The 115,343-nt window shown below is 34.1% G+C and carries 110 protein-coding genes and 3 tRNA genes (1 of these 113 running past the window's edge); 41 read left to right on the top strand and 72 right to left on the bottom strand.

The window, feature by feature from the left end; translation table 11 throughout:
* Positions 1–1,839, top strand: partial view of a TonB-dependent receptor domain-containing protein gene (locus U6A24_RS16375; RefSeq protein WP_324181069.1) — the 3' portion only. It extends 717 nt beyond the left edge of the window; the window shows 1,839 of its 2,556 coding nt (coding positions 718–2,556); its start codon lies off the left edge, out of view; it ends in the stop codon at positions 1,837–1,839.
* 76 nt (positions 1,840–1,915) lie between these two features.
* On the opposite strand, the gene U6A24_RS16370 is transcribed toward U6A24_RS16375, so the two are convergent.
* Together U6A24_RS16370 and U6A24_RS16365 are read right to left on the bottom strand one after the other, a co-directional pair.
* Positions 1,916–2,335 carry a nucleoside-diphosphate kinase gene (locus tag U6A24_RS16370; protein WP_324181068.1) on the bottom strand — a complete coding sequence of 140 codons (420 nt, stop codon included), beginning with the start codon at positions 2,333–2,335 and terminating at the stop codon, positions 1,916–1,918.
* Positions 2,336–2,502: 167 nt separating this feature from the next.
* Positions 2,503–3,537, bottom strand: coding sequence for an alkaline phosphatase D family protein (locus U6A24_RS16365; RefSeq protein ID WP_324181067.1), 1,035 nt, complete (start codon positions 3,535–3,537; stop codon positions 2,503–2,505).
* A 121-nt stretch (positions 3,538–3,658) separates the two neighbouring features.
* On the opposite strand from U6A24_RS16365, the gene U6A24_RS16360 reads away from it, so the two are divergent.
* The 3 genes from U6A24_RS16360 to U6A24_RS16350 are packed head-to-tail and all read left to right on the top strand — an operon-like array spanning position 3,659 to position 6,391.
* Positions 3,659–4,666 carry a DHH family phosphoesterase gene (locus U6A24_RS16360; protein ID WP_324181066.1) on the top strand — a complete coding sequence of 336 codons (1,008 nt, stop codon included), beginning with the start codon at positions 3,659–3,661 and terminating at the stop codon, positions 4,664–4,666.
* The gene (gldI, locus tag U6A24_RS16355) at positions 4,663–5,214 is read left to right on the top strand and encodes a gliding motility-associated peptidyl-prolyl isomerase GldI (RefSeq protein ID WP_324181065.1); all 552 of its coding nucleotides are present in this window, start codon (positions 4,663–4,665) and stop codon (positions 5,212–5,214) included. Before U6A24_RS16360 ends, gldI begins: the two co-directional genes overlap by 4 nt.
* A 13-nt stretch (positions 5,215–5,227) precedes the next feature.
* Complete coding sequence (locus U6A24_RS16350) at positions 5,228–6,391, top strand: peptidylprolyl isomerase (RefSeq protein ID WP_324181064.1); 1,164 nt, start codon at positions 5,228–5,230, stop codon at positions 6,389–6,391.
* A 57-nt stretch (positions 6,392–6,448) separates the two neighbouring features.
* Here U6A24_RS16350 and U6A24_RS16345 read toward each other — a convergent pair whose 3' ends face one another.
* From U6A24_RS16345 to U6A24_RS16315, 7 genes are all read right to left on the bottom strand, one after another.
* Positions 6,449–7,030 (bottom strand): DJ-1/PfpI family protein, encoded by a 582-nt coding sequence (locus tag U6A24_RS16345; protein WP_324181063.1) that lies wholly within the window; start codon positions 7,028–7,030, stop codon positions 6,449–6,451.
* A 1-nt stretch (position 7,031) separates the two neighbouring features.
* Positions 7,032–7,427 (bottom strand): VOC family protein, encoded by a 396-nt coding sequence (locus U6A24_RS16340; RefSeq protein WP_324181062.1) that lies wholly within the window; start codon positions 7,425–7,427, stop codon positions 7,032–7,034.
* A 48-nt stretch (positions 7,428–7,475) separates the two neighbouring features.
* Positions 7,476–7,865 carry an AraC family transcriptional regulator gene (locus U6A24_RS16335; protein ID WP_324181061.1) on the bottom strand — a complete coding sequence of 130 codons (390 nt, stop codon included), beginning with the start codon at positions 7,863–7,865 and terminating at the stop codon, positions 7,476–7,478.
* 108 nt (positions 7,866–7,973) lie between these two features.
* Positions 7,974–9,506 (bottom strand): poly(ethylene terephthalate) hydrolase family protein, encoded by a 1,533-nt coding sequence (locus tag U6A24_RS16330; protein ID WP_324181060.1) that lies wholly within the window; start codon positions 9,504–9,506, stop codon positions 7,974–7,976.
* Positions 9,507–9,555: 49 nt separating this feature from the next.
* Positions 9,556–10,935 carry a gluzincin family metallopeptidase gene (locus tag U6A24_RS16325; protein WP_324181059.1) on the bottom strand — a complete coding sequence of 460 codons (1,380 nt, stop codon included), beginning with the start codon at positions 10,933–10,935 and terminating at the stop codon, positions 9,556–9,558.
* Between the two features lie 209 nt (positions 10,936–11,144).
* Positions 11,145–11,321: a hypothetical protein gene (locus U6A24_RS16320; protein WP_324181058.1), complete on the bottom strand. Its 177-nt coding sequence runs from the start codon at positions 11,319–11,321 to the stop codon at positions 11,145–11,147.
* Positions 11,322–11,593: 272 nt separating this feature from the next.
* The gene (locus U6A24_RS16315; protein ID WP_324181057.1) at positions 11,594–12,493 is read right to left on the bottom strand and encodes a TlpA family protein disulfide reductase; all 900 of its coding nucleotides are present in this window, start codon (positions 12,491–12,493) and stop codon (positions 11,594–11,596) included.
* A 647-nt stretch (positions 12,494–13,140) separates the two neighbouring features.
* Between U6A24_RS16315 and U6A24_RS16310 the strand changes: the two genes are divergently transcribed.
* Both U6A24_RS16310 and U6A24_RS16305 read left to right on the top strand, forming a co-directional pair.
* Positions 13,141–13,869: a DUF6261 family protein gene (locus tag U6A24_RS16310; RefSeq protein WP_324181056.1), complete on the top strand. Its 729-nt coding sequence runs from the start codon at positions 13,141–13,143 to the stop codon at positions 13,867–13,869.
* Between the two features lie 392 nt (positions 13,870–14,261).
* Positions 14,262–14,822 carry a transposase gene (locus tag U6A24_RS16305; RefSeq protein WP_324181055.1) on the top strand — a complete coding sequence of 187 codons (561 nt, stop codon included), beginning with the start codon at positions 14,262–14,264 and terminating at the stop codon, positions 14,820–14,822.
* A gap of 239 nt (positions 14,823–15,061) precedes the next feature.
* Here the strand turns inward: U6A24_RS16305 and U6A24_RS16300 are convergent, their stop codons facing one another.
* Positions 15,062–16,522: an aminoacyl-histidine dipeptidase gene (locus tag U6A24_RS16300; protein WP_324181054.1), complete on the bottom strand. Its 1,461-nt coding sequence runs from the start codon at positions 16,520–16,522 to the stop codon at positions 15,062–15,064.
* Positions 16,523–16,623: 101 nt separating this feature from the next.
* Between U6A24_RS16300 and U6A24_RS16295 the strand changes: the two genes are divergently transcribed.
* The 3 genes from U6A24_RS16295 (at position 16,624) to U6A24_RS16285 (ending at position 22,112) form a co-directional block, all read left to right on the top strand.
* On the top strand, positions 16,624–17,703 hold the full coding sequence (locus tag U6A24_RS16295; protein WP_324181053.1) for a DUF3810 domain-containing protein: 1,080 nt from the start codon (positions 16,624–16,626) through the stop codon (positions 17,701–17,703).
* Between the two features lie 99 nt (positions 17,704–17,802).
* Positions 17,803–20,796, top strand: coding sequence for an amidohydrolase family protein (locus tag U6A24_RS16290; protein ID WP_324181052.1), 2,994 nt, complete (start codon positions 17,803–17,805; stop codon positions 20,794–20,796).
* Positions 20,797–20,813: 17 nt separating this feature from the next.
* The gene (locus U6A24_RS16285; protein ID WP_324181051.1) at positions 20,814–22,112 is read left to right on the top strand and encodes an amidohydrolase family protein; all 1,299 of its coding nucleotides are present in this window, start codon (positions 20,814–20,816) and stop codon (positions 22,110–22,112) included.
* Positions 22,113–22,149: 37 nt separating this feature from the next.
* On the opposite strand, the gene U6A24_RS16280 is transcribed toward U6A24_RS16285, so the two are convergent.
* From U6A24_RS16280 to tgt, 8 genes are all read right to left on the bottom strand, one after another.
* Entirely contained in the window at positions 22,150–23,283 is a 1,134-nt protein-coding gene (locus U6A24_RS16280) for a pyridoxal-phosphate-dependent aminotransferase family protein (RefSeq protein ID WP_324181050.1), read from the bottom strand.
* Between the two features lie 269 nt (positions 23,284–23,552).
* Positions 23,553–24,362: a hypothetical protein gene (locus tag U6A24_RS16275; RefSeq protein WP_324181049.1), complete on the bottom strand. Its 810-nt coding sequence runs from the start codon at positions 24,360–24,362 to the stop codon at positions 23,553–23,555.
* 67 nt (positions 24,363–24,429) lie between these two features.
* Positions 24,430–25,728: an asparagine synthetase B gene (locus U6A24_RS16270; RefSeq protein WP_324181048.1), complete on the bottom strand. Its 1,299-nt coding sequence runs from the start codon at positions 25,726–25,728 to the stop codon at positions 24,430–24,432.
* Between the two features lies 1 nt (position 25,729).
* A complete protein-coding gene (gene dnaB, locus U6A24_RS16265; protein WP_324181047.1) occupies positions 25,730–27,274 on the bottom strand; it encodes a replicative DNA helicase in 1,545 nt (514 codons plus the stop codon).
* 168 nt (positions 27,275–27,442) lie between these two features.
* Positions 27,443–28,396 carry an acetyl-CoA carboxylase carboxyltransferase subunit alpha gene (locus U6A24_RS16260; protein ID WP_324181046.1) on the bottom strand — a complete coding sequence of 318 codons (954 nt, stop codon included), beginning with the start codon at positions 28,394–28,396 and terminating at the stop codon, positions 27,443–27,445.
* Between the two features lie 52 nt (positions 28,397–28,448).
* Complete coding sequence (locus U6A24_RS16255) at positions 28,449–29,381, bottom strand: DMT family transporter (RefSeq protein WP_324181045.1); 933 nt, start codon at positions 29,379–29,381, stop codon at positions 28,449–28,451.
* Positions 29,368–30,438 carry an LptF/LptG family permease gene (locus U6A24_RS16250; RefSeq protein ID WP_324181044.1) on the bottom strand — a complete coding sequence of 357 codons (1,071 nt, stop codon included), beginning with the start codon at positions 30,436–30,438 and terminating at the stop codon, positions 29,368–29,370. Before U6A24_RS16250 ends, U6A24_RS16255 begins: the two co-directional genes overlap by 14 nt.
* A gap of 1 nt (position 30,439) precedes the next feature.
* Positions 30,440–31,570 (bottom strand): tRNA guanosine(34) transglycosylase Tgt, encoded by a 1,131-nt coding sequence (gene tgt, locus U6A24_RS16245; RefSeq protein WP_324181043.1) that lies wholly within the window; start codon positions 31,568–31,570, stop codon positions 30,440–30,442.
* Positions 31,571–31,746: 176 nt separating this feature from the next.
* On the opposite strand from tgt, the gene U6A24_RS16240 reads away from it, so the two are divergent.
* From U6A24_RS16240 to U6A24_RS16230, 3 genes are all read left to right on the top strand, one after another.
* Positions 31,747–32,592, top strand: a complete 846-nt coding sequence (locus U6A24_RS16240) for a transketolase (protein ID WP_324181042.1) — start codon at positions 31,747–31,749, stop codon at positions 32,590–32,592.
* Between the two features lie 21 nt (positions 32,593–32,613).
* Positions 32,614–33,567: a transketolase family protein gene (locus tag U6A24_RS16235; RefSeq protein ID WP_324181041.1), complete on the top strand. Its 954-nt coding sequence runs from the start codon at positions 32,614–32,616 to the stop codon at positions 33,565–33,567.
* Positions 33,568–33,770: 203 nt separating this feature from the next.
* Entirely contained in the window at positions 33,771–34,358 is a 588-nt protein-coding gene (locus U6A24_RS16230; RefSeq protein WP_324181040.1) for a porin family protein, read from the top strand.
* Between the two features lie 47 nt (positions 34,359–34,405).
* On the opposite strand, the gene U6A24_RS16225 is transcribed toward U6A24_RS16230, so the two are convergent.
* Positions 34,406–35,395, bottom strand: a complete 990-nt coding sequence (locus U6A24_RS16225; protein WP_324181039.1) for an FKBP-type peptidyl-prolyl cis-trans isomerase — start codon at positions 35,393–35,395, stop codon at positions 34,406–34,408.
* 89 nt (positions 35,396–35,484) lie between these two features.
* Between U6A24_RS16225 and U6A24_RS16220 the strand changes: the two genes are divergently transcribed.
* Positions 35,485–35,862: an RNA-binding S4 domain-containing protein gene (locus U6A24_RS16220; RefSeq protein WP_324181038.1), complete on the top strand. Its 378-nt coding sequence runs from the start codon at positions 35,485–35,487 to the stop codon at positions 35,860–35,862.
* 171 nt (positions 35,863–36,033) lie between these two features.
* A complete protein-coding gene (locus U6A24_RS16215; RefSeq protein WP_324181037.1) occupies positions 36,034–36,534 on the top strand; it encodes a phosphoribosyltransferase family protein in 501 nt (166 codons plus the stop codon).
* On the opposite strand, the gene U6A24_RS16210 is transcribed toward U6A24_RS16215, so the two are convergent.
* Entirely contained in the window at positions 36,526–37,047 is a 522-nt protein-coding gene (locus U6A24_RS16210) for a shikimate kinase (RefSeq protein WP_324181036.1), read from the bottom strand. The genes U6A24_RS16215 and U6A24_RS16210 overlap by 9 nt on opposite strands.
* 133 nt (positions 37,048–37,180) lie before the next feature.
* Here U6A24_RS16210 and U6A24_RS16205 point away from each other — a divergent pair.
* From U6A24_RS16205 to U6A24_RS16195, 3 genes are all read left to right on the top strand, one after another.
* A tRNA-Lys gene (locus tag U6A24_RS16205) sits at positions 37,181–37,253 on the top strand.
* Positions 37,254–37,316: 63 nt separating this feature from the next.
* Positions 37,317–37,392, top strand: a tRNA-Lys gene (locus U6A24_RS16200).
* Between the two features lie 70 nt (positions 37,393–37,462).
* Positions 37,463–37,546 (top strand) — tRNA-Leu (locus tag U6A24_RS16195).
* Positions 37,547–37,603: 57 nt separating this feature from the next.
* Here U6A24_RS16195 and U6A24_RS16190 read toward each other — a convergent pair.
* From U6A24_RS16190 to U6A24_RS16165, 6 genes are all read right to left on the bottom strand, one after another.
* Entirely contained in the window at positions 37,604–38,038 is a 435-nt protein-coding gene (locus tag U6A24_RS16190) for a carboxypeptidase-like regulatory domain-containing protein (protein WP_324181035.1), read from the bottom strand.
* A gap of 158 nt (positions 38,039–38,196) precedes the next feature.
* Positions 38,197–38,925: a LytR/AlgR family response regulator transcription factor gene (locus tag U6A24_RS16185; protein ID WP_324181034.1), complete on the bottom strand. Its 729-nt coding sequence runs from the start codon at positions 38,923–38,925 to the stop codon at positions 38,197–38,199.
* A 1-nt stretch (position 38,926) separates the two neighbouring features.
* On the bottom strand, positions 38,927–39,955 hold the full coding sequence (locus tag U6A24_RS16180; protein ID WP_324181033.1) for a sensor histidine kinase: 1,029 nt from the start codon (positions 39,953–39,955) through the stop codon (positions 38,927–38,929).
* 21 nt (positions 39,956–39,976) lie between these two features.
* Positions 39,977–40,336, bottom strand: coding sequence for a DUF4907 domain-containing protein (locus tag U6A24_RS16175; protein ID WP_324181032.1), 360 nt, complete (start codon positions 40,334–40,336; stop codon positions 39,977–39,979).
* A 71-nt stretch (positions 40,337–40,407) separates the two neighbouring features.
* Entirely contained in the window at positions 40,408–41,418 is a 1,011-nt protein-coding gene (locus U6A24_RS16170) for a Kelch repeat-containing protein (RefSeq protein ID WP_324181031.1), read from the bottom strand.
* Positions 41,419–41,427: 9 nt separating this feature from the next.
* Positions 41,428–42,315, bottom strand: coding sequence for a DUF6268 family outer membrane beta-barrel protein (locus U6A24_RS16165; protein WP_324181030.1), 888 nt, complete (start codon positions 42,313–42,315; stop codon positions 41,428–41,430).
* 224 nt (positions 42,316–42,539) lie between these two features.
* Between U6A24_RS16165 and U6A24_RS16160 the strand changes: the two genes are divergently transcribed.
* The 7 genes from U6A24_RS16160 to U6A24_RS16130 all read left to right on the top strand — a co-directional run bounded on the left by U6A24_RS16160 (position 42,540) and on the right by U6A24_RS16130 (position 49,517).
* Positions 42,540–43,856, top strand: coding sequence for a DUF4270 family protein (locus tag U6A24_RS16160; protein WP_324181029.1), 1,317 nt, complete (start codon positions 42,540–42,542; stop codon positions 43,854–43,856).
* The gene (locus U6A24_RS16155; RefSeq protein WP_324181028.1) at positions 43,843–45,090 is read left to right on the top strand and encodes a hypothetical protein; all 1,248 of its coding nucleotides are present in this window, start codon (positions 43,843–43,845) and stop codon (positions 45,088–45,090) included. Before U6A24_RS16160 ends, U6A24_RS16155 begins: the two co-directional genes overlap by 14 nt.
* Before the next feature lie 11 nt (positions 45,091–45,101).
* Complete coding sequence (locus tag U6A24_RS16150; protein ID WP_324181027.1) at positions 45,102–45,476, top strand: hypothetical protein; 375 nt, start codon at positions 45,102–45,104, stop codon at positions 45,474–45,476.
* 276 nt (positions 45,477–45,752) lie between these two features.
* Positions 45,753–46,649 (top strand): MerR family transcriptional regulator, encoded by an 897-nt coding sequence (locus tag U6A24_RS16145; protein ID WP_324181026.1) that lies wholly within the window; start codon positions 45,753–45,755, stop codon positions 46,647–46,649.
* A 17-nt stretch (positions 46,650–46,666) separates the two neighbouring features.
* Entirely contained in the window at positions 46,667–48,160 is a 1,494-nt protein-coding gene (locus U6A24_RS16140; protein WP_324181025.1) for a phytoene desaturase family protein, read from the top strand.
* A 41-nt stretch (positions 48,161–48,201) separates the two neighbouring features.
* Positions 48,202–49,041, top strand: coding sequence for a phytoene/squalene synthase family protein (locus U6A24_RS16135; RefSeq protein ID WP_324181024.1), 840 nt, complete (start codon positions 48,202–48,204; stop codon positions 49,039–49,041).
* 74 nt (positions 49,042–49,115) lie between these two features.
* Positions 49,116–49,517: a sterol desaturase family protein gene (locus U6A24_RS16130; RefSeq protein WP_324181139.1), complete on the top strand. Its 402-nt coding sequence runs from the start codon at positions 49,116–49,118 to the stop codon at positions 49,515–49,517.
* 7 nt (positions 49,518–49,524) lie between these two features.
* Here U6A24_RS16130 and U6A24_RS16125 read toward each other — a convergent pair whose 3' ends face one another.
* The 10 genes from U6A24_RS16125 to U6A24_RS16080 all read right to left on the bottom strand — a co-directional run bounded on the left by U6A24_RS16125 (position 49,525) and on the right by U6A24_RS16080 (position 63,869).
* Positions 49,525–50,085 (bottom strand): TlpA family protein disulfide reductase, encoded by a 561-nt coding sequence (locus U6A24_RS16125; RefSeq protein WP_324181023.1) that lies wholly within the window; start codon positions 50,083–50,085, stop codon positions 49,525–49,527.
* Positions 50,086–50,251: 166 nt separating this feature from the next.
* Complete coding sequence (locus U6A24_RS16120; RefSeq protein WP_324181022.1) at positions 50,252–51,673, bottom strand: hypothetical protein; 1,422 nt, start codon at positions 51,671–51,673, stop codon at positions 50,252–50,254.
* 74 nt (positions 51,674–51,747) lie between these two features.
* The gene (locus tag U6A24_RS16115; RefSeq protein WP_324181021.1) at positions 51,748–52,416 is read right to left on the bottom strand and encodes a Crp/Fnr family transcriptional regulator; all 669 of its coding nucleotides are present in this window, start codon (positions 52,414–52,416) and stop codon (positions 51,748–51,750) included.
* Between the two features lie 129 nt (positions 52,417–52,545).
* Positions 52,546–54,813 (bottom strand): aconitate hydratase, encoded by a 2,268-nt coding sequence (locus U6A24_RS16110; RefSeq protein WP_324181020.1) that lies wholly within the window; start codon positions 54,811–54,813, stop codon positions 52,546–52,548.
* 157 nt (positions 54,814–54,970) lie between these two features.
* Complete coding sequence (locus tag U6A24_RS16105; protein WP_324181019.1) at positions 54,971–57,748, bottom strand: bifunctional aconitate hydratase 2/2-methylisocitrate dehydratase; 2,778 nt, start codon at positions 57,746–57,748, stop codon at positions 54,971–54,973.
* A 347-nt stretch (positions 57,749–58,095) separates the two neighbouring features.
* On the bottom strand, positions 58,096–58,536 hold the full coding sequence (locus U6A24_RS16100; protein WP_324181018.1) for a hypothetical protein: 441 nt from the start codon (positions 58,534–58,536) through the stop codon (positions 58,096–58,098).
* 111 nt (positions 58,537–58,647) lie between these two features.
* The gene (locus U6A24_RS16095; RefSeq protein WP_324181017.1) at positions 58,648–59,604 is read right to left on the bottom strand and encodes an AAA family ATPase; all 957 of its coding nucleotides are present in this window, start codon (positions 59,602–59,604) and stop codon (positions 58,648–58,650) included.
* 1 nt (position 59,605) lies between these two features.
* Positions 59,606–61,051 (bottom strand): peptidylprolyl isomerase, encoded by a 1,446-nt coding sequence (locus U6A24_RS16090; protein ID WP_324181016.1) that lies wholly within the window; start codon positions 61,049–61,051, stop codon positions 59,606–59,608.
* A 16-nt stretch (positions 61,052–61,067) separates the two neighbouring features.
* A complete protein-coding gene (locus U6A24_RS16085; protein ID WP_324181015.1) occupies positions 61,068–61,916 on the bottom strand; it encodes a peptidyl-prolyl cis-trans isomerase in 849 nt (282 codons plus the stop codon).
* On the bottom strand, positions 61,917–63,869 hold the full coding sequence (locus U6A24_RS16080) for a peptidylprolyl isomerase (protein WP_324181014.1): 1,953 nt from the start codon (positions 63,867–63,869) through the stop codon (positions 61,917–61,919). It abuts the gene before it with no gap.
* A gap of 167 nt (positions 63,870–64,036) precedes the next feature.
* Here U6A24_RS16080 and U6A24_RS16075 point away from each other — a divergent pair, with 167 nt between their 5' ends.
* From U6A24_RS16075 to U6A24_RS16060, 4 genes are all read left to right on the top strand, one after another.
* Positions 64,037–64,492: an SRPBCC family protein gene (locus U6A24_RS16075; protein WP_324181013.1), complete on the top strand. Its 456-nt coding sequence runs from the start codon at positions 64,037–64,039 to the stop codon at positions 64,490–64,492.
* 22 nt (positions 64,493–64,514) lie between these two features.
* Positions 64,515–64,943 (top strand): GNAT family N-acetyltransferase, encoded by a 429-nt coding sequence (locus U6A24_RS16070; protein WP_324181012.1) that lies wholly within the window; start codon positions 64,515–64,517, stop codon positions 64,941–64,943.
* 9 nt (positions 64,944–64,952) lie between these two features.
* The gene (locus tag U6A24_RS16065) at positions 64,953–65,192 is read left to right on the top strand and encodes a hypothetical protein (protein WP_324181011.1); all 240 of its coding nucleotides are present in this window, start codon (positions 64,953–64,955) and stop codon (positions 65,190–65,192) included.
* Positions 65,193–65,279: 87 nt separating this feature from the next.
* On the top strand, positions 65,280–65,795 hold the full coding sequence (locus tag U6A24_RS16060) for an OmpH family outer membrane protein (RefSeq protein WP_324181010.1): 516 nt from the start codon (positions 65,280–65,282) through the stop codon (positions 65,793–65,795).
* Between the two features lie 52 nt (positions 65,796–65,847).
* Here U6A24_RS16060 and U6A24_RS16055 read toward each other — a convergent pair whose 3' ends face one another.
* The 3 genes from U6A24_RS16055 to guaB are packed head-to-tail and all read right to left on the bottom strand — an operon-like array spanning position 65,848 to position 69,231.
* Positions 65,848–66,639 (bottom strand): tetratricopeptide repeat protein, encoded by a 792-nt coding sequence (locus U6A24_RS16055; RefSeq protein ID WP_324181009.1) that lies wholly within the window; start codon positions 66,637–66,639, stop codon positions 65,848–65,850.
* A gap of 10 nt (positions 66,640–66,649) precedes the next feature.
* Positions 66,650–67,744, bottom strand: a complete 1,095-nt coding sequence (locus U6A24_RS16050; RefSeq protein WP_324181008.1) for a hypothetical protein — start codon at positions 67,742–67,744, stop codon at positions 66,650–66,652.
* Between the two features lie 11 nt (positions 67,745–67,755).
* On the bottom strand, positions 67,756–69,231 hold the full coding sequence (guaB, locus tag U6A24_RS16045; RefSeq protein ID WP_324181007.1) for an IMP dehydrogenase: 1,476 nt from the start codon (positions 69,229–69,231) through the stop codon (positions 67,756–67,758).
* Between the two features lie 326 nt (positions 69,232–69,557).
* Here guaB and U6A24_RS16040 point away from each other — a divergent pair, with 326 nt between their 5' ends.
* The 4 genes from U6A24_RS16040 to U6A24_RS16025 all read left to right on the top strand — a co-directional run bounded on the left by U6A24_RS16040 (position 69,558) and on the right by U6A24_RS16025 (position 73,698).
* Complete coding sequence (locus tag U6A24_RS16040) at positions 69,558–70,337, top strand: phosphatase PAP2 family protein (RefSeq protein WP_324181006.1); 780 nt, start codon at positions 69,558–69,560, stop codon at positions 70,335–70,337.
* A 550-nt stretch (positions 70,338–70,887) separates the two neighbouring features.
* Entirely contained in the window at positions 70,888–71,223 is a 336-nt protein-coding gene (locus tag U6A24_RS16035) for a hypothetical protein (RefSeq protein WP_324181005.1), read from the top strand.
* A gap of 484 nt (positions 71,224–71,707) precedes the next feature.
* Complete coding sequence (locus U6A24_RS16030; protein ID WP_324181004.1) at positions 71,708–72,457, top strand: slipin family protein; 750 nt, start codon at positions 71,708–71,710, stop codon at positions 72,455–72,457.
* A 164-nt stretch (positions 72,458–72,621) separates the two neighbouring features.
* Positions 72,622–73,698 (top strand): acyloxyacyl hydrolase, encoded by a 1,077-nt coding sequence (locus U6A24_RS16025; RefSeq protein ID WP_324181003.1) that lies wholly within the window; start codon positions 72,622–72,624, stop codon positions 73,696–73,698.
* Between the two features lie 459 nt (positions 73,699–74,157).
* Here U6A24_RS16025 and U6A24_RS16020 read toward each other — a convergent pair whose 3' ends face one another.
* The 20 genes from U6A24_RS16020 to U6A24_RS15925 all read right to left on the bottom strand — a co-directional run bounded on the left by U6A24_RS16020 (position 74,158) and on the right by U6A24_RS15925 (position 91,726).
* A complete protein-coding gene (locus tag U6A24_RS16020) occupies positions 74,158–74,637 on the bottom strand; it encodes a hypothetical protein (RefSeq protein WP_324181002.1) in 480 nt (159 codons plus the stop codon).
* 222 nt (positions 74,638–74,859) lie between these two features.
* Positions 74,860–76,134, bottom strand: coding sequence for an RNA polymerase sigma factor (locus tag U6A24_RS16015; RefSeq protein WP_324181001.1), 1,275 nt, complete (start codon positions 76,132–76,134; stop codon positions 74,860–74,862).
* A 4-nt stretch (positions 76,135–76,138) separates the two neighbouring features.
* A complete protein-coding gene (locus U6A24_RS16010; RefSeq protein ID WP_324181000.1) occupies positions 76,139–76,480 on the bottom strand; it encodes a YciI family protein in 342 nt (113 codons plus the stop codon).
* Positions 76,481–76,514: 34 nt separating this feature from the next.
* Positions 76,515–76,859 carry a YciI family protein gene (locus U6A24_RS16005; RefSeq protein ID WP_324180999.1) on the bottom strand — a complete coding sequence of 115 codons (345 nt, stop codon included), beginning with the start codon at positions 76,857–76,859 and terminating at the stop codon, positions 76,515–76,517.
* Positions 76,860–76,943: 84 nt separating this feature from the next.
* Positions 76,944–77,369 (bottom strand): SRPBCC family protein, encoded by a 426-nt coding sequence (locus tag U6A24_RS16000; protein ID WP_324180998.1) that lies wholly within the window; start codon positions 77,367–77,369, stop codon positions 76,944–76,946.
* A gap of 121 nt (positions 77,370–77,490) precedes the next feature.
* Positions 77,491–78,024: a DinB family protein gene (locus U6A24_RS15995; protein WP_324180997.1), complete on the bottom strand. Its 534-nt coding sequence runs from the start codon at positions 78,022–78,024 to the stop codon at positions 77,491–77,493.
* Between the two features lie 58 nt (positions 78,025–78,082).
* Complete coding sequence (locus U6A24_RS15990; RefSeq protein WP_324180996.1) at positions 78,083–78,511, bottom strand: nuclear transport factor 2 family protein; 429 nt, start codon at positions 78,509–78,511, stop codon at positions 78,083–78,085.
* A 282-nt stretch (positions 78,512–78,793) separates the two neighbouring features.
* Entirely contained in the window at positions 78,794–79,279 is a 486-nt protein-coding gene (locus tag U6A24_RS15985) for a DUF1203 domain-containing protein (protein ID WP_324180995.1), read from the bottom strand.
* 69 nt (positions 79,280–79,348) lie between these two features.
* On the bottom strand, positions 79,349–80,194 hold the full coding sequence (locus U6A24_RS15980; RefSeq protein ID WP_324180994.1) for a bifunctional helix-turn-helix domain-containing protein/methylated-DNA--[protein]-cysteine S-methyltransferase: 846 nt from the start codon (positions 80,192–80,194) through the stop codon (positions 79,349–79,351).
* A gap of 85 nt (positions 80,195–80,279) precedes the next feature.
* Complete coding sequence (locus tag U6A24_RS15975) at positions 80,280–81,524, bottom strand: DUF3570 domain-containing protein (protein ID WP_324180993.1); 1,245 nt, start codon at positions 81,522–81,524, stop codon at positions 80,280–80,282.
* 24 nt (positions 81,525–81,548) lie between these two features.
* Positions 81,549–81,758 (bottom strand): DUF4266 domain-containing protein, encoded by a 210-nt coding sequence (locus tag U6A24_RS15970; RefSeq protein ID WP_324180992.1) that lies wholly within the window; start codon positions 81,756–81,758, stop codon positions 81,549–81,551.
* Between the two features lie 4 nt (positions 81,759–81,762).
* The gene (locus U6A24_RS15965) at positions 81,763–82,206 is read right to left on the bottom strand and encodes a thioredoxin family protein (protein ID WP_324180991.1); all 444 of its coding nucleotides are present in this window, start codon (positions 82,204–82,206) and stop codon (positions 81,763–81,765) included.
* Positions 82,207–82,732: 526 nt separating this feature from the next.
* The gene (locus tag U6A24_RS15960; protein WP_324180990.1) at positions 82,733–83,236 is read right to left on the bottom strand and encodes a ferritin; all 504 of its coding nucleotides are present in this window, start codon (positions 83,234–83,236) and stop codon (positions 82,733–82,735) included.
* A gap of 145 nt (positions 83,237–83,381) precedes the next feature.
* The gene (locus U6A24_RS15955; protein WP_324180989.1) at positions 83,382–83,894 is read right to left on the bottom strand and encodes a PAS domain-containing protein; all 513 of its coding nucleotides are present in this window, start codon (positions 83,892–83,894) and stop codon (positions 83,382–83,384) included.
* 97 nt (positions 83,895–83,991) lie between these two features.
* A complete protein-coding gene (locus U6A24_RS15950) occupies positions 83,992–86,406 on the bottom strand; it encodes a TonB-dependent receptor domain-containing protein (RefSeq protein WP_324180988.1) in 2,415 nt (804 codons plus the stop codon).
* A complete protein-coding gene (locus tag U6A24_RS15945; protein WP_324180987.1) occupies positions 86,387–87,748 on the bottom strand; it encodes an HTTM domain-containing protein in 1,362 nt (453 codons plus the stop codon). Before U6A24_RS15945 ends, U6A24_RS15950 begins: the two co-directional genes overlap by 20 nt.
* Before the next feature lie 14 nt (positions 87,749–87,762).
* Positions 87,763–88,881: an imelysin family protein gene (locus tag U6A24_RS15940; RefSeq protein ID WP_324180986.1), complete on the bottom strand. Its 1,119-nt coding sequence runs from the start codon at positions 88,879–88,881 to the stop codon at positions 87,763–87,765.
* A 106-nt stretch (positions 88,882–88,987) separates the two neighbouring features.
* On the bottom strand, positions 88,988–90,226 hold the full coding sequence (locus U6A24_RS15935; RefSeq protein WP_324180985.1) for a DUF4856 domain-containing protein: 1,239 nt from the start codon (positions 90,224–90,226) through the stop codon (positions 88,988–88,990).
* Between the two features lie 160 nt (positions 90,227–90,386).
* On the bottom strand, positions 90,387–90,848 hold the full coding sequence (locus U6A24_RS15930) for a heme-binding domain-containing protein (RefSeq protein ID WP_324180984.1): 462 nt from the start codon (positions 90,846–90,848) through the stop codon (positions 90,387–90,389).
* An 11-nt stretch (positions 90,849–90,859) separates the two neighbouring features.
* Positions 90,860–91,726 carry a hydroxymethylglutaryl-CoA lyase gene (locus U6A24_RS15925; protein WP_324180983.1) on the bottom strand — a complete coding sequence of 289 codons (867 nt, stop codon included), beginning with the start codon at positions 91,724–91,726 and terminating at the stop codon, positions 90,860–90,862.
* Between the two features lie 287 nt (positions 91,727–92,013).
* Here U6A24_RS15925 and U6A24_RS15920 point away from each other — a divergent pair, with 287 nt between their 5' ends.
* A complete protein-coding gene (locus tag U6A24_RS15920) occupies positions 92,014–92,835 on the top strand; it encodes a TerC family protein (RefSeq protein WP_324180982.1) in 822 nt (273 codons plus the stop codon).
* 168 nt (positions 92,836–93,003) lie between these two features.
* Here U6A24_RS15920 and U6A24_RS15915 read toward each other — a convergent pair whose 3' ends face one another.
* Positions 93,004–94,701 carry a tetratricopeptide repeat-containing sensor histidine kinase gene (locus U6A24_RS15915; RefSeq protein WP_324180981.1) on the bottom strand — a complete coding sequence of 566 codons (1,698 nt, stop codon included), beginning with the start codon at positions 94,699–94,701 and terminating at the stop codon, positions 93,004–93,006.
* 288 nt (positions 94,702–94,989) lie between these two features.
* Between U6A24_RS15915 and U6A24_RS15910 the strand changes: the two genes are divergently transcribed.
* Positions 94,990–95,727, top strand: a complete 738-nt coding sequence (locus U6A24_RS15910; RefSeq protein ID WP_324180980.1) for a LytR/AlgR family response regulator transcription factor — start codon at positions 94,990–94,992, stop codon at positions 95,725–95,727.
* Positions 95,728–95,901: 174 nt separating this feature from the next.
* Positions 95,902–96,051, top strand: coding sequence for a hypothetical protein (locus tag U6A24_RS15905; RefSeq protein ID WP_324180979.1), 150 nt, complete (start codon positions 95,902–95,904; stop codon positions 96,049–96,051).
* Between the two features lie 54 nt (positions 96,052–96,105).
* On the opposite strand, the gene U6A24_RS15900 is transcribed toward U6A24_RS15905, so the two are convergent.
* The 3 genes from U6A24_RS15900 to U6A24_RS15890 all read right to left on the bottom strand — a co-directional run bounded on the left by U6A24_RS15900 (position 96,106) and on the right by U6A24_RS15890 (position 100,792).
* Entirely contained in the window at positions 96,106–96,738 is a 633-nt protein-coding gene (locus U6A24_RS15900; protein WP_407654053.1) for a LysE family translocator, read from the bottom strand.
* Complete coding sequence (locus U6A24_RS15895) at positions 96,739–97,767, bottom strand: quinone-dependent dihydroorotate dehydrogenase (RefSeq protein ID WP_324180978.1); 1,029 nt, start codon at positions 97,765–97,767, stop codon at positions 96,739–96,741. It abuts the gene before it with no gap.
* A gap of 121 nt (positions 97,768–97,888) precedes the next feature.
* Positions 97,889–100,792: a TonB-dependent receptor gene (locus U6A24_RS15890; protein WP_324180977.1), complete on the bottom strand. Its 2,904-nt coding sequence runs from the start codon at positions 100,790–100,792 to the stop codon at positions 97,889–97,891.
* A gap of 157 nt (positions 100,793–100,949) precedes the next feature.
* Between U6A24_RS15890 and pepT the strand changes: the two genes are divergently transcribed.
* On the top strand, positions 100,950–102,197 hold the full coding sequence (pepT, locus tag U6A24_RS15885; RefSeq protein WP_324180976.1) for a peptidase T: 1,248 nt from the start codon (positions 100,950–100,952) through the stop codon (positions 102,195–102,197).
* A 102-nt stretch (positions 102,198–102,299) separates the two neighbouring features.
* Here pepT and yajC read toward each other — a convergent pair whose 3' ends face one another.
* The 4 genes from yajC to U6A24_RS15865 form a co-directional block, all read right to left on the bottom strand.
* Entirely contained in the window at positions 102,300–102,593 is a 294-nt protein-coding gene (gene yajC / locus U6A24_RS15880; RefSeq protein ID WP_324180975.1) for a preprotein translocase subunit YajC, read from the bottom strand.
* Between the two features lie 5 nt (positions 102,594–102,598).
* Entirely contained in the window at positions 102,599–103,078 is a 480-nt protein-coding gene (locus U6A24_RS15875) for a DUF1573 domain-containing protein (RefSeq protein WP_324180974.1), read from the bottom strand.
* 48 nt (positions 103,079–103,126) lie between these two features.
* Positions 103,127–104,038, bottom strand: a complete 912-nt coding sequence (gene nusB, locus U6A24_RS15870) for a transcription antitermination factor NusB (RefSeq protein WP_324180973.1) — start codon at positions 104,036–104,038, stop codon at positions 103,127–103,129.
* A gap of 150 nt (positions 104,039–104,188) precedes the next feature.
* Positions 104,189–105,286: a Glu/Leu/Phe/Val family dehydrogenase gene (locus U6A24_RS15865; RefSeq protein WP_324180972.1), complete on the bottom strand. Its 1,098-nt coding sequence runs from the start codon at positions 105,284–105,286 to the stop codon at positions 104,189–104,191.
* 141 nt (positions 105,287–105,427) lie between these two features.
* On the opposite strand from U6A24_RS15865, the gene U6A24_RS15860 reads away from it, so the two are divergent.
* The 3 genes from U6A24_RS15860 to U6A24_RS15850 all read left to right on the top strand — a co-directional run bounded on the left by U6A24_RS15860 (position 105,428) and on the right by U6A24_RS15850 (position 110,264).
* Complete coding sequence (locus tag U6A24_RS15860) at positions 105,428–107,185, top strand: ABC transporter ATP-binding protein (RefSeq protein ID WP_324180971.1); 1,758 nt, start codon at positions 105,428–105,430, stop codon at positions 107,183–107,185.
* A 78-nt stretch (positions 107,186–107,263) separates the two neighbouring features.
* Positions 107,264–107,647, top strand: coding sequence for a PUR family DNA/RNA-binding protein (locus U6A24_RS15855; RefSeq protein ID WP_324180970.1), 384 nt, complete (start codon positions 107,264–107,266; stop codon positions 107,645–107,647).
* Positions 107,648–107,750: 103 nt separating this feature from the next.
* The gene (locus U6A24_RS15850) at positions 107,751–110,264 is read left to right on the top strand and encodes a M14 family metallopeptidase (protein WP_324180969.1); all 2,514 of its coding nucleotides are present in this window, start codon (positions 107,751–107,753) and stop codon (positions 110,262–110,264) included.
* A gap of 22 nt (positions 110,265–110,286) precedes the next feature.
* Here the strand turns inward: U6A24_RS15850 and U6A24_RS15845 are convergent, their stop codons facing one another.
* Both U6A24_RS15845 and U6A24_RS15840 read right to left on the bottom strand, forming a co-directional pair.
* Positions 110,287–111,153 (bottom strand): alpha/beta fold hydrolase, encoded by an 867-nt coding sequence (locus tag U6A24_RS15845; RefSeq protein ID WP_324180968.1) that lies wholly within the window; start codon positions 111,151–111,153, stop codon positions 110,287–110,289.
* Position 111,154: 1 nt separating this feature from the next.
* Positions 111,155–111,619 (bottom strand): Mpo1 family 2-hydroxy fatty acid dioxygenase, encoded by a 465-nt coding sequence (locus tag U6A24_RS15840; protein WP_324180967.1) that lies wholly within the window; start codon positions 111,617–111,619, stop codon positions 111,155–111,157.
* A gap of 94 nt (positions 111,620–111,713) precedes the next feature.
* On the opposite strand from U6A24_RS15840, the gene U6A24_RS15835 reads away from it, so the two are divergent.
* Together U6A24_RS15835 and U6A24_RS15830 are read left to right on the top strand one after the other, a co-directional pair.
* Entirely contained in the window at positions 111,714–112,271 is a 558-nt protein-coding gene (locus U6A24_RS15835) for a thioredoxin family protein (RefSeq protein ID WP_324180966.1), read from the top strand.
* A 3-nt stretch (positions 112,272–112,274) separates the two neighbouring features.
* On the top strand, positions 112,275–112,802 hold the full coding sequence (locus U6A24_RS15830; RefSeq protein ID WP_324180965.1) for a GNAT family N-acetyltransferase: 528 nt from the start codon (positions 112,275–112,277) through the stop codon (positions 112,800–112,802).
* Here U6A24_RS15830 and U6A24_RS15825 read toward each other — a convergent pair.
* The 3 genes from U6A24_RS15825 to U6A24_RS15815 all read right to left on the bottom strand — a co-directional run bounded on the left by U6A24_RS15825 (position 112,799) and on the right by U6A24_RS15815 (position 115,303).
* Positions 112,799–113,317 carry a YfiT family bacillithiol transferase gene (locus U6A24_RS15825; RefSeq protein ID WP_324180964.1) on the bottom strand — a complete coding sequence of 173 codons (519 nt, stop codon included), beginning with the start codon at positions 113,315–113,317 and terminating at the stop codon, positions 112,799–112,801. The two genes, U6A24_RS15830 and U6A24_RS15825, sit on opposite strands and share 4 nt — an antisense overlap.
* Before the next feature lie 9 nt (positions 113,318–113,326).
* Positions 113,327–114,121, bottom strand: coding sequence for a hypothetical protein (locus tag U6A24_RS15820; RefSeq protein WP_324180963.1), 795 nt, complete (start codon positions 114,119–114,121; stop codon positions 113,327–113,329).
* 249 nt (positions 114,122–114,370) lie between these two features.
* The gene (locus tag U6A24_RS15815; RefSeq protein ID WP_324180962.1) at positions 114,371–115,303 is read right to left on the bottom strand and encodes a peptidylprolyl isomerase; all 933 of its coding nucleotides are present in this window, start codon (positions 115,301–115,303) and stop codon (positions 114,371–114,373) included.
* Between the last annotated feature and the right edge of the window lie 40 nt (positions 115,304–115,343).

The raw sequence follows: 115,343 nt of genomic DNA, 5'->3' as shown, positions 1-115,343 counted from the left end.
ACAGCATCTGGACTATTTGTAAGAGGAAGTACTCCTCATCAAAATCTAGTACTGTGGAATGGTATCAAAACCTATCAACAAGGGCATTTTTTTGGTATGCTATCAGCTTTTAACCCTTATGTTGCTAAAGAAGTAAATTTCTACAAAAATGGTGTAAGTGCCAAGTATGGAGATAGAATCGCAGGAATAATTGATATTAAAACAGAAAATGAAATTCCAGAGTACTTTACTGGCAGTGCAGGAATCAATATGATTAATGGTGATGCTGTAGCGCATATCCCTATTGTTCGAGATAAGCTCTCATTGCAGGTGTCCGGCAGAAGATCGTATACCGATGTGTTAGAAACTTTTACTTATAAACAGTTTTCAGATCGTGTTTTTCAAAACACCAAAATCAACGACACTATTGCTTTAAATGACGAAAAAAATGATTTTTATTACACCGATTATAATGCAAATTTAATTTTTAAACCTTCAGCGACTCAAAAATTAGAGTTCAACACGGTATATAGTAAAAATGATCTGGATTTCAGACGAAATGATACTACAGAATCGTTTAGCGATGATCTTGTTACCGAAAACGAAGGGTACAACATCAAGTGGAAAAGTTCTTTTTCTAAAGATCTTTCTTTGGAAATTAATGCATATTACACCAAATATCTTCTGAATTATCAATTTATTACTAGAGACCCCGATATCATAACAGAAATAGAAAGTAAAAAGAATAGTGTACGTGACTATGGCGGTGAACTACATCTAAATTATGATTTTTCTACCTACCAAAGTTTATCTGCTGGATATCAATATTCAAACAATAATACGAGATATGCTTTTGTAACCACTACTCCATCATATGAATTGATTCTTGATGAAGATGATCGTTTTGTGGATACGCATTCTGCCTACACAGAATATAAATTTGAAAACCCAAAAAACTATTATCTATCTGCCGGCTTGCGATTTAACCACTATACAGAGCTCAACGAGTCTTTTATAGAGCCTCGTGTTTTTGTCCAAAAATATGTAAGCAAATATTGGGAGATAAACACCAGTGCCGAGTACCGCAGTCAGGCTACAAGTCAAATTCAAGAATCAATTATTAGTGATTTATCCCTTGAAAATCAAGTATGGACCTTGGCCAACAAAGATCAGTTCCCTATTATATCAAGCTATCAATTCACTTTTGGCAGCAGTTTTAGGAAAAACAAATGGTATCTGGATATTGGCGGCTACTACAAAAATATAGATGATATTACATCTCTTACCGCTGGCTTTATAAACCCTATAAGTAATACTTATCAAAATGGAAAAAGCAGAATCTTTGGTGTAGATTTTTTCTTGAAAAAGCGATTTCGCAATTACAAAACCTGGGTAAGTTACTCTTATATCGATACACGCAATAGGTTTGAAAATATTAATAATGAAGAGTTTTTTCCTGGCAACTGGAATATTGAACATACCGTAAAATGGTCACATTTCTATAAATTAAAGAACTTTCAATTTTCATTAGGATGGTTATGGCATACTGGAAAAGCTTTTACCAATGCCACCGAAGTAGATGATGGCAGTGGAATTGTGATTATAGAGTTTGAAGATATTAATGGCAATAACTTACCTGTGTATCATAGACTCGACTTCTCGGCAATTTATGATTTCAAAATTGGTAGTAACCCTTATGTCAAATATCGTTTAGGAGTATCGGTTCTAAATCTATACAACAGAAAAAATTTGCTAAACCGAGAATTTAGAACTACAAATTCTTTAAGTAATCAATTTATTAATAACGATGTATTTTCATTAGGAATTACACCAAACGTTAGTTTCAGAATATTCTGGTAACAAAAAACCACCCCAAAAATGTACTGAACCCAAAAAATGGGATGGTTCTCTTAATCTATATTGAAATTCTAAGGTTTTAGAACTGCTCTCTTCCAGAAAAATGGAAAGCTCCTTCGATAGCAGCATTTTCATCGCTATCACTTCCATGAACAGCATTTTCGCTAATTGAAGTTGCATATTTTTTACGAATAGTACCTTCTGCAGCCTCTTCTGGATTTGTTGCTCCAATTAAGGTTCTAAAATCCTCAACCGCATTTTCTTTTTCTAAAATAGCAGCTACAATAGGACCACTAGTCATATACTCTACTAATTCACCATAAAAAGGACGTTCTTTATGAACTGCATAAAATTCTTTTGCGTCATCGGTCGTAAGTTGAGTAAGTTTCATTGCTACAATTCTAAAACCTGAAGCTGTAATCTGCTCAAGGATTGCACCAATGTATCCTTTTCTTACTGCATCCGGCTTAAGCATTGTAAAAGTTCTGTTTGTTGCCATCGTATTTTTTTTTGTTAACTACTTCGCAATAGAAGCGAATATTTTTAATTAATGAAATAGAATCGATAGGTCGATTTCTAAATTTTGTGCAAAAGTAGCTATAAAAGGATCAAAAACAAGAATTATTATGAGAAACTACATCTATCATTTCATCTTTATCATAAAAATCAATCTTTAGGGTATTGCTTGGTATATTCCTGAAGCTTGAGATTATTTTTTCCTCGCATTTGCATAGAAACTGTATAGTCATCAAAATTAAATTTCAAAAGGCCAAAGCTTGGTATTGAAACCACGTTACCTACCCTAAATCTATTAGACTCGCCTTTGTAACCGGTATATGCATGTGTTAATCCACTCGAAGTAAAATCTATTAATGGATACTTCAGTCCCTTGATTTTGGTTAAAGAAAATTCAGAAATATGACGATCACCACTAAGTATGATAACATTTCTAACCGCTTTATCGACTAATATTCTTTTTAACCGATCTACTTCATGAGGAAAATTGCCCCAGCATTCAAAACCATGCTCTGATGATAAAAATTGAATACTACTCACTATAATCAGGAAGTCCGAAAAATTATTTGCCAGCTCACTTTCGAGCCATTTCCATTGGGATTCTCCCAACAAGGTACCCTCTTGGTTTTCATAAGGTAAATAACGTTTCCCTCCTTCAACTTCATTCCTCCTAAGGGGAGATCTAAAATATCTGGTATCCAAAACAATGACCTTTATACTTCCTTTTTCAATTTCAAATATTTCGGATGTATAGATTCCTTCTCGGTATCTTCTTGGGCTGTCTGTTGGCACTTCAAAAAAATCTAGAAACAGCTTTTGGCTTTCTTCTTTGAGCTTCCACTCTACTCCTGCATCGTTTTTACCATAGTCATGATCATCCCATGTTGCCATTATAGGCATAGATTGTTTAATTTTTTGATAATAGGCGTTAGTATTTTGTTTAGCATAACCTTCTTTAATATTACCTGTGTCTCCTTTAGAATCGGCATAGATATTATCTCCTCCCCAGACAAAAAGATTGGGGTCATGCTTCAAAATTTCTTTCCAAAGAGGTTGTGGTTCATTTTGTTTGTTACAACTACCAAAAGCAATGACAAAATCTGGCTTTGTTTTTTGTTCTACCTCTTGGGAATAACCAAAACAGAAAGATGTTAAGAGTATAAGAGTTGCTATATATTTTTGCATAACCTCAAATTAGTAAGGTTAAAAATACATTATATTGTATTACCATAATATTAAATCATTCTCTAATGATTTTCAAGGTGCCTCTTTGGGGGTTAGGTGGCTTTTTGTATATTCGCTGACCATGAATATCAAAGAAATTAAAGAGCTTCTAAGCTCACCTAAAAATATAGTAATCACTACCCATAAAAACCCAGATGGAGATGCAATAGGCTCTTCTCTGGCATTGTATCATTATCTTACTTCTATTGGGCATCATGCTACCGTAATTACTCCCAATGAATATCCAGATTTTTTGAAATGGGTACCAGGAGAAGATACAGTCATCAAATTTAGCTGTGATAATGAAGTATCAAAATCTAAAATAAAAGAAGCCGATATCATTTTTACATTAGATTTTAATCATCTCTCTAGAAGTGGGGATATGGAAAGTGATTTGGCCAATGCCAATACTACTTTTATAATGATTGATCATCACCAACAGCCAGATGGATATGCAAAATATATGTACAGCGATGTGGGGATGAGTTCTACTTGTCAAATGATCTATCATTTTATAGAAAACTTAGGCGATCTAGACAACATCACTCCTGAAATTGCAACTTGCATCTATGTAGGTATTATGACCGATACAGGATCCTTTAGATTTAGGTCTACTACTAGTACAACACATCAAGTAGTAGCCAATCTTATAGATCGCGGTGCAGATAACACCAATATTCATGAAAATGTTTATGACACCAATACATTGTCAAGGCTTCAGTTAAGAGGAGTTGCACTTAACAATCTTAAGGTACTTTCAGAATATAAAACCGCCTATATAACGATGTCCCAAAAAGAGTTGGATCAACACAATTTCAAGAAAGGAGACACCGAAGGTTTTGTCAATATGGGCCTTTCGATAGTGGGGATTAAGTTTGCTGCCATTTTCATAGAGAATAAAAAAGAAGGAATTATAAAGATATCGTTACGATCTAAAGGAGATTTTTCGGTAAACGAATTTTCCAGAGATTATTTTGAAGGGGGTGGACATCATAATGCTGCTGGTGGAAAAAGTAATCTTTCGTTATCAGATACCGTTGATAAATTTATTAGTATCTTACCATCTTATAAAAAGCTCTTAAATCAATGAGAATACTACTTTGTATACTGGGTCTTCTTTTTTTGTTTCCTTCATGTAAAACTCCCGAAGCAAGAAAACCGGTAAGTATTAAATCGGGTTCTTTTATCGATGAATCTATTAACCGAAACAAGCAACTTGCCGCTAAAGAAGAGGCACGAATTCAAAGAATCATTAACCAAGACACCAGTAATTCCTATATTACTTCTGAAGGTGGTTTTTGGTATTTCTATAATACAAAAGACACAGTATCCACCCGTACTCCCAGATTTGGCGATATAGTAAATTTTAATTATAACGTTCAAGACTTGAATGGAAATACAATCTACTCCAAAAAAGAGTTGGACACCATAACCTATTATATAGATAAAGAAGAGCTCTTTCTAGGACTTCGAGAAGGGTTAAAACTTATGAAAGCAGGGGAAACAGTTACATTCCTATTTCCTTCATATCAAGCATATGGATATTATGGTGATGATAATAAGATTGGAACAAATATTCCGTTAAAGACTACGGTAACACTTAATACGATTACCAAAGAATCAACAAAAGAAAATTAATTAACAAACACAAATGAAAAAATTAAATTTATTATTCTTGACATTTATTGCGATTGCGCTTGGCAGTTGCAACGAGAAATACCCAGAGCTTCAAGATGGCCTTTATGCAGAAATTAAAACCAACAAAGGTGTTGCAGTTGCAAAATTATATCATGATTTAACACCAATGACCGTTGCCAACTTTGTATCTCTTGCAGAGGGTACCAATACTATGGTTGACAGCTCATACATTGGAAAAAAATATTATAACGGAATTATTTTTCACAGAGTCATCAAAGACTTTATGATCCAAACTGGAGATCCTCTTGGAACAGGTACAGGTGACCCAGGATATAAATTCCCCGATGAAATTGTTGACTCACTTACTCACAAATCAAAAGGAATCTTATCGATGGCCAATTCGGGTCCTGGGACCAACGGAAGCCAATTTTTCATTACTCTTAAACCTACTCCATGGTTAAATGGAGGACATACTGTTTTTGGGGAGATTGTAATGGGACAAGATGTTATTGATAGCATTGGAACTGTAAAAACAGGGCCAAGAGATAAACCAGTTGGTGAAATCAAAATGCTTGAAGTAAATATTATTCGCAAAGGTTCTGATGCAAAAGCTTTTGATACAGAAAAAGCTTTTGCTGAAAAGCTTAAGGTTATAGAAGAAGAAAAAGCCGAAAAAGAACGTCTAGAGAAAGAAAGAGATGAAAAAATAGCGGCAAAATATGCCGAGTTAAAAACAAAAGCTACAAAATTAGATAGCGGACTTGAAATTTTATTCTTGAATAAGGGTACAGGAGACAAACCGAAAATTGGTGATAAGGTACTAGTGAATTACGAAGGTTACCTTGCAACAGGTAAAATGTTTGACACTAGTTATGAAGATAAAGCAAAAGAGTTTGGAGTATTTAATCCACGTAGACCTTCATACGGACCTATGCCAATGCCTTACTCTCCAGACGCCAGAATGATTCCTGGATTTAAAGAAGGAGCATTACAAATGAAAAATGTGGGAGACAAAGTAATCCTATTCATTCCTTCTCATCTGGGATATGCTGAACGAGGAGCTGGAAGAGTAATCCCCCCTAACTCTGATTTAATTTTCGAATTAGAAATGATGGGAATCGAAGGTCCAAATAGTGTTCCTCAAGGACATGCTAAAGGTGACGGTCACGGACATTAAAAAATAATATCATACTACAAAAAGCATCTCTGATCGGAGATGCTTTTTTGTTTTAGATTACTTGATAAGAAGGTCAAATGCTTTAGGATGATAATCCATGGTTTTTCTAATTTCTTCCGTTTTCTTTGGACCTATTAGCTTTTGACATATATACAAACCAACATCCAACGAAGATGCTACGGCACCTGCTGTAATAGTATTCTGGTCGTCTACAATTCTTTTTTCCACTACATCGTCACAGTACTTTTTGAGTGTTTGGTACTCATTAAAATTGGTAGTTGCCGTTTTATCTCTTAAGAATCCAGCTGCACCGATTAACAAAGCTCCGGTGCAAATCGATACAATATATATTACATTCTCTCCAGTTTTCAGCCAATTGATAAAATCTGTATCGTACTGCAATTTCCGGGTACCAAAACCACCAGGTACTATAATCATATCATAGATCGACAAATCTGGTTTAACTTTATCCACTACCACCTCGAGACCGAAACTATCTTTGATCGATTTTTTGGTAGCACACAAGTCCCAACTCAAATCTTTAAGATATCCTTTGGTTTTGATATTCTTAATTGGATCATAAATCCCTATAAAATCCAGTAATGTAATTTCATCAAAAAGAATATAGGCTATGTTCATACTATAACATTTCTACAATCTGGATATTATTACCGCAAGTGTCATTAAAAACTGCCACCTTTGCAGTACCCATTACCGTTGGTTTTACACTAAATTCAACCCCCAGTTGTATCAAACGGTCGTATTCTGTGTCTACATTATCAACATTAAACTGGGTCCATGGGATTCCGGCATCAAACAATGCTTTCTGAAAGGTTTTTGCGGGTTCAAAATGATTGGGAGCAGGTTCTAGTAATACCTCGGGGCCATCTTGTTCTTCTTCGTCAACAACGGTAAGCCATCTACTCCCCTCGCCTAGCGGAATATCAAGCTTCTTTACAAAGCCTAATTTTTTAGTATAAAATTGCAATGCTTTTTCTTGATCCCCAACAGGAACACTAACCACTCGAATCTTCATTTTTTATGTTTTTAATTAAACGATGACCCAAGTTCGTAAATTTAAATGCTATTCACTTATCGAAAATTGCCTTTTTTGATATACAGATGGTGCAACTCCAATTTTACTTTTAAACAATGCAGTAAATGAGCTATGACTCTCAAATCCTACAGCATAGCAAGTTTCTATTACCGACACTCCCTTACTTAAAAGTTCTTTAGACTTTTGTATTCGCTTTTCAGTTAAATATTGTTTTGGCGTTTGCCCATAATATCTTTTAAACAAACGTAGTAAATGAAATTTCGAAGTATACAATATCGATGAAAGTAGGTCCAGATTTAGATCTTCATTAAAATTTTGATCTATGAAATGACGCGCTTTAATCACCGTATCGAGTTGTTGCTGGTTTTTCCAACAGGTATCTTTTACTTTTTGTATTTCAAGTTGATAATAGGTCATTTTATCAATTTATCATCGTACTTATGTAAGATAATAAAAATTTCAAAGGAGTCCATCTCGAAACAATGACTCTAGTTTTTAATGTATTTTAAAGCGAATTATTAAAGGTTAGTATTTTTCCAATTGCTTTAGCTTATTAATCGCATTTTGATTTTGTGGATTTAATTCTAAAGATTTTTTAAAACTAGAAATTGCATTCTTATAATCTTTATGATGTAGATATGCTTCGGCTAAACTATCATAAAGGTTGGCCGAGTTGGGATAGATATGTAGGGCCAATAAAAACACATTGATCCCTTGTTTTGTGCGTTTGGGATCAAAAGATAATCGTAAACCCAGAGTGTTTAACATCCCTTCTTGAAGCTCGAGTTTTGGATGTTTCTTTTTTGTTTTTTGATATAAGGGAATTAAATCCTGGTAATTTTGATTGTGCGCTACATCATTAAAATCTTTGTAACCAAACTCCTTTTTAATTGGTTTTTTCATCTTTTTTGAAATCAGATCTTCTGAAAAACCATTATTCTTTGGACTGTTTTCGACAAACTCTTTTGCTTTTTTATCCTCATTTAGGAATGCTTTTAAGAACTGCAATGTATGTTCTGAAAGCAATTTATACGATTGCATGATCTTGGCATCACTTTTATCTTGTCTTTTATCCCGGTTTGCAAACAACACCCCAAATGAACTGAAATAAGAGTGCGATAAATCATTAAACCTATAACTATATGCCTTACTATATTGTAACGAGTCGTATATTTTAAATTCGTAATTCAATTCCGCCGGGATTTTTTCGGCCATTAGTACTTCTTTGGGAATCTCTTTTTGAGAAAAATGAACATAGGGAATATTAACTTTTTTAAGATCAAAATAGGCCGATTTTTCCAGCACCGCGTAGTTATATCGCTCTGTCCCATCTAAACTTACCAGCGCTTTTATATCAGGACGCTTCATAGCCGTAACAAAATTTGAAATACCCCCAAAACTAAATCCCATAAGTGCTATACGTTTGACATCTATACTTTTGTAGTTATGGATTTCTTTGAGCAAGTATTCAATATCCCTTGATTGTGTTTCCATATCTTTTGTGGTCCCTCCTTCTAACCCACGTGTAGTTGTCCCTCTTGAAGGACTTGCTATCACCACAAAACCATGACTTGCCAAATATTCGAATAACGCGAAATTCTCTATTGACGACGCCTGATAACTGGAAGCATACACAACTACAGGATACTTACCGTCTAGCCAATTGGCATTATACAATGCATGTGCCTGTTCTGGAAGATGCGCTCTGTTTTGAGGAGTGTTCCATAAATACGGAAACCAATCCAGTAAAAATGAATTGGGTAGGTGCTTCCATTCTTCCTCTTCTTTTAAAATTTCCAGATAATTCAAAACTGTGAATTGCCTTGAGATTTTATCATCTACTTGAGCAGGATACCATATGCTTACAGGAATAGGTCTATACATCAAAGTATTATTGAACTCATTTTTGATTTGATACGTTCTTGTGCTGTCAACAAGGGTATAATGTTGAAATCCTACGCTATATTCACCATGGTTTAAATTGATTTCTTTTAAAGAAGTTTGTGCATTGCTCACCCCTAGAAAAAGAACAAAGACTAAAAAGTAAGATAATCGCATCGTTTTGATATTTGTGTTACTTTGTAAAGAGGTAATCTTTTAATAATTGTTACAGTTTCTTTTTGATTTCTTCTATGATATTCTGTTTAAAATTTTTACTCGTGATAAAATTCTTTTCAAACGCTTTATAATCCTCTTTATCTATACCGCTTTTAATTGCAGATTTCTGAAAATGCTCAATAGTCAATGTCTCATCTTTGGCATATTGTAACAGAGATCTAATTACAAGATTCATTTTAACCCTACCAAATCTATCCTCAAAACATTTCAGCATCAAAGGAGCCAACACATACCTATATTTCTCTCCAATCTGATTAGTACTTTCTATTTCATTTAAGGGAACATAAATATCATCGCTCTTCAGGTAACTTAACTGCTTTGTCAAAACTTCTTTTAGGTAGTTTTTTTCGATTAAATCTTCAATGGTATTATAAGATAAGTATTCGGCAAAAGATTCTACCCAAAACCATTTTAGTTTTCCTGATGCAACATTATTTCCAAAATAATTATGCCCAAACTCATGTCCAAAATATCTAAAATGATGGTTGTAGAAGGTACCGTTTTCATCTATTAGTTTATTAAAATTCAAACCTGTAAAGGCAAATGCAGGATAGGTATTAAACCCCCAACTACTACCTTTTTTTCTTTTGTTTATGGCCTTATGATTAATTAGATAAATATGGTCTGTAAATTTAATCCCTAAGTTTTTAGAATAATTATTTTTTATTACTTCTATGTTTTCGAAAATAACTTTGGCATTCTCCTGTGTTACGTCAGTATTTAATATATAATCACCGTTGTTTTCTATAAAATCATAAGTTCCTGCAAATAAAAATAGTGGGTAAGCTTTTTTAGAAACAAAACGTGCATTGCTTTTCTTTTTAGGCGGACTCCCGTTTAAAAAAATTGTGTTACCGTCAATCAAACTGATATTCAGATCATAGGTGTAACTATTTATTAATTTATCATTTGTGATATCATAAACTACAGGATACCATTTAGTTTGTTCAGTAGCTCTAACGGTTTGATTGTTAATAGCAATTACGCCTTTGTAGTCAAATTCATTATAGTCATTGGTGTATACGGGAAAAGCGCCTAAATAGCTAACATTGATCTCTTTGAACGTCGATGTTGAATCAATTTTAAGAACATATTCTATAGCTTCACCTTTCATTTGTCCATTATAATGTCCTTCATATTTAATTAAATCATTATTGTAGTCTTTAAAATACTTGATATTCATCCCTTTATTCAAAAGGATGCTATAATCTTTTAATTTTGGCATGTTTGATAAGTTCACATTACATTTGAATACCCCAGAATTCATATTTATTTCGATATTTCCTGTAATGTGTATTTGCGCAACAATGGCATTAGACAATAGGCCTATGGACACAACTATCAAAAAGGTATAGATTCTTTTTTTCATGACACTAGTTTGTATTAAGACCTGTGATTTTGATTTTAGTTACACAAAAACTATAACAAGGGTTTTAATGCACTTCTTATCGTTTCCTATTGCGTTCTAATAAGCCACGTTAGAAAACCTAAATCAGATAAAATAAGGGGCTTGCATACTCTAATTCAAGATGAAAAATTATAGTCGTAGCGTACTATACTGCTTGTTATGGTACAAAGCTAATCTTCTATTTGATTCAGTTTATTCATTGAACAGCGGATGTATCCAAATTCATAATTTCTTTTTTTTAAACCAAGTTTGCTAAGAAAATTTTTATGATATTCTTTTCTTTTTAATTCAGTTTCTTCGCCCAGCCATTTTTCTTCAAATGGCTCACCAACAAACCTAAGATACATAGACCTCTATTCAAATACACTTGCAATGATATTTCCCATTCAGAATCAGAAATTCTACTATTTAAAAATCCAACATGACCAATTAATTCTCCGGATCGGTTTAAGTATTGATTTCCTTTGAAATCTGGAATGATTTTATTGAATTCCTTTAAGGCATACCAATATATAGTCTAAACTCGTTAAATCCAATATTTCCATTTAGATCAATATACATTACTTTATTTTATTACATATAACCGTCTCATGTATGATTTCGGTACGTGTTTAAGCAATTAATTATGCACGGTGTTGGCATTAGTTTTTTCCAGTATTTCGTCAAGCTCTTTATCGATATCATGCGATAATATTTTAACTATTTGATTATTATCATCTAAAAGAACTTGGTAAGGAACTGTATTTGTCTCAAAAAGATTATAAATTTCGTTATCTAAATCTATAAATTGTTTCCATGGAGTTCTATCATTCTTAACAGCTGTCAAGAACTTATCTTTTTCATTTTCACTATCGACTCTAATACCTATCCCGTAGAATTCAATTCCTTTATTCTTATACTTTTTATATTGGTTGTGAAATCTTTTATTAAATGACCTACAGGGAGCACACCATGTTGCCCAAAAATCTAACACTTTATATCCTTTATGTTTTAGAAGCAAATTTTGGAGTTTTATGGTGTCGTTTTCAAAGACTCTAATTAAAGAAAGTTTTTTGTCGATTAACTTGATATTTTTTAAACTATTTATTTTTTCATCCTTAGATTTTACATATTTCTGATACTCTTTAGCCGCTCTTTTTCCAATTTCAGTAGAAAAATCTTTCTCGTTAAGTTTCTTATATAATTCGTTTGGAATGTATCCAGAGTTATCTAATTTTTTCAAAACAGTTAAAATTGTATCTGTGTGTGTTTTCCCATAAGACTCAATTAATACATGAATAATATTTTCAGTAAGTGAACCTATTTCACGTGTAATCGAATCGTTTTTATCATGTCCTTGTTGGCTACTAGGATTATTAATAAAAAGCTGACTAATACTTTGTATTGAATCTAATTTTTTATTAATAATCGCAGAGAGGTCAAAATATTCTGGGGCATTACTCCTGTTTGAATTTTCATACTCTTTCTTACACCCAAAGCATATTAATACAATAAGTAGCAATGCTATTAGTTTTTTCATTTTCCTAATTTTTTAAATTTTATAAATCGAACGATCTACTTTGAGAATTGTTACTTCAATTAATGCCAACAATTGTATAAATCCAATTGGGTTTATTTCTTTTTTATTTCTGTTTGTAAATGCTTATAAACACTTACATGCATTTATAAATATATAACTTTTAATATAGTTACTTTCCAAAAATCAATAATCTCAACCAATGATTTTTACAGGTTTTCACAGTGATCCATATTTTTTCTAAAAAAAGGACACCAGTTTCAAAAAATGAAACTGGCGTGTCCTATTCTTGCTGTAAGAAATCCTAAACACGATTATAATATGCAAATCCATCCCGTGTTACTTACACTCTACCCTCGATTTTTAGATCACAGTGATGTGGCCATAAAAACACCACAAAAAATTGACTGCGCAGTGCTACAAACTAAAAATTACTACAAAATTTTGAGTATGCAGCCGTGTGGAGACAAAAACAAAGCGTGTTTTTTAGTCCACAGCACTACAGAGAGAAAATCGCATAGTAATTTTTAGTGCGCAGTTATGTGGAAACCTCATTGCAATAAAATTTTGAGTATGCACCACCGGAAAATAAAAATTACGATAGAATTTATAAAAACAACTGTTAAACATTAATTAAAATTATATTACAAATGCAAAAAATTAAAAACATCGCGTTGACAAAAACTACGCATTCCGAATTATCTGAGGTAACTAGTAATTATATCGCTATTGTCCAAAAACACCTTTGTGACAATACGTTTATTATAAACATCACCAAGGTGATTCAACCTAAATTAGAAGACTTACGCAGTGCCCTGGCGGCTGTAAGAACCAACAGTCTTATTGAAGAAGTAACGCAATTAGACCAGGTTCGTGATGATGCTTTTATCTTGTTTAGAGATATGATACAGGCCTACGAAAAAACCGACGAGCCTGAAGAAAAAGAAGCCTATACCCAATTATGGAATGTTATCGAAAAAGTAGGCACTACCGTGTATAGAGAAGGCCTTCTAGAACAATCGGGGCGATTAGAAACCTTGTTTCAGGAAATGGATAAAGAAGCATATCAATCTGCACTTACCGTATTGGGTATCACAAATAGGTATATCAAACTAAAAACCGCTGAGCAAAAGTTTAAAGTAGTATATACCGAGCGCCTGGAAGAGGATACCAAAAAGAATTACCCTACCATTAACGAAGCCCGAAGAGCGCTAACTCCGCTAGTTAATGACCTGATTCCCACGTTACGTAATGTAGTACTCACCACAGACCCTACTACCAACCCAGATTGGATAGCACTTATCAATGAGCAAACCGATACTATAATGGCACAAGTGGCGGCAAGAAGAACGAGAAAAGAGAATGAGGAAATAATGTAGTATTGAAAACTGTTTAGTTTATCACACCCTAAGGGTTTTGAAAACATACCCCAAGGGTTTTGAAAACCCTTGGGGTGTAATTTTAATTTAGTAAAACAAAAGATAACACTCGACCACCATGAAATACCAAACTTTAACTCCGGATGCTTATTTTCATATTGATAATCGAGGGTTTTGAAAACCCTTGGGGTGTAATTTTAATTTAGTAAAACAAAAAATCACACCCAACCACCATGAAATACCAAACTTTAACTCCGGATGCTTATTTTCATATTGATAATCGAGGGGTTTGGAAACACACCCTAAGGGTTTTGAAAACCTACCCCAAGGGTTTTGAAAACCCTTGGGGTGTAATTTTAATTTAGTAAAACAAAAGATAACACCCAACCACCATGAAATACCAAACTTTAACTCCGGATGCTTATTTTCATATCTATAATCGTGGAAATAATAAGGAAGATATTTTTAAAGAAAAACGTAATTACAACTATTTCTTGACACTGCTTGAAAAACATATTCTCGAAGTCTGCGATATCTATGCCTATTGTCTTCTAAAAAATCATTTTCACCTAGTGGTCAAAACAAAACCCAACTATACCGAAAAGTTTATTTCGACAAAATTTTCTAACCTATTTAATGCCTATTCCAAAGCCATAAACAAGGGATATAACCGAGAAGGAAGTTTGTTTAGAAATCCATTTTCCAGAAAAAAGATTGGAAATGAAAACTATCTAAAACAATTAATAATTTATACCCATGTTAATCCTGAGCATCATGGAATGGTAGACGATTTTAGAACATATCCGCACTCATCCTATGCTAGTTATTTATCAAACAAACCTTCAAAGTTAAAGAGAGCATTTATACTTTCGTTATTTGATGATATTTCTAATTTTAAACATGCCCATTTGGATAAAAGAATAAAACTAAAAGACGATTTAATGTTGGAGTAAATCTTCGTTGCATAATTAACACCCTAAGGGTTTTGTAAACCCTTAGGGTGTTCATATTAATAAATTTCTTTATTTGATGATGTCTTTAATTTTGAACTTGCCTATTTAGATAATAAATGAAAAAAATCTAATGATAAAGTAGAACCTCGTTACATACTTAACACCTCAAGATTTTTAACGTTTTAACAAAACACCCCAAGGGTTTTGTAAACCCTTGGGGTGTGGAATATTAATAACAACTACTTCTTCGGTATTTCCTTTAAGATCTCCAGTACAAACTTCCAGTATTTTTGAGCCGATGAGATACTAGCACGCTCATCGGGCGAGTGTGCTCCCAAAATAGTGGGTCCAAACGAGATCATATCCATATTAGGATAATTTTGGCCCAGGATTCCGCATTCTAATCCTGCATGGCAAGCCGCTACATGTGCTTTTTCTCCGTTTAGCTTTTCATACAAGGCATCCATTACTTTAAGAATTGGCGAATCCATATTGGGCGCCCACCCTGGATAATCGCCACTAGTAGTGACTTCACAACCAGTAAGCTCAAAAGTAGCACGTAGTTTATTGACCAAATCCATTTTTGAAGATTCTACACTACTACGTGTAAGACATTCAATGATTACCTCTCCATTTTCAATAGTAACCTTGGCAATGTTATTCGATGTTTCTACCAAATCGGGTATCGAGGCACTCATGGTATATACTCCATTATGTGATGCGTAGATAGCCTTTAGTACACCTTCTTGTACCCCTAGTTCCATAACTGTATTCGGAGTATCAATTTTAGTAATTTCGATAACAAGGTTTGGATCTTGAATCGACAATTCTTTTTTAATAGTATCGGTTATGGCTTTCATTTCAAATTCAAACGCTTCTTCCTGAATCGTATCAATCACTATGGTAGCAAAACTTTCTCTGGGAATTGCATTTCTCAAACTTCCACCTTTGATTTGGTGGATGCGTAATCCAAAATTTTCGAATCCATCAAACAACAGGCGATTCATAATCTTATTAGCATTACCCAATCCCTTATGGATATCCATCCCAGAATGTCCACCATTAAGTCCAATCACCGCAATGGTATATCCCACTTTCCCTTCGGGTACAGTTTCTTCATTATACGTTCGCTTGGCCGTTACATCGATCCCTCCGGCACATCCCACTCCTATCTCGTCATCTTCTTCGGTATCCAGGTTTAACAAAATATCGCCTTGCAACCAACCACCTTCAAGGCCCATCGCTCCGGTCATTCCGGTTTCTTCATCGATCGTAAACAAAGCTTCTATAGCAGGGTGTTCAATATCCTTGGACTCAAGAATAGCCATAATCGTCGCTACTCCTAATCCATTATCAGCTCCCAAAGTAGTTCCTTTGGCGCGCACCCAATCGCCATCCACATACATTTCGATCCCCTGCGTATCAAAATCAAAATTGGTATCGGCATTTTTTTGGTGTACCATATCCAAATGTGATTGCATCACTACTGTTTTATGACCTTCCATACCGGGGGTTGCCGGTTTTTTGATCAACACATTTCCTACTTTATCTGTTTCGGTAACCAAACCATGAGATGCGCCAAAATCTTCCATAAATTTGATCACCCGTTCTTCTTTTTTCGAAGGTCTGGGTACTGCATTAAGGTCGGCAAACTTGTTCCAAAGTACTTTGGGTTCTAAATTTCGTATTTCTGAATTCATATTCTGTATTGTGTTTTCGCAAATGTACTATATTATGATAACCTTAATTCAAATGAAATATTAAATGTTGTAGTTTTGTCTGGGTAACTTATATTTATCGCATGCAATCCAAAACAAAGCTATTTCTTACCATATTATTACCAGTTCAAATACTACTGATTAAAATCATTTCTTTGTTTCCAGAGTTTGTAGAACATTTCTATAGTAATGGTATTTTTATCTTTACCTCAAAAGTGTTGCGGCATGTATTTGGTTGGATCCCCTTTTCATTTGGTGATATTTTATATGCAATATTAATTATAGGAGTACTGCGTTTTTTATTTAAAAAGGTCTTTCGCAAAGGAGTTGCTTGGAAAGAAGTACTACTGGATATAGGTGCAACATTATCTGTGATCTATGCGTGTTTTCATATGCTGTGGGGAATGAATTATTATAGGTTACCACTACATGAAATTTTGAAAATTGACGATGAATATACGCAGGAAGAACTTATTCAAGTTTCTGAAGCTCTCATCGACAAAGCCAATGCATTACATTTACAACTTGAATCGAATGATTCATTGTCGGTAAAAATACCTTATTCTAAAAAGGAAATTTTTGAAAAAACGGTCCCCGCTTACGAAAAACTAAATGGACTTTTTCCAGAGTTACATTATCACCCAAAGAGCATTAAAAAGTCTCTTTTGAGTTTACCACTTACCTATATGGGGTTTAGTGGATATTTAAATCCTATAACCAACGAAGCTCAGGTCAACGGATTAATTCTAAACTACAAAGCACCGACTACCAGCTGCCATGAAGAGGCGCATCAACTAGGGTTTGCCAAAGAAAACGAAGCCAACTTTATTGCAGCGCTAACTACTATGAAATATGATGATCTTTATTTCAACTATAGCGGAGCGACATTTGCACTACGTTTTTGTTTAAATGACCTATACACCCGTAATGAGCAAAAAGCCCTCTGTCTGCTTGAAGAACTAAGACCTGGAATACGAAAAAATTATCGCGAAGTAAATGAGTTTTGGGAGTCTTATGAAAATCCCCTCGAGCCTATTTTTAAAGGAACTTATGATAGCTATTTAAAGGTAAATAATCAACCCGACGGTATGGAAACCTATAGCTATGTTGTCGCGTTATTGGTTAATTATTATAAAGTTAATCCCCGAGTGTTTCAACAATAGTTTCCAATTGGAACCTAGTTGTTAAATTATTGCTAATTAACACCCTTTTTTTGCTTCAACTACTATCTTTAAAACCTATATACACATTACACAACTTTTATGAAAAAACTTCTATTATCACTTATAGTGGTATGTTGGAGTTTTGACTTTTATGCACAGGAATATTTTCCGAAAAATGACGGAGTCAAAACGACAGATACTAACTATACAGTATTCAAAAATGCGACGATTCACACAACCCCAGATTCAGAAATCAAAAACGGGACTTTAATTATTCAAAAGGGTAAAATTATTGAAGTAGGTAGTTCTCTATCTATTCCGCAAAATAGTGTAGTCATTGACCTTAAAGGGAAACACATTTATGCATCTTTCATTGATCCATTTACCAATTTTGGTATAAAAAAACCAAAAAAACAAGGAGGTAGTATTTTCGCTCCTGGCGCACAACCACAATGGAAAGCATCCCGAGAAGGATACTACTGGAATGATCACATTAGACCAGAAAATAGTGCTCTTACAGACTTCAAATACGATGATAAAAAAGCTACTGAATATATCAAGGAAGGTTTTGGCGTTTTAAATACGCACATGCCAGATGGTATTATACGAGGTACCGGACTATTGGTCGCCCTTAATAATGAAGCAACTGAAGGCGAACGTTTATTAAGCGATAGATCTTCTCAATTTTTATCTTTTGAAAAAAGCAATAAAAGTAAGCAGGTGTATCCTACCTCTTTAATGGGAGCGATGGCTTTGCTTAGACAAGTGTATCATGACTCTAAGTGGTACGCTAGTGGAAACGCAAATAGTAAAGATTTATCACTTGAAGCTTTAGAAAGAAACAAAAATCTCCCTCAAATTTTTGAGGCCGGAAGCCGAATAAATGGTTTTAGAGCCGATAAAATAGGAGATCAATTTAATATCCAGTATACCATTGTTGGTGGTGGTGACGAGTACGCCCGCATCAATAATGTAAAAGCTACAAATGCCACATATATTATTCCCCTGGATTTTCCAGAGGCCTATGATGTATCCGATCCATATATGGTAAAAATGGTAAGTCTTGGTGACATGCGCCATTGGAACCAGGCGCCTACCAATCCGGCAGTATTAGCAAGAAATAGCGTTTCTTTTTCTTTAACGACATATAAGCTTAAGAAAGTTGCCGATTTAAAAGCCCGATTAATGAAAGCCATCGAGCATGGATTAGATAAAAAGACTGCTCTTGCTTCGTTAACTACTATTCCTGCTAAAATTTTAGGAAAAAGTAATGAATTAGGAAGTTTGAAAAAAGGGTCTTATGCTAATTTTCTGATAACAAAAGACGAATTATTTTCCAAAGATAATGTCATTTACGAGAATTGGGTGCAGGGTCACAAGAATATCATAAATGATATGAATACCAAAGATATTGGTGGAGATTATGAACTTACCGTAGCTGGAAAAACGTATGATCTATCCATTTCTGGAAAACCAAATAAACCTAAAGCCGAAGTAAAACTTGGCGAAACAAAACTAGGATCCAAAATAAACTACCAAAACGATTGGATCACAATTACATTTACAGATGCAGACACCACAAAGACCAAGTATACCAGGGTGGTTGCCGCTTTAGGGGATTCTCCAAATTTTTTAAAAGGAAAGGCTATTTTACCCAACGGGGCCGAAACCACATTTACAGCAAAAAAGAAACCCAAAGAAGCTTCTGAAGAAAAGAAAAAAGAAAAACCTTCAGATAAAAAAGAAAAACCCGAAGTATTGCCGATTAGCTATCCAAATATAGCTTATGGAAATGCAAAACTACCAAAAGCAGAAACCGTTTTGTTTAAAAATGCTACGGTTTGGACCAATGAATCCAATGGTATTCAAAGTGAAACAGATGTTTTAGTCAAGAATGGAAAAATTTCTGCAGTTGGTAAGAATCTTAGTGCGGGGAATGCCAAAGTAATCGATGCCACGGGAAAACACCTCACTCCAGGTATTATTGATGAACACTCTCATATTGCTGCCGCAGCAATTAACGAAGCAGGCCACAACTCTTCTGCCGAAGTTACTATTGAAGATGTTGTTTCTCCAGATGATATTAACATTTACCGAAATCTTGCAGGAGGCGTAACCTCAATACAAATTCTGCATGGATCTGCAAACCCAATTGGTGGACGATCTGCCATCATAAAACTAAAGTGGGGAGAAAATGCCGAAAATCTTATCTACGATAATTCTCCTAAGTTCATAAAATTTGCTCTTGGCGAAAATGTAAAACAAAGCAACTGGGGAAGCACTACTCGTTTTCCACAGACTAGAATGGGGGTTGAACAAGTATTTACGGATTATTTCAGTAGAGCTAAAGCATACGAAAAGCAGAAAAACAGCGGCAAACCTTTCCGAAAGGACATCGAAATGGAAACCATTCTTGAAATTCTTAATGGTCAACGTTTTATAAGTTGTCATTCTTATGTACAAAGTGAAATTAATATGCTCATGAAAGTAGCTGAAAAGTTTAACTTTAAAGTTAATACTTTTACACACATTCTTGAAGGATATAAAGTAGCAGATAAAATGGCTGTTCACGGTGTTGGAGGCTCCACTTTTTCTGACTGGTGGGCATACAAATACGAAGTAAATGACGCTATCCCGTATAATGCCGCTATTATGCACAACCAAGGTGTTGTTACCGCAATAAATAGTGATGATCCTGAAATGTCTCGTCGTCTTAATCAGGAAGCTGCCAAATCGGTAAAATATGGCGGGGTGAGTGAAGAAGACGCTTTAAAGTTTGTCACTTTAAATCCAGCTAAGCTATTACATATTGATGATAGAGTAGGAAGTATAAAAGTAGGTAAAGATGCAGATCTAGTATTATGGACAGACCATCCATTATCTATTTATGCCAAAGCAGAAACCACAATGATCGAGGGTGCTATTTATTTTGATCTTGCAAAAGACAAAGCAATGAGAAAAACTATAGCTTCAGAAAAAAACAAACTCTCGACCATGATGCTTAAAGCGAAAAATAGTGGCCTAAAAACGCAGCCTCCAAAGAAAAAAGAAAAGCAACATTTTGAGTGTGAAACCTTACAGTCTGCTTACTAATTCATAAGAAATACGAAATGAAAAAAATAATATTCATAATAACACTATTTGTCTTCTATACAGGAAAGACATGGGGACAACAAACTCCTGCTCCTGCCCAAAGTGAAGCAATAACTATTACCGGAGCAACAGCTCATATTGGTAATGGACAAGTAATCGAAAATAGTATTATCATTTTTGAAAATGGTAAAATAACTGCTGTAGGTGCAAGTGGAAGTGCCTCGCCGAAAGGAAAAGTTATAGATGCCACCGGAAAACATGTATATCCAGGTTTTATCGCGCCTAATTCTACATTAGGTCTTGTAGAAATAGCTGCTGTTCGTGCCACAGATGATGATAGCGAAATTGGAAGTTACAATCCGCACATACGAAGTATTATTGCCTATAATGCCGAAAGTAAAATTATAGAAAGTATGCGTCCAAATGGTGTGCTTATGGCCCAGGTCACTCCTAGAGGAGGAATGATTTCTGGAACCTCATCGATTGTACAACTGGATGCCTGGAACTGGGAAGATGCTGCAATCAAATTAGATGATGGCATTCATCTAAATTGGCCAAATCCTTTTACACGTGGAAGATGGTGGTTAGGAGAAGATCCAGGCTTTAAACCCAACAAAAAATATCACGAACAAGTTACCAAATTGGCAGACTTCTTCGATCAGGCAAACGCTTCAATGAAGTCAAATGAAATTGCAGGCAAACTACCTCATAAAGCCATGAAAGGTTCCTTTGATGGATCGCAACGTCTATTTGTACATGTAAGTGCCGAAAAAGCAATTTTGGATGTACTTGCTTTTGCAAAAAAGCAAAAAATCCAAAAAATCGTATTAGTACATGCCGACGAGGCTTATAAAGTAGCAGCACAACTTAAAAGTAATAACATCCCGGTATTACTAACAAGAACCCATACTACTCCCAATTATGAGGACAGCGATTATGACCAACCCTATAAAAATGCAAAACTACTCATAGATGCAGGTGTATTGGTTGGATTGGAAAACAGTGGTCAAATGGAACGTGCCAATGCTCGTAATTTACCATTTCAGGCAGGAACTGTTGCGGCCCATGGATTAGATAGAGAAAAAGCGCTACAGCTTATTACTGAAAATAGCGCCAAAATTCTCGGAATTGATGATATCGTGGGAACTTTGGAAGTTGGTAAAGATGCAACGCTATTCATAAGTGTTGGTGATGCTTTAGATATGCGTACCAATCAATTAGAAAAAGCTTTTATCCAAGGACGTGATATAAGTTTAGAAACGCATCAAACCAAACTTTGGAAACGGTATAGCAATAAGTATAGTTCTAAACAATAGGAAAAAACCCGCTAAGAAATCTTAGCGGGTTTTTTATTTATCGTTTAAATTCTTTTATGTCCTCTAGGGCACTTGTAAGCATGTTTACATGATTTAGGGTACAACTTTCTCCCATGATTCCTATCCTCCATATTTTACCAGCAAAAGCGCCAAGCCCTCCTCCTACTTCAATATTATAATCATTTAACAACTTACTTCTTATCAGGGCTTCATCATTCCCTTCAGGTAGAAAAACGGAATTCAGATTAGGTAATCTATACTGTTTTTCAACCAAATATCTGAACCCAAGGTTTTCTAATTTTTCTTTTAAAACCTGATGTACTTCTTGGTGTCTTTTCCAACGATTTTCCAATCCTTCCTCTAAAACAATTCGTAAAGACTCTCTTAGAGCATACACCGAAGATACCGGTGCTGTATGATGATACGCACGTTTTGCGCCTCCCCAATAATTCTTTACAAGACTCAGGTCAAGAAACCAGCTCTGTACTTTTGTTTTTCTGTTTTCTAGTGCTTTTACTGCCCTATCGGAAAAACTCACGGGTGAAAGTCCTGGAGGCGCACTTAAACACTTTTGTGTACCTGTATAAATAGCATCAATACCCCATTCGTCAACTTTTAACTCCATACCACAATAGGAAGTTACTGCATCTACCATTAATAATCCCCCAGCATTATGCACCAAATCGCTTATTTCCTTTAATGGTTGTAAAGCTCCTGTAGAAGTCTCGGCATGCACGAGAGCCACCAATTTTGGTTTTGGGCAAATGTCTAGTGCTTTTTTAACATCTTCTTTGGTCACTACAGTTCCCCACTCTTTTTCAATCCTGTGCACTGTTGCTCCACATCGCTCTGCAATATCAACCATTCTACCACCAAAAACTCCATTGATACAAATAATAGCTTCATCACCAGGTTCTAACAAATTCACCAAACAGGTTTCCATACCTGCACTACCAGGAGCTGATACTACAAAAGTTAGATGATTTTTTGTAATAAATGTTTCTTGCACCATGGTTTTGACCTCGTCCATAATAGTTACAAACTCTGGATCCAGGTGACCTATTAAAGGGGTAGCCATTGCTTTGAGTACTCTTGGATGCGCATCAGACGGTCCAGGTCCCATCAAAACTCTTGTGCTAGTGTTAAGCTCGTTATACATTGTATATTTCATGTTTGTTAGTTACTATATCGTTTTCGTAAATCCTACAAATGAAAATCATAAAATTAGATAATTTTTGGAGTTTAACTTTTCGAGATTGATTCCATTTTTGATCGAAACCAGCTCAAAATTGAGAATTCTATAATTCTTGCCACAAATTCTGCAAAGAAATTGTCAAATTAAAAAAAGTATACCCGAATTTTTATCGAAAAAATTCTCTTTGCCCATCAAAAAAACCCGATATCTAAGTAATACCGGGTTTCATAAAAATTGACGTTGTGCTAAAGTGTTTTCTTTATTTCTTCAGCTGGTTTCTTAAACAGTAAAGATGAAGTTTTTTCTTCACTAACCGTAATATTCACAAAATTTCTTTCGCTTTTAACTTCGCCCACAACTCCATCCTGATACTTTCGCCATTTTAGGGTTTTAGGAAGCAAGAGTCCATTTACTTTGTCCCAATCTGAATATTCAATCAGACTTATTTTTTCACTACTTTCTTTGCTAAAAAATGTAACGGTATAACCTAAATATTTCATTTGCTGCGAATCTTTATCAAAGTAAATAAAATAGTTGTCCTTTGGAGAATCTCCTACTCCGTCACCATAAGAAATTTTATACCCGGGATACACTATTTCCCCAACTTTAAGATCATCAGCTTTTTCGTAAGAAATCCCATCATCTCCCAAAACAAAGGGCATCGCATAAAAATAAAACATCAAGTTATGATAAAAACGAGGGTTTCCCTTGAAATATGCAGAATCCTGAACCAACCATGCATCATTACCATCGAAACCTAATACAAACTTATTAGTTTCGATTCGGGCGTGACGAGTTTTAAGATCTGTGATGTGTGTTTCATTTCCTTCGGGATTACTTAATTCAAAGGTCAACGTGTTCATCTGATCAAACTTCTGTATACCTCCGTGTGCCTTAAAGACGGCTGTAATATCTTTTGGAAAATTTTTGGATCGATCAGGAATAGTCTGCTCTTGAGCATTTTCTTTGACTATAGATTCTTTGTTTGATTTGGTTTCTTGTTTACATGCTATAAAAGATGAAACTACAAAAACCAGTAGGGTTAGTTTTTTCATGAGTAAGATTATATTGATTTTTAAAGAGGTAATAGTCGTAATCTGTCTACAACCTTACAGTATTGAATCACGTTTTTTGTTTTTTCTTTTTGGCAGCGGGAAAGAGCACATTATTAAGGATCAAGCGATATCCCGGAGAATTAGGATGCAACTCGAGTTCGGTTTTTGGATCTCCTACTCTATGGGTATAATCCTCTGGGTCATGACCTCCATAAAAAGTAAAGAAACCTTTTCCTTTTATTCCATGGATATATCGTGCTTCTCCATTGGTTTTGTTTTCACCGAGTATAAGTACATTTGATTTAATCTCATTAGGATTATATGCAGTAGTTTGCCCCATAAAGCCTTTGACTAAAGCTGTATGATTTTGGCAAAGCATTGTAGGTATAGGATCCCATTTTGCAGAAAAGTCCATCAAAGTAAAATAGTCTGTAGTTTTTGAAATACGTCGTGTACGTGTCATATCAATGGAAGAAAACTCATATACATTTGGACTGCGCTCTAGTTTAAAATTCTTAAATGCAAAAGTTCGGTTATAATCTATTTTCGACTGATAGCCAGGCTCACTAGGGTCTCCATCAAACATGGGTTCACAAATATCTACTCCTTCAGCTGCCAACGCTATTTCAAAACTATCTGTAGCACTACACATAGCAAACATAAACCCACCTCCAACTACATAATCTCTAATCTTAAGTGCCACTGCAAGTTTTTGTTGTGATACTTTTGAATATCCTAAATCATTTGCTAGTTTTTCTGCGGCTGCCTTTTCCCTAATATACCAAGGTGCTGCTCGATATGAAGCATAAAATTTACCGTATTGTCCCGTAAAATCTTCATGATGTAAATGTAACCAATCATACAAAATTAGGTTATCATCTAGCACCTCTTTATCATACACTGTTTCATATGGAATTTCTGCAAAAGTCAATACCATAGTCACAGCATCGTCCCAAGGTTGATTTCCTTTAGGAGAATATACCGCAATTTTTGGAGCTTTTTCTAAAATTACCGCTTCCATATTTTGAGACGGGCTACTAATTTCTTCTAGAATCTCTTCAGTTTCAGAATCACTAACAATTTCATAGGTCACCCCGCGTATTGTGCATTCTTTTCTTATATCTTCGGTGTCTGGTAAAAGGAAGGCCCCACCTCTATAATTAAGTAGCCATTTAACTTTGAGGTCTTTGCTTAATGTCCAATATGTAATTCCGTAAGCTTTTAAATGATTTTGTTGTTCTTCGGCATCCATCGGGATTAATACATAGGATGCAAATGATTGAGAACTAACCAATAATAAAGCAACGAACCATAATGAGAACTTTGCTTTGCACTCACTAAAAACAACAGAAAAAAAGGATTTCATGTTAAAAAGGTACTTCGTCATCATCATTAGAATCATTTATGCTACTCCCAAAAGCTTCATCTGCACTAGGAAGATGGCTTGTATTAAATGGTGCTTCTTCACCGTCTTCATTCATTTTAGAATGAAACTCGAAAGGAGTGCTAAAATCATCTAAGTTATCAAATTTACCTAAGTGACCAATGAATTTTAACCTAATATTCTCAAGTCCTCCATTACGGTGCTTGGCTACGATAAACTCTCCTTGCCCTTGTGTTGGTGATCTTTCTTCGTCATCCCACTCGTCTATTTTGTAATATTCAGGTCGGTAAATAAATGACACAATATCGGCATCCTGCTCAATTGCTCCAGATTCACGAAGGTCACTAAGTAACGGTCTTTTACTACCTCCACGGGTCTCTACCGCCCTGGATAACTGTGATAAGGCAATAACAGGAACGTTTAATTCTTTTGCCAATGCCTTCAGGTTACGGGAAATCGTAGAAATCTCTTGTTCCCTATTTCCATTTTTACCTGTTCCTCCGGCGGTCATTAATTGTAAATAATCGATTACAATCATCTTGATACCATGCTGAGAAGATAAACGACGCGCTTTTGCTCTTAAATCAAATATCGATAAAGAAGGGGTGTCATCTATAAACAAAGGTGCTTTTTCAAGATCTTTTACTTTAACATTAAGTTGTTCCCACTCATGTTTTTCTAATTTCCCGGTACGTAATTTTTCTGAAGACAGCCCTGTTTCAGAAGAAATCAAACGTGTAATGAGCTGCACAGATGACATCTCTAGAGAAAAGAAGGCTACAGGAATATTTTGTCCAACAGCCATATTACGGGCCATCGATAGTGTTAATGCCGTTTTTCCCATACCCGGGCGGGCAGCCACGATTATTAAATCACTTGGCTGCCACCCCGAAGTAAGTTTATCCAGCTTATCAAAGCCAGATGGGATTCCACTTAAACCTTCTTTGTTTGATATTTCCTGTATCTTCTTTTTTGCTTGTATTACTAAGCTTTGAGCTGTTTCTGTGGATCGCTTAATATTTCCTTGAGTTACTTCATACAATCTGGATTCTGCCATGTCCAGAAGATCAAATACATCGGTGGTTTCATCATAGGATTCTTCGATAATTTCATTTGAAATTTTAATCAAACTACGTTGAATATATTTTTGAAGAATAATACGTGCATGAAACTCAATATGTGCCGATGAGGCTACTTTTTGGGTTAACTGTATCAAATAATAATCTCCTCCGGCCAATTCCAGTCTCGCATCCTTCTTCAATTGGCTTGAAACCGTTAATAAGTCTATTGGCTCAGAGTTTTCGAAGAGTTTGTATATCGCTTCAAAGATATATTGATGTGCCTCCCGATAGAAAACATCGGGATTAAGAATGTCTATAATTTCGTCGACCCCCTTTTTATCAATCATCATTGCTCCAAGCACAACTTCCTCTAAATCAACAGCTTGAGGAGGTATTTTTCCTTTCTCAAGCGATATTACGTTCCCCCGACCGTAATTAATTTGCTTAGCTTGCTGTACTTTTTCCATGACTACGAATGTAAAAAAATTGTAAAGAGATACCCCTACTTACAAAGATACGAATGTCCACCGTTCTTTAACAAATGAACTGTTAATAAGTAATTTTTATTGTTAATAAGCATAAAAAAATCTGAAGCTCTAAACTTCAGATTTAGGTACTAAGTGATTTTTTAGGGGTTAACCTTTAAAGACTCCCATATTGGCATATTTATCCATACGTTTTTCGACTAATTCTTCTGGTGATAAGTTTTTAAATTCATCATAAGTAGAAGAAATTTTGTCTCTAACCGTCTTAAATATTTTTTCACGATCGCTGTGCGCCCCTCCTAGAGGTTCTTTTACAATTTCGTCGATAAGTTTCTGCTTTTTCATATCTGTAGCAGTTAATTTAAGCGCTTCGGCGGCTTGTTCCTTAAACTCCCAACTGCGCCATAGAATCGAAGAACAAGATTCTGGAGAAATAACAGAGTACCAAGTATTTTCTAGCATTAGTACTTTATCCCCTACACCTATACCCAATGCTCCTCCACTAGCACCTTCACCGATAATAACCACGATGATAGGTACTTTAAGACGGGTCATTTCAAGAATATTTCTGGCAATTGCTTCTCCTTGTCCCCTTTCTTCGGCTTCAAGTCCAGGATATGCTCCTGGAGTGTCTACAAAACAAACTACAGGAATCCCAAATTTCTCTGCACTTTTCATTAATCTAAGTGCTTTTCGGTATCCTTCGGGATTAGCCATTCCAAAATTACGATATTGTCTCGTTTTGGTGTTATATCCTTTTTGTTGGCCAATAAACATATAACTTTGATCACCAATCTTACCCAGACCACCGATCATCGCCTTATCATCTTTAACATTACGATCACCGTGTAACTCTAAGAATGATTCTCCGCAAATTGCGTCGATATAATCCAAAGTATACGGTCTTGACGGATGCCTAGACAACTGCACACGTTGCCAAGGAGTCAGGTTTTTATATATTTCCTTTTTGGTTTCCTTCAGCTTCTTTTCAATTTGCTTACAGGTATCAGTTACATCAACTTCACTTTCTTCACCTATTGCGCAAGCTTTTTCAAACTGTTCTTCAAGCTCTTTAATGGGGAGTTCAAATTCTAAATATTCCATAATCAAGAATATAATTTATGTTAACTAGGGTTAGCTGACAAATATAAAAACTTTACTTCGTAATGTTATGCAAAGTTGACTTAGTTTTTCTTTTTTTAGCATTTTTGAATATTCCATTCAATATCACAGTCCCAATAATGAGTAATGCGCCATAATAAAATTGCGGACTCATTTTTTCGGATTCTCCAAAGATCATAAATGCCAAAACAATACCATAAACCGGTTCTAAGTTGATGGTTAACATAACAGTATATGGGCTTAAATATTTCATTACCTGCACCGAACCGATAAATGCATATGCGGTACAAACTGAAGCCAAAATCATGATATATATCCAGTCTGAAGTTGACAATTGGAAAAAGGAGACTGTAAAACCATCAACACGGCTTCCAAAAAAGGTACCCCCTAATAAGTAAACTGTTATAATGCCAACACCACTTAATAACTCATAAAAAGAAACCATACTAGGGTTATGTTGCTGTGCCACTTTTCCGTTAATTAAAGAAAAAACTGCAGATAAAAATGCAGAACACAAGGCATACATGATTCCGAGGGAGTAATCCCCTTCGACATTAAAAATGATATATAACCCAGTAATTACAAGAAGTCCAAAAAAAACCTCATACCAGATTAATTTACGTTTATAAAAAATGGGCTCTAGTATTGCAGTAAAAAAAGCACCTGTCGACAATGTTGCTAGTGTAATCGATACATTCGAAACTTTTATGGCAGCAAAAAAGGTAATCCAATGTAATGCAATAATAATACCCGCAAAGAAAAGTGTAAAGAATAGTTTTCGAGAAATAACCAATGATATCTTCCTAAAAGCAATATATACATAAATAAAACCCGAAGCCAGTAACATTCTATACCATACCAAGGGCAAAGCTTCTATAGAAATAAGCTCTCCAAGTATCGCGGTAAATCCCCAAACAAATACGATAAAATGTAAATGAAAGTAATTTTGTAATTTAACGTTTGGCATTATATAAGAGGTATATTGCTAATATCCCAAAAGAAACATTAGGGAACCAAACAGCCACTATTGGTGGGAAATCAGATTGATTAGCAAGTGTTCCTAAAACTTTGTCAAAAAATATAAAGATAAATGCCAGTGATATCCCTACGGCCAGATTTACTCCCATTCCTCCTCTTCTTTTCATTGATGATACGGCCACTCCTATAATAGTTAATATAAATGCCGAAATAGGAATACTCCATCTTTTATAGGCCACCACTTTATAACGATTAATATCTGAGGACCCTCTTTTACTTTCTTTTTCAATGAATTCACTTAATTCAGTATAATTGAGCGTTTCTGCCACATAAGTTACTGGTGTAAATTCATCTATATTAAAAGGAAGAACGGTATCTTTTGTCTTTGCTTTTTCAATGATATCCTCATTTTCAAGTATTTTTCTTTTTACAAAATCTTTCAGTTCATAAATACTATCTTTGAATGTAATCTTTCTAGCAGATATCTTCGTATTCAATTTATTTCCATCAAAATATTCTAGAGTAAAATTGGTAGCCGACTTGTCTACAGGTTTAAAATTAGTTGCATATAAGAAAATACTATCATTAAGCTGCCTATAGACATTTTTTGTCTCTCTGGTTTTTCTGTTTTTTCTAAGATAAGAGTATTTAAATTCGTTAAACCCTAAACTTGCTTTGGGTGCCAAAAACAATCCCATTGCCAATGCTCCAATACAAATAATTACGGCACCAATCATATAAGGTCTTAAAAACCTCCAAAATGACACTCCCGAACTTAAAAAAGCAATGATCTCGGTTTTGTTTGCGAGTTTAGAAGTAAACCAAATTACCGAGAGAAAAACAAAAAGCGGAAATAGTAAATTAGCAAAATATATCATAAAATCCAGGTAGTAATCTATTACTGCGCTAACCGGAACTTTATTTTCCAACATATTGTCTATTTTTTCAGAAAGATCAACTATAATTCCTATAGGAATAAACAGTAGAATCATCGTAAAAAATGTACCCAAGTACCTTTTTAATATGTACCAATCTAATATTTTCAATTTACAATCTTTTATCCATTTGTTTTACCATCATATTTTTCCAGGAATAAAAATCCCCTGCTAAGATATGTTTTCTTGCTTCTCTAACCAACCATAGGTAAAAACCTAAATTGTGAATGGTTGCTATTTGCCTTCCTAACATTTCATTTACAGAGAAAAGATGCCTCAAATATGCTTTAGAATACTCTGTATCCACATAGGTTATTCCCATTTCATCTATTGGAGAGAAATCATCTTCCCATTTTTTATTCTTAATATTAATGGTGCCATGTGCTGTAAAAAGCATCCCATTACGACCATTACGCGTGGGCATCACACAATCAAACATATCGACTCCCAGAGTAATATTTTCTAAAATGTTAATTGGAGTTCCTACTCCCATCAAATATCTTGGTTTATCTTCTGGCAAAATATCTGTAACCACTTCTGTCATTGCATACATTTCTTCGGCAGGTTCTCCTACAGACAAACCTCCTATTGCATTCCCTACTGCACCTGCATTGGCAATATATTCTGCCGACTGCATTCTCAAATCTTTGTATGTACTACCTTGTACAATCGGAAAAAATGCCTGATCATACCCATATTTAACCGGAATTTTTTCTAAATGTTGCATACAACGATCTAACCACCTATGCGTCATATGCATACTGCGCTTCGCATAATGGTAATCACAAGGATATGGAGTACATTCATCAAAAGCCATAATAATATCTGCGCCAATCGTTCTTTGAATCTCCATTACATTCTCTGGTGTGAAAATATGATAAGACCCATCGATATGAGACTTAAACTTTACTCCTTCTTCTTTGATCTTACGATTGGCCGACAAAGAATATACTTGATAGCCTCCACTATCTGTAAGAATATTTCTATCCCAATTCATAAACTTATGAAGTCCTCCTGCTTTTTCCAAAATCGAAGTCTGAGGTCTTAAATATAAATGATAGGTATTCCCTAAAATGATATCAGGATTAATATCGTTCTTTAATTCGCGTTGATGTACACCTTTTACAGTAGCTACTGTACCCACGGGCATAAAAATTGGAGTTTCTATCACTCCATGATCCGTGGTGATTTTCCCTGCTCTTGCTTTACTTTTCGGATCTTTAGATAAAAGGTCAAATTGCATATTTTCTTTTTGATAGAGCGCAAAGATAACTAACTAAAATCATATTGATAAACTAAGGTTTTCGAAAACTTTTCGTTATTAACAATACTTTCTTAATTAAAAGCTGCACATACATTTTGTCACCGTATACAAAACCTTTATTTTTGGGGCTTTATTATCAAGAAATCAGCATTATAATGCCAAAAACAAAACAATTAGAAGATTTTGCAACGCAAGTTCGTAGAGATATTCTGCGCCAGGTGCATAAAGTAAACTCGGGACATCCTGGTGGTTCTCTGGGCTGTACAGAATTTTTTGTCGCTCTCTATCAAGAAATCATGGAAAGAAAAGATGATTTTGATATGGACGGAATTGGAGAAGACCTTTTCTTTCTTTCCAACGGACATATTTCACCAGTTTATTATAGTGTATTGGCTAGAAGCGGATATTTCCCGGTTGAAGAGTTAAATACCTTTAGACTAATCAATAGTAGATTGCAAGGACACCCAACCACACATGAAGGATTACCGGGAGTACGCATTGCGTCTGGATCTCTTGGACAAGGAATGTCTGTTGCCATTGGTGCGGCACAAGCAAAAAAGTTAAATAATGATGATCACTTAGTATATAGTTTGCATGGTGATGGAGAACTGCAAGAAGGACAAAACTGGGAAGCAATCATGTATGCTGCTGGAAAAAATGTTGACAATCTCATTGCTACAGTCGACCTTAACGGACAACAAATTGATGGATCAACAGATGATGTATTGCCAATGGGAGACCTGAAAGCAAAATTCGAAGCTTTTGGTTGGGATGTGATGGAAATTAAGGAAGGAAATAATATCACAGCTGTTATTGACGGACTAAAAGAGGCCAAGACCCGTACTGGAAAAGGAAAACCTGTTTGTGTACTACTGTATACCATCATGGGCCATGGAGTTGATTTTATGATGCATACCCATGCTTGGCACGGAAAAGCACCAAACGATGAACAACTTGAAATAGGTTTAGCCCAAAATCCTGAAACCCTTGGGGATTACTAATTTGTCCAAATTAAAAAGAAAATGAAAAAATATATAGATACAGGAAAAAAGGATACTCGATCAGGTTTTGGAGCCGGTTTAGAAGAACTAGGTAAAACCAATGAAAATGTAGTGGCATTATGTGCAGATTTGATAGGTTCTTTAAAAATGGACGCATTTATAAAGAATAATCCGGAGCGTTTTTTCCAAGTTGGAATTGCAGAAGCCAATATGATGGGAATGGCCGCTGGATTAACTGTTGGAGGTAAAATTCCTTTTACAGGTACATTTGCCAATTTCTCGACAGGTCGTGTTTATGACCAAATTCGTCAGTCTATAGCTTATAGTGGTAAAAATGTAAAGATTTGTGCTTCACATGCTGGTTTGACTTTGGGGGAAGATGGTGCCACCCACCAAATACTTGAAGATATCGGTTTGATGAAAATGCTACCTGGTATGACCGTAATAAATACTTGTGACTATAATCAAACTAAAGCTGCTACAATTGCTATTGCCGATCATAAAGGCCCGGTTTATTTAAGGTTTGGAAGACCCAAAGTAGCCAATTTCACACCAGAAGACCAAAAATTTGAAATCGGAAAAGCAGTAATGCTACAAGAAGGTACCGATGTTACTATTGTCGCTACCGGTCACCTGGTTTGGGAAGCTTTGCAAGCGGCAGAGTCGCTTCATGAAGAAGGAATTAGTGCAGAAGTTATTAATATTCACACCATAAAGCCTTTGGATGATGAAGCCATTTTAAACTCTGTAAAGAAAACGGGTTGTATAGTTACTGCCGAAGAACATAATTATTTGGGTGGTCTGGGAGAAAGTGTTTCTAGAGTATTAACAAAGAATCTACCTACTCCTCAAGAATTTATTGCCACTAATGATACTTTTGGAGAAAGCGGAACACCTGACCAACTTATGGAAAAATATGGTTTGAATGCTAATGCCATAGTCAATGCGTCAAAAAAAGTAATAAAAAGAAAATAAGTTAACTAATACAAAATAAAAAAGCCTTCTGTAAAACACAGAAGGCTTTTTTATTTCCCTAACTGTTCAAACCTAAAAAGTACTTCTTTAAATTTTGGCAAGTTTTTTGAGAAACAGAATAAAAATAAATTATAAACGTTTTTAAATACACTAGCCATTACACCAAAATCATCTTTATTTATTAATCAAAAAATTATCTTACAATGAAAAATGTATTTGTTTTTTTTATTCTATTTAGTACTTGCGCAATATTCGCCCAAGACAAAAAACTTACTTTTGGCGTAAAAGCTGGGCTTAATTATGGTGACAATGGTAGAATTGAAGTTACCGATATCACCAGCGCAAGGGCAGATGACCGTATTGGATATCATTTTGGCGTATTTTTAAGAGGCAATCTTACTGAAAGTATTTACATCAAACCTGAGTTACAATATACTGTAAACAATAGCACTTATGATAATGTTGCTGGTGCTGACCTTGATTATAATATTCAAAAATTAGATTTACCTATTCTTGTCGGTGTATCTATATTGGGGCCAATCCATGTTTTTGGAGGCCCTGCTCTTCAATATATGGTTGAAAATGATCTTGAAGATGTACGGCTGGGAGATGTTAAAAATGAATTCACAGTAGGTCTGCAATTTGGAGCTGGAATTCAATTAGGCCGACTTAATGCAGATATACGATATGAAAGAGGGCTAAGTAAGAATCGAGCAGAGTCTATAGATGAAAATATTAGAGTAGACTCTCGACCCAACCAGGTTATTCTGGGATTAGCACTGGATCTATAGAATTTTTGAAATAAAAAAAGACCGACAATGTATTGTCGGTCTTTTTTTTATTCATTTTTCGGTTCCCTGTCATCCGGATCCAGATGGTTTTGAATACCGTCTCCATCATCATCATAAAAAGTGATTTCAGTCATCGGATCAATAACACCATCATTATTAAGATCATTGACCGTTATTTCATCCCTAGTAAGAGTTCCATCATTATCATCATCTGCATCGATATAATTAGAAAGCGAATCTTCATCAGTATTGTCATTGGTTAAATCGGCGACGATAGAATCACCATTCAAATCTTCAAAATACGTTGGTATACCATCTAAATCATGATCGGCTTGATTTACATCATAAACCTGAACATTAAAAATCAAATTTGAATACGGAGGGAAAGCCCCATTTTGAGTACCTTCAAAATAAGCCAAACCTGAAGGAATAAAGATTATCGCCTCACCAAAATCATCATTATATGTTACAGTACCGTCTCCATTTTCAGTAAATCCTGAAGCAGCTCTTAAGCCTTCTAATCCCTCTCTGAAACCTACAATATTTCTTAGTAAATCAAACCAAACTGGATTAACTACATTATCAAATAATTCTTCTTCATTAGTACTACTTGGATAAAGAGTTTCTCCTCGATACGTTACCAAGGTAGAATCAGAATTCTTTGATGCATACTCTCCAGCACCTTCTCTAAGTTTAAGTATGTATAGATTATATTCTACATCCTCTCTCTCGACTTTTTTTGTGGTTACCATTCCAGTTCCCATAATTGATTGTTCACCACTATTGTCCCCTGCAATGGTATCAAATTTAACTATTCTATACTCTGGAATATCATCTCCATTTACAGATACATCTTCAAATGTAAAAAAATGGGTGTTTAAATAGTCCTGTAAAAGGGCATCATCTGTTACCTGCTGCTCTGCCCTATCTCTTGGAGGTATAATGGTAATACCAGTACCATTATCATCATCATTATTACAGCCATATAAAGCCACCAACGCAAATACACTGGCAAAAATATATTTTCTCACATTCATCTGATTACTTTTTTGAGGGCGCAAGATACGATTTTCTTGTACTTTTGTTTTAAAATTGTTTAATATAAAACGCATTTTATTCATTTTTTATGCGAGTTGACAAATATTTATGGTGTATCAGATACTTCAAAACAAGAAGTATTGCTACAAAAGCTTGTAAAGAAGGTAAAGTAAGAGTAAATGGTGATCTTATCAAACCTTCGAGAGAAATTTATCCAATGGACAAAATCATGGTTCGTAAAAACCAAATCAATTACGAGCTTGTCGTACTTGATACCCCAGATAACCGAATAGGAGCAAAACTCGTCGATATCTATCGTAAAGACATTACTCCGAAAGAAACGTTGCAAAAATTGGATCTTTTAAAGTATTCTAAAGATTATTATCGCAAAAAAGGAACGGGAAGACCTACTAAAAAAGATAGAAGAGATATTGATGATTGGTTTATCGACAGTGAAGAAGAGTAAAACTAAATATATATCATACTAAAGTTAAGAGCAATTATAATCTGGTTCAAAGCAACTGAATAGGAAACTCTTTTATATATTTGAAAACCAAAAAACATTGAAAGTTATTTAAGATGTCTTTTTGACAAAGATCTTCCTCAAGATTCTTAAAAGCAATCTATAATTCAAAGTATGCAAACAGATACTAATATTATACTTACTCATGAGCAAATACAGCATAAAATAAAGCGTATTGCATATCAGATTTATGAAACTAATGTTGATGAAACAGAAATTATTATTGCGGGGATAGCCGAAAATGGGTTTGTATTTGCCCAACGATTAAAAGCTATATTAGAGGACATTTCTGATATTGAAATTGTTTTATGTAAAGTATCGATGAACAAGAAATCTCCACAAAATACTGTTACCACATCAATTGCTCCAAATGAATATCAAAATAAAGCTCTAGTTCTGGCAGATGATGTACTTAACTCCGGTACTGCTCTTATTTATGGCGTGAAGCATTTTCTCGATGTGCCTCTTACAAGATTTAAAACTGCGGTACTAGTGAACCGAAATCACAAAAAATACCCAATTAAAGCCGACTTTAAAGGAATTTCTTTATCTACATCATTACATGAACATGTAGTTGTTAAATTTGGAGACGAAGATGTTGCAATATTAGAATAGCAGAGAACAACTTTCTTCAATAACTTGATCCGAATCTTTTTTATCTGTTACCACCTTATAATCGGCTTGATTATAATAAAATGATCGTTCGAAAAGGTGCTTTCGTATGAAATCTTTTAATTCGTCTTGTGTTTCCAGGTGCGCTATTAGAGGTCTTTTGTTTCGTTCTTCAAACAATCTTTTTGTTAGTTCCTCTAATGAAGTTTGTAAATATATACTTTGAGTATTAGTATTGTTTTTAACAATGTCTAGATTACCTGCAAAACATGGTGTACCTCCACCAAGTGAAATTATACAATTCTTATGACGTTCTAAAACTTCCTTGAGGTAAAAAGATTCTTTTTTTCTAAAATATATTTCACCTTTTTCTTTAAAAATATCAGAAATTGATTTTTTTTCCTGAATTTCTATGTAATCGTCCAGATCGAGGTACTTTAATTTCATTTTTTTTGCCAACCCATTGCCAATCAGAGATTTCCCACTTCCCATGTATCCCATTAAAACTATATTCATGCCTTTAAAATTAAATAGATATCACTCAAAAAGAATATCATTTTAAACAAAACACAAATTTATATGAATTTCTTCTTGAAAAATAAATTAATGATAGTATATTTGCACCCGCATTCAAGGAAAAAAAATGCATGACCTGGTAGCTCAGTTGGTAGAGCATCTCCCTTTTAAGGAGAGGGTCCTGGGTTCGAGCCCCAGCCCGGTCACAAATAAATGAATAATTTATTATTCGAGTTCTTATTAAAATATTTTGATAATTTATTATCAATGACCAGGTAGCTCAGTTGGTAGAGCATCTCCCTTTTAAGGAGAGGGTCCTGGGTTCGAGCCCCAGCCTGGTCACCAAAAAGTATCGTATTACTACGGTACTTTTTCAGTTTTATAGTATATTTAAACTATAGCACCATTTTATATTGCCCAGGTGCTGGAACTGGTAGACAGGCATGGTTGAGGGCCATGTGTCCATTAGGGCGTATGGGTTCGACTCCCATCCTGGGCACTTTATCGATCAAAAGATCGAAAGCACCAAAGAATAATTTATTATCATTAAAAAAATCTAACTGGATTTTTTTCTCCCACAACTTTTAATCGACTCATAAAATACGTGATAATCTGCCGTAGAAACTACTTCTCCCTTTTTACTTAAAATTATTGGTTTGTTATCTACAAAATTGCGTAACGATAACAATGTAATCGCATATCCTTTAAAAACAACTTCAAAATGGCTTTGGTCTTTAATTCTAAGTTCATCCAATTTAAACTCGAAGTAACCATCATCATTTGTATATGCATTCATACAGTCATCGTCGTCCAAATATAATTTCACCGCGGCATAGGCGATTTTTTTTCCTTTTTTATCAACTACGGTCCCACGTATAGTTTTTAGTTCTTCAGATTTTAATAGTGTATTATTTTCCTGATTATTATTTTCTTTGGATTTACAGGAAACTAGAAGCAGAACGCAGGTAAAGAGAACAGTAACTTTTTTCATATCCCAAGATTTTAATCTTTAATAAACTTTTACAATTTTTCGCTATCAGAAATGATTTTCATCATAAAAAACCACACCTAAATATACGAAATATTAGTTCTCCTATAAAGTTGTCCTACTTTCTGGATATTTTATCGCATTTTGATTAAAACGATCTATTAGATACCAATTTTTTTCAGAAAATCGTTCTTATAACTATCACCAATAGGAATTCTAACATCTGCGATAACAACTTTGCTTCGTTGAATAGAATTGATGCTCCTCAAATTAACAATGTAGGATCTATGTACTCTTAAAAAGAGGTTTTCTGGTAATTTTGATTGAATATCTTTGAAGGTCATTAAAGTTAAAATTGGTTTTTCTCCGGAAACATGAATTTTAAGATAATCTTTAAGTCCTTGAATGTATAGAATTTTCGTTAGTTTAATTTTTACGGTATCATAATCTGATTTAACAAACACAAACTCCTCTATCGGTATATTGGTAAGCGTTTCTTTTTCTTTAGGCTGTATAGGTTCCTTACTCCCTTTTTTCAACTCATAAATTTCTTTTGCACGGTTTACAGCTTTTACAAACCTTGGAAACGGAATTGGTTTAACTAAGTAATCTACGGCATTAATCTCAAATCCTTCGAGAGCATATTGAGAGTATGCAGTTGTAAATATAAACAAAGGCTTATGGTCTAATGTTTTTATAAAGTCAATACCATTTATTTGCGGCATTTCGATATCCAAAAAGACCAAATCAATTTTTGCATCTGTTAAAAGAGGGATAGCCTCTAAAGCATTTGTAAAAGTACCTACTATAGTAAGTGCACCAATATCTTCGCAGTACGACTTGATAATACCAAGGGCCAATGGCTCATCATCTATAATTACACATTGCATATCATTCTAGAATTAATATTAAGTCGACCATATATCGGCCATTATCCTCTTTTATACCCAAAGTATGTAGATCTGGATATAACAGTTCTAATCTATTCTTAATGTTTGTAAGTCCAACACCAGAGTTACTTTTATTTTTTCGGTACACCCCAATAATATTACTAACATTAAACTTAAGGGTATTTTCAATAACCTCAATTCTAATATTTATATCGGTAACACCCTTAAAGTCTGTTCCATATTTAAAAGCATTTTCAATAAAGGAAATTAATAACAAAGGGTATATTTTCTTTTTTTCATATTCTCCTTTTATAGACAATTTCACATCCTCGCTATTGGACAACCGCAGTCGCTGAAGTGACACATAATTTTTTATATATTCTATTTCTTTAATTAGCGGCACGATTTCTTGATTGGCTTCATAGAGCATATATCTCATCAATTCGGATAAAGTTAAAACAGCCTCGGGTGCATCATTTGATTTATTGCGCACCAAAGAATATACACTGTTTAATGAGTTAAAAAGAAAATGAGGATTGAGTTGAGCTTTCAAAAACTGAAGCTCGGTCTCTGTTCGTTGTGCTTCAGTTTCTTTTGATAGTTTATCTCTTTTATAAAAATCCACCATTAAACAAAAAATACCTCCTAATAGAAAAAAAGCAAATAAGAAAACACCTCTCATTGCGTATCTCATGTCTTTAACCGGAGGAAAGTCATTTTCAAACTGCATGATACGGCTCATGTGTTTAAAAGGCGGGTCTACAGGAACCTTGTTTATGATGAAATTAAATAATACCAAAAAACTTATTGAAGCAACTATATAGGGGACTATTTTCTTTTTAAGCAGCAATTTTGGTGCTAAAAAGGAATAGTTTGCATAGAATACAATTGGGTTAAAGAAAATTTGAGCCAAAAAAACAGGTTTTATGGTCCCTATTTGTATTACCGCAATTCCAAAAGGTAACGAAGACAAACAAATCCACGAAATAAAATGGATCCAAAATTCTTTAATGCGAAACGTACTCTTCAAAGCATTTCTTTTTATACATAACTACTTTTTAAAATCTATGTTACAACTATCCAATTCTTCCATAGTTATATTTGGCATTGTTCTACGTTCTAACTTGGCAACCACTAATACAGCTATTTTTTTTGCTTCTTCATTAGATTTAAAATACTGATTTCCGGACACACCAGGGATATTTTCTTGTTTAATTAACAAATCATCTCCTCGATATATTTCATAATACCAGCCGTAATCATTGTCAGAAAGCTCCTTTACCTTCACCCTATAATACTTAGAATAATAATCAAATTCTTTTTCTGGCTTTTCTTCGAGAAAATAATTTCCTATTAGTACGCCAAACATTATTATTCCAAAAATCAATAAGTATTTTAATGGTTTTTTCATTTTGATCAAGAAGAGTTTAAGGTTTTGGAGCTATCCGACAACAATCAAACAAACAAATAAAACAGTCTTACTCAATCATCTTCGTCTTCTTCTTCAAAAGGTCGAAATTCCCAATTATCGTCTAAATAAAGGTTACCACTTCTTCCTAAAGCCACAAATGCCCTGGTTCCATTATAAAATGCGACAGCATCTTGCCTTGTTGTTCCTTCAAAAGATGTTTTTTCTTCCCAAAAATCTGTATTGGGGTTATACTCCCAAACCGAATCTGTTGCGCCTATACCACCATCGCCGCATGCAATATACCCACGATCACCTATAGCAAAAGCCACAGCATTGCTTCGAGTAATATCATAATCATCTGTGTCCAGATCGGTCAAAGGGCTCCACATTTCGGTATTGAAATCAAAAACCCAAAAATCGTCTTGATTTAACCCATTAGATATACCAGTACCCATATATACTTTATCTCCTATAGTAAAGGTTACGGCTTCTCTTCTTTTATCACCTCCAAAGCCTACAATTTCTTGCCAGCTATCAGTTTGAGGAGAATATTTCCAGAAATCCTTTTTATCATTATCTCCATCAAATCCGGTTCCTACGTATCCCAAGGTTTCAGAATTAAAGGCGACTGCTCCTCTTCGAGGAGTCCCAGGAAACCCAGCTATAGAATCCCAAACATTTGTTGTGGTATTATATCTATAAAAATCCCCTAGTTCGTTATCCCCATCAAAACCTAAACCTATGTATCCATTTTCATTGGATGTAAAAGCCACTCCAGCACTTCTGGCGCTACCAGAAAAATCTGAAAGTTGACTCCAAAAATTACCCTCGAGGTCATAAACCCAAAAATCCTTGAGATAGTCATCCCCATCGAAACCAGTACCCATATACCCTTTATTTCCAATTGTAAATGCTACTGCACTGCTTCTAGGAGTTCCATCAAAAACAGAGCTATCCACCCAATTCCCCAATTTATCATCGTCGTCGTCGTCGCCAGAACAACTTATACCAAAGATTACAACAAAAAACCCAAAAAGTACTTTCATTTTAGCTAATGAGCATTGCTTTATTTTACTATTCATCTTCATTATTTATTTGTTTAAATTATACTTTAATCCCATAGATATAAATACAGAACCGTTAGGCTCAAAATCATATATTTCATTATTTTCATTATCCAGAATTTTAAGTTGATTCCATGGAGAATACCCAAGTTTAACTATTGTAGTCCAGTTAGGTTGTATACGGTACAGATAATTGATACCCGTATCCAAAGAATTATATTGTAATTTGGTGTTATCAATAAGACCAATCTCAGGAATATTTGTTGTTGAAGAGACATTCCCAAACAACCCGTTAAAACCTACTACTGCCGAAACGCTATGTCGTGGGTTAATTCTATAATTGATGGTAGTTTTTGGAGACCCAAGGGAATAGCTCCATGTTTCGTCAATCTTACTTTTAAACGAAACTACCGGTATCAATTGTGGTTTTCCAAAAGCAGGTCCGTATCCGACTCCAAAAGTAAGCAATGCAGAACCAGCTTTAGTCTTCCAACTTTTTGATAAGGTTATCGCAGAACTTAATATTACATCTTCGCTACTTATACTTTCTTCAAAATTAGAAGATAACAAAGGAGCAAACATCACATTAGCAGACCAAGATGTATCAATAAAATATTTAAAAAACAACTTGGTTTTTATTGTGTGAAAGTCCACATATGGCCCGGTATCAAAGTTTAATGAAGCATTGGTATACGTAAATTCATGATAATCATAGAAAATTCCCAATCCTAAAACCGCTCTTTTTTTGAATTTCTTACCCAAATTAAAACTAAGGCTGTATTTTTCGACACTTGCATCGCCCAAATCTGGTACTGTGATATATTCAAACCCTGCGAGTTCATTATTTGGGTTTTGACTCCATATAATATTTACCGTTCCAAATACCAAAATAATAAAATTAAAATGACGTTGCATTTGCTATTTTTTCGTAAAAGTATTTAACCTTGTTTGCCTTAAAAAAAAAGATATACAGGAATAAAAAGTCTATCGACAAAATAGTTTTTTCTGTCTATCAATTTCGTGATACCCTTCTTATAGATAAAAAGTAATGATTGGTCTATGTAATTTGATTATAAGTATAATTTAATTTCATAGCGTAGGCATCTGATCTTTTTTTGTATAAAAATTAGTGGGCGCCTATGAAATCTTTTCTTTTCCTTTTTTGTTTATTTCTTTTTGTAGTTTCCTGTTCTGAAAGAGAAGACATCCCTACTCTTGAAGTAGGTCAAGACTTTACCAATTCTAATGTAAGGATCATCTCTATAGATACTTTTACGGTAGAGCTATCTACATACAAATTTGACAGCATTATTACCTCATCTTCCAATCGCATTTTGATAGGACAATATAGAGACTCCATATTTGGAATAACAAGATCTGAAAGTTACATGGAATTATTACCCACCAACTATTCTATTGACGACGATGCAGAGTTGGACAGCATAGCATTAATTTTAAACTACGACGGATATTCGTACAGCGACACGACGAAGACGTCTTCTATAAATGTACATCTATTAAAAGATGAAGTAAGACCAAATGAAGATGCTTTTTTTAACACAAGTTCTATCGCCTTTGACGAAATACCGATCTCAACAATAAATTTCCTTCCAGAACCCACCGATGAAGATTCATTATATATCCCGATACCAATCGTAGTGGGGCAAGAATTATTTGATAAAATTCAAAAAGGAGATGTAAATGATGAAAATGAAGTACGCAATGAACTAAAAGGTTTTGCACTGCAGCCAGGCAACACAGATGATTCTTCTATTATAGGTTTTTCTGTCGATGGTACACAAAGTTATTTACGTTTCTTTTATACGATTCGTGGAGAATTTGAAGACAATGAACAGACATTTGACCTGGTCATCAACTCTACTCCTTCTTTTCCAACTTATTTTAACAATATTCAAAGTAATACAGAAGGTACTTTTTTTAATGCGCTTACAGATCAAGAAATAAATCTTCCTTCAGATGAAGCTAATAACAGAAGTTATATTCAAGCAGGAGTGGGAATGGTTACCCGGATACAATTTCCAACAATCAAGAAAATATCAGAGATTCCCGGAACGGGAACAATTTTGGACGCCACCTTAAAAATAAAACCCCCTCCAAGTACTTTTACCGATTTTTTACCCATAAAAGACTCGCTTTCTGTAAACAACTCTGATCAAAATAACATTATTGGAAGCCAATTATTTAATGGTGCAGGGGAAGTTTTCGCTAATATAAATGAAAACGACAGGGAGTTCAATGAAATTACTTATGAAGTAGAAGTTGGCGTTCATTTAGAAAATGAATTATCTGAAGCTCCCGAGATAGATAATGCTATCATTTTATTCCCTTTAGACTTTAACAACACAGTAGATCGAATTGTGCTCGAAGGAGAAAACAGCAACGATTTTGCAGCTAAACTAATTATTACATATGCTATCTACGATGAAGAAGAATAACTTTAGTGCAATTATGTTGATTCTTCTATTTACCGGAGGCATCTATTCACAAACCAATAATCTTACAGGATCTCCTTACTCTCTATTTGGTTTAGGAGTTCAGTCAAATTCTAACATCGGTAAGAACAGTGGTTTGGGAAGAAGCGGTATTGCTCTTAATGATCCAAATATGATCAACAATTATAATCCGGCTACTTTTTCAGCTATTTCAGAGAAAAGCTTTTTATTAGACATCGGTTTTTTGGGGGAATTAAATACAATTGAAAATAGCAGTAAAGATGAGCTACGACTTTCTGCAAATTTTTCAAATCTTGCCATGGCATTCAGCTTAAACGAAAGATCGGGAGTTGGATTATCAATAGTCCCTTTTACCGATGTAGGGTATTCTCTTATTGGCATAGAAAGTAATGTTGAAGGATCCCAAGATAGTTTTATAAGCAATGTTACAGGGTCAGGTGGTCTAAATGATTTTAAATTAAATTATGGGTACCGTTTATTCGATAATTTTAGAGTTGGAGTAAGTGCTTCTTATTTGTTTGGATCTATCAGAGAAACCGAAAGCGTTCTAATCAATACTTCATTCCTCACTATAGAAGAAGAAAATTATTATAGAGGATTTAGATTTGGTTTTGGATTTCAATTTGATATGAACAACAAATATTCTATTGGTCTTACTACCGATTTCCCAACATCTTTAAATGGCACCCAAGATCGATTTGTAAATAAAAGCCTTGACTTTGTTGGAGTTATTGTTGAAGACGAAGAAAACTTAAACATATCAAACTTCAAATTACCATTGGAAATAGGGTTTGGAGTAAGTTCTAAACCTATAAATGGATTTACTTTTAATGCTGATTACAAAAGAAACTTCTGGAGTTTTACTAATCAAAGAGACGATATAGGAAGATTTATTGATCAGTCATTAATAAGCTTGGGAGCACAGTATCGAGCTCGAGAAAGAGGACTTAAGTATTGGCAAAACATTGAATTTCGAGCAGGCCTAAATTATGATTCGGGATATTTAAAAGTAAATAATAAAGTAATTGATAATTATAGCTTTTCTGCTGGAATAGGATTGCCAATAAACAGAAGAGGGACATCCATGTTAAACATCTCATTCACTAATGGTCAAAGAGGAGCTGTAGAAGGCATCCTAATCGAAGAAAATTTCAATCTGATTAATATCAACCTAAGTCTCAAAGACATATGGTTCAGAAAAATCAAGTTTAATTAACAAAAGTAGTTATGATCAATACAAGAATTACATTAACCATGATTGTAATCTTTGCAGTAGCAATAAATACAAAAGCGCAGAAAGAAGCAGATCCAAGCCAAATTGCAGCTTACCAAACCAAAACCATGATTGCAACATTAGATCTCCAGGACAAGCAGGTTGATAGCATAAAAGCTATCAACCAAAAATATGCTCAAACAATTACTCAGATCCTGCTAAAAGAAAGTAATTTTTTTGGTAGAATGAAAAGCATAAGAAAAAATAATAACTTAAAAAATGAAGAATTGGAAAAAGTTCTTTCCAAAAAACAAATGGAAAAATACAAGGACGAAGTACAACCAGCTATTAGAAAGTACATAAAACAACAAAGGAAAGTTCAACATTAATGTATATCCCATGATCACTTTATTTCGGTTCATACTAGCAGAAATTCTGACATGTTTTTCACAAACAGCAGATTGTTTCTTTCTGTGAAAAACATTCGTTTTCAGGAAGTAAGAAATGCTCTTTATATAAAAAAACCTATTCCCTTGACGCATAAGTTTTTTATGCTTTTAATCCAAAATCCAGGTTTTTTAACAAAAAAAACAAGTATTTTAACAAATATTGAAAAAATATGTAAATTCTTTTAACTAATTTTGTTTAACAATTTTCAACAAAAAGTGAACAATATTAAACAAACATTCAGCATAAAAGATCTCGAAAACCTATGCGGGGTAAAGGCTCATACCATAAGGATATGGGAAAAAAGATACAATTTGCTTACCCCTAACCGAACCACCACAAACATAAGAACATATAATTTAAAGAATCTTCAAAAATTGCTTAATGTTACTTATTTAGTAAATAGCGGTTATAAAATATCCAGAATTTCGAAACTCAATGAACAAGAAATAAATGAATATGTAAGGAGTATTGTTTCTGATAACAGTACCAAAAGTCAGGCGATTAACTCATTTAAGATCGCCATGCTGAATTATGATTTGGAGTTATTTTTGGGAACCTATGAACAGTTGGAGCAAAAAAGAAATTTTAGACAAATATTTACCGATGTATTTATTCCTTTACTTAAAGAGATAGGTTTACTTTGGCAAACAGACACTATTAATCCGGCTCATGAGCATTTTATTACTAATTTAATTAAACAAAAACTACTTCTCAATATAGAGAAACTACAATACTCAAAACCCACAAAAAAAGACAAGGCATTTGTATTATTCTTACCAGAAAATGAGATACACGAATTGGGTTTGCTATATGTTAATTATGAAATCTTATTGCATGGATATAGAGCTATTTATTTAGGACCAAGCATCCCTCTTGATAGCTTACCCACAATGCTTTCTTTTCATGATCGCACGGTATTCGTATCTTATTTTACTATAAAACCCGAGAAAGACAACATCCTAAAATATGTAGAAGATTTTAACAAAATCGTCTGTTCTGAAAGAACAAGTGAATTTTGGATGCTCGGTAAGCAAATCATGCATATTTCTAAAACTAGTGCTTCAAATCATCGTTATTTTGATTCTATAAGTACACTAATCTCTGATTTGTAAACTTTCTAAGTCAAATTATGTCAAAAAAAATAGCAATTATTGGCTCAGGTTTTTCCTCGCTTTCTGCATCTTGTTATCTAGCTCAGTTAGGGTATGATGTAAACATATATGAAAAAAATACAACTGTTGGTGGTAGAGCTAGACAATTACTTCGTGAAGGATTTACTTTTGATATAGGTCCATCCTGGTATTGGATGCCCGACGTTTTTGAAAGTTTTTTTAATGATTTCGGAAAATCAGCATCCGATTTCTATAGGCTGGAAAAGCTTAATCCAGCCTACAAAGTATTTTTTAAGAACAAGGAGTATATTAAAATTGAAGACACTCTTGAAAAGATTTATGAGGCTTTTGAAGCAGAAGAAAGCGGAAGTTCATTAAAACTTAAAAAGTTTATCAAAACGGCACGTGACAATTATGATATAGCTATTAAAAACCTGGTTTATCGACCTGGTGTTTCTCCATTAGAATTGATTACCAAAGAGACCATACAACGCTTAGGTCAATTTTTCAGCACCATTTCTCGTGAGGTAAAAAAAGAATTCAAGAACGAAAAACTAATTAAAATACTTGAGTTCCCTGTTTTGTTTTTGGGAGCCAAACCTAGTAACACCCCTGCTTTCTACAGTTTTATGAATTATGCAGATTTTGGACTAGGAACCTGGCATCCAAAAGGTGGTATGTATAGAGTAATACAAGGGATGGAAGAATTGGCTAAATCTATAGGCGTTACTATTCATACCAATGCCGTTGTCGAAAAGATTAATGTTGAAAAAGGAATAACAACAGGTATTATTGTCAATTCTGAAGAAATTAGTGCAGATATTATTTTGTGCGGAGCCGATTATCATCATGGAGAAACTTTGTTAGCCCCTCAATATCGTCAATACTCTGAAAAATACTGGGAAAACAAAACTTTTGCTCCATCATCCCTCCTATTTTATGTAGGTTTTAGTAAAAAGCTAAAAAACATCAATCATCATAATCTGTTTTTTGACACCGATTTTGATGCGCATGCTCAAGATATTTATGATAATCCCAAGTGGCCAGAGGATCCACTTTTTTATGCAAATTTCACTTCGTTAACAGATTCTTCAACTGCTCCAGAAGGGTGTGAAAATGGTTTTTTCCTTATTCCACTTGCTCCAGGAATTGAAGACACCGATCAATTACGAGAAATCTATTTTGATAAAATCATAACTCGTTTTGAGAACATTACGGGTCAAAATGTTAAAAATAATATTATCTTTAAAGAGTCCTTTTGTGTTAAAGACTTTATTAAAGAATATAATTCATATAAAGGAAATGCCTACGGAATGGCAAATACATTGCTCCAAACTGCATTTCTTAGACCCAAGTTGAAAAGTAAAAAGGTTCAAAATTTATTTTTTACAGGACAACTTACAGTTCCGGGACCAGGCGTACCACCATCATTAATTTCTGGAAAACTGGTTGCCGGATTGATTGATGCTCAATTTAATAAATCAAAAGAATTAAAACTCGTTACCACATAACCAACCAACAACAAACGCAATAAATTCTAAAACCCTATTTTATGAAGGCTATCTTTGATACTGTATCCTATAATTGTAGTAAAATTGTTACCAATTCTTATAGCACATCCTTTTCGTTAGCATCCAAAATGCTATCAGAATCTATACGTCAAGATATTTATAACATATATGGTTTTGTAAGATTTGCTGATGAAATCGTTGATACATTTCACGATTATGATAAGGAGAAACTTTTTAATGATTTTGAAGAGGAAATGTATAAAGCCATTAAAAACAAGATTAGTCTTAACCCTATACTTAATTCCTTTCAACAAACGGTTCATAAGTATAATATCCAATCAGAATTGTACGAGGCATTTATGAAAAGTATGCGTTTGGATCTTTATAAAACCAATTATTTAACTGATGAAGAATATAAAGAATATATATATGGTTCTGCAGATGTAGTTGGATTAATGTGCTTAAAGGTATTTGTAAAAGGCGATGAAACTAGATATAATGAATTAAAAGATAGTGCCATGCATCTTGGATCGGCCTTTCAAAAAGTTAATTTCTTAAGAGATCTTAAAGCAGATTATGAAGACTTAAACCGTACCTATTTTCCAAATACAGACTTAAGACAGCTTGACGAAGATTCGAAATTAAGAATCATAAAAGAAATCGAAGAAGATTTCGATAAAGGACTCACAGGTATTTTAAAACTTCCTGTTGAAGCCAAATTTGGTGTCTATACCGCATTCATATATTATAAAAAGCTTCTAAATAAGCTAAAAAAAACCCCATCTTTGGAAATAAAAAATACTCGTATTCGAGTTCCTAATTATCAAAAATTTGGATTATTGGCAAAATCGTATTTTGATTATCGATTAAACTTAATTTAACCGTATTTTTGTATAAAATTTTTCCTGTGAAGTTATTTATTCAAATCTTGACATTCTTTGCTGCATTTTCGATTATGGAATTTATGGCTTGGTTTACTCATAAGTATGTGATGCATGGTTTTTTATGGTCTTTGCACAAAGATCATCATCATAAAGATCATAACAGCTGGTGGGAACGTAATGATTTTTTCTTTGTATTCTATGCAATCGTAAGCATGTCTTGTATTTTGTTTCACAACCCAAATACATTTTGGGTAGGTATCCCAATTGGTCTTGGTATATTAGCATATGGTATTGCCTATTTTATTGTTCATGATATCTTTATCCATCAGCGGTTCAAATTGTTCAGAAATGCTAATAATTGGTATGCCAAAGGGGTAAGAAGAGCACACAAAATACACCATAAAAATCTTGGAAAGGAGAAAGGAGAATGCTTTGGTATGCTGGTGGTTCCTTTTAAGTATTTCAAGAACTAATTTTTACTTATTCAGCGAGCAAATTATCAAGTGTTTCTCTTACTTTAGAACTATTCCAATTGGCGGCACCTCTTTTGTAAACAACAATATTGCCACTTTTATCCAAAACATATGTTCCTGGAATAGGCTTATGCGTAAATGGCTGAGGGTGTGCAGACAATGATCTATATATGGGATAGTTGTAATTTTTATCTTCCATGAATTTATTTAGTTCAGGGTCATCATCTTCAGTTAAAAACACAAATACAACCTTATCTTTATAATCATTATACAATTTTTGCAATGAAGGCATTTCTGCAATACATGGTGGACACCAAGTTGCCCAATAGTTAAGCAAAACTACCTTACCTTTTGCTGTATCAAAATTCATTGATTCTGTATTAACACCATGCAGTTTCCAGTCATATGAAGCTACCTTTTGCCTTTCTTCTACGGTAGTTATTTCAGGACTAAATGAAAAGATTCTAGTTAAGAATATTTGCATCATTCCTCTTGTATTTGGAATAAAAAATAACACCAATAGGATTACAAAAATCAGGTTCGATATATTTTTTTTATTGAATTTCATTTATTCGTAATTAAACTCAAGTTTATTTTTTTGACAAATCTATAAATTAATAAAGCGCAACCAAGGGTTGCGCTTTAAAACTAACAAAAAAACAACGAACTAAGTTGATTGTGTTCTCAAAGAGAGGAAAATCATTGAGTTCGAATGAATAAATTTGTTGAGAATTTTAATTTCGAGTTACTTGTATAGAATTTGAAAGGGCGAAATCTCCGGTAACATTATTAGCATTCATACCAGCCATCAATCCGGTAACTGTACCATTGTAACGAGCATACCAAATTAAACAAACTCCTGTTCCGACACCATCAAAATCATTCGCTTCTACCATTTCAAGTGTCGCTGGCAACCCTAAAATCATTCCTTGATCATCGGTGATAATCCAAGTACTATTTTCTCCAAAGGCATTGGTTGAGTCCAACATAATCCCAGAAACCATATCCGGCGTACCATCTCCGACATCAAAAGTAAAAGGTCCTCCAGAAATTGTCCCTGCATTTGCCACTTGATTACGAACTACTTCAATAGCATTGGATAGCGCAAAGTCGCCTGTAACATCATTTGCATTCATCCCATCTTCTAATCCAGTAACTGTACCATTATAGCGAGCATACCAAATTAAACAGACACCATCTCCCGCATCGTCAAAATCTACACCTTGGACAGCTTCGAGTGTTGCTGGTAATCCCAAAATCATTCCTTGGTCATCTGTGATAATCCAGGTGCTATTTTCTCCAAAGGCATCAGTTGAATCCAATGTAATTCCCGAAGCCATATCTGGCATTCCGTCTCCTACATCAAAAGTAAAAGGCCCCCCAGAAATCGCTCCAGCATTGGCAACTTGATTACGCACCACTTCAATGGCATTTGAGAGATCAAATTCACCCGTTACATCATTTGCATTCATACCCATTTCTAATCCAGTAATTGTACCGTTATAACGCGCATACCAGATTAAACAAGTACCATCTCCGGCTCCATCAAAATCTACACCTTCTACAGCTTCAAGTGTTGGAGGTAATCCTAAAATATTTCCCTGATCATCAGTAATTACCCAAGTACTATTATCTCCAAAGGCATTTGTATCGTCCAACGTAATACCGCTCACCATATCGGCCTCTCCATCGGCTACAGAAAACTCAAATGGCCCGCCCGATATTCTACCTGCATTTACAACTTGATTACGAATTACTTCTAATGAGTTTGAAAGATCAAAATCCCCGGTTACATTATTGGCATTCATTCCCATTTCCAATCCTGTTATAGTACCATTATAGCGTGCATACCAAATTAGACAAGTTCCCGCTCCTGCTTCATCAAAATCGACACCTTCAACCGCTTCTAGTGTTGGAGGTAATCCAAGAATATTTCCCTGATCATCAGTAATAATCCATGTTCTACCTTCACCAACGGCATCTGTTGCATCCAATGTGATTCCACTTACCATATCAGGTTCACCATCAACATCAAAACTGAAAGGTCCTCCGGATATTGTTCCCGCATTTGCGGTTGTTATGTTATCATCATCATCACTACAGGAGACTGCAATAAAACCTATTGCTAAGACCCCTACAACTAATTTTTTAAACATTGCTTTTGCTTTTTATGATTATTAGATGATAAAGGTATTGACAATGATTTTTTTTAAATGTTAGCTACCTAACACTAAGCAACATTTTTTAAGCGAATTTCTTTTCTATTAAAGTCAATGATATTAGACCCCTTAAGCTCGTTCATTATTATATTTAGGGTAGGTCTAGATGTACCTATTAGGTTTGCTATATCTTTTTGGGTATAGGGATGCTCGATAACCATATCGCCTGTGTGTGGGCAACAATGTCCATAATCCTCTTTAAGTTCGTCAAAAAACTCCAGTAATCTTGTTTTGGTATCTTTAAAAAGTAATAATTGCAATCTTCGTTCTAGTTTTCTAAAACGTAATCCTATAAACTTATAAATTTTAAGGCTGAAAGATTGATTATCTCTCATTAGACTATGCATTGTTTCTACACCAATAGGACAGATAGAAGTAGTATTATCCAATGACTGTGCAAATTCTGTTCTTTTGTTTTCTCCTAGTATTGCTTTTTCTCCAAAAATTTCCCCTCTGGTAAGTATCGCCTTAATAACCTCTTGCCCTTCTTCGGAGTAATATCCTATTTTCACCTTTCCTTTTTCGATCAAGTAAACCTTGTTGGCAGAGTCTTCTTCAAAATAGATATAATCATTTTTTCGATACGCATCAAAATCATGATCTTTTTTATATTTTTTGAATTTATGAGGACACAATACCTTAAAGAGATTTGCATCCTCAAAGAACCAGATAGCACTCATGATGATTGTGTTTAGATGTTAGTTAATTTTTGTGTCGTAAAACATTAACGAACCTTACATTCACCATATAAAAAAACTCCCAATGTTTTAAGTCTGGGAGTTTTTGGTATGAAATAAGTTTAATATCTATTAAGCGTTTTGCTTTTTAATTAGATTTAAAGCAGATCCTTCTTTAAACCACTCGATTTGAGAATCATTATACGTGTGATTTAGTTTGATTGTATCTTTCGAACCATCTGTATGTACAATCTCCAGGGTAAGCTGTTTATTTGGCGCAAATTGATCAAGATCCAAGAAGTTGAACGTATCATCTTCTTGTATTAGGTCATAATCATTCTCATTATCAAAAGTCAATCCCAACATTCCTTGTTTCTTCAAGTTCGTTTCGTGGATTCGCGCAAATGACTTTACAATAACCGCCACAACACCTAAGTGTCTTGGCTCCATAGCTGCATGTTCACGAGAAGATCCTTCTCCATAATTATGATCGCCAACTACTATGGTAGGCACGCCTTCAGCTTTATATACTCTTTGTACATTTGGTACTCCGTCGTATTCACCATTTAATTGATTCTTTACAAAGTTTGTTTTCTTGTTATAAGCGTTTACTGCTCCTATCAAACAGTTATTAGAAATATTATCCAAATGTCCTCTGTATCTCAACCAAGGACCTGCCATAGAAATATGATCGGTAGTACATTTACCAAAAGCCTTAATCAATAACTTGGCACCTTTAATTTCATCCCCAATTGGTTCAAAAGGTGTGAGCAATTCTAAACGTTCTGAATTAGGATCCACAACAACCTCAACTTTAGAACCGTCTTCTACCGGGGCAAGATACCCAGCATCTTCAACCTGAAAACCTTTTGGCGGTAATTCCCAACCTGTAGGCTCATCAAACATTACTTCCTGGCCTTCTTCATTAATTAATTTATCTGTTATTGGATTAAAATCTAATCTTCCAGCAACAGCAATTGCGGCGGTTAATTCTGGTGAGGCAACAAAAGCATGTGTATTAGGGTTACCATCTGCACGCTTGGCAAAGTTTCTATTAAAAGAATGAACAATACTATTTTTTGGTGCATTTTTTGGATCGCTATACCTAGCCCATTGTCCTATACAAGGACCACAAGCATTGGTAAATATTTTTGCATCTAATTTTTCAAAAATATCCAGAAGGCCATCTCTTTCAGCTGTAAAACGCACTTGCTCAGAACCAGGATTGATACCTAACTCTGCCTTCATTTTTAAGCCTTTGTCAATCGCTTGTTGCGCAATCGAAGAAGCTCTGGATAAATCCTCATAAGAAGAATTGGTACAAGACCCTATTAATCCCCATTCTACAACAATTGGCCAATCGTTGGCTTTGGCTTTTTCTGTCATTGTAGCACCAACCTCTGTAGATAAATCTGGAGTAAATGGTCCATTCAATAATGGTCCTAATTCAGATAAATTAATATCAATTACCTGATCAAAATACTGTTCTGGATTAGTATATACTTCTGCATCTCCTGTAAGATGTTCTTTTACTGCATTGGCCGCATCAGCTACTTCAGCTCGATCTGTGGCACGTAAATAGCGTTCCATAGATTCGTCATAACCGAAGGTAGAAGTTGTAGCACCAATCTCTGCACCCATATTACAAATTGTACCTTTACCTGTACAAGACATTGCTGTTGCACCTGGGCCGAAATATTCTACAATAGCTCCGGTCCCTCCTTTTACTGTAAGGATTTCTGCTACTTTTAAAATCACATCTTTTGGGGCCGTCCAACCTGATAATTTACCCGTTAGCCTAACTCCTATTAATTTTGGAAACTTCAATTCCCAAGGCATTCCTGCCATTACATCTACAGCATCAGCGCCACCAACTCCTATTGCAACCATTCCCAGACCTCCTGCATTAACCGTATGCGAATCGGTACCGATCATCATTCCTCCCGGAAATGCATAATTTTCTAAAACTACTTGATGAATAATACCAGCTCCTGGTTTCCAGAATCCAATTCCGTATTTGTTTGAAACCGATTCTAAGAAATTAAACACCTCACTACTAGTGTTTAAAGCAGATTGCAAATCTTTATCTGCACCAACTTTTGCTTGAATTAAATGATCACAATGTACCGTAGTAGGCACAGCAACTTTGTTTTTTCCAGCTTGCATAAATTGTAATAGCGCCATTTGTGCTGTTGCATCCTGACATGCTATTCGGTCAGGAGCAAAATCAACATAATCTTTTCCTCTTACGAAAGCTGTTTCTGCCTTACCATCCCAAAGGTGGGAATATAAAATTTTCTCTGCTAGGGTTAAAGGCTTACCTGTAACTTTACGTGCTGCATTAACACGATCTGCCACTTGACTGTAGACCTTTTTTATCATTTCAATATCGAATGCCATAGGACTTTTATATATTTTACAGTTATTTTATTTTTAGTATTCTAAGATACGAAATATACCATGACTAAGAAAACTGAAATACCTCTAATTACAACTACAAAAAAAGCCTTAGTATTAGCTATACCAAGGCTTTTAAGTTATCATAATACATCTTTGATTATATAACTAGCTGTTTTTGAGAGGGTTTGAATTTTGTTAATACAATACCATCAACAGCAGCTTCATATTCTTCTATGGTAGGAGTTCTACCTAAAATTGTAGATAATACTACTACCGGAGTAGAAGACAATAAGGATTCTCCTTTTTTCTCACCAGAGTCTTTTACTACTCTTCCCTGGAATAAACGAGTCGAAGTAGCCATTACCGTATCTCCTGGCTCAGCTTTTTCCTGGTTCCCCATACACAAGTTACACCCTGGACGCTCTAAATATAACATGTTTTCATATTTAGTTCGTGCTAGACCCTTTGGTGCATTATCATCAAACTCAAATCCTGAATACTTTTGCAGCACTTCCCAATCTCCTTCTTCTTTTAACTCATCTACAATGTTGTAAGTTGGTGGAGCCACAACTAGAGGAGCATTAAATTCTACTTTACCCTCTTGCGATTCAATGTTCTTTAACATTTGAGCTAAAATTTTCATATCTCCTTTATGTACCATACATGACCCTACAAATCCTAAGTCTACTTTTTTAGTACCTCCATAATAAGATAATGGCCTTATGGTATCGTGTGTATAACGTTTGGAAACATCTTCGTTATTCACATCCGGATCAGCAATCATTGGCTCTGCTATCTCATCTAAATCAATAACAACCTCGGCATAATATTTTGCATCGGCATCAGGTTTTAAGGCTGGTTTAACACCGGTCTTTACCTCCTGAATTCTAGCATTTGCTTTATCTACTAAACCTTGTAGCATTTGCTTTTCGTTATCCATTCCTTTTTCAATCATGATTTGGATACGATTTCTAGCAATTTCCAATGATTCGATTAGAGTTTCATCCTCTGAAATACAGATCGAAGCTTTCGCTTTCATCTCTGCAGTCCAATCTGTAAATGTAAAAGCTTGATCTGAAGTTAATGTACCTATGTGTACCTCAATGATTCTTCCTTGAAACACGTTTTCACCACCAAATTGCTTTAGCATTTGTTGTTGTGTTGCATGAACTACATCACGGAAGTCCATATAACTTTTCATGTCTCCTTTAAAAGTTACTTTTACAGATTGTGGGATTGGCATCGTAGCCTCACCTGTAGCCAAAGCCAAGGCAACTGTTCCCGAATCTGCTCCAAAAGCAACACCTTTTGACATGCGTGTATGAGAGTCTCCACCAATAATGATAGCCCAATCGTCAATTGTAATATCATTTAGAACTTTGTGAATTACATCAGTCATTGCATGGTACACTCCTTTAGGATCTCGAGCTGTAATCAACCCGAAGTCATTCATAAACTTCATTAATCTAGGAATGTTGGCCTTTGACTTATCATCCCATACAGAAGCAGTATGGCATCCTGATTGATAACCTGCGTCAACGATTGGGGAAACAACAGTAGCTGCCATCATTTCTAACTCTTGCGAAGTCATTAATCCCGTTGTATCTTGAGAACCTACTATATTTACTTCAACACGTACATTAGAACCAGCATGCAAGGTTTTACCAGGTGTAGTTCCTACTGCATTTTCATTGAAGATTTTTTCTACTGCTGTCAAACCTTGTCCTTCAATAGAAATCTCTTTTGAAGCGGCATATACCTGAGGAACCTCTATTCCTAAAGTTTTAGCAGCAAATGTTTGTAATTTTTTACCGAAAACAACCGCATAAGAACCACCTGCTCTAATAAACTCCATTTTTTGAGGAGTTAATGCTGCCGAAATATCTTTTAATTCTTTGTCTCCGTTATATAACTTCTTTGTCTTTGTATTAATAGTAAGTACAGTTCCTGTATCTACAGAATATTCTTGCTTTAAAACTGGTTCTCCATCTTCGTCAACAATCGTATTCCCATCGGCATCTTTTTGCTTTACCCAGTTTTTAAGATCGATACCTATACCGCCTGTTACACCAACGGTAGTTAAGAAAATTGGTGCAATTCCATTTGTACCCGCAATTACAGGAGCAATATTAATAAATGGCACATAGGGACTAGAAGAAATACCTGTCCATAAAGCTACATTGTTTACCCCAGACATTCTTGAAGATCCAACACCCATTGTTCCTTTTTCGGCAATTAACATGATACGTTTATCTGGGTGCTGTTCTTTTAAAGTCAAAACTTCTTTTTGCATTTCTTTGTTGTGCTCAAAGATACACTGGCCATGCAATTCACGATCTGATCTTGAGTGAGCATCGGCACCTGGAGAAAGTAAATCTGTTGAAATATCACCTACACCGGCAATATAAGTTACCACCTCAATCTCTTCATCAATCTCTGGTAGTTTCGTGAAGAACTCCGCTTTGGCGTAGCTTTCAATAATATCCTTGGCTATAGTACTTCCCGTTTTATAAGCTTTTTCTAAACGTTCTGTATCTGCTTCGTAAAGAAAAACCTGAGATTTCAAAACTTTTGCTGCTTCTTGAGAAATATCTTCATCATTCCCTAAAGCTAAATCTAATAACACTTCTATTGAAGGACCTCCTTTCATATGAGATAATTGCTCAAATGCAAAAGCAGGTGAAATCTCTTCAACAATAGATTCACCAAGAATAATTTCTTTTAAAAATTTAGCTTTTACCCCAGCTGCACTTGTTGTACCAGGTAAAGTGTTATAAATAAAAAAGTTAAGAGAATCTTTTCTATGTGCGTTATCCTTATCTTTGATTTGCGAAATAATTTCGCTTAATAACTTGGCTCCATCAATTGGTTTGGGGTGTAACCCTTGAGATTTTCTTTCTTCGATCTCCTTGATGTAATCGTTATAATTGTTCATATACTAAATAATAGAATTCTTTCAATGTTAACTATAAATTTCGGGGCTTTTCGAGCCCTGCGAAAATACGAATTTTAAAGGATTTTATTAAATGAATAGTCTTATTCGGATGTTTTTGCATTTTTCAAAAAATTAGCCCCTTCATTTCTGTAAATCGATAAATTAGATTTGTAAATTCTATAAAATCAATAAAAAAACATATAAGAAAATGCGGCCTTAGGATTTCGAACTACGAAAACGTTATAGCAAATCATAAGAATTTGACAAAAAAACATCAAATATTGTTCAAAAAAACAAAAGTGAAGTTGTTACTTCACTTTTTTCTTAAATCAATATCTACTTACATATTAATGATCTCTTTTACCTCTTTTCCCTTTTTTGCCATGTTTTTGTTTTTTTCTTAGCCCTTCATATTCTTCGAGCTGCGCATCCGTAAGCTTGGATTTAAATTCTTCGTTTTTAGCCTTCATTAATTCTTTATGATTTTTTCTCATCTCTCTTTGCTCCTCGCTTAATGTTGGCATTAAAGCTTTTCTTCGTTCTCTTTTTGAGAGGCTCTCATCATTTATTATTGCTAGTTGATCTTCGGTGAAGGTAGCTTCCATATCAGATTTATGATTCTTCTTTACTTGTCTCAAATCATCCAGTTCGGCTTTTTGATCTTCAGAAAGGCTCTGATAAAACTCTTTTTTTAATCCTTTATTTTTCGAATGCGCTTCGCCAGTTTGCGCAGATAATGAGAATGTCATTGAAATGATCATTGCCATGGCGACCAAAATACTTTTCATATAATATGTCTTTATTAAATAAATAATTATTGTTATTCATCTAATTAGACTATGAAAAAGAAAAAGGGTTTAACGGTAAATAAGAATTAATGATTTTTTTAGTATTTCAAACTAAAACAGGCTGTTGATTACTTCTTCTACACTTACTCCTTCTGCTTCCGCCTTATAATTTTTGATGATACGGTGTCTTAAGATTCCTGTAGCAACAGACTGAACATCTTCTATATCTGGAGAGAATTTCCCTTTGATAGCCGCATTAGCCTTGGCTGCCAGAATTAAGTTTTGAGAAGCTCTTGGTCCGGCTCCCCAATCAATATAGTTTTTCACTAATTCTGTAGCTGTATCACCGTTTGGCCTTGTTTTCCCTACCATACTAACAGCATACTCTATCACATTATCGGCTACAGGTATTCGTCTAATAAGATGCTGAAAATCTATAATTTCCTGCGCTGTAAATAACGGATTAACTTTTTGAGTTGTATCGCCCGTTGTACTTTTCACCACTTCAACTTCTTCTTGAAAGCTAGGGTATTTCAATTCTATGGCAAACATGAATCTATCAAGTTGTGCCTCTGGTAATGGATATGTACCTTCTTGTTCTATTGGGTTTTGTGTAGCGAGAACGAAATACGGTAAATCCAATTTATAATGATGTCCTGCTACTGTAACTGCTCTTTCTTGCATTGCTTCAAGTAAAGCAGCCTGGGTTTTGGGAGGTGTACGGTTAATCTCATCTGCCAAAATGATATTTGAAAATACGGGACCTTTAATAAACTTAAAATGTCTGGATTCATCAAGAATCTCACTCCCCAGGATATCACTTGGCATAAGATCAGGAGTAAATTGAATTCGTTTGAAGTCTAAGCCAAGTGCTTGTGAAATAGTATTAACCATTAACGTTTTGGCCAACCCAGGAACACCAATTAACAACGCATGGCCTCCAGAAAAAATAGAGATAAGTATCTGATCGATAACTTTTTCTTGCCCAATAATTATTTTGGCAATTTCTTTTTTGAGTTCGGAATGTTTTTTTACTAGTTTTTCTACGGCTGCTACGTCGTCTGACATACTATTTTTCTTTTTTTAACCAGTTACCACTATACTCACAATCCCTATACTCTCCATTAATCTTTACATAGGTATCCATTATTTTTTCATTTTGCCACTTACGAATAGCATCTATTTGCTTTTTTCTAAGAGCTAACTCCTGAATCTTAAGATAGTCTTGAGAATAATCTGCAATATGCTCATCATATCTATTAAGTACGGTTATGAGCTTAAATTTTCTTTTACCTTGACGATCTTGGTCAGGAATCACCAATGAAACTTCATTTGTTTTTAATTTGGAAACCTGATCATACAATATAGGGTCTATTTTGGTAAGTTCAAAATGAGTATCTCCGGTAGTAGGGTTTATTAATTGCCCACCGTCTTCTTTGGTTTCTTTTTCGTCGCTAAATTTTCGAGCAGCTTCTTTAAAATCTATACTCCCAGAAACGATGCTTGTTCGTAGAGAGTCTATTAGCTTTTTGGCTTTTTCAATGCTTACTCTTGTAACTTCTGGTGTAAGGAGTATATGCCTTACATCTATTTCTTCTCCACGTATTTTATCAACTTTTACAATATGCCACCCAAAATCTGTTTTGAAAGGCTCACTAACTTCTCCTTCTTGTAGACTAAAAGCTACATCTTTAAACTCTTTTGCAAAGTTCGTTTGTCGGTCCAATGTATACTTACCACCTGTAGACTTAGAACCTGGATCCTGGGAATACAAAACGGCCTTGGTAGCAAAGCTACTCCCCCTTTCAACAATATCTTCTCTAAACTGGTTTAAACGATCAATTACCTTCTGCTCTTCTTCTTGAGAAATTTCTGGTTCAATTACAATTTGTGCCAATTCAATTTCGGTACCAAAAAGAGGTCTTTCATCTTTGGGAATATCATCAAAAAATTCTCTTATTTCTTCTGGAGTAATTTCTATCCCATCGATAATTTTTGTTCTCATTCGTTCTGATAATCTATTCGATTTGTTAATCTCAAAAAGTTCTTTTCTGAAATCCTGAACGTTATCTTTTTTATAAAACCTAAGAACTTTGTCTATAGTCCCTAATTCTCTGGTCATATAGTTTAGCTGTTGATCAACCATAGAGTTCACTTCGGCATCTCTTACCTCTATACTATCTTGTACTGCATGATGAGCGTATAACTTATTTTCGAACAAGCTTCCTGCCAATTCGCAAAGACTAACATCACCTGCTGAAACACCTTCACTTATTAACTGTTGATAGGCAATATCAATATCGCTATCCAATATTACGCTCTCACCAATTACAGCAGCGACACCATCTATTTTTACTCTTTGAAAAGGAGCTTTAACAGGCTCTTTTACCACCTGCAAAGAATCTGCTATCACATTGTTTATTGTGTCATTTTTCACAACAACATTGGTGTTTTCTACATCTTCAATAATTTCTTGTGCATGTAATGTTGTATCGGCACCAATTATAAGTACCATGAAAAATATAATGGCTTTAATTATAGACTTCAAATTGTTTGTTCTCAACTGCATCTTTTGTAATGTCTTTTTCGATTTTCTTTACCAGCTCTAGCTTTCTTTTATTTAATATAATTTGTCTTATGGTAGGTTTTATATACTCTAGCGGAGCCTGTTCTTTTCTTTTTAGAACGTCCTTTATCTTAACCATAAAAACCCCAGTAGAATCTCTTAGCTGCATATACTTACCACTTCTTAAGAGCTTTGATCGATCTTGTTTTTTTAGAATTGGTATTTTATTCAAAACCTGGTCTAATTTAACCCAAGTTGAATCATTTAAAGAATATGCAACATATTCTTCTTTTTTCAACGTTAGTTCATCTACATCTTCTTCATTAAAACGATTTAATTGTCGCTGTGTTGCAACAATATCTCCATATTTTGGTGGCAAATGTAAGTAACGTATTTTTACTAATTCCTCATTAAGATTAAAATTTTCTAAATTTTGATTATAATAGGACTCCAAATCTTCTTTTGTCACCTCCATATCAATAGATTTATTAATTACTGCATTTTTATAGGCATTGATATAGAGCGTACTTTGATAATTCTCTACGAGTTCATCAAATTCTTTTAACTCCTCTTCGGTTAGGTTTCTTTTGGCCTGGTCAATGAATAACTGTCGCGTAGCCCAAGAGTTAATATAATTATTAACAATGTTGGTGCTATCTTCCTTTGAAGTATTTTCTGGCACCAAATCTTTTATATCTTCCTTATACAAGTAGGTTTCATTTACTCGTGCTACCGTTTCTTTTTGCATTTGATTACCAAACTTATTGCATGAAACCAACGCTGGTAATAGTATTATAAATGTGAAGTATCTCATCTATTTTAATAATTCTTTTTTAACCCTTTTAAGTGTTTTTTGATTTACTTTAACAGGATATTTTTCTCTCAATTCGGAAAGCCAATTACGCTCTCTGGTTTCTTGAAAATCATTTATAATTTCACCCTTTATTTCTTCGAAGGTTCTAATTCTTGAAGGTAATATTTCTTTTACCATAATCAAAGTGACAAAATTATCTTCTTCAGTAATTGTTAATTCTGATTTTTTTGCAGAAAATCCTTTTGGCAATTCATCGACTCCTTTAACCCATTCTTCTTCAGAAAAAATTACTAAAACAATATCACCTTTATTTACTTCTTTTTTGATTTCTGAAATAGACTCACCTTTTTCAAGCAACTGTTTTACTTTATTAATTATATCTCTTCTTGCCGAAGAAGCTTTTAGAACCCTATAGGTTTCATTTTGATAGTAATTCTCTTTTCGCTCTTCATAGAAATTTCTAAGCGTTATCGAATCTGTTTTTGAAGTGTTCCATATCTCAGTATCCATAAGATCAAAAAGAAGTAACCCATCTCGATATTCACCAATGATATTGGCGTAATCTTGGTTATCCTCCTCTAGATGTTCTTCATAATAGTTAAGCAAACTAGATGATTCGAATTTATCATACATTTGATCAATAAACGAGGGAACAACTTTCTTTGGATGAAACTTCATTATTTCGGGGAGAATAAAAACCACAAAGTCTTTATATATATATGATTTTTCTTTGATCTTGAACAGTACTTTATCTTGCTCACCGTTCCAGTTATTCAATTCATCTACTGGGTTTTCATTGGATATCAATTTCTTAAAGTAAGCAATGCCTTCTTCATTTTTTGAAATTGAATATTTCTTTTTGAGCGAATTAATAAATGATTTTGTTACTAGCTTGGATCTACTGTCTCTTTTTACCTTGTTGGTAAGTTCTGTTTTTTGTTCCTCATAGGTCTTTGGAGGATGTTTTTCTAATAGTTTAATAATATGCCAACCGTATTTTGTTTTAATTGGTGCAGAAAGCTCTCCTTTTTTCTGAAGATCAAATGCTGTTTTTTCGAATTTTTCCGAATTCAATGCTCCTTGTCCAAAACGTCTTATTTTACCACCATCTATGGCCGTACTAGGATCATCACTGTATTGTTTTGCTAAAGAAGAAAAAGAAACCCCTTGATCTAATTGTTGTTTAACTTCTTTTATTCTAATTTCTGCCTCCTGTTCGGTGCGGCTCTCATTAACTGCAATCATAATATGAGCAACAGAAACATCTCCTAACTTTTTTTCGCGCTCTTCTACTTGAAGGATATGATATCCAAATTGTGTCCTAAAAGGATCTGAAACAGCACCAACCTGGGTATTATATGCAGCGCTTTCAAAAGGATATACCATTCTAAATGCAGAGAACCAACCTAGTTGACCTCCGTTTTTAACTACCGATGGATCCTCGCTATATTCTTTGGCAATAACCTCAAAATCTCCACCTTTATCAATCTCGTCTTTTATGTTTACTATCTTTTGATAAGCAATTGCAGTATCCTTTGCACTAGCATTAGGCTTTACCATTATTAAGATATGTCTTGCTTTTACCCGTTCTAAAGAGCGATTGTACGCTTCTTTTATAAGAGCATCAGAAGCCTTTGTATCTGTAAGATAATTTGCAGCGAGTTGTTCTTTATACCCTTCTAACTCTTTTATATAAGATTCTTTCTTATCAAGCCCAAGAGCCTTGGCTTCTTTCAGTTTTAACTTATAATTGACAAACAATTCAAGATATTCATCCACATCTTTTTGAGAATCATCTTTTACCAAATCAATATTTTTAAGATAAATCCTCTTAAATTCAGAAAGGTAAACGGGTGAATCGGCTATTGAAAGCAACACCTCTTCTTTGTGTTGTGCTGTTGTCAAAGTAAAAAAGAGAACCCCTAAAAAAAACAATACTGACTTTTTGTGCATAATTTGTTGTGATCAAGTCCCTAAACCGGACAAAAATAATAATATTAAGATGTTTTACAAGCTACTTTTCAAACGAAGCAATGTCTTCACTTAGTATTAACTTTTAATTTTTTTAGGTTCTACGTATATTGTAATCCACTAAATAACCTAACAGACAAAACAAAATCATGGAGTACACACTGGACATTGAGATAAAATTACCTCGTAATGAAGTAGTTGCAAAATTTGACAGCGAAGAAAACATACAACACTGGCAAAAAGGATTTGTAAGCATGGAACATTTAAGTGGAGAAAAAGGAAAAACCGGTGCAACTTCAAAATTAACATATAAAATGGGAAAAAAAGAAATTGAGATGATAGAAACCATCACACTTCTTGATTTACCAGAAGCTATGCACCTTACTTTTGACGCCAAGAATGTTTACAATATCCAGGAAAATTATTTTGAAGAACTTCCTAACGGAAATACCAAATGGATATCTAAGAATGAGTTTAAATTTGCCGGTTTTATGAAACTAATGGGTTTTTTAATGCCTGGTGCTTTTAAAAAACAATCCTATTCTTATATGGAAGATTTTAAAGCCTTTGCCGAAGAAGGTAAAAGTGTATTAGACAATAATTAATCATCAAAAAACTGCATCTTTTGTGATTAAAATCCTGAACGATTCATCATGGAATATTGATATTGATAAGCAAATACAAACTTTGTTTAGGCAATTAAGTCCAAATAAAAAACAAACTTCACTAAAAGAATTACTGTTTAATCAAAACAACCCGCTTATTTTTGCCTGCTATCAAGAAAATAACAAAATAGTAGGGATAGCATCTATGTGCATGTATAAAGTAATTTCTGGACATAAGGGTTGGATAGAAGATGTAGTTGTAGATATTGGATATCGTGGGAAAGGTATTGGCAAACAGTTAATTTCTAAATTAATCGACGAAGGTGTGAAAGCCGGACTCTCTGAAATCTATTTGTTTACAGAAGATGAAAAAAAAGCTGCAATACATTTATATGCTATGCTGGGTTTCAAACAAAAGAATAGTAGACTTTATAATTTGAAAATAATATAAAGATTTCTAATGGAAAGAAAACTAAAGTTAATTTGGGAGTTTAGAGGGCCAAATGCGAAGCAAACGGCCCAACATCATGAAATTCATCTCAAGGAATATATTTTGGCAAAAAAATTGTCATTTAACGTTACTGGATGTCTAGATATAAATGAAATGTATAGTATAGCATATTTGGTGGTAATAGAATCCGAAATGAAGAAAGTACGTGACGCTTTAAAACCGCATCGTGGTCAGTTATATGAAGAATAATTTTTTCAAAAAAATAAGGATTGGTATAGATATTGTCATAGACCTTATATATTTGCAAAAGTTTAAAAATCAGTAAACAAAAATCGAATGAAAAAGTTAATATTATCAATATTAGTACTTGTTGTAAGTTTTCAATTAAGTGCTCAATCAAAAACAGGAACTGTAGACACTGAGTTTATTCTTTCTAAAATGCCTGAGTTAACGAAAGTTCAAGAGGATTTAAAGGCATATAATGAAAAACTGGAAGGAGAACTAAAGATAAAGGTTGATGAATATCAAGCCAAAGTTAAAGATTATCAAGAAAAGGTTGCTTCTTTCACAGAGCCAATGAAAAAGACAAAACAAGAAGAAATCATTACACTAGAAAATGACATTGCAAAATTTCGTCAAAATGGTTCTCAGTTAGTTCAATTAGAACAGAATAAATTATTACAACCTTTGTATCAAAAAATAGGTAAAGCGCTTGAAGAAGTTGCAAAAACTGAAAGTTATACTCAAGTGTTTACTATTACAACAAGTGGTTTGGCATATATAGATCCTAACTATGACCTTACCAAAAAAGTAATGACCAAATTAGGCATAAAAATAGAAGAGGGAAAATAAGACCTTTTGAAATTCTATTAAAAAAAGCGTGTTTAAGTTAAACACGCTTTTTTTAATCTCTCATGATTTCTTGTAGTTTATCTTCTACCTGCATAAGATAAATTTCATTATACACTTCTTTATAAGGATCAGACTCTTTATATCCCTGTTTAATAAGTTCTTTTGACAGTTTAATCGCATCGATAGCAGCCTCCTTATTTCCTGTTTTCAACAATGTGATCCCTTTATAATAATAAGCCATAGAAGATTTGTCATATATAGTAATTGCTTTGTCAAAATCTGAAATTGCTTCAGAATATAATTTTTCGTGTATATAACTTATTCCGCGATAAATATATACAATGGCCTTTGTATAATCTTTTTCTTCTTCGACAACTTTATTAAATTCTACGATAGCCTCGGGATGCCTTTCTAAAGCCTGTAATACTTCTCCTTTTAAAAAATTTACATTTTCGCCCCATGCATAATCGGTTTTATTGGGAGTATACTCATCATACTTATTAAGATAAATTAAAGCCCTATCATAATCTTTATACAAATCGGTCATTAACCATGAAGTATAATACAAAACCTCTTTTGGATCCAGTTCCATCGCCTTTTCCAATAAAGGAAATGCAATATGATAATCTCCTATTTTACTATGAGGTATAGATTTGCTGGAATAATACTCTGCCGTTTCAGGATTAATCGCAATTAATGTATCGTAAAAAGCTTGATTGACAAGAGTTCCCTGCATAAACCACCGCTTCTCATTTTCTAATCTTTTAGTTTCTTCTTTTTTTTGTTCATCACTCCAACCTGAATAATCAAATGAATTGTTTGAACAAGAGTATAGGATACTCAAAAAACAAAAACTAAGGATATATACGAATAATCTTTCCATCTTTTATTCTAAAACTTATGTAAATATAGGTATCTATCACTTGGTTGGTTCTTTTTCTTTTACCCGGAATCCAATCCTGTAAGCTTTTTGTAATTTTTAGAATTTGAGTGGATATCTCTGGAGAGATTTTTTTTGGTTTATAATCATAATCGAAAGCCTGAGATTCATACATACCGGCTTTTCCTTCACAATTAACAACGAATCTAACCTGAAATATCCCGGATTCTTTATTTTCTAATGGTATTTGGTAGTTCTCTTTAAAGATTTTTCTAACATTATACAATCCTCCGTTATATTCTGTTCCTTTATAATAATAGCGATCTGGAGGAAAGTTTTTATTTAAATACATATTACATAATTGAAACGGAACATGCGTTAATGTATTGGCATCAAATTTAACGGGGATATAGTTAATTTCTTTAAATTCTCCTTTATGAAATCCATAGGTAACTATTTTGTCTTCCGCATAGGAAACTACTTGCTCGACAAATTGATTATCTCTGTCACAGGATAGTTGATTTCCTTTTTTCTGCAAAAACAAATCGCCTTCAATACTGTGAAAAGAATAACAATACTTGTTATATGTTTTATCACCATTAATCACCCTCATTTCCTTTTTAGTATTATCAAATTGATAAATTTCGGGATTGTCTTCTATTTGCCAATAGGTAGATGATAAAATAGAATCGAATTTTATAACATCAAGAGAAGCTCTATTTGAAAAACGCCATCCTCTTATACTACCGATAGACAATTCATGATTGTTAATTATATTAAATTTTTGATAAGAAAAAGCATTAGAATCTACAATGACAGAATCTTTTAGAAATTCTATATGTTGTTTACCAATCATTTCTCCATCTAAAGTCCTATAATAGATAGAATCCTCTTTAAACTCTAAGATTTGTGAGATGGGTTTATAAAAATCTTTATCCAAATAAAGATGAGAAGCAATCCAAATACCGGAAGTATTTTCTTTGGTAAGTGGAAATGATTTATTGTTATTACAAGAAACAAAAGGCAGGATTAACACTAAAATTATTCTTGCCTTTTTTAATGATTTCATGTTATCTAGAATTATCTTCTACTATAATTTGGTGCTTCTTTGGTAATAGTAACGTCATGAGGATGACTTTCATGAATACCACTTGCTGTAATTTTCACAAAACGACCCGTTTCTTTTAATGTTGGGATATCTTTTGCTCCACAATATCCCATACCCGCGCGAAGACCACCTACAAACTGGTGAATACTTTCTATAAGATCACCTTTGTAAGCAACTCTTCCCACGATACCTTCGGGCACTAATTTTTTAATATCATCTTCAACATCCTGGAAATATCGATCTTTCGATCCCTTTTTCATGGCTTCAACAGATCCCATACCTCTATACGTTTTGTATTTTCTTCCTTCGTAAATTACAGTTTCTCCAGGAGATTCTTTTGTTCCGGCCAATAATGACCCCAACATAACCGTATCGGCTCCGGCAGCAATCGCTTTAGGAATATCGCCCGTATATCGTATCCCACCATCTGCAATTACAGGAACACCAGATCCTTTTATAGCATCGGCAACTTCTAATACCGCCGAAAACTGAGGAAAACCAACTCCTGCAACTACTCTGGTAGTACATATAGAACCGGGACCAATACCAACTTTTACGGCATCTGCTCCTGCATCCACTAAATATTTTGCTGCCTCGGCTGTTGCAATGTTACCCACAATTACATCTAAATCGGGAAATTTCTCCTTTACTTCCTTTAATACTGCAACTACTCCTTTTGTATGTCCGTGCGCTGTATCAATTACTACAGCATCAACTCCCGACTTCACAAGGGCTTCAGCTCGATCGACTGCATCGCCTGTAACACCTATGGCTGCTGCCACTCGCAAACGCCCTAATTTATCTTTATTTGCCATTGGCTTTAAGGTCAACTTGGTAATATCTCTAAACGTAATTAGCCCTACCAATGTATTTTCTTTATCTACAACAGGTAGCTTTTCGATTTTGTTATTTTGCAAAATCACCTCAGCTTCCTGCAATGATGTGCCTTCACCTACAGTAACAAGGTTTTCTGAAGTCATTACTTCAGAGATTGGTCTATCATCATTTTTCTCAAAACGTAGGTCCCTATTGGTTACAATTCCAATTAATTTATGATTGTCATCGACTATAGGGATTCCACCAATGCTATGCTCACGCATATTATTCTTTGCATCAATTACTTTTGCATCTCTTGGTAACGTTACAGGATCTATAATCATACCGCTCTCTGCACGTTTTACCTTCCTAACTTTAATTGCTTGTTCTTCGATAGTCATATTCTTATGCAATACTCCAATACCTCCTTCTTGAGCCATTGCAATAGCCATGCGGCTTTCAGTAACCGTATCCATTGCGGCAGAAACGATTGGGACATTAAGCGTAATGTTTCTAGTGAATTTTGTTTGAATGCTGACCTCTCTTGGAAGTACTTCAGAAAATGCTGGGACTAACAGAACGTCGTCGTAGGTTAAACCTTCTCCAACAATTTTGGAATCATGTGCTCTCATTGCAATTAAAATTTAATTGCGTGCAAATATACGTCTTTTTTAAAGAAAAAAGGATGCTAGACAACTTATTTTATCTATATCACTTTTTATGTAAATCATTAAAAAAGGACGCTCTTTTCGAAATTCAAAAGAGATTTGCAAACACTATAATAAATAACGACAAAATGCGTTTTTTATCGATAAAAAACACTTTTATTTTATTTTTTATTAAAAAAGGTTAATTATTTATTAACAAAAAAATTAATTTTAACATATTTTTAAACTAATTATTCTATCTTGTTAGCAACAGTAGCCCCAACTACTAATAACCCCAAAATGAGTTACTTATGAGATTTATCTTATGCTTCGCCCTTGTATTCCTATGTAAGAATATTTGCAATGCCCAATTTACAGATGTTTCAACCCATGATTATAAATTTACCAAAACAGAAAGAAAAGACATTCCAAACAAAAAAGGTCTATTCTCCAAAAGAATAGTTCCAGTAGCATTAATAGCTACCGGTTTTTTATTATCTACAAGTGATTTTGAGAAGTCCCTTCAAAAAGATATTAGAGGCGCAGTAGGAAATGATTTTAGTGCAAATTATGATGATTACACTAGATATGCGCCAATCGTTCAGTTATATGCTGCAGATATTTTGGGAGCTAAATCAAAAAACCATTGGTTTGATCAAACCAGAAACTTAATTGTTTCCTCGATCATCAGTAATGGAGCTTCAACAATATTAAAAAAAGAAATTTACAAGGAGCGACCGGGAGGTTTGGAGTATGGTTCTACTCATGCAAACTCTTTCCCTTCTGGTCATACAACCACAGCATTTACTACTGCAACAGTTTTGTATGAAGAGTTTATAGAAACCAACCCATTACTGGCATATAGCGGATATGCTTTTGCAATTGCAACCGGTGGGTTACGAATGATGAACAATGCCCATTACTTATCTGATGTTTTAGTTGGCGCAGGGATAGGAATACTAGCCACTCGTTTGGTGTATCATTTTGATTATTTAATTGCCTGGAATCCTTTCAAAAAAAAGGATGGCATTGCATTAGCTCCTCAATTTAATGAGAATGGTTTTGGTTTTTATTTTACTAAAGTTTTTTAATCAGAAAAGCTAAACTCTGGACTCTTTAACTAGCCAGAATATAGTATAGAAATGATGAGTTTCATGTAACTATAAAAACTCTGTCCATTTGCTAATGTTTAAAAGCCCCAATTTTAGGTATATTCCCGACTTTCATATTTATTCAGAATTAAACTCATTTGCTATTTCACTTAATGATGCACTCTCATTTTTGGCTTTTGTAACAATTGCTTCTGCAGATACATCCATTCATAACCAAAAAAGTCCATCCTTTTCTGAAACGCAGCGATCAAAAATCGGAATATTATTGCCCAAAATACTATGTATTCGTTCACCATATATTTCTTGATAGCGTCCCAGGTGTGTCAAGTGTTCATATACCGACCATTTTTCTGATCTGTATTCTTTTTGCCTAAAGTGAGCATCCAGTTCCTCTAGTAAATTATCTATTTTGATTAGGGGAAATACCCCCTAATCAATTTCCGGGATTTCCCTCTACCATACCAGTATAGGTTATAGTACATTTGAAGAAACATAAATCAAAACTAACATACCTCTAAATTAATAAACCATGATTGTATCACAAAAAATAGAAAGCTACAGCCTCCAAATTCTAAGTAATTATGCTGGTGGCGGTGGGTATCAAATAGGATTTGTATATCTGTATGGGGCAAACCAAAAATATCTGGGACACCTGGGCATTATCAAAAATAACCAATCGCTCCCACAAAATAAACAAGATAATCAAGGTGCTTTGAATATCTATTTTCATGAAGCCGAGTTGCAATCTATCCTTGACACCCTTAGAAATGAAACTTTTGTATCGCTAGAATTTAATCCCAGTTCGAAATGGGCTTCGATAACAACGAACAAAGAGACCGCAGGTAAGGGAGAACTTGCTGCGTAGATAGCAAAATACCTGAAAAGACGGGTAATACCATTACTCTCATTTAACCCATGGGCCAGCTGGAAAAGAGAGGGTAAAAAACATAAATTGTGGAAAAAAGTGTAATTGGTTCACAATCCAGCAACAGTGGAAGTGCGTTAAATCAATGGTAATATAGTCTTTTCAGGTATTTTGATCTTTATTTAGTTTATTAATTTGCCAAGGCTCAACTTAAAATTTATAACAATTGATTCTTCACCATAACCTGAACTATTAGCTTACCATGATCGAAAGGTTATTTGCAATTTTGCCAGTATTTTAAACACAAAAGCTTTTTTATATCCTTTTCAAATTTTGTAACTTTATAAAGAGCCTTTGCCAAACTGGGAGTTTGCCCTTCCTTCCATTTTTGATGTTATCCTTTTGCAAAAACCCATAGTACTATCTCTATAGTCTAACAAGTGGTTTTTAATTCAAATAGTTTGATTGAGCAAAACATCATTTTATGAACCCTCAAATAATTCTTGCCGTTTTTATAACAGTATTTCTATTATCAGGAGTACGAATTGTTTTCGAATATAAAAGGGCAATAAAATTCAGGTTTGGAAAATATATTAAAATCCTGCAACCGGGATTCAGGTGGATTATCCCTATCGTAGAAACCATTCAGATTGTAGATATTCGTGTCATAACGATTAACATACTTTCTCAAGAGGTTATGACCGAGGATAATGTACCTTGTAGTATAGACGGTGTGGTCTTTTTTAAGATCAACGATCCTGAAAAAGCCGTTTTGGAAGTAGAAGAATATAAATTTGCAATTTCTCAATTATCTCAGGCTGCGTTGCGAGATGTTTGTGGTAAAGTTGAACTCGATATCATTTTATCCAAACGGGAAGAAATGGGTAAAAATATTAAGGGGATTGTAGAACTTGAAACCAAAGAATGGGGAATCGAAATTATTGATGTAAAGATCAAGGATATTCAACTACCCGAAAACATGAAAAGAATGATGGCAAATCAAGCTGAAGCCGAACGATCTCGAAGAGCACGAATTATATTGGCCCAGGCAGAAGAACAAGCGGCTGGAAAATTATTGGAAGCCGGTAAACTTATAGACCAATCCCCTTCAGCCATAAAATTAAGATTGTATCAAACTTTATCTAATATTGCAGCCGAAAAGAATTCAACAATTTTATTTCCATTTCCAGAAGAAGCACTACCTCGAAATAAATCTGAAAATAAAGAAATTTAGTACTCAACAAAGTCACTAAACTTAAAAATGGATAAGTAACTTTTCGTTGTTTAACAAATTCTCTTACCTCATTAGAGCCTAATTTGTGTTATATTTCCCTTAATAAATTTTATCTCTGGGGCAATTTTCAATATCTTAGAATATAATATAATGCCATAACATCTATGCATAGGGTCGTTGGTTTTTTTGTAGTCCTAAATCTGTGTGGTACTCTGTGCGCACAAACGAAGTTAAAATATTATGGTATAAAATCGCATTATGGTTTCATAATAGCTCATACTCCCGATCTGAAACCTATTTCACAAACAAATCCGTATGGATTTCAAGTAGAAATGAGTAGTCTAAAAACTAGTGACAAGGCATGGAAAACTTGTTTTTGCTATGGAAGAACAGGATTTTCTTTTGCTTATTTCAATTATGCCAATCCGGATGTACTGGGAAATTCTTACAATCTAAATTATTTTGTAGAGCCCTATTTTACCTATAAAGGCCCCTTAAAACTCTCTTTAAGAGGCTCTATAGGAGCTACATATCTTGATACTATTTTTGATGAAGAATCCAACCCAGAAAATGTTCTTTTTAGTACACATTTAAGCTTTTATTTGGCATTATCGCTAAATCTCAATTATCATTTTAATGATAAATATGCCTTAAATCTATCTGCAAACTACAATCATATATCAAATGGAGGTCAAAAACAACCAAACAAAGGCATGAATTTCCCTACTCTTTCTATTGGTATTGATCGGATTATAGATTACACTCCATTACGTCCAAAACCAGAAGAATTAAAAAACTATAGCCGTAAATGGAGTTACTATTTTGGCGCTTTTGCCAGTCTAAGATCTGCCGATCGCGAAGCAGAATCTACTAATCATCCATTGATTGGAGTAATGGCAGGTGCTTTAAAACCCCTTTCTGGAATTAATGGCTTCAATTTTGGAGCAGAATTATGGTATGATTGGTCCGACCGTAAACAAGTGCAACAAAGAGAATTGGATGATTCCTCTTTTTCGTCTGCTATTACATTGGGGCATCACTTTTTGGTTGGTGATTTTTACTTTTTACAACAATTCGGTATATATACTACACGACCAGAAAATATACAATCAAATTGGATGTATCAACGATATTCGTTTTGGTATCGCCTTGCTAATCGTTGGACAATTGGAGCATCATTAATTGCTTATGGACGAAGAGCGGACCACATGGATGGAAGGTTGATTTATATCATTAAATAAAAACTCTTGCAACAACTAAAATATCCTCTTATAAAATAAAAAACGGAGTTCGTTTTTCACTCCCCCCGTTTTAAAATAGTTTACGTCTTGTTATAAAAATGCAATTATAACAGCGTCAATATTAAAACTTTTTATAGAATTATTCAGTAAAAAAAGAAAAAACATATTATTAGCTCAGATTAAAAGCATGCTACAACCCTAGTATTAACAAGGGTTTTAGAGTTTGGCACAACAATTGAAAGTATTATTACAAGGAACAAAATTTTTAAAATCAAAGCTTATGAAAACTTTATACTTTAAATTCGGGATTAATCTTCAACCATTTATTAATTTTATTAAAGAGCTTCCTGCTTCAAGTAGTTATGCTATTCATAGATAATTAGTAAAAATGAAGAAACAAAACAGTTGCTGGCCCAAAGGTTGGCAACTGTTTTGCTTTTATAATTACCAAAAAAAAAATTAAAATTTTAAATCCTTCGTCAACTTTTTTCCATAGGAACAATCTGTAGAAAGTGCTTTGCTATAACTTGTTTTTCTATTGGTATCCATGATAAGATACACTTGACCTCTAATTAATACTTCAATAATATTATTCTTCCAGTCAACTTGAATATGCTCTTTTTTTAGATTCTTTATCCAGCTATATTTGTTGGTGTACATCAAGGGTAAAGGCTCTTCTTTTTTGCTAATATTTCCATTTACTTTATTAGATTTTACAGGACTCACTACAGTACACAAAAAGCCTTCAAAATCTATTTCACTTTTATCTGCAGATAATGAATATACCCAGACATTAAACTTGTCTTCTTCAATGATTAAAGTTCTTTTTGTATTAGGATCCGTAAATTTTAAAAAAATGCTGTTCGCTTTTATTCTTTCTGGATCATTATCTTCTTTTGTGAAGAATCCATTAATAATGGATAAAATTAGAGTTCTCATTTGGGGGAATGGGGATTTATTCTTACTTCTTTTATATCCTCTATCTTAACACACCGATAAAAGCATACTTAATTTTAAAATTGTATTGAGTAATCAATGCAAAAAATAGAAGTTACAAACCTAGATAATATTCATGAAATCTTAACATGGTTTTTACCCCATTATAAAAGGGGTATTTTCCCCTATTCACTATAAAACCAAGAATTTTATAATATTAAATGCCTAACTAAAAGAATCTATTTTTTCTTTCAAGAACCTTTGTTCTAATTTGGATTGAGTGAGTTCTAAGGCCTTTTGATAATGAAGTTTAGACAGTTTTTTGTTGTGAAGGCGGTTATATACTTCTCCCAAAGTCGCATGAAGCAGATAATAACTCTCTAGAAGCTTGTTGTTTTTTATTTCTTTTAAAACGGCAAGAGCTTCTTCTGGGCCGCAAAGTTCAAGGATAACAAGACACCTATTTAATGAAACAATAGGGTCGTTGGCAATTTCCAACAAGAGATCGTAATATCTTAAAATAGATTTCCAATTTGTATCTTCATAATACTTGGCCCGGCAATGTTCATAAGCTATAGCAGCTTCCAAATGATACGTTGTAAGTGTATCGCCAAAGGAAGCTCTGTTAAGATAATCTTCTCCCGACTGTATAAAATTTTGATCCCATTTGGTTCTGTCCTGTTGAGATAAAAGAATAAGTGATCCATTTGTACCTACCCTACTATCCAAACGTGCAGCATGAAAACACATTAACGCCATCAAGGCATATACCTGGGGGAATTTTGTACGTTCTGCAGACAATAATGATCTACAAAGTAGCATAGCCTGCCCAATAAGATCTTTACGAATAAGCTGATCTGCATGTGTAGAGTTATACCCTTCATTAAACATAAGATAAATAGCACTTAAAACTGTGCTTGTTCTAAAAACAATTACTGATTTGGCCGGAATGGCAGGTCTAATTTTATTTTTTCTGAAATATTCTTTGGTACGATACAGACGTTTTGAAATCGTGTCCTCCGAAGTTAGAAAAGACCTTGCTACTTCTTTTGTACTAAAACCACAAAGTATTTTAAGAATAAATGTAATTTGGTTTTCTTGAGAAATATCTGGGTGGCAACAAGCATACATCATAGCCAAAAAATCATCTTGTATCTGATCTTCTTCCCAGAAATCGTTCATCGTAGATTTAATGGTATACCCAGAAGTTAACAATTGCTTTTTGGGATCCGAAAAATCTATGATTTTACTATGTTTTTTTCTTCTTATGATATCTATTGCCTTATTTCTGGCGGTTCGATATAGCCAAGCCCTAGGATTATCAGGAATCCCCCTAAACTTCCACGTTTCCAGGGCACTTACCAATGCATCTTGAACTACATCTTCGGCCATTTCGATATTTTCTGTTCCGAAGATCTTAATCAAAACGGCAACCATCTTTCCCGACTCTTGTCTGAAAAGATGGTTTAAGGTACTATCAATGTTTTTTTTATTTTCCAAAGAATTACATAGGGCTTATTTCTCGTACCTCAACACTACAATTGTATTCAAAACCTGGGCAATCTTTGGATATATCGGTAGCATGATCTAATGAATCTGCTTTTATAAGGAGATATCCTCCAACAAGTTCTTTCCCCTCTGCAAATGGGCGATCTGTTACTTTTGATCCTCGTTCGGTAAGGGTTTTTCCTTCATTCATAAGAGGTTGTCCCCCTACAAGTCTACCATTTTCTGCTAGTCCACCCATCCATTGTTGCCAATGTTGCATATGTTTCTGCATTTCTTCAGGAGATCGATCTTCAGATTCATCGTGACCTCCTCTAATAATCAATAAAAATTCTTTCATTTTTTTATTTTTTAATTAATGGCGCACTATTCTCTTAACTCTCTGGCCAAACTTCTCTTACCTCTACTGATGTCTCCCATTGCAAACCCGGGCATCCTTTTGCCATTTCAGTAGCTTCATTAATTGAATCGGCTTTTACAACCAAATAACCTCCTACAAGTTCTTTTCCTTCTGCCAAAGGTCGATCGGTAACTTTCATTTCTCCCGGATGAATTGTATTTCCGTGAGTATACAATCTTTCGCCACCAATAAATTTTTCTTGTTCGGCAAGCTCGCCAATCCATTGTTGCCAAAGTTGCATGTGCTCTTCTTGTTCTTTAGGCGATTTTGCATCCCATGCATCATCTCCTCCTTTGAAAAGAAACATAAATTCTTTCATACGTTTGTTTTTTAATAATTAAGTTTACATCTCTATGACGTACCTAACGTTGAGATTTGGACATTAAATCCAAAATCACCTATATCACTCGCTTCCAGAAGCTGCTCCTCTACCCGTCTCACAATATTGACGAAGGCTTTCCAGGTAACGTCCCCAAGTAAAATTACAATGCGCATAGAAATCGTTGGATTCTTTCCAACCTGAATGAGAAAATTGCACCCTTGTTTTACCCTCATTTTTATCCAAGGAAAAGGTGTAAATGTGGTCCTTCCATCCATGGGGACTTGCAATACACTGCCATACAATTTCTTTAGCCGGTTCTAATTTTATTACTTTCATAGTAGGGCCTTTTGTTCCTCCAAAATCAAATTGAATAGTCTCATTTAGAGCAGTATTGCCTTTAGTTTGAATAGTCCACCAATTAGAAAGTCCTTCTATTGTAGATATGGCTTCGTAAACCTTGGATAATGATGTGTTGATGTGAAAAAGATGTTTAATTGAATACTCCATAATATTATATTTTAAAGTATCATGACGTACAATGTCCAAGCATTTGGACAATGAAATATAAATATAAAACAAATATCCCCTACTCGAGCTCTAGAAAAGTTATATGCAATTATTTAAATGATTACATATTATTTAAGTATTTTTCTCTTATAACATAAAAATGATGAAGTTCATGTCCCACAATATGATATCCCAAAGCGCGTACACTTGTTTTGTTTCTATTTGCCATTCCGATTCGTTGTAGTGCCTCTTCTGAAAAACTTTCAAAAAGCGCTATTGTAGCTCTTCTTACAGCCTCATATTCTGTAACAATACTTTGTATCGATCTTGTATTTGCGTTCGCATATTTTACATACTCTGTTTCTTCAAATCCCGGTAACTCGGTTTTATCATTTCGAGCAAATGCCATAGCGCGGTATGCATATATTCTTTCGTCATCTATGATATGAATTAAAACTTCTTTTACCGACCACTTATTCGGCATATATCGATAATCCAACTTAACCGAAGGAATGGAGGTCATAAACCTCTTACCTTTGATAAGGCTTTCTTCCATCTGTTTCAAAAGGCTTCCGTCTTTTTTCAAAAACTTCATATACATTTCTGCATATTCTGGATATTCATTCTTAGAAGGAAATGGTATTACTTTGTTCATTGATATACTATCAGAATCGATGGAGATTTTTTTGGATCTACCTTATATAATCTATTTTTTATTTTGTAGGTGGTACTTTATGCTTTTTTCTGTAGAAAATCTTGCTTACAACTTTCCATTCACCATCAATTTTGAGAAGATTCATGTAATCAATAAACGTAAAGGTGGGATATTCTATTTCTAATTTTGCATTTGCAGCATGCCCAGTAATATTTATGTAGTCAATTTTCGTCTTCCGATTTTTCTTTGGGCCTGGTTTCATTCCTTTTTTAAAAAATTCGAGTGCATTAACTTCTTTATACTCATCGGTTATATATCGCATGGTTGCAGTTTCATGAAATGCTTTTTTCAAAGTTTCAAAATCATTATTGGTTCCACCTTCCAAATAATAGTTTAATGTTTTTTCCACTAGAGCATAGTCTGATTCTTGTGCATTCATTAATGTTGTGGCTATACACAATACAAGTAGAACAAGTAGTTTTTTCATGTGAATAATTTTTATGTTTAACATTGGTATCCTGATGAATATTGCTATTCAAATAATTATGGATAAGGTTGTCAATCTAAAGTAGAAAAACATTTTAGATCACATTCATAAAAAAAACATAATACTCTATTTTAATTTCACATAAAATGAAACACTAGACGGTAGGGTAATTATTTTTTGAAGCGTTTTATATCAAAAGTTACCCCAAAGCCTATTTATAGGTTTAAATGATAACTGGGAGCGACAATGTTCCCAGTTTAAGCTTAACTCAAAAGGTTAGAATTAAGCCTTTACCCTTTCAATTTTACAAATGAAGCATCCTGCCTCTGCATTTCGAGCATGCAAATATGCTATCTCCTCATTTTTTTGAAATATCTCGGATATTAAAACATCTACATCATCTTCGCCAACTAGTCTGGTAAATATCATATTTTGTCTTTGATCATACCCAATTAGAGTAAGTGGAAAGTTTTGTTTATCCACTTTGATCTCTGGTGGAAACCTATTGATGTCTGCATAAGGTTCAACTTCTTTTTTGTTTATAAATATAGGGCCGGACTGTGCAAAAGCATTATCTATGCAAAAGGGCTTATGGCTTAATAAAAGTCTTGTATCTACCCTGGGTTGAAAAGGTTTTAGAGAAACTCTACAAGGTCCAAATCCGGTAGCTGTCTGTGATACAACTTCATTTCCAAATTCATCAACCATTGTAGCTCTTATTTTTGAAGCATACTCCTTACTTAAGGGAACAATCTTAAATTGAATCATCTTTTTTTGTATTAAAGTTTGTACAACAAAGATGAATTTTACAACAAACATACACCACCCGGATCTTGCTTAATTTTGATCAATTTTTGCCGCTTCCCAACCTATTATGGCTGTTTTCCTGGTATTCCCCCAGTGATATTGGCCAAACTCTCCCGTAGACTGAATTACCCGATGACAAGGAATTAAAAATGCTACCGGATTATTACCTATCGCGGTTCCCACAGCTCTCGAAGCTTTTGGTTTTTGAATGTAACGTGCTATAGAACCATAGGTAGTTAAGCCTCCCTTGGGAATTTTGAGCAATGTATTCCAAACTTTTAATTGAAAATCTGTGCCTCGCAAGTGTAGTTTTATTTGATCGAGCTCTTTCCAATCCTTTGTAAAAATGAAAAGTGCATTTTGCTGAATTTGATCTACCACTTGGTTAAATTTTGCCTTGGGGAACCGTTTTTGTAGTTTCTCAAATTCAAATTCTTCTTGATCAGAAAAGGTCATATGGCAAATTCCTTTTGATGTAGATGCAACCAAAATATTTCCAAATGGACTTTCGGCAAAGCTGTAATTAACCGTTAGGTTTTGACCCCCATTTTTATATTCTCCTGGAGTCATTCCTTCAATATTGACAAAAAGGTCATGAAGTCTTCCGGTACCAGATAATCCTGTTTGATAAGCAGCATCAAATAACGTAGTCTGTTGATCTTTCAAAATCTGTTTTGCATATTCTACACTTATATATTGCAAGAACTTCTTTGGACTAACCCCGACCCAATTGGTAAAAAGTCGTTGAAAATGAAAAGGGCTAATATGTACTTTCTCTGCCACTTCATCCAAATTAGGTTGGGCTTTAAAGTTCTGTTTGATATATGAGATTGCTTCTGCAATGCGTCTGTAATCAATTCTATTTTGTTCTACCATATTCAAAATCTTTTAAAACGACATAAAAATATGTTGCAAAACCACATTATAAAACCCAAAACTTGCGCAATGAATCCCTAAACGATTAATCCATTATAAAATTAAATCCACCTGAAAAAATATTTGCCTTTAATCCCGAATTACGCTCATAGTGTCTAAAACGTAGGTCAACACTCTTTAAACCAAACTTCCACACATGATTTTTAGCAAAAATATCTGTGTACCCGATCCCGAAACCATATTGATTTGCGGTAAAATCCGACAAATCATAATCTGAAGTATAAAAATCCTGCGTCGATAAATGTTGATTAAAAGGAGCAAAATAATCAGCTTCGGTTTGCAAGTAGAAACGATAACTTGGATACAAGGTAATTTTGTCGGTAATTTTGATAGGCAACTCGATACTAGCTGTGTGCGAATCGATTCCCCAATCATCGGTGTAATATCTATAAAAAGTTCGCACTACAAAAAACTCATTGATATAATAATGTAACCTTCCCCCTGCAGCAATCTTGAATCTTGAATCTGGCAATCTTTCAACATCATCTCCAAGGGTAAACTCGCGAACAACAACATCGGCTACGTCTGAAAATTGCACTCTTTGAAAAGGAGTCGAAAGCAATCCTTCTTGTTGTATCAGGTCAAGTGATAAGGACGCTTGTATTTTCTTGGTCAAAATTTGAGAAAACCCAAGCCCTAATGAATAAGAGTTACGAGACTCATCATTAAATTCCTCGAAACTGGGATTATCTCTTAATTCTGAAGGGTAAATAGCGTTCCATGTATCCAGAAACACGTTTGCCTTAACGTTGAACTCGGTATTTTTTTCATTAAATAATCTGGCATAACTTCCTCCAAATCCAACAGAAAAATAATCATATTCGTTGGCCAAAGACGCATTTGCCGACCAAATATTGTTGCGATTATCACTACTATGACTATATGTTCCCACCACCGTTGTTAATACATCTTGTCTTGATGCTCCTGAAGAAGCCACAAAAGGACTTGCCGATCCATCTGTATCAAAAGGATCAACATTACTGGAAGAAGCAGAGGTATACGCCGATATTCCAGCGTCAATGATAAGTACATCGTCATCATTTAATGGAACCGAAACTACTATTGTTGGGGTAAAATCTGTAAGCTCTTCTGTACCTAATCCTCCAGTTACGGCTGCATTATCACCATCCTGACTATAATAACTGGTTAAAAAATCCACTTCGGTAGATTCCAGAACTCTTTTTTTGTATATGGGAGAAGTTTCCTGACTCGTCTCCTGAGCCGTTACTACTATCGATATTAAAAGAAATATAAGAACAAGTTTTTTCAACCAGATTTTTTTTAAATATTAGTATTAATTGCACCCACAACCTCCACCTGTTTTCCCTCCATTTGCTCCAGATGCCGATTCTCTATATGCTTGAAAATTTGTTTCGAACCGATCACATTTTTTCAGAGCCAGCTCCATATCGGGATCATTGAGTTGTACTTTTTCATATTCTTTGACCACTACACAAGATGTAACAGTGAATATTAGTATACAAATTATTATCAGTTTATACATATGATTAGATTTTTATCATTTTATTCAGAGAATTAAAATATTCCTTTGGTGTAGATTTTTTGTACCCTAATTCTCCAAGCTTTTTACCTTTAGAATCCAAGACTACCACCATAGGAAAGCCTCCACTTTTATTATACTTCTCGGCCAATTTTTTATTTTGACCCTGTAGTTCTTGTGTTAACCGATTCCTCTTTTTCCTAGGAAAATCTGCCTTTATCAATAGGTACTTTTCTTTTGCAAGGCTCTTAAATTCTTGTGTATTTAGCACTTGCTTTTCCAGTTTAATACAGGGTGCACACCAATCTGATCCAGCAAATACCAAAATGATATATTTATCCTCTTTTGTAGCTATTTGTTGTACTTCTTCAAAGTTTGTTAACCATTCTTGGGCATGTATCGTATTAATTCCTAACAATAGAAAGAATACAATGATTATCGTTTTTTTCATCGTAATGTAAATCTAATTTTTATTACGTTTATAAAAAAGATTAGCTGCACTATACTGCTGAATTTAATATACAAACTAAATTCAAATAAATGACGGCTATCAGTTTGATTAAAGTCATATTCATTTCGATCAATGAATTAAACCACTAATTATTATACAGCTTTCTTTTTAAAAACCCCATTTAATTGATAAAATTATTAGAAAAACAAAAAAGGAAATACAATATTGTATTTCCTTTTTTATTATTGGATTAAATAATCCATTACTATGTTTTTAAGTCTACTATAGTTTAGGACATCTTTTGCAATTGGTTTTCCCTTTCTTTTTGTATTTCTTACAGCATTTTTTCTTTTTTACTCCACAAGTTACCTCACAATTCACAGTCATACATGGAGAATATAATGATGGGATATCTGAACTTTGCACTATGTTTTAATTTTTATTGAATCTAAATAAAGTGCAAAAATATAAAAAAAAGACTCCCAAAAAAGGAATCTCTATTTTTTCTTTATAAACTTATTAACAGCTAGTTACCTTCTTCAGTTACTTGAAAGGTATTGATATCCCTATCGAATAAATAATGACCTGATTTATCATCTCCAATAATTTTCAATTTATCCAATAAAGTGCGTGCTACGGCTTCTTCTTCAAGTTGTTCGGCCACATACCATTGCATAAAATTATGTACATTATAATCTTTAAATTGCAGGCATTCATAAATCACATTATTTATTTTGGCTGTTACAAATTCTTCACTTTCAAGGAAGGTTTCAAAAAGTTCCATAAGAGATTTAAAATCATCTCTTGGTTTTTCAACCGCTGGAATAGAAGCATTGCCACTACGCTCATTAATAAATTTTACAAGTTTGGTCATATGCACGCGCTCTTCTTCAGACTGTTTATAAAAGAAATCGGCCACTCCATTATAACCTCGAGTATCTGCCCAACTTGCCATAGACAAGTATTGTGCCGATGCTTTTGCTTCATATTTTACTTGCTCGTTTAACAATTTTTCGATTTGTGGTATCATACGTTATTATTTCTTGTACTAAATTAAGGTAATTTTATTATGTTTCATATAATAATTAATATATCACCCAATAAATTAATATCAGATTATTTAGTAAATAACTCAAGAAATAAAATTTTGTGGTTGTGTTAGTGAAGTTAAGTCGTTAAGCTGCCTTCTCGAAAGCAATATAATTGACAAGCTTGCCTTTCTTATCATGCACAGGATATCCTTTAATCGTGCACATATATGTTGTAGTATCTTTTCGATAATTAAGGATAGAAACCTCAAAAGGAACACCATTATTTATTGCATCTCTTACTTTGGCCGAAGTTTTTTCGCAAGTACCCTCGCCCTGAAACATTTTTGGAGAATTACCAATCACTTCATTTGGTGAATACCCATTTAGCTTTTCTATATTTTTTGAAGCATAAACAATCTCCAGGTTAGGACTCGTAACTATGATAACCGATTGCTCTTCAATGAGTTTGGTATAATAATCTTTATTGAAATCCCAATTTTTGGAAAGTTTATTCAGATTATTGATATCATCTTTAAAGATTTCTAAAGCGGCATGACTTTCTCCATAAAACTCCCACGAAAGCAATGGTAATGAATAATTAGACATCTTTTTGTAATATCCTGCCATCATATGGTCATAACCATTTAAATCTTTCATAATACTTGTGATTTTGGTTAAAAGTATAGAATTAAACTTGTAATCATAATTGAACAAAAGTTAATTCTTCGATTAAACAAAGGTTAAATTTTCTGTGTTACAATTTAAATTGAAGTGTTGTATACCAAGACAATGGAGCCGATGGAATTATACCTGGGCCAGGATAACCTGTTGCACGTTGGGTGAAATAGCTTTCATCTAAAAGGTTATTAACTCCTGTTTCAAGTTTAAATCTTTTATAGGTATATGACACTGAAACATCCAAAATTGAGTATGCGGGGATTTCACCTCGAATACCCGCCAAATCAGGTTCTATAGAATTACTGGCATCAGAAAATTGCTCTGACAAATAAGAGTATTGAATCGATCCGAGAAAATTCTTGTAACCATAAGTAATTCCAGTTTTAAGATTAATATTTGGAACAAATTCTACCTCTCTATCGGTACCATTGTACTCTGAATTTGTTAGTGCTGCATTTACAAACCAATTGAAATTCGTGTTAGAGTTGTTGTTAAGCAATAACTTATTGAGATTAATATCTACTAATGACTCTAGCCCATAAATAGTCGCATCATCAACATTGGTTCTAAAATTCTTTACACTACCATCGGTTTGCGCCTGAGTTATTATTCCTATTCTATCATTATAGAACAATCCGTATAAACTTACATCATAAGACAGCAAACTGTTTATTTTTCCTCTAACACCAATATCTGCAGTGAAGCCCGATTCATCGGTTATATCGCTATCAACCAAAAAAGATGGGTTCACGGTATTAATATCAGAGAAAGTTACAGATCTATAATTCTCTGAAATATTACCATAAACTTCAATTCCAGACATCGGTTTATAGCTAATCCCAGCACCCAATAACACAAAAGATCTTTCAAAGGTTCGATTATCGGGAATTACCTCATCAAATATCACATTGCCAACCAAATCTGTTCTAATATTTCGTGTTGTTCCTGCAATTTCAGTTTTAATATACTCGAATCTAAAACCTGGAGTTATCGCTATCTTATCGGAAAGATTAAAAATATTTTCTCCAAAAACTGCTACGTTACGATTTGGGAACTCATAATCTGATTGTGTAGGATAATCGGGAAATTGATCAAACACCAAATTAAAATCAGGGTCTGATTCATTAGTTCCGGGCCCCTGCTGTTCGGCATTGTTTGCCTCATAATACTTGGCTCCCAATAAAAAAATAGACTCCTGATTAAACAAATTATACTTTGATAAGATTCTGGTTTCGACACCAAAATTTTCAAATCCCCCTTTAATAAGGTCTCTTGGGGCTTCCAATTCATCTGGCTGGTCTACCCTATTGGTTCTGAAACCTAGTGCATTTCTGGAGGCATCAAGGCCAAAAAGGTTAATACTAAAATCGGTTTTCTCTGAAAACTTATGTTCTAATTTTAATGAAAATAGCTTCCAATCCACCTCAAACCAATTTCGGGTACGATTGCTAAAATCTGGATCTTCTTCAAATATTTCATCGGTAAGCCCACCTGGTTGTTGAGCCAAATAATCCAGATAAGTGAACTCACCTATAAGTTTTGTTTTATCGGATAGCTGATACCCCAAATGTATATACACATTTTTGGAATCAAACTCAGAATTTGGTCTAAAACCATCCCCTTCTTTATAATTGAAATAAGTATAGTAACTAAATTTACCCACGGTTCCGCTAAGGCTATTAAAACTAGTAAACAAATTAAATGATCCTAATGATTGCCTCGATACTAATTCGATTTTTTTATTTGGATTGGGTTGCTTCATCTTAAAATTGATCAAACCTCCAAATTGAGTCCCGTATTGTAGTGAAGCCGCTCCTCTCACCACTTGTATCTCGCTCAAGGCTTCGGCTGGCGGAGTATAATAACTTTCGGGATACCCCAAAACATCTGCACTAATGTCATATCCATTTTGACGGGTATTAAAATTTGCAGTTCTATTTGGATCAAGGCCTCTACCACCAATATTAAGTTGTAATCCCCCAATACTGTTCTCATAAATATTTAATCCAGCTACTTGGGCATAAATTTGTCGGGCATTATTTGAAGCCAAGTTACCCAAAGCATTTTCTAATAAAACCACTTCGCTTTTCTTACCCGCATATATAGCAGTACCTTCTACTGGTTTTAATTGTTTTAATCCAAAAATTTTGGCTCTACGTTGCGTTATTAACACTTCAGAAAGTTCTTCTCCAATAGGATCTAGTGTTAATTTAAACGAAGTATCTTCTTTGACTGCTACTACTTTTTCTTTGATATCATAATTATAATTAAAAATAATTATCAAATATTCCCCTTCTTCTAAATCTAAAAACGCAAAGCTACCATCGGGATTTGTTAAGGTTTGTTCCCCTGTGTTTTGGTTATAAACCTCGGCATTTTCGATAGGTTGGTTATTTTGATCGGTTAATGTCCCAGACAGTTTATATTGCCCTATGGCGGAGCTTGCTATGAATAGTGTAAAAATTAAAACCTTATAATCCCTTAATTTCATCTTTAAATGGAATAATCCAATTTTTGTGTTTGAATGACTCTTTTTGTTTTCCCAAATCCACTTCTGGATCTATATATTGCGTACTTAATCTACCATTAAGTCCTACATAACTTTCTACATATACCTCAACATTTTGATATCCCTCTTCTTCAAAATGTTTTTTCAAATAATGTGCATATTGTAAAATAAAATCTGGTTGAGTTGCCATTTGTTTTTGTTGAAACGAGGTAAGAAAATCATCATTATCAACATAAAACCTCTTACCTGTTTTACTATCTACAATTTTAAAATTGGCATACCCCGCTTTTTCTATTAACATAACCCTCCATGAAAAACGAAAGCCTTCTTCGGTCCAAAACAGTTCCCCCGGATAGAGCAGATAACGAAACGGCAAAAGTAATTGAATTACAAAAAACACGGACAATATTGACAAAACAATTTTATCGCGTTTTTGTGTAAATAATAATGTAGTTCCCGAATCATAAAAATGCTTATCAATTCTGAAAAGCTTTGAGATAAACTGCAATATCTTATGATGCAGGTTGGCATCAAAAAAAATGAGTGTACTTACAATCATGATATAAGGGAACATTCCTATTGGAAAAAGTACACGAGTGAGCACATGAAACACGACAACCAATACGAATGCAAAAATCCTGGTTCTTTTATAAAGCAATAAAAATGGAACAGTGAGATCATAAACAGCACCAGTATAACTAAACAAATAATGAACCCATTCCTGATGCATCAAATCACCTAACAATGGAATACTATATTTGGATGGTAACCAAATCTTAAGAGGCATAGCTTTTAATAACCAATCTGAGTTAAGCTTTGCTAGTCCAGCATAAAAGTATACGATACCCAATAGTAACTTTATGGTATCGATGCTCCATTTTGGTATTTGCTGAAATGAGATTCCTTTAATTCTGGCATCTAAAGAATAATAGGCATTTGCGGGTAAAAAAATCATTAAAAAACTAAGAAGACTAATAAAATAGTAATGATTAAGATAGGTAGTTTTATCCATCAATTCGATATAGGTAAAACCAAGAAAGAAAGTAATAATAGCTATGCGATATTTGTAACCTAAAGTCACAAAAATGGCCGAAAGAGCACATAATGCAAATATCAAATAGGTGTATTCTGCAATGGGCTTGATAAATTCGAAACCATAATACGAAAAGAAAAGTTTTGGCTGTATATACAGTTTATCAATCCAACCATAACTCCAAAAACGAATGATACTAAGTAACATCATTATTCCAAAAAAAATACGAAAGACTGCAAGTGGAGCAGCCTCTGTATTTTTTCTAAAATAGTTTTTGATATCGTTGCTCATAAACCAATATAAACTTAGTCGCCATCGGCATCTTGAAAATCAACGATAATATTTAATGCCTGAAGCATGTCAACTTTTATATGCACAACATTTTTTTGCAACTCATTATAAGTCTCCAGCATCAAGTTATTATTAGATTTTACTTGCTCTGAAAAATTATCGTTTAGACCAGAAGCAGTAGTTCTAGCAGTATTGAATTGATCATTTATTATTTTAGGAAGGTCTTCTCCTCCTTTTATCGTATTTAGAAAATCCAAATAGGTTCTAAAACTCTCTCCTGTAGTATTGCTATCAAAATGTTTACCATTAAAGAAATCCTGCATAGCACTAAGACTAGCGTTGAATAACGTCTTAGAAAAATCTCCCTTATATACAGCCTCAACTTTTTCAGGGAAAGTTTCTGTTGCAAATACTCCTGCAGGGATTGCTATTTTGCCAGCTCTGAGGTGTTTTTCATAATAAAAAATAAAATCGTTTGCTATCTTATCTACAGAACTCGTTACAGAGGATCCACCATTATTTACAAAAGTATCTCTATATCCATTAGTCCAGCTAGTAACTACCTCGTTAGTTAACATATTCATTCTTTCTACCAAGGCCGTTAGGTAATTCCTATACTTACTTCCATTGGTGCTACCTGTATAAAATGCTAATATATCGGCATCTGTGTCTGCCAATCCATTAATAAGATAATCCAAAGCTCCAAATCCTTGTTCGTCTTGCAATTGAGCTGACGCCAAGTTATAAGTCTCTGTATTTATGTTATTTTCTATATTCGATATGCTAACCGGATATAAATTCATGAAATTTATGAATTCTAATTCTTCTGCTTTTCCGATTTCGTACATCCCTACAGATTGCCAAGAAATATAGGCATCTGCCCAAGCCTCTCTTAGCGTATTTAGATTATCTTCATTGGTTGTAGCAATAAAAGATGAAGTTGCATTCTTTAATGCTGTTACATCAGCGGAAAAATTTTGATAAGCAGGTATGATGATGTTATCTGCCAAATTCTCTAACATGGCACTTCTATCAAAATTATCTCCGCCATTACCTTCACCACCCTCATCACTACTAGTGCAAGCCGATAAAACCAGGGTTATCACGAAAATTGAACATAAAAACTTCTTCATCTTATTTTTATTTATTCTTAATAAAGCTGTGCAAATGTAAAAAAAGAGGCCGAAACATGATTACTTTTCTACCTCTTTTTTACATTTTATATTCTGTTTAATCTTTTTAACTTCCAGCTTCCTCTACAGTAAAATCAAATTTTGCTGCGATGGTTTCTGACATTGTTTGTAAAGTTTCTGTTGTTACATCCCATAAACCATTGGTCCCCCCCATTAACTGGGCTAATAACACCTGAACTTCAGTTCTCGAAAAATACGACTCATTGGTATCTGGATTTCTTGTAAACTGGAGGCTATAAATAAACCCAAAACCTTCAGACAGATCATGAAATACAGCTGCTTGATCTACTACAGTTCCTTCTAAACCTCTTTTACCTTGTTGTAGATAATATACAGCACGAATACCTATCACCTTAGAAACTTCTTTTCTAATGATTGCTGCCTGTTGATCTCTAACATCATACTCTTTGGCAACAATAGCCGCTCTTCCCAATTTGAATGCATCGTAGATGATCTTTGCCGTTCCTTCAAAGTCTGAATCGTTTTCTACTCTTCCTATATATTTGTTAAGAAAACTGTCGTCTGCACCAATAGTGGCATTGGGATTTGTTTTATCTTCGGAAGCTCCATATAGATACCCATAAGCTTCATCCCACTTATGTTCCATATTAGTATAGCTTTTACCCTCTACAATTACCTCATTATCGTTATCTGGTCTACTATTATTAATATCATCGAGAACTGCAGTACCTAAATAGTTGTTCAACGACTGATCTACCATTAAAGCTCCAATCAAACTTTTACCAAAAGCTTGATTAAGCTCTAGTCCTTTGTCATTTACATATCGTATTGATGGGTCTGTACCCCCTTCTTCTATAAAACCTGCTGTCCCAGCTGATGCTGGTGTTTCCCAATTAGGAAAAACTTCATCTACTTGACTTTTGATCCAACCATCAAATTCTTCTTTTATTTGTGAAGCTACAACTGCATTTGCGGAGAAGAAATCTTGAGAAGCTGCAGTTTTACTGCGTACACTTTTATCTGAAGCATTAAGTGTAGGATCAGAAAAATTGGTAGCATCTTTTTCATGTGCAAACATTGCATCGATAACAGCCTCTGCATCTGTTAAAGTACTATTTTTAAATGCTGAAATAATCTCTTCAGACATCGCAATTCTAGTGGTTTGCCCACCAAAACTTACTGTGCTTTCACCATTACGTTCAAAAGCGTAAGTAGCCGGTTCATTTATAGCATTTGTTCCTGGTCCATCATCATCATCAGAACATGATGCCAAAACAAGCAGACCTGAGACACATATAAAGTTTAGTAATTTGTAGGTTTTCATTGATTTTTATTTAGACTTAATTCAAATAACTGATTTTTCACCTTGCAAATATATCCATCAAAATGAATTTGACAAACTTTATTTGTAATAAATCTAAATAAAATTAAAAATTTACCTTTGGATTAAAATTAACTTACTAGTAGCCAAAAAAGTAACTAAATTATGGATTTACCGAATACTTCGACCGAAGTTCCTTTGCCCATTGTATAAGTATTTCTTTATCCTCTTTATTAAGATTACCATGCATCCAAGTATACGAATTAAGAGGCATTTCTCCTTCTTCTACTTCTTCGATAAGTTCATCTAACTTATGATCCTTTTTCTTATTGGTATACCCTTCCCAATCTGAAACATTAAAATGTTCTCTACCGTGTTCTACATGATCGGCCAACCAATATGAAACCGGAGCAACCTCGGCATACCATGGGTAAATGGTATGATTACTATGGCAGTCATAGCAATTATCTTTTAATATCGTTCTTATCTGATCACTAGGTTGTGTTTCATTTTCAAAATATGCAATCGAATCATATCCCGATTCATTTTTATCTGGTCTTATAAATTGCATTATCAATAGTACGCCTAATAATACCAAGGCTATAATTTTGAAAATCTTTTTCATTTTAATGTTGTTTAGTGATAGTTGCTGAATATTTTGGTTGCTTCGTTGTGTGAAGACTCAAAACTTAATGTTCTAATGTTTGTATCTGCATTTACTGAAGTAAAGTAAGAGATCATCCGCTCTGTAGGCATATTACCTGTAAGTTCATCTTTTGCCATAGGACATCCTCCAAACCCTTGAATTGCGCCATCAAATCTTCTACAGCCAGCTTTATATGCTGCATCTACTTTTTCGTGCCATGTTGTTGGCGTAGTATGTAAATGTGCTCCAAATTCAATCTCGGGATACTTTGGGATCAAATTTGCAAACAAATAATCTATAATCTCTGGTGTGGAAGTACCCACCGTATCAGAAAGTGAGAGAATTTTAACTCCCATTTTGCTTAACTTTTCTGTCCATTCCCCCACAATATCAACATCCCATGGATCCCCATAAGGGTTTCCAAAACCCATTGAAAGATACGTTACTACTTCTTTGTTTACCTTTTCGGCAATATTCAGGATTTCTTGTAATATGTTTACTGACTCTTCAATAGTCTTATGCGTATTACGCATCTGAAAGTTTTCTGAAATCGAAAACGGGTACCCCAAATAGTCTATTGCATCATGTTTTGCCGCATCGTTTGCCCCTCTTACATTTGCTATTATAGCCAATAACTTACTTTCGGTACCACAAAGATCTAATTGAGATAATACCTCTGCAGTATCGACCATTTGCGGTATTGCCTTTGGAGAAACGAAGCTTCCAAAATCAATGGTATCAAAACCACAACGCAATAAAGACTGAATGTATTGGACCTTTTTTTCAGTTGGAATAAACTCTTTTATCCCCTGCATGGCGTCTCTGGGACATTCAATAATTTTTACTTTTTCGGTCATTTTGGTAGATCAGACTAAAAGATGTTCAATTAGGTGCATAAAAATATGATTATTTTTCAGAATTCTATACATCCCTAATCTTCAAATATAATTTTATGGAGGATTTAAAACCAAAAGACATTCAAATATCAAGCCCAAAAAATTACTCGAAAAATTATATAGTATGCTCACTAGGGGTAAATTAAATCAGACCTTGAAAATTCATTTCAACACTTCTTTTTCATTAAAACTGCAGCTTTGGTTACCTTTATCATTCAAAAAGATTTTTGTAAAACAAAATTATTATCATGTTTGAAATATTTGCGAGCACCGACGCCTGGGTTGCATTGATCACCCTCACCTTTCTAGAAATCGTTTTAGGAATCGATAATATCGTCTTCATTTCTATTGCGGCAAGTAAACTTCCTGTCAAACAACAGAAAAAAGCCACGAATTGGGGATTAGCCCTAGCAATGATCCAAAGGATAGTATTGTTGATAGGTGTTTCTTATTTGATTGCCCTACAAGAACCTTTTTACACCATAAATAACTCTTGGATCTCTGCTGGTTTAAGCTGGCAAAGTCTAATTCTATTTTTTGGTGGATTGTTTTTATTATACAAAAGTACTTCTGAGATTCATGAAAAGGTAGAGATCCCAAAACATGATGAAACGAGAATTAAACAGAAAAACCTTACATCACTTTCAAGAGCACTAGTTCAAATTTTATTAATTGATTTTATTTTTTCAATCGATTCTATTCTAACAGCGATTGGAATGACCAATGGACTTGGAGAAAAACCCGAAGATGCTATTGTAATAATGGTTATAGCCGTAGTTATTTCAATCCTAATCATGATGATTTTTGCTAATGCTATCCGGAAATTCATTAATGATCATCCTTCAATGCAATTGTTGGCTTTGTCATTTTTGATTTTGATTGGTTTTATGCTAATTACAGAAGCTGCACATCTTTCTCACACAGTAGTTTTTGGGCAAGAAATTGGCGCCATACCAAAAGGATATTTGTATTTTGCTATTGCCTTTTCTTTATTTATCGAATTTCTTAATATGAGACTTAAAAAGAAAATTAATTATGTAGAAGAAGTAAACACTGAATCAGATAACTAAACTATTAGTGATCATTTCTCTGAAAAGAGTATAAAAACTCCGATCCCTATAAAAACGATGATCTGTAACCATTTTAAAAAACAGATCAGTCTTTGAGTTCCTTTTTAAAATAACTGGATATTAGCCAAAATGATTATAGATCCTAAAACAAAAACCTGATGTAGAAAATTACTCTAAAATAAAAGGCAAGAAAACATCTACCTTCGTTCCATTTTCCTCAGTTATTTCAAATCGGGAATTAACTTTAAGAGATTTTGAATAAATTTTAAATCGTTCTCTTAATATAGAACCCGAAATTGATTCATAATCTGACTTTAAAGTTTTAACTTTTTCTGCATTAGAGTAACCCAGACCGTTGTCCACAATAGAACATTTAATAAGTTTACCTTTATCTTGTTTACTTATGCTTATGGATATATTACCATCCTTAACATTTGATATTCCGTGTTCTATAGCATTTTCTACAAATGGCTGTATAAACATTGGAGGAATCATTATATTTTCAACATCTACATCTTTGTCTATGTACACAACATAATTAAATCTTTGTGAAAAATTAGATTGTAATTCTAAATAGTCATTAATCGTTTGTATTTCTTCTTCTAAAAAAACAAACTCTTCTCTAGAATTTTCTAAAATAGATCGTAATAAACCACTTAATTTAAGTGTATATGGGATTACTTTTTCTGAATTTCCCGATGACAAATTAACAATTCTTCCCAAAGCATTAAATAAAAAATGTGGATTTAATTGAGAACGAAGTAAACGTTGTTCAAGGATCGCTGTTTTATATTTATTATTTAATTTATTTTGTCTGAACAGTACCACACCTAATATTAGAAATGAAAGAAACAATCCTCCAAGTACCCAATTAATTACGTTTTTTTGTTGCACGATAGTGGTTTGTTGCTCTGTTAATTCCTCTAGTTTTGATATAGATTCATCTTTTTCTTCTAACTCAAATTCAGAAGCATATAGTTGCAGTTGTTTCGCTATACTTTTTTCATTATATGTAATAAGATATTTATTCAGTTCACTTAAAGTAGATATGCTTTTTTCGTGTGCTCCTTGTTTAAGGTATACTTTATTCATAAAATCACATACTCTTACATACAAATCCCTTTCAACTCTACTATAACTATACTTTTTTCTTAAAGAATCTCGAACCTGATTCAATACAGCTTCAGACTGATTGAGATTATTTTGATAAAAAAGCATATAACCATAACTCGTTAGTGGACCTAATTTATAAATACCAGGCAATAAATCAGAATTGATCAATTCTTTATCAGAAAAAATTTTATTCGCTTTTGAAAAATTACGATATGCAGAATCCTTTTGATTTTGGTGTAACGCAATATCACCCAGAGCATCCAGTGCTGTAACTTGATTTATAAAAAAGACGTCTTTATCATAATTATCTTTATCAAGCAAGGATGTGTCATTATACATTCTTAAAGCTTCTTTAAAATACACCTTTGCAGAATCATACTTTTTTTTGCGTTTATACAACAAACCAATATCTAACCTATTATTACTTGCCTCAAATCTATGATTAGCCCATATTGAATCTTCAAAAGCTTCTTTTCTTGCCCTCAATGCCAGGTCTATATCTCCTAAATCTATATGGAGATAAGATATTCTTTCTAAAATATAAAATCGCCATGATTTTTTGTCTGGCGATTCTGGATACTGAGATGTGAGTTCTAACCCTCTATAAAGGGTTTTTAATGCACTGAGTGATTTTTTTTCAAAATACTCTCGTAAACCTCTTATATAGTATGCTTTATGCGCTATGCCGTCTGCTCCTGTATGACCTTGTTCTAATGACTCATATGCTTTGATAGCTTTATGAGCATTTGACAATGCAGAATCATTTTCAAGCTTAAATAAATGTACATAGCTTTTAAAGGTATAATACTTTGTCCATCCCTTAAGAGACCTGTTGTTTTCTAAGCTATATTTAATCTTACTGATGTACGGCCAATTAGTTTTGGCAAAAGAAATAGTATCAATAGTATGTTGAGAAAGTATTTCTTGGGAATAAGAATCAAAACTTGTTAGTATAAAAACTAAAATAAAAAAAAGTCGTTTCAATGTTGTATTATTTGTGTGGTAGGCATAAATTTAACTCACGAATTTACATTTATTTTTATGATTAATGTTGTTATTATTGAAAATGATACCGATGCATCAAATTACCTCTCTAAACTTCTAAAAAAAAATGTTTTAGAGCTAAATATTGTAGGTTCGGCAACAACAGTTAAAGAGGGTATTTCTCTTATTTCTTCTTCTTCTCCAGAATTGGTTTTTCTAGATATACATTTAGATGATGGCATGGGCTTCGAAATTCTAGATGCTATACACTCTAAAGATTTTGAGGTTATCTTTATTACCGCCTATAATAGTTATTATGAAAAAGCTATGGAGCATTTTGCTTTTAACTACTTGTTAAAACCAATTGATCCTATACTTCTTGAAAAAGTAATCAGCAGATATAAACAAGTTAAGTCTAGACATAGCAATCACAGTAAATATGTTCACTTTCAAGAATTTGTACGAGAACAGAACTCAAAAATTCTTATACAAAGTGGTCAATATTATAAATCTATATATCTAGAAGAAATAATTTCGTGTAAAGCAGACGGAAACTATACAACCATCGTCTTAAAAGACAAAAAAGAGATCTTGGCTAATAATATCTTAAAGTATTATGACAAATTACTATCTAGCCGAGGTTTTTTTAGAGTAAACCGTTCTTGTCTTATAAACACCTCTCATATTGATTCTATTTTTAGGAAAGAAACTATTATTTTGACAAATGGGGATAAGATTCAAGTTGCTTTTAGAAATAGAGAGCAATTATCTTATCTCCTAGATACACTTAAATAATATCTATATACGCTTATCTTAAAATCCTTTTTACTTATTTATTCTCTTATTTATTTCCCATAATTCAATCTAATTTTGAATATCATCTTACCATTGATAGTAAGGTCATGATAGACATAATTGTGAATGTCTCTAAAAGGTCACAAATAATCTAATTTTCAAAAAAAAACAATTATGTTAAAAAGCATTTTAAGTTTAGAGGGGATTCAAGAACTAAACAAAATTGAGCAAAAATCTGTTAAAGGTAATGGATTACATCCAATACTTCCATGTGGTGTTTGTGAAATACGTATTGGAGGAAGATGTGAAAATTTCTGTTTATAATTAAAGAAAAACTACTTGACTACCCGACTATCAACCTATAATACGGGTAGTCATTTATTTTTCAGAAAAAAGGATAAAAATTCCGATTCCTATAAATACAACTATTTGTAGCCATTTCAAAAACACACCTGCTTTTGAGTTTCTTTTTAGATAATTGGATATGGCCCCAGCCAAAATAGCTATGGAACCAAAAACAAAAATACCTGTAATGACAAATAATGCTCCTAGCACATAAAATTGTACTACATTACCCATAGTATTGCTAAACAAAAAACCTGGAAAAAAGGCCAAAAAAAAGATAGAGACCTTGGGATTAAGTACATTCATAATAAACCCTTGCCTAAACAATTGTTTTAAACTCTTTTTTTCGACTGAATCAGAGGTTAACTGTAAGGTTGCATCACTGCGTAACACTTTATAAGCAAGAAAAAACAAATAAAGAGCCCCAAGTAATTTAATTACAAAAAATAGCGCGTCGCTTTGTTTAATTATTGCCGATACACCATAGGCAACCAAAGTAGTATGAACAAAACATCCAGACATTAATCCCACTACAGTAGCCAAGCCATATTTTTTACCATTTGCAATGCTTTGTGTAAGCACATATATATTGTCTGGACCTGGAGAGATAGCTAACGCTGTGGATGCAATAATAAATGTATACAAGACGTCGTAGTTGATATCCATCTATACAGATTTACGAATCAAGGCTTTGTTTATATCCTTGATTAGTTTTGGCCCTTCATATATGAAACCTGTGTACAACTGTACCAAGCTTGCCCCGGCATTCAATTTTTCGAGGGCATCCTGTGCTGTATGTATCCCGCCTACTCCAATAATTGGAAATGCCTTGTTACTTTTTTCAGATAAAAATCGAATCACCTCAGTAGATCTTTTTGTTAAGGGTTTACCACTAAGTCCGCCCTTTTCATTAGCCAGCGTAATGTTCGATTTTAATCCCTTTCTGGAAATCGTTGTATTGGTTGCTATCACTCCTGCGATTTTGGTATCCTTTACAATATCAATAATATCCATTAATTGATCGTCGGTCAAATCGGGAGCTATCTTTAATAGAATTGGTTTTTCTGAAGGTTTCTTTTTATTCTCCTCTTGTAGTGTATTTAAAAGTTTGGTAAGTGGTTCTTTATCCTGAAGTTCCCTAAGATTAGGAGTATTTGGCGAACTCACATTTACTACAAAATAATCTACATAATCAAAAAGTGCCTCAAAGCATATTTTATAATCTTCTACTGCATTTTCATTAGGCGTAACTTTATTTTTTCCAATGTTACCGCCTATCAAAACTCCTTTGTTTTTTTTCAATCGTTTTACAGCTTCTTCTACTCCTCCATTATTAAAACCCATTCGATTAATAACAGCACTGTCTTTTTTAAGTCTGAACAATCTTTTTTTAGGATTCCCCTCCTGTGATTTGGGAGTTAAAGTACCTATTTCCACAAAACCAAAACCAAAATCATGCAATTCATTAAACAATTTTGCATCTTTATCAAATCCAGCAGCTAATCCAACAGGGTTTTTAAATTTCAATCCAAAAACCTCTCGTTCCAGCTTGGAGTCATTGATTTGATATAAACCTCTGAACATTGAAGAAAATAAAGGTAATTTTGATAAAACCCTTATCATTTTAAATGTAAAATGATGCACTTTTTCTGGATCAAAATTAAAAAGTATCGGGCGTAATAATAATTTATACATCGAATGAAGATTTGCTTGGCAAAAATAGAAGATTACTAATGAACGACGAAAATATTTTAAAAGAATAAAACCTGTTCCAAAATTTTGGAACAGGTTTTATTATCGAAGGGTACGATTCTTACTATTTTAAAACAACACTTAGCCTGGCAAATAAAAACCTCCCACCAATTCCGAACTGTTGCGATCTTCTAGACCAATCAAATCGACCACTACTTCTATTATTTTGATCTCCTGCGGTACCAGGGTCGAGATCTTGCTCTGCACGATCTGGATAAATATCAAAAAGGTTGTTGGCACCAATGGTAACGGTTAATCCGTCTGTTGCCTTGTATCCAAAAGACAAGTCTGTAACTAATTTTGCTTCAAACACTTGTTGTAACTCTACTATAGTAGTCGCTTCGGTCACTTCTCCAAAATAGACATTCCTTAAAAAAACATTGAATCTATCCGTAGTTAAGCTATTCGATAAATTGATTTTTGTACGCGGTACAGCCTCTTCAAGATATACGCGACTATCTTCTGGAAAATAGGTATCTACCAAACCAGCATTTTCTAAAACCTCTGAAGCTTGAATATCTCCTACCTTTCGGGTTTGAGAAAATGTTGCTGCCAAATCAGATTTCAGTTCCATATTTGCTCCAATACCTGTTTTATGGGTCAAAACTACATCCAAACCTTTCGATTCGGTATCAATTGCATTAGCAAAAAATGCAGCTCTTGTTGCATTGGCCTGGGCCAACAAATTGTCTAACTCACTTCCCGTTCCTGGGCCTTGAAATTGCCCAGTAAAAACCACTCTGTCATCAATGGCCACAAAATAGCCGTCTACTGTAATAGAAAGATTAAGAGAGGGGATTTTTGCTGTAGCCCCTACACTTATACTTTGTGAAGTTTCTTCTTTAAGTTGTGGAATACCTAGCAAGGCCGCTACTCTACTATCATTTGCAAAGGTTCCTACCTCTTGTGGGTTTCCTAAATTATCAAAAATAGTAGACGTAGAGTTAAAATTAAGCTGGTGCAGTGATGGTGCTCTAAAACCAGTACTAGCTGCAGCTCTTATGTTTATATCATCAGTAAGTTTGTAACGCGTAGCAAGTTTAAAGTTTATAGTTGATCCAAAATCACTATAATCCTCGAATCTTGATGCAAAGCTTACCAAAAATTTCTCCGTAAAATCTGCTTCCAAATCTAAATAACCCGCAATACTCGTTCGATCACGCGACAGTTCATTGGCCGGGCTAAAACCTGGAAACACCTGAGATCCTCCCGGTCGTGTTCTTCCGAAAAAATCTGTTGGAGGAGCTTGGGTTGCACTTGTAATTGGTTGTCCTGCTTCATCAAATTGTGCATACGACTCTAATTCTCCAGCTATAATCTCATACGTTTCCAATCGATGTTCTGCTCCGAATGCTACATTAAATCCTGCAAATATATCTTCATAAAACCTTGTTATATCCAGATTTGTAGTGTTCTGAAGAAAAGAAAATCCTCCTGCATCAAAAGTGGTTGGTGTAGCTCTTAGCAATGAAGCATTAGACGTATTGGTAATTGTATACAAAAAGCTGTTTTTTCCATAGGTATTACTAAAATCAACGCTCCATTCCCCTATTTTACCTTTGATACCTGCGGCGATCGATTTGTCGGAAATTTTAGAGTTAATTTCTGGTAGAAATCCATTAATATAGGCCGGAGTGTATGTTCTACTTTGATTGGGCAGCCTGTAAAAACCAGCCGAATTTCCTCTTCTTGTACTAATACCAGCAAAAGAATACAACTCGGTTTCATTATCATCCAATGGCAACGAAAAATTTGCAAAGAAACGACCTCCTCTTAACTCTGATTGGCCTACCCGCATATTATAATCACTTCTGGTTTGGCCTCTTGTGATAAGCTCTGCCTCAGTGACATCTTCATTCAAAATTGTTTGTAACTGCTGCAAATCTGTTGCTGCCTGAATATCATTTTGTAATTGAGTAGAAAAATGAGGAACATTTAGAGCCAAGCTTTGTATCGCAGTTAAGTTTGTTTCTAATTCAGAAATATCATTACCAAGCAAAGAAGCCTGATATTCTATTGCATTATAAGCATTAAAGATATCTCCTTCCCATTCTTTCATTCGGCTGTAAAAGTCTCGATAATCAAAATCCCCACTGAAATTTATAAAACCTCCATTATCCCCAAGAGGCAATCCATAACTAGCAGCTACATTTACTGTTTCTCCATCAATTCCACCTGTTTGCTCTTCGGCATTTCTGGAAACATTGGCTCCACTTGTGACAGAGAGATTGAGTTCATTTACATTTTTATTTAATACAATATTGATAACCCCAGCTATAGCGTCTGAGCCATACTGAGCCGCAGCACCATCTCTAAGTACTTCTATTCGTTGTATAGCTGCCGCAGGAATCGCATTAAGGTCTGTACCCACGCTTCCTCTACCAAATGTTCCATTAACATTAACTAAAGAAGTTGTGTGTCGTCTTTTACCGTTTATTAAAACAAGTACCTGATCGGGACCAAGCCCCCTTAATGAAGCTGGATCTATATGGTCCGTTCCATCAGAAATGGTTTGGGTATTTGAAGAAAATGAAGGCGCAACATAATTAAGAATTTGATTCAAATTTACTTGCGGAGAAGCATTGGCTAACTCTTGAATGTCGAGCACATCAATCGGTACCGGAGTTTCTGTAACGGTTCTATTCACATTTCTTGTACCCACTAACACTACTTCATCCAGAGAAACTCCAGATTGCATTGTTACATCCAAAGTGGGGCCGGTAGCTGCAATTTCTTGTTTTTCAAATCCTACATACGAAAAAACCAAAATCTGACCAGAGTTTGCCTCAATCGTATATTTACCATCAAAATCTGTTATTGTACCAGTTTCGGTACCTTTGATTACTACCGAAACACCAGGAAGTGGTTGTGATTGATCATCTAGAACTGTTCCTGACACTTCTTGTGCTGTAGCATTTGTTGTAAGCCCAAAAGAAAACAACAATACCATTACGTAAAGTCTAAACATAATTATATTTTTGATTATTAATTAGATGATTGTGTATTTAAATGTAATTGAAATTACACAGCGTATTAACTAATTTTTAAATAAATTAACATTTAAAAGTTTTTTTTGTAAACAAAAACTTATCAATACATTTAAATGACTATATTTTTATCAAAATATGATTTCAAAAAAAGATATAACCAAAAGATTCATTAGTTATGTCACTATCGATACCGAAAGTGATCCAGAAAGTAATACCACCCCTAGCACTGAAAAGCAATGGGATCTTGCAAACAAATTAGTTCAGGAATTAAAGGATATAGGCCTTGAAGAAGTAACTATTGATGAAAACGCCTATATCATGGCCACATTACCTTCTACTATTGATGCCGATATACCTACCATAGGGTTTATATCACATTTTGACACTAGTCCTGATTTTACTGGAGCCAATGTAAATCCACAAGTTATTGAAAGTTATGACGGAGGAGATATTATTTTAAACCAATTTGAAAATATAATCTTATCTCCTGATTATTTTGAAGATTTAAAACTATATAAGGGGCAAACCCTAATTACAACAGACGGAACCACTTTATTAGGAGCCGACGACAAAGCTGGAATAGCTGAAATAGTATCTGCTATGGAATATTTGGTTCAACACCCTGAAATAAAACATGGAAAAATTCGTGTTGGTTTTACACCAGATGAAGAGATTGGCCGTGGAGCCCATAAATTTGACGTGAAAAAGTTTGGCGCCGATTGGGCATATACTATGGATGGTAGCGAAATTGGCGAATTAGAGTATGAAAACTTTAATGCGGCAGGAGCAGTAGTGACCATAAAAGGAAAAATTGTGCATCCTGGATATGCCAAAGGAAAAATGATAAACAGCATGTATATCGCTCAAGACTATATTAATTCTTTACCCAGACTTGAAACGCCAGAACATACTAGTGGTCGTGAAGGTTTTTTCCATTTGCATAATATAAAAGGAGATGTCGAAGAAACGCAATTACACTATATCATAAGAGATCATGATAAAGAACACTTTGAAGCCAGAAAAGAAGTTATGAAAAATCTGGCTCATGAAATTAATGCCCAACATGGAAAAGATGTAGTGCATATTGAAATTAAAGACCAATATTATAATATGCGTGAAAAAGTAGAACCGGTAATGCATATTGTAGATATTGCTGAAGAAGCCATGAAGTCTCTTGACATTAAACCGATAATCAAGCCAATTCGTGGAGGAACCGACGGGTCACAGTTAAGTTATATGGGATTGCCATGCCCAAATATTTTTGCTGGCGGGCATAATTTTCATGGCCGATATGAGTATGTCCCCGTAGAAAGTATGATAAAAGCCGTAGAAGTTATTGTTAAGATTGCAGAACTTACTGCAATCAAAAACTTTGAAAATTGAGTTTATAATTCTGAGATTACACTTTCTGAATGAGTGAGGTTATATAAAAAGCCCGATACGTTGTGCTGTATCGGGCTTTTTAATAATTAAGTAGGCTAGTTATTACTTTTTGTCTGCTGGTTTATTTAATTTTTGACTCATCTCTAATGAAATAGCAGATTTATCAAAAGTTAATTTACCTGCTCCAGTTTCAATAATAACTGCATTATTTTTTTCGCTGAAATCAAAGACTTTTCCATGAAGACCACTTTTGGTAACAATGCGATCTCCTTTTTTAAGCTCTTCAGCAAATTTCTTCTCCTTTTTTGCTCTTTGCATTTGCGGTCGTATCATAAAAAAATACATTACCACAAATATCAAAAGTATAAAAGGCAATTGTCCTGCAAATCCTTCCATAAAAATTATTCGCTTACAGGTGTACCACTAACAGGTTTTGCCTTTGGAGTTACCAAAGCTCTAATTTTAATGATTTCCTTTCCTGCTTCGGTATTTGTGGTAATAGTAACTTGCTTAGTTTGCTGATTAGGCTTACCGCTAGAGTTAAACTTAACCAACATCTCACCTGATCCTCCTGGAGGAACTGGATCTTTTGTCCATTGTGGAACAGTACATCCACAACTTCCTTTTGCATTTACAATTACCAAGGGTGCTTTTCCAGTATTGGTGAATGTAAATTTGTGCTCTACCACATCTCCTTCATTGATAGTTCCAAAATCATGCTCAGTTTCTGCAAAAGTCATTACAGGAAAATCTGTGTTTTTGGCATCGCGTTCAGCAGCAATCTCTACATTTTCTTCTTTAACTTTTTTTGTAGCGTCATCTTTACAAGACACAAATGTCATAGCAAAAATTCCAGCTAAAATTAAGATTCCTTTTTTCATTACTTGGGTTTTTAATTATTTGAGGTTAAAAATACATTTTTTTTTGAACTACATAAGTCCACGGCCTACTTTATTCAATTTACCGTTTTCTTGGTACTCCTTTGAAATTTTATCAAGGATACCGTTGATAAAAATACTACTTTTAGGGGTACTATACTCTTTTGCGATTTCTAAATATTCGTTAATTGTTACTTTTACTGGGATTGAAGGGAATTTAACAAATTCACAAATGGCCATTTTAATGATTGCTTTATCCAATTCTGCAATACGATCTTTATCCCAATTCGGAGTTTTTCCGTCAATCTCTTTGGTAAACGTTCCCCCGTTAAGGGCTGTTTTTCTAAAAATATCCACAGCAAACTTCTTATCATCTTCGTCTTTATATAATTTGGGCAGTGATTTTGTTTCATCATGAGATGCTTTACTTTTACGAAGCATCTTTATAATTGCCGTATTTATAAGTGGTAAATCATCTATCCAGGTAAGGTTCTTATCTTCTATATATTCATAAAGCTTGTCATTGGGAGCTATGATTTCTTTAAAAACATCTAGTACAAAATCCTTATCTTCTCTAAAAGAGCTCAATTTTGTACTCATGTAGTCATTATACAGCTCACTCTCTTTAATTTCTTTCCAAAGTATCTTAACATACTCGTCATCCAACAACCAACAATTAAGCTTTTTCTTTTCAATTTCAGTTTTTAGCTCAATATTGTTCTCTAATAAAGTTAGCACTTCATTATTAACAAATTTAGTGTTAGGGTTTTTTTCTTCTGAAGTGGCCAGGTATTTTTTTTGACTCTTAGCAAGAAAATCTTCTGCATGCTTTTTGATTTCTACCAAAAGCTGAAGGTTTATCAGAAATAAATCATACATCTGATGAATACTAAAAAGAAGAAATTTCTCTTCTTTATCAAGGTTGTCACTTTGTGTCTGCTCCATTGAGTAGAGTGACTGCATTACTTTTACGCGAATATGTCTTCTGGTTAACATAGAAAATTACAAAGAACATTATTAAAAAAAGGACGAAAGCCACATTAACTTTCGCCCTGCAAAAATACTATTATTTTTAATCTAGCTATGCTAAAAAGTCTTTTTTATCGCGATTAATTACATCCCCTTTTTTCGAGATGCAATTCTATCTTCGGCAATACTTAATGCTGCCTCATTTGTAGTAACATTGGTTGCTTTGGCTTTATTTAAAATATCCAGAGTAGTATCATAAATATTTTCTGTTTTGGCCATAATCTGATCTCTGCCGTAACCTTCAATTTCGGCATAAACATTTATGATTCCACCGGCATTAATCAGAAAGTCAGGAGCATAAACAATTCCTCTTTTTTGCAATGCAGGACCATGAATATTCTCATTTGCCAATTGATTATTGGCAGCCCCCGCAATTACTTTGATCTTTAATTTATCAAGAGTTTCATCATTAACGGTAGCTCCTAGGGCACATGGTGCATAGATATCGGCAGTTTCTGTATATAAATCTTCTCCACGATAGATTTCAACTCCGTATTTAGTGCTTACTTCTTCCAATCGCTCTTGATTAATATCACTAATTACCACGTTTGCTCCCTCTTCTGATGCCAAACGAACCAATTCCTCTCCTACATGACCAATACCTTGCACCAAGATTCTTTTACCTGCAAGAGCATCATTTCCGTAGGTAAATTTGGTGGCAGCTTTCATTCCCATATACACTCCATATGCAGTTACAGGAGAAGGATTTCCTGCCCCACCTTTAGACTCGGAAATACCAGTAACATAAGGAGTTACTTCGCGCACAGTATCCATATCTGAAGTTTCCATACCTACATCTTCTGCAGTATAATACTTACCTCCTAAGGTATGAACGAACTTCCCAAAACGCCTCATAAGTTCTGGCGTCTTGATTTTTTTTGGATCTCCTATAATTACAGCTTTCCCACCTCCTAGATTCAATCCTGTGATAGCCGCTTTGTAGGTCATTCCTCTAGATAACCTTAAAACATCATTAAGTGCATCCCATTCTGTTTTATAGTCATACATTCTGGTCCCACCCAACGCAGGTCCCAAAATTGTGTTATGCACCCCAATTATTGCTTTCAATCCTGTATCTTTGTCTTGACAAAAAACAACTTGTTCATGATCATTAAAAGATAGTTGTCCAAATACAGGAGCTTCTTTTTTTAATTGGTTTGCAGTAAGCACTTCGGTTATCATGTTATGGAATTTTAAAATGTTATAAATTATATAATACTCAAAATCAGAACGCTAAAATAATGTAATTTTATCAATTTAAAATAAAAAGCTGTTAAATTTTACGAATTCTTTAATAAAAACACATTTAAACATCTATCTTATATGCGTGCATTACGCCATTTAAATAAATACTTTCTAAAATATAAATACAGACTTTTAATTGGTTTGGTGATTACTATAATAGCTAGAATTTTTGCCACTTTGGTACCAACAATTGTAGGAAACTCTGTGGACGTAGTACAAAAATATCTCGACAAAGAAATTACCGATATTGCTGAAGTAAAAAGTGGATTAATCATTAATATTTTACTCATTCTAGGGGCAGTACTTATTTCTGCTTTATTTACTTTTTTAATGAGACAGACCTTTATCGTAGTTTCTAGGTTTATTGAGTTCGACCTAAAAAATGAAGTATACCAACATTACCAAAAGCTATCCTTAAACTTTTATAAAAAGAACCGTACTGGCGACCTTATGAATCGAATAAGTGAAGATGTATCCCGTGTTCGCATGTATGTTGGACCAGCTATTATGTATAGCGTTAATACGATAACACTTTTTGTAGTTGTGATAGGCTACATGATTAGTATTGCTCCCGAACTTACTTTGTATACGGTTGCACCACTACCTATTTTATCGATATCAATTTATAAGCTAAGTGTTGCAATACATAAACGCAGTACCATTGTTCAAGAATTTTTATCAAGACTAACTACTTTTACACAAGAATCTTTTAGCGGAATTACAGTGATCAAAGCCTATGGCATTGAACCTCAAACACAAAAAAGTTTTACCTCATTATCGAATACTAGTAGGGATAAGAATTTGGATTTAGCCAAAGTACAGGCTTTATTTTTCCCATTAATGATTCTACTTATTGGTTTTAGTAATATTCTAGTCATTTATATTGGAGGGAAACAATTTATTGACGGCACAATTCAAGAGCTGGGAATCATCGTTCAATTTATTCTGTATGTAAATATGCTCACTTGGCCTGTTGCAACCGTTGGCTGGGTAAGCTCTATCGTACAACAAGCCGAAGCTTCACAGGTAAGAATTAATGAATTTTTAAGTCAGGAACCCGAAATAACCAATACAATAACCCACAAAACTCCAATAAGAGGAAATATTAGCTTTGATAATGTATCCTTTACATACGATGACACTAATATTACGGCTTTAAAAGGCGTAAGTTTCGAAGTGAAAAATGGTGAAACCATAGGTATTATAGGGAAAACAGGCTCTGGAAAATCAACTATATTAGACTTACTGGGAAGACTTTATGATGTTTCAGGTGGTGAAATACGTGTAGATGGCACTCCGATAAGAGAACTTAATCTCACCAATTTAAGAGAGCGTATAGGATATGTGCCTCAAGATGCTTTTTTGTTTAGTGATAGTATCAAAAACAATATCAAATTTGGTAAAGAGAATGCTACAGATGAAGAAGTACATCAGGCGGCAAAAAATGCCGTTGTACATAAAAACATCACAGGTTTTAGCAATCAATACGAGACTGTTCTAGGAGAACGGGGAATTACGCTTTCTGGAGGGCAAAAACAAAGGGTTTCTATTGCTCGAGCCATTATCAAAGATCCTTCTATTTTACTTTTTGATGATTGTTTGTCTGCTGTTGATACCGAAACTGAAGAGGAAATTCTTCAAAATATTAACAAAATTTCCAAGAATAAAACCACATTTATTGTTAGTCATAGAGTATCTACCACCAAAAGTGCCGATAAAATTATAGTTTTGGAAGATGGTCAAATAATTCAGCAAGGCACTCATAATCAACTAATAAACACCGACGGATACTACAAAGAGCTTTATCTAAAACAGCTTAGCGAAAAAGAAATATGAGTTTTTTTTGTCCGATTAACAATTTTTTTAGATTTTTGAAACCATCATAGCATATTAATTAATTAAGAAATAGGTATTATGAGCGATCATGAAATGATGGAGAAAGAAGAAATCTTCTCAAAAGTTTTAAGAGCAGGACGAAGAACATATTTCTTTGATGTAAGAGCTACCAAAGCGGGGGATTACTACTTGACTATAACAGAAAGCAAGAAGTTTACTAACGACGATGGATCTTTTCACTACAAAAAACACAAAATCTATCTTTATAAAGAAGATTTTGCAGGTTTTACAGAAATCTTAAACGAGATGACCAATTATATCGTTGAAGAAAAAGGAGAAGAAGTAATAAGCGAAAGACATCAAAAAGACTATCAAAAATCATACGATAGTGACTCCTCTACCAATAATGACCAAAAAGTATCTGCAGAAAGCTTCACAGATGTGAGCTTTGATGATATATAAAGGATAACTACAAATTAACGTAAGTTAAAGTTATGTAAACCGTTTCAATCACTGAAACGGTTTTTTTTATATTCACCAAATCATATTAAATAACTCAACTGAAATGAAATACATTTTTACGGTTCTTATAGGACTTGTTAGTCTTATTTCTTTAGCGCAAAACAATCTTTCTTTAGAATATTATCTCCCAAAAAACACAACATACAATCCTGCAATTCCTACTCCACAAAGTGTTTTAGGTTTTGTACCTGGCAAATGGCATGTAAGTCACGACAAACTTGTTTCTTATATGAAAGCACTTGCCAAAGCCTCACCACGAATTACCATAGAAGATAGAGGAAAAACTTTTGAAGATCGTTCAATTTTATTGCTTACCATCACTTCTGAAAAAAACCATCAAAACTTACAAGAAATTCAACAAAAACACATTCAACTCACCGAAGGCAATTCGAATTCTATAGACATAGAGAATCTTCCAATAGTTGTTTATCAAGGTTTCTCGATACATGGTAATGAACCTAGTGGTGCGAATGCAGGATTGGTGGCGGCATATTATCTGGCGGCTGCACAAGGACCCAAGATTGAAGAGTTGTTAAATAATACCGTGATTTTATTTGATCCTTCGCTTAATCCCGATGGATTACAACGTTTTGCTTATTGGGCCAATACCAACAAAAGCAAAAACATTAGTACTGATCCACAAGATCGTGAATATAGAGAAGTATGGCCCGGCGGAAGAACGAATCATTATTGGTTCGATATGAATCGGGATTGGTTACCTGTTCAACTACCAGAGTCAAGAGCCAGAATTACTACTTTTCATAAATGGTATCCAAATGTTTTAACCGATCATCATGAGATGGGATCCAATAGCACCTTCTTTTTTCAACCGGGTATACAATCAAGAACACATCCTTTAACCCCAAAGTTAAACCAAGAGCTCACCAAAAAAATTGCAAATTACCATGCGAAAGCATTAGATAATATAGGTTCATTATATTATACCGAAGAAAACTTTGATGACTTTTATTATGGAAAAGGTTCTACATTTCCTGATATAAATGGTGGTATTGGTATTTTATTTGAACAAGGTAGTTCCAGAGGTCATGCTCAAGAAACAGATAATGGCCTACTTACGTTTCCTTTTACGATACGCAATCAATTTACTGCTGCGTTTTCTACCCTTGAAGCAGCCAAATCTATGCGTAAAGAATTACTTAACTACAAAAGAAACTTCTACAATAATGCACGAAAAGAGGCCGAAAAAGACGCCTATATTTTTGGAAACGAAAAAGACGCTGCTTCTACTTTCCATTTGGCAGAAATACTAAATAGACACAAAATAAAATTATATAACCTGAAACAGGATATTTCTAACCAAGGTAAAACTTTTAAAAAAGGATATAGTTTTATAGTCCCAAAAAACCAAAAACAAAGCCGTTTAATAAAGGCCATTTTTGAAAAAAGAACCAAATTTCAGGATAGTTTGTTTTACGATATTTCGGCATGGACATTTCCACTTGCTTTTAATCTTGATTATACCGATCAGATATCTACATCCGCTATAGGCGAAGAGATATCCGATCCCAAACCGCGTGACGCAAAGCAACCTTCAAAAAGTAATTATGGGTATTTAATGCAATGGCACGAGTATTACAGTCCCAAAGCATTGTATCAAATATTAAAAAACGGATTGCGAGCGAAAGTAGGAATGAAACCTTTTTCTCTTGAACAAAATAATTATGACTATGGAACCATATTAATCCCAGTTCAAAATCAAAAGTTAAATCCAGATGAACTACACAATTTCTTACAAAATGTTGCTTCAGATAATCATATTGATATTACAAATGTATCAACCGGCCTCACAAAAGGAATAGATTTGGGAAGCAACCAGTTTAGAGCATTATCTTTGCCAAAAATTGGACTATTTACCGGAAATGGGATTACTCCCTACGATTCGGGCGAAATATGGCACTTGATGGATCAACGGTATGACATTCCAATCACAAAATTAAATACTCAAAATTTTAACAGGCTTGATTTATCAAGATACACTCATATTATTTTACCCAATAGTTGGGGCCAAAGTCTCACTAAAGACCAGGCAGAAAAGCTAAAAAAATGGATCACTAGTGGTGGTACTTTAATCGGTTATAGAAATGCTGCTCAGTTCTTTAAGAATAATGAGTTAATGAAGATCGAATTTGCAAAATCCGAACATGACGCCAAAAACATTTCTTTTGAGCAAAAGCAAGATTTTTATGGAGCTCAGGTAATTGGTGGTGCCATTTTTGAAGCTCAAATTGATCGCTCTCACCCTATAAACTTTGGCTATAAAAATGATAAGATTTCTATGTTTAGAAATACCACGTTATTTGTTAAACCAGATAAACAGAGTTATAACAACCCTATTAAATACACTAAAAAACCATTGCTAAGTGGTTATATAAGCAAAAAGAATTTGGATTCCCTATCGGGTACCGTACCCTTCAGACATAACACTCTTGGAAAAGGAAATATTATCTTGTTTACCGACAACACAAACTTTAGAGCGTTTTGGTACGGAACCAATAAACTATTGATGAATGCAATTTTCTTCAGTGAGGAAATGTAAATCACTTATGTTTAATGACAAACTATAATTTATTTCTAAATTGATAATAATGTGTTAGGACATCTTCAGGTGCTTCTACCTGCGGATAATGACCTATTTGATCTAAGATCACGACATCGGCATTTGGCACGATTTCTTTGTAAAATTTGGCCATATGCTTCCCAGAGATAGGATCTACTCCCCCATCTATGAGTCGTTTAGGAATATCTGTATATTGTATAGCCTCACGCCAACGCACCTTATATCGATCCCTTTCAGAAAGATATTTAATAAGTTTAGGGATCACATTTTTGCCGGAGTTATAATCCACTACCCTCCAAAATTCATCTATCTCTTGATCACTGGGCTGTGTATTTTTACCAAAAATCTTTTTAAAATTTTTGGCCAGTGTATTCCTTCCCATAAAATGTTTCAGAAGATGTCCAAAAGGCGTTAAAAGAAGTTTCTGGGTAACCGTAGGAAAGTTGGTTTCAGGAAACATGCCACCATTCAAGAAGCATACAGATTTGATCTTGAATTCATAATCAGGATTTTCTTTTACCCTTGCCAACATTTCTTGCACTACTGTGTCTCCATAATCATGAGCAAGAATATGAAAGGAAAAAAGCTCATTTTCCTCTAGAAAAGCTTCCCATAAATCAACTTGAGAAGCAATTGTATACTTATAATCCCATGGTTTCGATGAAAATCCATACCCCATCATATCCAAAGTAAACACTTTGTAATTTTGAGTCAAAGAATGCCATATCTTAACCCAGTCCCAGGAAGAGGTAGGAAAACCATGAATAAGAATCAAAGGTTCTCCATCCCCGGATTCCTTATAAAATATTTGATACAGGTCCTTGTACTCAAAATAAGTACCTGAGTCCTTCCAATTTTCTAATGTCATATTATTTCTTTCCAAACATCTTTTGAATCACCCAAGCTGGACCAATTAGTAGAAACTGAAGGTCTTTCAAAAAAGATGGTTTTTGCCCTTCAATTTTGTGTCCATAAAATTGCCCTACCCATGCCGCAGCAAAAATAGCTATAGATACTATCCACAATGGCGCATACAAACCAATGTAATAATTCGCTATAATGCAAAAAGCCGAAAAAACTAAAATTTGCAATGCCATTTTCACAGATAAGCGTATATAAAACAGAAGTACAAGAAGTAAGGCAATAAACGCCCAATTTTCAATAAAGGGATTTACTCCGGGAACGATCGAAGCTAAAAACCCACTTGGGATACTCATTAAAAGCCCAACTATCGAAAAAAATATTGCGGGAACACAGATAAAATGAATTGCAATATTCGTTTTATTTTGATGGCTCACAGCATATTCTTTAAACCACGCATCTAAGGTTTTCATATCTATTAAATTTTGATGTAACTAAGATAGTATTTTTTAGACATATTAATATAGAAAATTGTAATTTGGAACTTTCGAAAAACAAAAAAGAACTATGGCTCGTACACCATCAAACATGCTACCGCTTGGCACAACTGCTCCGAGTTTTTCTCTTATTGATACAATCACCAAAAACAATGTTTCCCTAGAAAATGTAAAGGGGGAAAAAGGAACCGTGATCATGTTTATTTGCAACCATTGTCCATTTGTCATTCATGTAAATGAAGAAATTGTGAGAGTTGCCAATGATTACCGTACTCAAGGGTTTGGCTTTGTAGCGATAAGCAGTAATGATGTAGAGAAATATCCACAAGATTCACCAGAAAACATGTGGAAAACTGCGCAAAAAAACAATTATACATTCCCGTATCTTTTTGATGAGACGCAAGAAGTAGCCAAAGCATATGATGCTGCTTGTACTCCTGATTTTTATTTATTCGATGCAGAATTAAAACTTATTTATCGTGGGCAACTTGATGACTCAAGACCCGGAAATGGAATTCCTGTAAATGGTCGTGATTTAAGACAAGCTTTGGATGCCGTATTGCGTAACACTACTGTTCCTCAAGATCAAAAACCAAGTATTGGTTGTAATATCAAATGGAAAGAGTAATATATGAATTCGGAAATTGTATTCAAAGAGTGTTCAAAAAATGATATTGATAGTTTAGTAAAAGTAAGCCAAAAATTTTATCCTGAACATTATACTCATATCTGGAAGAATAACGACCCTAGTTATTATATTAACTTAAGTTTTACGAAAACAGCATTTTGCAAAGATTTTAATATCCCAAATATTCTTTATTTCCTTATTGAGAAAGACAAAAGTACCCTTGGGTTACTAAAAATTCGTCGAGATGAAGAAATCCAGGGGTTTAGTAAAACAAATGCCTTACAACTCGAAAAGATTTATCTTTTGAAACAATCTACGGGATTAGGAATTGGAAAAAAAGGAATCGAGTTCACAAAAGATTATGCAAGAAGCTTGAACAAGAAGATTATTTGGTTGGATGTAATGACCACTAGTCCTGCCTTGACTTTTTATCAAAAAAATGGTTTTAAAACTATTTCTACCTATGATTTGGATTATCCAGGTTTGAAAGATAGGTATCGCGAAATGCAACGTATGGTCTTACCTATTTAAAGTTGTGCTATAATCTTCAAATGAGCCAAATGATGATTACCGTGCCATGCATAAATCCCTATGTCTTCTCTTAGGGAAATAGCGATGTTTCCTTCTGGATGAATAAATGCCTTATTAAGGTCAGAATCCGATAGCCCTTTTAGAAAATATACCCATTTGGCATGTAAAGCTGTTAAAAGATCAAGAGAAAGATGTATCGGAGCGGTTTTTGTATCAAATAGCTCTGCCCATAACTGTTCATTATATGCCTTTATAACTGGTGTTTCTTCAGTGAGGGCCCATTTAAAACGAATATATCCATTATGGTGACTATCATGAATATGGTGTATCACCTGTCTTGCTGTCCAACCACCATCACGATATGATGTTTCTAGCTGTTTTTCAGTAAAACCAGACACCAAATTAGAAATTTTTAACGGTAATTCTTCAATATCCGATATCCAATTTTCGATATGGGTAGAAGTTATAACCTCTGGGCATTCAAACTTTCCTATTGGATATCTGAGCTTATTCATAAAAGTATATTAATCTGATTTTGCGTACACAAACTCTTCTTTAGAAAATTGATCTACCAATGTAAGAACATTGCTATTTAAATCAAGGATTTTATATCTATAAATACGATCATCCATAGGGAAAAAGCACTCCAGAATGCCATCTTCGATTCTTGTTTTTAATCGATTGGCAAATTTTCCATTATAAAAATTAAATCGAATTGTGCCTTCAAAAATTATATAGTCATCAGTGTTTTCTACAAACAACCATTTACCCTGTAAGGCTTCATAAGTATCTCTATTATAGAATTTATTGTCGAGCAGGCCTTTCATTTTGTTGGCATATTTCAAAAAGTCTTCTTGCCGCGATACATCATCCATTGCGTATCCTGTCTCTTCCTTTTTGATTTCTTCACCATTATTGAAATAATATTTGGCTTCGTATTTTGTAAAAGTTTTAGAATAATCGGGCATTTTTCTGCCATTTGCAGCCGTAGTCATTAAATAGGGCTTTTGCCTATAATTAACATAGATTAATTGATCATTCCAAAAATAAAAAGTCGTTAATAGATCTGCTTTACGAGTACCTACTTTTCGCTCTATTTTTTTAAGTCTTTCGTGTTCATAGTATCCATTAAGCTCGGCTCCATGATCGGCCATTTTATCCAAAAACTCTTCAGGATCCAGATAAAAAGTATCAAACTCTATGTAACTATCAATGATTTCCATTTGATCCTTAATATTAGTAAGAACCTCCTCATTTCCTTGTCCCATTAAAAAATGGGTGCCATAGAGAGTAATACATATGAGTAACAGTTTTTTCATATTCCAGGGGTATAGCAGTTTTTGGTTAAAAAATTAATAAAAGCATTAGTTAATTATATTTTTAACAAAATGATTTTTAGCAAAGTAAAAAAAACTAATGTTAAAATAAGTTTAAAATCATAAAAATAAGATATAAAATACAAAATTTAGTTAACATATATTTAACAATCAATTGTAAATTTCCTTCTTAAAAAAAACAAAGTCCCTAAAAATCTAGGGACTTTGTAATTATTTCTGATTAAAAATAAACTATTTCACCTCAACCAATTCTACATCAAAAATTAATGTTGCATTGGGTGGTATAACTCCTCCTGCACCTCTTTCTCCATAACCAAGGTAAGGAGGGATTACAAATCGTGCCTTGTCACCTACTTTTAACAATGCGATCCCTTCATCCCAACCAGGAATCACCTGTCCCATCCCCAAGGGGAAATCAATAGGCTGATTGCGCTTATACGAAGAATCAAATACTGTGCCATCGGTTAAACTGCCTTTATAGTGTACAGAAACAGTATTCCCTTTTTCTGCTTTTGTACCATCTCCATTTTCAATGATTTTATAACGCAAACCGCTTTCAGTTTTATCGAATCCTGCGGCTAGTTCTTCTAATAACTCTTCTGCTTTCTTTTTGGCAGCAGCTTCTCTTTCGGCTTTGGCCCCATTAAACTTTCTAAAGGTTTCAACCGCATTAAAGCTACTGGCATCATCTCCTACTCTAATTATCTCTATACTATCTATTACATCACCTTGTGCAACAGTATCTACAATGTTTTGTCCTTCTATTACCTTTCCAAAAACTGTATGTTTCCCGTCCAACCATGGCGTTTCAACATGAGTAATAAAAAACTGACTACCATTGGTTCCAGGTCCTGCATTGGCCATGGATAACACCCCTGGTCCATCATGTTTTAGATCTGGATGAATTTCATCATCAAATTGGTATCCTGGACCCCCGGCTCCGGTTCCTTGCGGATCACCACCCTGAATCATAAAATCTGCAATTACTCTGTGAAATTTTAATCCATTATAATATGGTTTCCCTTGGGGAATCGCCTGGTTTTCAATATTTCCTTCAGCAAGGCCTACAAAGTTACCTACCGTACCCGGTGTCTTTTTATATTCTAGATTAACCAGAATCTCTCCTTTTGTAGTATTAAATTTTGCGTATAGTCCGTCTTGCATAACAATTTGTATTTAAACGTTTTAAATTTTGAGCTGCAAA

Origin of the sequence: Aquimarina gracilis (assembly GCF_035285365.1) — a bacterium.
Taxonomy (GTDB): domain Bacteria; phylum Bacteroidota; class Bacteroidia; order Flavobacteriales; family Flavobacteriaceae; genus Aquimarina; species Aquimarina gracilis.
This window is presented reverse-complemented; position numbering and strand designations above follow the sequence as displayed.

What these genes read in the sequence shown, in the direction of transcription:
- U6A24_RS16370 (WP_324181068.1), bottom strand. Translation starts at nt 2,335, where the DNA reads ATGGCAACAAACAGAACTTTTACAATGCTTAAGCCGGATGCAGTAAGA.
- U6A24_RS16365 (WP_324181067.1), bottom strand. Translation starts at nt 3,537, where the DNA reads ATGCAAAAATATATAGCAACTCTTATACTCTTAACATCTTTCTGTTTT.
- U6A24_RS16360 (WP_324181066.1), top strand. Translation starts at nt 3,659, where the DNA reads ATGAATATCAAAGAAATTAAAGAGCTTCTAAGCTCACCTAAAAATATA.
- gldI (WP_324181065.1), top strand. Translation starts at nt 4,663, where the DNA reads ATGAGAATACTACTTTGTATACTGGGTCTTCTTTTTTTGTTTCCTTCA.
- U6A24_RS16350 (WP_324181064.1), top strand. Translation starts at nt 5,228, where the DNA reads ATGAAAAAATTAAATTTATTATTCTTGACATTTATTGCGATTGCGCTT.
- U6A24_RS16345 (WP_324181063.1), bottom strand. Translation starts at nt 7,030, where the DNA reads ATGAACATAGCCTATATTCTTTTTGATGAAATTACATTACTGGATTTT.
- U6A24_RS16340 (WP_324181062.1), bottom strand. Translation starts at nt 7,427, where the DNA reads ATGAAGATTCGAGTGGTTAGTGTTCCTGTTGGGGATCAAGAAAAAGCA.
- U6A24_RS16335 (WP_324181061.1), bottom strand. Translation starts at nt 7,865, where the DNA reads ATGACCTATTATCAACTTGAAATACAAAAAGTAAAAGATACCTGTTGG.
- U6A24_RS16330 (WP_324181060.1), bottom strand. Translation starts at nt 9,506, where the DNA reads ATGCGATTATCTTACTTTTTAGTCTTTGTTCTTTTTCTAGGGGTGAGC.
- U6A24_RS16325 (WP_324181059.1), bottom strand. Translation starts at nt 10,935, where the DNA reads ATGAAAAAAAGAATCTATACCTTTTTGATAGTTGTGTCCATAGGCCTA.
- U6A24_RS16320 (WP_324181058.1), bottom strand. Translation starts at nt 11,321, where the DNA reads ATGTATCTTAGGTTTGTTGGTGAGCCATTTGAAGAAAAATGGCTGGGC.
- U6A24_RS16315 (WP_324181057.1), bottom strand. Translation starts at nt 12,493, where the DNA reads ATGAAAAAACTAATAGCATTGCTACTTATTGTATTAATATGCTTTGGG.
- U6A24_RS16310 (WP_324181056.1), top strand. Translation starts at nt 13,141, where the DNA reads ATGCAAAAAATTAAAAACATCGCGTTGACAAAAACTACGCATTCCGAA.
- U6A24_RS16305 (WP_324181055.1), top strand. Translation starts at nt 14,262, where the DNA reads ATGAAATACCAAACTTTAACTCCGGATGCTTATTTTCATATCTATAAT.
- U6A24_RS16300 (WP_324181054.1), bottom strand. Translation starts at nt 16,522, where the DNA reads ATGAATTCAGAAATACGAAATTTAGAACCCAAAGTACTTTGGAACAAG.
- U6A24_RS16295 (WP_324181053.1), top strand. Translation starts at nt 16,624, where the DNA reads ATGCAATCCAAAACAAAGCTATTTCTTACCATATTATTACCAGTTCAA.
- U6A24_RS16290 (WP_324181052.1), top strand. Translation starts at nt 17,803, where the DNA reads ATGAAAAAACTTCTATTATCACTTATAGTGGTATGTTGGAGTTTTGAC.
- U6A24_RS16285 (WP_324181051.1), top strand. Translation starts at nt 20,814, where the DNA reads ATGAAAAAAATAATATTCATAATAACACTATTTGTCTTCTATACAGGA.
- U6A24_RS16280 (WP_324181050.1), bottom strand. Translation starts at nt 23,283, where the DNA reads ATGAAATATACAATGTATAACGAGCTTAACACTAGCACAAGAGTTTTG.
- U6A24_RS16275 (WP_324181049.1), bottom strand. Translation starts at nt 24,362, where the DNA reads ATGAAAAAACTAACCCTACTGGTTTTTGTAGTTTCATCTTTTATAGCA.
- U6A24_RS16270 (WP_324181048.1), bottom strand. Translation starts at nt 25,728, where the DNA reads ATGAAATCCTTTTTTTCTGTTGTTTTTAGTGAGTGCAAAGCAAAGTTC.
- dnaB (WP_324181047.1), bottom strand. Translation starts at nt 27,274, where the DNA reads ATGGAAAAAGTACAGCAAGCTAAGCAAATTAATTACGGTCGGGGGAAC.
- U6A24_RS16260 (WP_324181046.1), bottom strand. Translation starts at nt 28,396, where the DNA reads ATGGAATATTTAGAATTTGAACTCCCCATTAAAGAGCTTGAAGAACAG.
- U6A24_RS16255 (WP_324181045.1), bottom strand. Translation starts at nt 29,381, where the DNA reads ATGCCAAACGTTAAATTACAAAATTACTTTCATTTACATTTTATCGTA.
- tgt (WP_324181043.1), bottom strand. Translation starts at nt 31,570, where the DNA reads ATGCAATTTGACCTTTTATCTAAAGATCCGAAAAGTAAAGCAAGAGCA.
- U6A24_RS16240 (WP_324181042.1), top strand. Translation starts at nt 31,747, where the DNA reads ATGCCAAAAACAAAACAATTAGAAGATTTTGCAACGCAAGTTCGTAGA.
- U6A24_RS16235 (WP_324181041.1), top strand. Translation starts at nt 32,614, where the DNA reads ATGAAAAAATATATAGATACAGGAAAAAAGGATACTCGATCAGGTTTT.
- U6A24_RS16230 (WP_324181040.1), top strand. Translation starts at nt 33,771, where the DNA reads ATGAAAAATGTATTTGTTTTTTTTATTCTATTTAGTACTTGCGCAATA.
- U6A24_RS16225 (WP_324181039.1), bottom strand. Translation starts at nt 35,395, where the DNA reads ATGAATGTGAGAAAATATATTTTTGCCAGTGTATTTGCGTTGGTGGCT.
- U6A24_RS16220 (WP_324181038.1), top strand. Translation starts at nt 35,485, where the DNA reads ATGCGAGTTGACAAATATTTATGGTGTATCAGATACTTCAAAACAAGA.
- U6A24_RS16215 (WP_324181037.1), top strand. Translation starts at nt 36,034, where the DNA reads ATGCAAACAGATACTAATATTATACTTACTCATGAGCAAATACAGCAT.
- U6A24_RS16210 (WP_324181036.1), bottom strand. Translation starts at nt 37,047, where the DNA reads ATGAATATAGTTTTAATGGGATACATGGGAAGTGGGAAATCTCTGATT.
- U6A24_RS16190 (WP_324181035.1), bottom strand. Translation starts at nt 38,038, where the DNA reads ATGAAAAAAGTTACTGTTCTCTTTACCTGCGTTCTGCTTCTAGTTTCC.
- U6A24_RS16185 (WP_324181034.1), bottom strand. Translation starts at nt 38,925, where the DNA reads ATGCAATGTGTAATTATAGATGATGAGCCATTGGCCCTTGGTATTATC.
- U6A24_RS16175 (WP_324181032.1), bottom strand. Translation starts at nt 40,336, where the DNA reads ATGAAAAAACCATTAAAATACTTATTGATTTTTGGAATAATAATGTTT.
- U6A24_RS16170 (WP_324181031.1), bottom strand. Translation starts at nt 41,418, where the DNA reads ATGAATAGTAAAATAAAGCAATGCTCATTAGCTAAAATGAAAGTACTT.
- U6A24_RS16165 (WP_324181030.1), bottom strand. Translation starts at nt 42,315, where the DNA reads ATGCAACGTCATTTTAATTTTATTATTTTGGTATTTGGAACGGTAAAT.
- U6A24_RS16160 (WP_324181029.1), top strand. Translation starts at nt 42,540, where the DNA reads ATGAAATCTTTTCTTTTCCTTTTTTGTTTATTTCTTTTTGTAGTTTCC.
- U6A24_RS16155 (WP_324181028.1), top strand. Translation starts at nt 43,843, where the DNA reads ATGAAGAAGAATAACTTTAGTGCAATTATGTTGATTCTTCTATTTACC.
- U6A24_RS16150 (WP_324181027.1), top strand. Translation starts at nt 45,102, where the DNA reads ATGATCAATACAAGAATTACATTAACCATGATTGTAATCTTTGCAGTA.
- U6A24_RS16140 (WP_324181025.1), top strand. Translation starts at nt 46,667, where the DNA reads ATGTCAAAAAAAATAGCAATTATTGGCTCAGGTTTTTCCTCGCTTTCT.
- U6A24_RS16135 (WP_324181024.1), top strand. Translation starts at nt 48,202, where the DNA reads ATGAAGGCTATCTTTGATACTGTATCCTATAATTGTAGTAAAATTGTT.
- U6A24_RS16130 (WP_324181139.1), top strand. Translation starts at nt 49,116, where the DNA reads ATGGAATTTATGGCTTGGTTTACTCATAAGTATGTGATGCATGGTTTT.
- U6A24_RS16125 (WP_324181023.1), bottom strand. Translation starts at nt 50,085, where the DNA reads ATGAAATTCAATAAAAAAAATATATCGAACCTGATTTTTGTAATCCTA.
- U6A24_RS16120 (WP_324181022.1), bottom strand. Translation starts at nt 51,673, where the DNA reads ATGTTTAAAAAATTAGTTGTAGGGGTCTTAGCAATAGGTTTTATTGCA.
- U6A24_RS16115 (WP_324181021.1), bottom strand. Translation starts at nt 52,416, where the DNA reads ATGAGTGCTATCTGGTTCTTTGAGGATGCAAATCTCTTTAAGGTATTG.
- U6A24_RS16110 (WP_324181020.1), bottom strand. Translation starts at nt 54,813, where the DNA reads ATGGCATTCGATATTGAAATGATAAAAAAGGTCTACAGTCAAGTGGCA.
- U6A24_RS16105 (WP_324181019.1), bottom strand. Translation starts at nt 57,748, where the DNA reads ATGAACAATTATAACGATTACATCAAGGAGATCGAAGAAAGAAAATCT.
- U6A24_RS16100 (WP_324181018.1), bottom strand. Translation starts at nt 58,536, where the DNA reads ATGAAAAGTATTTTGGTCGCCATGGCAATGATCATTTCAATGACATTC.
- U6A24_RS16095 (WP_324181017.1), bottom strand. Translation starts at nt 59,604, where the DNA reads ATGTCAGACGACGTAGCAGCCGTAGAAAAACTAGTAAAAAAACATTCC.
- U6A24_RS16090 (WP_324181016.1), bottom strand. Translation starts at nt 61,051, where the DNA reads ATGGTACTTATAATTGGTGCCGATACAACATTACATGCACAAGAAATT.
- U6A24_RS16085 (WP_324181015.1), bottom strand. Translation starts at nt 61,916, where the DNA reads ATGAGATACTTCACATTTATAATACTATTACCAGCGTTGGTTTCATGC.
- U6A24_RS16080 (WP_324181014.1), bottom strand. Translation starts at nt 63,869, where the DNA reads ATGCACAAAAAGTCAGTATTGTTTTTTTTAGGGGTTCTCTTTTTTACT.
- U6A24_RS16075 (WP_324181013.1), top strand. Translation starts at nt 64,037, where the DNA reads ATGGAGTACACACTGGACATTGAGATAAAATTACCTCGTAATGAAGTA.
- U6A24_RS16065 (WP_324181011.1), top strand. Translation starts at nt 64,953, where the DNA reads ATGGAAAGAAAACTAAAGTTAATTTGGGAGTTTAGAGGGCCAAATGCG.
- U6A24_RS16060 (WP_324181010.1), top strand. Translation starts at nt 65,280, where the DNA reads ATGAAAAAGTTAATATTATCAATATTAGTACTTGTTGTAAGTTTTCAA.
- U6A24_RS16050 (WP_324181008.1), bottom strand. Translation starts at nt 67,744, where the DNA reads ATGAAATCATTAAAAAAGGCAAGAATAATTTTAGTGTTAATCCTGCCT.
- guaB (WP_324181007.1), bottom strand. Translation starts at nt 69,231, where the DNA reads ATGAGAGCACATGATTCCAAAATTGTTGGAGAAGGTTTAACCTACGAC.
- U6A24_RS16040 (WP_324181006.1), top strand. Translation starts at nt 69,558, where the DNA reads ATGAGATTTATCTTATGCTTCGCCCTTGTATTCCTATGTAAGAATATT.
- U6A24_RS16035 (WP_324181005.1), top strand. Translation starts at nt 70,888, where the DNA reads ATGATTGTATCACAAAAAATAGAAAGCTACAGCCTCCAAATTCTAAGT.
- U6A24_RS16030 (WP_324181004.1), top strand. Translation starts at nt 71,708, where the DNA reads ATGAACCCTCAAATAATTCTTGCCGTTTTTATAACAGTATTTCTATTA.
- U6A24_RS16025 (WP_324181003.1), top strand. Translation starts at nt 72,622, where the DNA reads ATGCATAGGGTCGTTGGTTTTTTTGTAGTCCTAAATCTGTGTGGTACT.
- U6A24_RS16020 (WP_324181002.1), bottom strand. Translation starts at nt 74,637, where the DNA reads ATGAGAACTCTAATTTTATCCATTATTAATGGATTCTTCACAAAAGAA.
- U6A24_RS16010 (WP_324181000.1), bottom strand. Translation starts at nt 76,480, where the DNA reads ATGAAAGAATTTTTATTGATTATTAGAGGAGGTCACGATGAATCTGAA.
- U6A24_RS16005 (WP_324180999.1), bottom strand. Translation starts at nt 76,859, where the DNA reads ATGAAAGAATTTATGTTTCTTTTCAAAGGAGGAGATGATGCATGGGAT.
- U6A24_RS16000 (WP_324180998.1), bottom strand. Translation starts at nt 77,369, where the DNA reads ATGGAGTATTCAATTAAACATCTTTTTCACATCAACACATCATTATCC.
- U6A24_RS15995 (WP_324180997.1), bottom strand. Translation starts at nt 78,024, where the DNA reads ATGAACAAAGTAATACCATTTCCTTCTAAGAATGAATATCCAGAATAT.
- U6A24_RS15990 (WP_324180996.1), bottom strand. Translation starts at nt 78,511, where the DNA reads ATGAAAAAACTACTTGTTCTACTTGTATTGTGTATAGCCACAACATTA.
- U6A24_RS15985 (WP_324180995.1), bottom strand. Translation starts at nt 79,279, where the DNA reads ATGATTCAATTTAAGATTGTTCCCTTAAGTAAGGAGTATGCTTCAAAA.
- U6A24_RS15980 (WP_324180994.1), bottom strand. Translation starts at nt 80,194, where the DNA reads ATGGTAGAACAAAATAGAATTGATTACAGACGCATTGCAGAAGCAATC.
- U6A24_RS15970 (WP_324180992.1), bottom strand. Translation starts at nt 81,758, where the DNA reads ATGTATAAACTGATAATAATTTGTATACTAATATTCACTGTTACATCT.
- U6A24_RS15965 (WP_324180991.1), bottom strand. Translation starts at nt 82,206, where the DNA reads ATGAAAAAAACGATAATCATTGTATTCTTTCTATTGTTAGGAATTAAT.
- U6A24_RS15960 (WP_324180990.1), bottom strand. Translation starts at nt 83,236, where the DNA reads ATGATACCACAAATCGAAAAATTGTTAAACGAGCAAGTAAAATATGAA.
- U6A24_RS15955 (WP_324180989.1), bottom strand. Translation starts at nt 83,894, where the DNA reads ATGAAAGATTTAAATGGTTATGACCATATGATGGCAGGATATTACAAA.
- U6A24_RS15950 (WP_324180988.1), bottom strand. Translation starts at nt 86,406, where the DNA reads ATGAAATTAAGGGATTATAAGGTTTTAATTTTTACACTATTCATAGCA.
- U6A24_RS15945 (WP_324180987.1), bottom strand. Translation starts at nt 87,748, where the DNA reads ATGAGCAACGATATCAAAAACTATTTTAGAAAAAATACAGAGGCTGCT.
- U6A24_RS15940 (WP_324180986.1), bottom strand. Translation starts at nt 88,881, where the DNA reads ATGAAGAAGTTTTTATGTTCAATTTTCGTGATAACCCTGGTTTTATCG.
- U6A24_RS15935 (WP_324180985.1), bottom strand. Translation starts at nt 90,226, where the DNA reads ATGAAAACCTACAAATTACTAAACTTTATATGTGTCTCAGGTCTGCTT.
- U6A24_RS15930 (WP_324180984.1), bottom strand. Translation starts at nt 90,848, where the DNA reads ATGAAAAAGATTTTCAAAATTATAGCCTTGGTATTATTAGGCGTACTA.
- U6A24_RS15925 (WP_324180983.1), bottom strand. Translation starts at nt 91,726, where the DNA reads ATGACCGAAAAAGTAAAAATTATTGAATGTCCCAGAGACGCCATGCAG.
- U6A24_RS15920 (WP_324180982.1), top strand. Translation starts at nt 92,014, where the DNA reads ATGTTTGAAATATTTGCGAGCACCGACGCCTGGGTTGCATTGATCACC.
- U6A24_RS15910 (WP_324180980.1), top strand. Translation starts at nt 94,990, where the DNA reads ATGATTAATGTTGTTATTATTGAAAATGATACCGATGCATCAAATTAC.
- U6A24_RS15905 (WP_324180979.1), top strand. Translation starts at nt 95,902, where the DNA reads ATGTTAAAAAGCATTTTAAGTTTAGAGGGGATTCAAGAACTAAACAAA.
- U6A24_RS15900 (WP_407654053.1), bottom strand. Translation starts at nt 96,738, where the DNA reads ATGGATATCAACTACGACGTCTTGTATACATTTATTATTGCATCCACA.
- U6A24_RS15895 (WP_324180978.1), bottom strand. Translation starts at nt 97,767, where the DNA reads ATGTATAAATTATTATTACGCCCGATACTTTTTAATTTTGATCCAGAA.
- U6A24_RS15890 (WP_324180977.1), bottom strand. Translation starts at nt 100,792, where the DNA reads ATGTTTAGACTTTACGTAATGGTATTGTTGTTTTCTTTTGGGCTTACA.
- pepT (WP_324180976.1), top strand. Translation starts at nt 100,950, where the DNA reads ATGATTTCAAAAAAAGATATAACCAAAAGATTCATTAGTTATGTCACT.
- yajC (WP_324180975.1), bottom strand. Translation starts at nt 102,593, where the DNA reads ATGGAAGGATTTGCAGGACAATTGCCTTTTATACTTTTGATATTTGTG.
- U6A24_RS15875 (WP_324180974.1), bottom strand. Translation starts at nt 103,078, where the DNA reads ATGAAAAAAGGAATCTTAATTTTAGCTGGAATTTTTGCTATGACATTT.
- nusB (WP_324180973.1), bottom strand. Translation starts at nt 104,038, where the DNA reads ATGCAGTCACTCTACTCAATGGAGCAGACACAAAGTGACAACCTTGAT.
- U6A24_RS15865 (WP_324180972.1), bottom strand. Translation starts at nt 105,286, where the DNA reads ATGATAACCGAAGTGCTTACTGCAAACCAATTAAAAAAAGAAGCTCCT.
- U6A24_RS15860 (WP_324180971.1), top strand. Translation starts at nt 105,428, where the DNA reads ATGCGTGCATTACGCCATTTAAATAAATACTTTCTAAAATATAAATAC.
- U6A24_RS15855 (WP_324180970.1), top strand. Translation starts at nt 107,264, where the DNA reads ATGAGCGATCATGAAATGATGGAGAAAGAAGAAATCTTCTCAAAAGTT.
- U6A24_RS15850 (WP_324180969.1), top strand. Translation starts at nt 107,751, where the DNA reads ATGAAATACATTTTTACGGTTCTTATAGGACTTGTTAGTCTTATTTCT.
- U6A24_RS15845 (WP_324180968.1), bottom strand. Translation starts at nt 111,153, where the DNA reads ATGACATTAGAAAATTGGAAGGACTCAGGTACTTATTTTGAGTACAAG.
- U6A24_RS15840 (WP_324180967.1), bottom strand. Translation starts at nt 111,619, where the DNA reads ATGAAAACCTTAGATGCGTGGTTTAAAGAATATGCTGTGAGCCATCAA.
- U6A24_RS15835 (WP_324180966.1), top strand. Translation starts at nt 111,714, where the DNA reads ATGGCTCGTACACCATCAAACATGCTACCGCTTGGCACAACTGCTCCG.
- U6A24_RS15830 (WP_324180965.1), top strand. Translation starts at nt 112,275, where the DNA reads ATGAATTCGGAAATTGTATTCAAAGAGTGTTCAAAAAATGATATTGAT.
- U6A24_RS15825 (WP_324180964.1), bottom strand. Translation starts at nt 113,317, where the DNA reads ATGAATAAGCTCAGATATCCAATAGGAAAGTTTGAATGCCCAGAGGTT.
- U6A24_RS15820 (WP_324180963.1), bottom strand. Translation starts at nt 114,121, where the DNA reads ATGAAAAAACTGTTACTCATATGTATTACTCTCTATGGCACCCATTTT.
- U6A24_RS15815 (WP_324180962.1), bottom strand. Translation starts at nt 115,303, where the DNA reads ATGCAAGACGGACTATACGCAAAATTTAATACTACAAAAGGAGAGATT.